The organism is Streptomyces fumanus, assembly GCF_014655295.1.
In the GTDB taxonomy this organism is placed as follows: Bacteria; Actinomycetota; Actinomycetes; order Streptomycetales; family Streptomycetaceae; genus Streptomyces; species Streptomyces fumanus.
Window position 1 is genome coordinate 228889 of the sequence record NZ_BNBI01000002.1, and the last position, 112141, is coordinate 341029.

A 112141-nucleotide genomic window follows, 5' to 3' on the forward strand; every position below is an offset into this window, starting at 1 on the left:
ACAGGGTCGTCTGCATCTGCAGGTCCCGCGTGTCGGTCCCGTGCATCAGCGTCAGGGCCTGGACCACGTGCAGGTCGGTGAGCTCCACGGGGGCGTCGAAGTGCCGGCGTCCGGCGGCGGCGGCCCCCTCGGCGAAGGCCATGACGGGCATGACCACGACCTTGCCCACCCGGTGATCGGCCAGCCACGGCAGCCGGCCGGTGTCGACCTCCTGGCACCACGCGGGCTGGGCGATCGGCAGGGGCTGGCCCAGCAGCGGGTGCGCGAGGGCCCGGTCCCCGACCAGGACTTCCCAGTCCTGCGGCGATCCGCGCCAGCACCGCTCGCGCTGCCACGGGTAGGCGGGCAGCGTGGTGACGCGTCCGGGTTCGGGGAAGTGGCCGGGGGTGGTCCGCACGCCCAGCGCGACCGCGGCCGCGGCCGCGGCGCGCACGGCGTCCGGACCGTCCTCGTGACGGCGGCAGACCGCGACGACGCCGGGCCGGGGAACGGACGTGCCGCGGTCCCGCCGGAGATAGGACGTGAGCACACTGTGCGGTCCGATCTCCAGGAAGACGGCGGGTCCCTGCTCCAGCAGGGCCCTGACCGCCTGGTCGAACAGGACCGGCTTCCGTACGTTGCGCCACCAGTACGAGGCGGTCAGCCGGTGGCCGGGGAGCGGCGCGCCGGTGACGGTGGAGACGAAGGGGATGCGGTGCTCCCGGGTGGGCAGTGCGGCGAGGGCGTCCAGGAGTCCGTCCTTGATCGGGTCCATGGCGCGGCTGTGGAAGGCGTAGTCCAGGTCGAGTTCCCTGAAGAAGACCCCGCGCGCCGTCAGCTCCCCGCCGAGCTGGGCCAGCGCCCGCCGGTCCCCGGCGACCGTGCAGTCCCGCGGGCTGTTCACCCCGGCGATCTCCAGTCGGGGACCGTAGGCGACCAGTTCCTTGGCCAGGTCGTCGGCACCGAGGCCGACCGCCGCCATCCTGCCGGTGCCGGCCGTGGCCGCCTGGGCACGGCTGCGCTCGACCACCACCCGGCAGGCGGCCGGCAGGTCCAGGGCCCCCGCGGCATGGGCGGCGGCGACCTCGCCGATGCTGTGGCCGACGGCGGCCTCGGCGTGGATGCCGAGGCCGGCCAGGACTCTGACGAGGCCGGTCTGGACCGCGAACAGCAGGGGCTGGGCGACCTCGGTGCGGTCCAGGCGGGACTGCCGCGCGGAGCGCCGCAGTTCCTCGCTCACCGACCAGCCGAGCTGGGGGGAGAGCAGCTCGTCGGCCTCGTCGACCGCCTCGCGGAAAGCGGGTTCGGCGTCCAGCAGCGCCACTCCCATGCCCGGCCACTGCGCGCCGTTGCCGGAGAAGACGAAGACGGGCCGGCACCGCGCCGGGCCGTCGCCGCCGGACACCGCGGGCAGCGCCGCGTCCGGGTCGAGGGCCGCCCGGTGCAGGGCCCGCGCGGCCTCCGCGGGCGTGGCGGCGAGCACGGCCGTCGCGTACTCGTGCCGGTCGCGGCGTTCGGTGGACGTGTAGGCGATGTCGTAGAAGTCCTCGGGTGCCGCGGACTCCACGTGCTGGGCCATGCGCTCGGCGGCCTCCGCGACCGCCTCCGGGGTGCGGGCGGAGACGACGACCGGCACGGCGCCCGCCGCGGGCCGGACCGCGGGGCGGGCGGGCGCGTCGGGTGCGGGCGCCAGCACCAGGTGGGCGTTGGCCCCGCCGAAACCGAAGGAGTTCACCCCGGCGAGGGGCCGCTGGAGTCCGGCCAGGTCCTCGGGTTCGACCACCGGCCGCAGCCCGAGGGCCGCGAAGTCGATGTCCGTGCTCAGCGGCTCGGCGTTGACCGTCGCCGGGATCCTCCGGTGCCGCAGCACCAGCAGGGCCTTGAACAGGCCGGGCATGCCCGCCGCTGCTTCCAGGTGCCCGAGATTGCCCTTCACCGAGCCGACCGGCAGGGCCCCGCCGCGGCGCCGGGTGCCCAGTGCGCGGCCGACGGCCGAACACTCGATCGGGTCGCCGACCGGGGTGCCGGTGCCGTGCGCCTCCAGGTAACCGAGGTGGTCGGCGTCGATGCCCGCCTCGCCGTACACCTGGGTGATCAGGGAGTACTGCGCCGACTCGCTGGGCAGGACCAGGCCCGGGGTGCGCCCGTCGCTGTTGACGCCGCTCGCCAGGATGAGGCCGTGGATCCGGTCGGCGTCGGCCACGGCGTCGGTCAGCCGCTTCAGCAGGACCACGCCGGCGCCCTCGGACCGGACGAAACCGTCGGCGGCCGCGGAGAAGGGCCGGCAGCGCCCCGTCGGGGACAGCATCCCGGCCGCGGAGAAGCCGATGAACGACGTCGGGGACAGCAGTACCTGGACCCCACCGGCGAGTGCGGCCCGCGCACGCCCGTGGCGCAGGATCTCGCACGCCTGGTGCACCGCCGTCAGGGCCGACGAACAGGCGGTGTCCACGGCCGTGGACATGCCGTGCCAGTCGAAGGCGTAGGACAGGCGGTTGGCCAGATTGCAGCTCGCCAGGCCGGGCAGCGAGTGCGGATCGGCCCGGCCCCCGACGACGGTCTGCAGTTGTTCGTAGTCGCGCGAGCTGCCCCCGATCACCACGGCGGTGTCGGAGCCCGCCATGGCCCGCGGTGACGCTCCCGCGTCGTCCACGGCCTCGGCCGCCACCTCCAGCAGCAGCCGCTGCTGGGGGTCCATCACCGCGGCCTCCCGCGGGGAGATCCCGAAGTACGCCGTGTCGAAACCCGAGACGTCGTCGAGGAACCCGCCGGCCGCGGTGTACGCCCGGGACGGCCGGCGTCGTGAGGCGTCGGTGAACCGGTCGACGGGGAACCGGTCGCCCGGCACGCTCGTCACCAGGTCGAGCCGCAGTTCCAGGGCGCTCCACAGGTCGTGCAGGGACGCGATGCCGCCCGGCAGCCGGCAGGAGGCCCCGACGACGGCGATGGGCTCGGTGGTCCGGGCAGAAGCACGCATGCGGCATCCTCAGCGAGTACGGGGCAGGACGGAATCAACGTGTACGCCTGAATAACGGATAAAGCGGGCTCCGGTTTCGATACATCCCGTACCAGGGCGTTTCGTCACTTCGTGCGGGCGTGGTCCCCGTCCGTGCGGTGCTCTCGCCCGGCGGTGTCGTACCCCATCGCCGCCCGCAGGTAGGACATGTCGAGCGGCGCCGGGTCCGCCAGGTCCGGGGCCAGCGCGAGCAGCCCCGGCCGCTCGTAGGTGCGCCGCTGCGTGCCGTACCGGGCGAGGAAGTCCGGCAACTGCCCGGCGGCGAGCGTCTCGGCCGCGGTCGGATCGGCGATGTGCGGCACCTGTTCGAGACGCAGCCCGGGGTGCCCGCCCTCGATGGCGTCCAGCAGCAGGCGTACCGGGGTGTCGACCGGGTGGACCACGTGGAAGGTGTGCGCTCCCGGGCCGTCCGGAGCCCGTTCCGCGAGGCGCAGCATCGCCTGGACCGCGTACTCGACCTGCACCGCGTTGACCGTGCCGTCGGCCGGCAGGGGGAGCCGCACCCGCCCTGTCATACCGGTGAGGGGACCGGCCCCCGGCCCCGCCTTGCGCCCCATCTCGCCGAAGGGGTGCTGCGGCAGGCCCTCCGCCGGCCGGCCGCGGGTGACCAGCACACTGGGGCGCAGCACGGTCACCGGCCTGCCCCATCGGTCGGCCCAGCCCCGGACGAGCAGCTCGGCCTCGTACTTGGTCTGCTCGTAGGGCGTCTCGAAGCCGCGGGAGCCGTCCAGCTCGGTCTCCGGCACGCACCCGCCGCGGCGGCGTCCGGCGACGAAGGCGGTGCTGATGTGCGTGACGCGGCAGCCCGGACCGGCCCGCAGGGCGAGTTCCAGCACGCGTGCCGTCCCGCCCACGTTGGTCTCCCGCAGGGTGTCCAGCGACGCGGTGAGCGAGATGTCGGCTCCGCTGTGCCAGACGGCGGCCGTCCGCCGGGCGAGCAGGTCGTAGTCCGCCGGGGACAGGCCCAGCCGCGGCCGGGCCAGGTCCCCCGTGAGGCAGCGCAGACGGGCCAGTGCCGGTTCCGGCAGCGGGCCGCCCGCGATGTCCGTGAGGGCCCTGACGACGCGGGCGCGCAGGGCGGCGACCGGGCCGCGGCCGAGCGCCACGACATCGTCGGGGCCCCGCAGCAGCAGTTCGTACAGCAGGCGCGACCCGAGGAAACCGGTAGCTCCGGTCAGCAGAATCGTCATGCCGGTCACCATGGCAGGCCCCGCTCCCCGTTCCGTGCCGCGTGGCGGAACGCGCAGGTTGCCGACGGCGTGGCGGGGACGCCCCTCAGCCCGGGGTGACCAGCCGGGCCTCGTAGGCGAAGACCGCGGCCTGGGTGCGGTCGCGCAGGCCGAGTTTGACCAGGACCCGGCTGACATGGGTCTTGATCGTCGACTCGGCGACCACCAGTTTCGCGGCGATCTCCGCGTTGGACAGGCCCTGCGCGATCAGCACCAGCACCTCCGTCTCCCGCTCGGTCAGTTCGCCGTACGCGGCCTGCCCGGCCGGCATCGGGCGGGGGACCTCGGACAGCTTGGAGAACTCGGTGATCAGCCGCCTGGTGACGGACGGGGCGAGCAGCGCCTCGCCCGACGCCACCACCCGTACGCCGTCGGCCAGTTGACGGGCGGAGGCGTCCTTGAGCAGGAAGCCGGAGGCGCCCGCGCGCAGCGCCTGGTACACGTACTCGTCGAGGTCGAAGGTGGTCAGCACCAGCACCTTGGCGGCGGCGTCGGCGGCGACGATCTCGCGGGTCGCCTCGATGCCGTTCAGCTCGGGCATCCGGATGTCCATCAGCACGACGTCCGGGGCGAGTTCGCGGACCCGCTCGACCGCCTCGCGGCCGTTGACCGCCTCGCCGACCACCTCGATGTCGGGCATCGCGCCCAGCAGCACGGAGAAGCCCTCGCGCACCATCATCTGGTCGTCGGCGATCAGCACCCGGATGGTCACGCCTCCTCCTCGCGGACGGCGGCGACCGGCAGGAACACCGCCACCTCGTAGCCTCCCTCGTCGGTCGGGCCGGCGGTCATCTCGCCGTTCAGCATGGTCACCCGCTCCCGCATTCCGGTGATGCCGTGCCCGGCGCCGGGCGAGGGTTTGACCAGGGAGGCGGCCGGCATCGGGTCGTTGACGACCCGCAGGCCCAGGCCGCCGAGGACGTACGCCACCTCGACCCGGGCCGCGGCGCCGGGCGCGTGCCGCAGGGTGTTGCTCAGCGCCTCCTGCACGATCCGGTACGCCGACAGCTCCACGCCGGGCGGCAGCTCCCGTACCGCGCCGGTCACCGTCTTCGTCACGGTCAGGCCCGCGTCGCGGACGTTGGCGAGCAGCCCGTCCAGGTCGGCGAGGGTGGGCTGCGGGGCGTCGGGGGCCTCGTAGTCCTCGGCGCGGACCACGCCGAGGACGCGGCGGAGTTCGGTGAGGGCGGCCACCGCGTTCTCCCGGATGGTGGCGAAGGCCCGCTCCAGTTCCGGCGGCGGGTTCTCCACCCGGTACGGGGCGGCCTCGGCCTGGATGGCGACGACCGACATGTGGTGGGCCACCACATCGTGCAGCTCGCGGGCGATGGTGGTCCGCTCCTCCAGCAGGGTGCGGCGGGAGCGCTCGTGCGCGGTGACCGTCCGCTCGGCGGTGACCTCCTGCCGGGCCTCGCGGCGGGTGTGCCGGACGGCGACGGCGAGCAGGGCGAGGGCGGTGACGACCAGCAGCGGGCCGCTGTTGGAGTTGTAGTAGTTGGCGCCGAGGACGGTGTCGGCGCCGAGGCTGTAGACGGCGGTGAGCAGCCACATCCAGGCCGCCGTGCGGGGCCGGGTGCGCAGCGCCACCACCGTCACCACGATCAGGTGGCAGGCGAAGCTGCCGGGCGACCAGGGCCACTCGTCCCACTGCGCGGCGAACATGACGGTGATCGGTGCCGCCGCGAGCGATATCCAGAACGCGCCGACCGGCCGGACCAGGGTGAGCAGCACGGGGCCGACGGCGAGCAGGGCGTACAGCAGCTCCAGGCTCCCGCTGCCGCCGGTCGTGCCGCCGAAGGAGACGGCCATGGCGAGCAGTCCGGCCGCCACCACGGAGGCGTGCGGCAGCCACCGCGCCCGCTCGCGCAGCCTGGCCGGCAGCCGCCGGACGAGGGCGCCGCCGAGGTCGGCGGGGGGCAGCGGGCGGTAGGCGAAGGCGTCGTGCATCAGGTCCTGCCGCAGTCCGCGCAGCGCGTGCGCGGCGAACTGGACCTCCGGGGTGCCCGGCTGCGGGGGCGGGGTGTGGGTCGTCTCGGTCACGTACAGCACCGTAGGCGGGTACGGGGGCCGGCGTCGTCCGCAGTGAGAAGGGTCCTGCCGGGTCCGTCGCAAGTACTAGCCGCCCGCCCGGGGGCGGTACGCCGAGTCCGGTCGCCGCCCGGGGGCGGTACGCCGAGTCCGGTCGCCGCCCGCGGGTCTAGCGGCCCGACGGTCGGACCAGTCCCGACTCGTAGGCGAAGACCGCCGCCTGGGTGCGGTCGCGCAGGCCGAGTTTGACCAGGACGCGGCTCACATGGGTCTTCACCGTCTGCTCGGCGACGACGAGGTGGCGGGCGATCTCCGCGTTGGACAGGCCGCCCGCGATCAGCGCCAGGACCTCCGTCTCCCGTTCGGTCAGCGTCCCGACCCGTTCCTTCAGCGGGGCGCGGGGCCGGTCGTCGAGGCGGGCGAACTCGGTGATCAGCCGCCGGGTGATGGCCGGGGCGAGCAGCGCGTCCCCGGCGGCGACCACCCGGACCGCCTCGGCGAGCTGGGCGGCGGAGGCGTCCTTGAGCAGGAAGCCGGAGGCGCCCGCGCGCAGCGCCTCGTAGACGTACTCGTCGAGGTCGAAGGTGGTCAGCACCAGCACCCGGATGCCGGGGGTGGTGCCGGTGATGCGGCGGGTGGCCTCGATGCCGCCGAGTTCGGGCATCCGGATGTCCATCAGGACGACGTCCGGGGCGAGTTCGGCGACCTTGGCGACGGCGTCCAGGCCGTCGACGGCCTGGCCGATCACCTCGATGCCGGGCTCCGCGTTGAGCAGCACGGTGAAGCCCTGGCGGACCATCTGCTGGTCGTCGGCGATCAGTACGCGGATGGGTCCGCCGGTCATCGGGTGCCGTCCTCGGGTGCGGGGTGGGTGGAGTGGTCGCCGGGGCCGGCCGGCAGGAACGCGGTCACCGCGTAGCCGCCGTCGGGGGCCGGCCCGGCCGTCAGGGTGCCGCCGAGCATCGCCGCCCGCTCCCGCATCCCCAGCAGCCCGTGCCCGGCGCCCTGGGAGGGCGGCGGGGCGTGCAGCGGGGGCGTGTTGCGGATCTCGACGCGCAGGCCGTCGGGGAGGTGGGTGAGGCGGACCCGGGCCGTGGCGCCGGGGGCGTGCCGCAGGACGTTGCTGAGCGCCTCCTGCGTGATGCGGTACGCCGACAGCTCCACGCCGGGCGGCAGCGGCCGGCGCTCGCCGCGTTCCTCGGTGCCGACGGTGAGCCCGGCGGCCCGGGTGTTCTCCACCAGCGCGGCCAGCCGGTCCAGGGTGGGCTGCGGGGTGTGCGGGGCCGGGCCGGTGCCCTCGTCGGGGGTGCCGGGGTGCTCGGAGCGCAGGACGCCGAGGACGCGGCGGAGTTCGGTGAGGGCCTCCAGGGCGTTCTGCCGGATGCCCGCGAGGTTCTCCTTCAGCTCCTCGGGCGGGTCCGCCACCAGGTGGGGGGCGACCTGCGCCTGGATGGAGATCACCGACATGTGGTGGGCCACCACGTCGTGCAGCTCCCGGGCGATCCGGCTGCGCTCCTCCAGGAGGGTGCGGCGGGCCCGTTCCTCGGCGGTGAGGGTGGTCTGCCGGGCCAGTTGGGCGCGGGCCTCGCGGCGGCCGCGCAGGGCGGTGCCGACGACCACCACCACCGCCGACAGCAGGACGGCGGGCAGCCCGGTCGCCTGGTTGTTCCAGGCGCCCCACAGCCCCTGGAGGACATAGGTGACCAGCGCGGTGATGCCCAGGGCCTCGACCGCCGCCCGGGTGGGCACCCGCAGGGCGAGCAGCAGCAGGACGCAGACGTGGGCGACCAGGCCGGCCACGGTCCAGGGCCAGGGGAAGCCGTCGGCGTCCCCGGCCAGCAGCCGGCCCCGTACCGTGACCGCCCCCGCCACCGTGCCGGCGGTCGACAGCCACCAGGCCGGGACCGGCCGCCACAGGGCCAGGACCATCGCCCCGCTCTGCGCCAGCACGATGGCGAAGGCGAGGCCGAAGCCCAGCTTGCCGTCGAACTGTTCCAGTCCGACCGTCAGCATCCCGAACGCGGTCAGGCACACCAGCCCGTGCGGCAGCCAGCGCAGCCACACCGACGGCGGCAGCGGATCGGCCCGCAGCGTGCACAGGTCCTCGCGCAGCACCGCCGCCCAGTGCCGGCCCCGGCTCCCCCCGCCCATCACGCCTCCACCTTAGGCCGGGGGGTGCCGGTGCGGCCCGGCCGGTGCACGTGTACCACCCGGGAGCGGCGGGCCGGCCGCTCCCAGGGCCGGAACGCCGCCCAGCATCCGGCCAGGACCAGCGCGAACACCGGCAGCCAGGCGATCCGGGCGGCGATCCAGTCCAGGCCGTCGGGGCGGGTGTGCAGACCGGGCAGGCGGCCGGCGGGCAGGGTGGCGGCCGTGGCCGTCATCAGGGCCGTCTGGTGCCACAGGAAGACCGTCATCGCGGACAGGTTGACCAGCGCCACCGCCGCCCAGGCCACCGGCCGGCGCAGCGCGGCGCGCAGCCCCCGGCGCAGCAGCAGGGCGGCGCCGCACTGGGCGAGGCCGAAGGTGACGGCGGCCAGCGTCGGCGGGTTCAGGTTGGAGACCGGGGCGCCGGGGACGCCCACCATGGCCGCCGGGTAGCCCGCCCACGCCACCAGCGCCGCCGTGGCCGCCGTACCGCCCAGGAGCAGCAGCCACCCCGCGCGGCGGCGCTCCAGTTCGCCGCGGGTCCAGGCGGCGCCGAGGGTGTATGGGACCAGCCAGCCCGCGGCCAGGTTGAGCCAGCCGAGCCGGTCGGGGGCGCCGAGGCCGAAGCGGAGCAGGTCGACGTGGAGGACGACGGCCAGCGGCCACAGCGGGTGCAGCTTGGCCACCAGCGGGGTGGCGGCGGTGAGCGCGGCGAAGACCAGCAGGAACCACAGCGGGGACAGCGCCAGCTTCACCAGCGTCCGCACGGTGGTCAGGTCCGCGCCGGTCAGCAGGAGCAGCGCCGTCACCACCGCCCACAGCGCGAGCAGGGCCGCGACCGGCCGGAACAGCCGGGCCAGCCGGGCCGCCAGCCACCGCCCGTACGAGGTGCCCCGGGCGGTGGCCGCGGCGTGGCTGCGGGTGGCGGTGTGGCCGCCGACCAGGAAGAACACGGCGAGGGTCTGGAACGCCCAGGAGACCGGCGCCAGCCCGGAGGAGTACTGGAGCGGGCTGGCCGCGCGCAGTGCGGTGCCGTCGGCGACGAGGGCGGTCACCAGCCAGTGCCCGAGGACCACCCCGCAGATCGCCAGGGCGCGCAGGGCGTCGACGGCCCGGTCGCGGCCGGCCGGGGTGGCGGCGTCGATCCGGGCGGCGGCGCGGCGGACGGCCCCCGGGCGGGGGGTGCGGTCAGTCATGGGTCACCTCCGTGGTCTCGCCCAGGACGATCCGGGCCAGGTTGGACAAGGACGGGGAGCCGGGGGCGAAGTAGTCGCTGTGACCGCCGTCGCCGGCCGCGAAGACCCGGGCGCCGAAGGCTCGGGAGACGGGGTCGGTGCCGAAGCCGACGGTGGTGCCGAACAGACCGGCGCTGAGGTGCGGCACGTGCGCCACCCAGTCGCCGCCGCCCCGGGCCGCCCACACCCGGGCGCGGGTGCGCAGGCCGGCGGCGGTGCGGAAGCCGGTGCCGGGGCTGCCCAGCAGGGCGATGTCGCCGACGTCGAGGCAGGCGGCGGCCCGGGCGCAGACGACCGAGCCGTAGGAGTGGCAGAGCAGCGAGAGGTGCGCGCCGGGGCCGGTGACGCGGCGCAGCGCGCCGACCAGCTCCCGCAGGCGCGGGGCGGCTTCCCCGGCGCGGCCGGTGGTGGTGACCGCCGGGTCGACCGTGCCGGGCGTCTCGTAGCCGAGCCAGGCCACCACCGCCGTACGGGGATCATCGAGCCGCCGGTGCAGGGCGAGGGCGGCGGCGCGGAACCGGCCGTAGGTGTCCAGGCCGGTGTCGGAGCCGGGGACCAGGACGGCGACCCGGTCGGCGCGGGCGAGGTCGCCGAAGACCTCGGTGACCCGACCGGTGCCCCGGCCGTCGAAGGCGAGCAGGTGCCGGGCGGGGTCGGCCAGCGCGCGGTCGGCCGCCGCCCGGTGCCGGTCGCCGTGGGCGCCGGCGACCCGGGCGGCCTCGGCGGCGCCCGCCCGGTGGACGGCGTACGTCCGGTCCAGCGTGGCCCGGGTCACCGGGGCGGTGGATCTCGGGGCCGGGGCGGGTACCCCGGGCCGGGCGGCGGCGGAGAGAGGCAGCACGACCGCCCCGGTCAGCAGGGCGGCCAGCGTGCCGCGCCACCATCGTCCCGTCATGTCCGCTCCCCCTCCTGTGGGCCCGCAACGGGCCGTCTGAGAAGGGAAGTTACGGAGCGGGGGGTGTGGTCGGCGTCCCGCCGGAGAGCCGACCGCGGCGGTAGCTCTCAGGTATGACGGGTATGACGGGGCGGGTGGCTCCCGCCGGTCACCAGGCCAGTTGGGCGATCTCCTCGGCGACCACCGCGCAGGCGTCCGCCGCCGGGTCGATCACCGCGTAGTGGCCGACGTCCTCCAGCAGGGTCACGCCCACCACCTCCCCGGCCCGCGCCGCCGCGTCGGCGTAGGACTCGGCGACGGCCGCCGGGACCACCGGGTCGGCGCGGCCCTGGACGAGGGTGGTGGCGATGCCGGTGGGCAGCAGCAGCGCCGGGTCGGCGGACGGCTGCCGCTCGGTGAACTCCTTCTCGGCGCCGAGGAGTTGGCGTACCGCGTCGGCGCACACGTCGAGCCGGGCGGCCAGCGCCAGGTCGGCGATCGGGGCCAGGGCGACCACCCCGCGCAGCGGTACGGGCCGGTCGGTGCGCCAGGGGGCGCCGTCGGGCAGCAGGTGCCGGGCCGCCGCCCACAGGGCGAGGTGGCCGCCCGCCGAGTGGCCGGTGACCACCGTGCGGTCCGGGTCGGCGCCCGGCAGATGGGCGCGGACCAACGCGGGCAGCGCGTCCAGCGCGGCGGCCACGTCGTCGAAGGTGTCCGGCCAGCGCCCCGCCGTCCCGCCGGACCCGCCCCGCCGGTACTCCACGCTGGCCACCGCGAACCCCCGGTCGGCGAGGAACGCGGCGAACGGACTGAGGTGCCTGCGGTCGTACGCGTTCCGCCAGGCCCCGCCGTGCAGGACGGCCACCACCGGGGCGGGGCCGCCCGGACCGGCCGCCCGGCGCGGCGCGTAGAAGTCGATCACCTGGTCGGGGTGGTCCCCGTACGCGGCGGTGCTGTCGGGGTCGACCACCGGATGCGAGAAGGCGGACTTCTCCTCCGCGTCGTTGCCCGCAGTGGTGTCCGGCATGCTCCAACCTCTCAGCGGCGTAACGGAATTGACGGACCCGGGGAAAGGAACCGGCCGTTGGCGGGACGGTATCAGGCCGGTGACGTGCGTGAACACGCGGATGTGACGCAGGGTGAGGGCCGGGGGGTCAGCTCAGGGTGCCGCCGAGCACCCGTGCCGCCCGCTCCGCGTCCGCGAAGGAGGTGTAGAGCGGGGTGAACCCGAACCGCAGCACGTCCGGGGCCCGGAAGTCCCCGACCACACCCTGTGCCACCAGCCGTTCCATCACCTCCCCGGCGTCCGGGCAGCGCAGCGCCACCTGGCTGCCCCGCTCGGCGTGCGCGACCGGTGTCAGGGACTCGACCCGGCCGGCCGGGACGTACGCCTCGACGCAGCGCAGGAAGAAGTCGGTCAGCGCCAGCGACTTGGCCCGCACCGCCGCCACCGGCACCCCGTCCCACACGTCCAGGGCCGCCTCCAGGGCGAGCAGCGACAGGATGTCCGGCGTGCCGACCCGCCCGCGCACCGCCCCGGCGGCCGGGGTGTACGCGGACGCCATCCCGAACGGCTCGGCGTGCGAGTTCCACCCCGGCAGCGGCGAGTCGAACCGGTCCTGCACCTCCCGCCGCACGTACAGGAACGCGGGCGAGCCGGGCCCCCCGTTGAGGTACTTGTAGGTGCAGCCGACCGCCAGGTCGACGCCGTGCTCGTCCAGCCCGACCGGCAGCGCGCCCGCGCTGTGGCACAGGTCCCACACGGTGTACGCCCCGGCCGCGCGGGCGGCGGCGGTGAGCGCGGGCAGGTCGTGCAGCCGGCCGGTGCGGTAGTCGACGTGGTTGAGCAGCACGGCGGCGGTGCGCTCGCCGACCGCGGACGGCACCTCGGCGGGCGGCACGGGACGCAGCGTCCGGCCGGTGAGCCGGGCCGCCGACCCGGCGAGGTACCCGTCGGTGGGGAAGGTGGTGGCGTCGACCAGGATCTCGTCCCGCCCCTCGCCCGCCATCCGCACGGCGGCGACCAGCGCCTTGAAGACGTTCACGCTGGTGGAGTCGCCGACCACGATCTGCCCGGGGCCGGCGCCGACCAGCGGGGCGATCCGGTCGCCGATCCGCTCCGGCGCGGTCCACCAGCCGCTCTCCTGCCAGGAGCGGATGCGCAGCTCGCCCCACTGCCGGCGGACCACGTCCTCGATCCGTCCGGGCACGTGCGCGGGCAGCGCGCCCAGCGAGTTGCCGTCCAGGTAGACCACGTCGTCCAGGACGAACCGGGACCGCACGGCGGCCAGCGGGTCGGCCGCGTCCAGCTCCGCCGCGGCACTCATCAGCTCAGACATACGACCGCGCCGTCCACAGCTCGGGGAAGACGTTCTTGCGGGCCCGCTTCTCCAGCCAGGCCACCCCGGCGGAGCCGCCGGTGCCGGTCTTGGCGCCCATCGCGCGGCGGGTGGCGACCAGGTGGTCGTTGCGCCAGCGCCACACCAGCTCGGCGACATCGGTGAGCGCCTCGCCGAGCCGGGCCAGCTCGCCGTTCTGGTCGCCGGAGTACACGGCCGTCCAGGCCGCCTCCACCTCGGGCACCGGCTCGTACGGCCGGGACACGTCCCGCCGCAGCACGGCGTCCGGGACGGCGTACCCGCGCCGGGCCAGCAGCCGGATCACCTCGTCGTACAGGCTGGGCTCGTGCAGCGCCTTCTCCAGCTCGGCGTGGGCGCGCGGCGTGCCGCGGTGCGGGACCAGCATCGACGCGGACTTCTCACCGAGCAGGAACTCCAGCCGCCGGTACATCGCCGACTGGAACCCGGAGCCCTCGCCGAGGGCGCCCCGGTAGGAGTTGAACTGGGCGGGGGTGAGCCCGGCCAGCGGCGTCCAGGAGGCGTTCAGCGCCTCCAGCTCGCGCACCGACCGCTTCAGCGCGTCGGTCGCGGCCCGCACCCGGTCCTCGCGCAGCGCGCGGGCCGCGGTCTCCCACTCGTGGACGATGACGGTGAACCACAGCTCCATCACCTGGGTGGTCACCAGGAAGACCATCTCCCCGGGATCGTCGGAGAGGGGGTGCTGGAGATGGGTGAGCACGTCCGCCTTGACGTAGTCCTCGTACGGCGTGCTGCCCGCGAAGTCGAGATGCGGGGCGTCGTGGGACATCGCTGTCTCCTGATGGCACTTCGGGTAGCGGTCCGCCCCTGCCGTTACCGGCACGGGGGCCCCGGTCCCCACCGGCATCCTGCGCAATCGTCCCAGGGAACCGCAAGGCCCGCCTGCGGACAGACGGGCCCGGGAGCGTCAGCCGAGCACGTCGGCGGCGGTCGGCGAGGAGTCGCGCAGGAACTGGGCGCAGCGCTCGTACTCCTCCTTCTCCCCGATCGCCTGCGCGGCGCGGGCCAGGGCGTGCAGGGCGCGCAGGAAGCCGCGGTTCGGCTCGTGCTCCCACGGCACCGGCCCGTGCCCCTTCCAGCCGCTGCGGCGCAGGGCGTCCAGCCCCCGGTGGTAGCCGGTCCGGGCGTACGCGTACGACTCCACGACGCTGCCCCGCTCGAACGCGTCGTCCGCGAGCCGCGCCCAGGCCAGGGAGGACGTGGGGTGCTGGGCGGCGACCTCGGCGGGCGAGCTGCCGGCCGCGAGCAGCTCGCGCGGCCGGGGGTCGTCGGGGAGGTGGGTCGGGGGCGGTCCCCCGAGCAGGTTCTCGTGAATGGCCATGCGTCCCAGTCTGCGGCATGGCCGGGGCCCGGCACCGCGAGGGTGCCGGGCCCGGTCGTACGCCCTTCGGCGGTTACTTGATCTTCTGGCCGGCCGAGCGGAGGTGGCCGCACGCCTCGACCACGCGGGCGGCCATGCCGGCCTCGGCCAGCTTGCCCCAGGTGCGCGGGTCGTAGGTCTTCTTGTTGCCGACCTCGCCGTCGACCTTGAGGACGCCGTCGTAGTTGGCGAACATGTGGCCGGCGACCGGCCGGGTGAACGCGTACTGGGTGTCGGTGTCCAGGTTCATCTTGATCACGCCGTTCTCCAGCGCGGTCGCGATCTCCTGCTCGGTGGAGCCGGAGCCGCCGTGGAAGACGAAGTCGAACGGCTTGGCGCCGGCCGGCTTGCCGTACTTCGCGGCGACGCCCTCGTTCAGCTCCTTCAGCAGCTCCGGGCGGAGCACGACGTTGCCCGGCTTGTAGACACCGTGCACATTGCCGAAGGACGCGGCGAGCAGGTAGCGGCCCTTCTCGCCCAGGCCGAGGGCCTCGGCGGTGCGCAGCGCGTCGTCCACCGTGGTGTAGAGGGAGTCGTTGATCTCGTGCGAGACACCGTCCTCCTCGCCGCCGGTCGGGGTGATCTCGACCTCGAGGACGATCTTGGCGGCGCGGGCCCGCTCCAGCAGCTCGGTGGCGATGGCCAGGTTGTCGGCGAGGGTCTCCGCCGAGCCGTCCCACATGTGCGACTGGAACAGCGGGTTGCGGCCGGCCTTGACGCGCTCCTCGGAGACGGCCAGCAGCGGACGCACGTACCCGTCGAGCTTGTCCTTCGGGCAGTGGTCGGTGTGCAGCGCGATGTTCACGTCGTACTTCTCGGCGACGATGTGCGCGAACTCGGCCAGGGCGACCGCGCCGGTCACCATGTCCTTGTTGTGCTGGCCGCCCAGGAACTCGGCACCGCCGGTGGAGATCTGAACGATGCCGTCGCTCTCCGCCTCCGCGAAACCGCGCAGGGCCGCGTGCAGGGTCTGGGAGGAGGTCACGTTGATGGCCGGATAGGCGAACTTCCCCGCCTTCGCCCGGTCCAGCATCTCGTTGTAGACCTCGGGAGTTGCGATGGGCATCTGTCCGCTCCTTGTATCTGCGGGTGGGAGTGCTGCGTACCTGTCGGCCCTGACCTAGAACCTCGGCTGCGACGTCATCGTCGGGGCCATCTTTCCAGACGGACCGGGCTGGGCCGAGTGGCCCTCAGTCCAGACCCAGCTCGTCCTTGGCGAAGGCGTACCGGTAGGGCACCCCCGCGCCCTCCTGGATCTTCTCGGCGGCGCCGGTCGCCCGGTCGACGATGGTGGCCACGGCCACCACCTCGGCACCGGCCTCGCGCACGGCCTCGACGGCGGTGAGCGGCGAGCCGCCCGTGGTGGAGGTGTCCTCCACCACCAGCACCCGGCGGCCGGCGATGTCCGGGCCCTCCACGCGGCGCTGCAGCCCGTGCGCCTTGGCCGCCTTGCGGACCACGAAGGCGTCCAGTTGCCTGCCCCGGGCGGCGGCGGCGTGCAGCATGGCCGCCGCGACCGGGTCGGCGCCCATGGTCAGCCCGCCCACCGCGTCGAAGTCGAGGTCCTCGGTCAGGTCCAGGAGGACCTGACCGACCAGCGGCGCGGCCTCGCCGTCCAGGGTGATGCGGCGCAGGTCGACGTAGTAGTCGGCCTCCAGACCCGAGGAGAGGGTCACCTTGCCGTGCACCACGGCCTTGTCCTTGATCTGCTGCAGCAGCGCGCCGCGTACGTCACTCATGCCGGTCAGCTTAAAGGCGGCGCCAGCGCCAGGTGGTCGTCGCCTCCAGCGGCTCCAGCGGCGTGACCAGGCGCGGCGCGGTGTTCAGCCCGTTCGGCGGGCCGGTCTGCGGCTCGACGCACACCGCCGCCTCCTGCTCGTCGTAGACCACGACCCACCGCTCGGGGCTGGTCACCGTCAGCTCCAGGCGCTCCGGCCAGGTGAGGGTGACGTCGACGCCGTCGGGCATCCCGAAGCAGTCGTCCCACGGACCGGGCCGGGGGTCGACGCGCTCGCCGGTGGGCAGGTGGTCGGCGCCGCGCTCCTCCTGCCAGGCGGCGTCGAACGCGATGGTGACACCGGCGCCGTCGCCGAGGGTCCGGTTGAACCAGGGGTGCCAGCCGAGCTGCGCCGGGAACGACGACTCGTACGTCTCCACCGACATGGTCAGCGTCAGGGCGTCCTCGGTGAGCGCGATCTGCTGGGTGACCAGGCCGGGGTAGGGCCACGGGTCGGTGAGGTCGCAGGTGAGGACGGCCTCGGCGGGGGTGACGCGGGCGGTGCGCCAGGCGGCGTCGCGGACGAAGCCGTGGATGGCGTGCGGCGGGGAGTTCAGCGGCATCTGGTGGACGGTGGCGCCGTCCCGGAACCGGCCCTCGCGGATGCGTCCGCACCAGGGCGCCATCGGGAAGCAGCCGTAACGGTCGCCCTGGCGGAGCAGCTCTACGCCGCCGACGCGCAGCCCGCCGACCCGGCCGCCGTTGCCCGGCAGCACGGTCGCCTCCGCGTCGCCCGCGGTCAGCGTGATGGGTTCGTTGCTCACGCCCCGACCCTACTGGCCGCCTCAGTGCCGGCGGCGCAGTGCCCGCCCCACCACGATCGCCGACGCCACGACCAGCGCGGCGGCCGGCGCGGCCCAGCGCAGCGGGGTCGGCGCGGCGGCGGTCTCCGGCGCGGGCACGGGGGCGTACCGGCCGCGCGGCGGGGCGTGGTCGACCTCCTCCGCGCTGCGCCCGATCATCGTCCGCCGCGCGTGCGCGGCCTCGGCGGGCGGGTCGTCGCCGACGGGGGCGGGTTCGGGCGCGGGCGGAGGCGGGGGCGGGGGGACCTCGGTGTCGTCGCGGACGGTGGCGGCCTCGGGGGCCGCCTCGGGGGCCGTCTCGTCGGCGGGGTGCCGTGCCGCCGTGCCGAGGTTCTCCGCGAAACGGGTGAGCAGCCGGGTCGCGGCGGCGGCGACCGCGTCGGCGGGGAGTTCGGTGAGGCGGCCGGTCACCGCGGCCGTCCCGGTGAACACCACCGTGCTGCCGCCCTCGGCGTCCGCCAGCGCCAGGGTGAGCGCCAGCGTCACCGTGCCGGTGCCGCGGGCCTCGGTGCCGTCGCCCTCGACGGCGTACCGGCCGTCGCCGCGCCGGGAGACCCGCACCGCGCCCCGGTAGGTGACGGAGTGGCTGCCGACGCGGACTTTCAGCCGTCCGGCGACGGGCTCGGCACCCGCGTCCTGCTGGAGCCCGGGCACCGCGCCGGCCACCCGGGCGGGGTCGGCCAGCACCTCCCTGAGCCGCTCGGCCGGAACCGGAACGAACACCTCATGCTCCATGTCGACGCAGCCTACCCAGCGGGCGCCGCGCGCACCCCCCGGTCGGCGCTAGGGTCTGTCGTTTGGATCAGGTCGCAGGGAATCGGCTGCGCGTTGTCGCGCCGGTGAGCGGGGCCTGGTGCGTGCAGATGCAAGGCGGAGGAGGGAGTCGACGCGGAGCGTCGAGGACCGACGACAACGCCGCAGGTGCGCGTGCCAGGCCCCGCGTCTGCGGCCTGATCCAAACGACAGGCCCTAAGTCACCCGGCGCCCCGGTCCCCCGGCGTCACCAGTCCCGTCTCGTACGCCAGCACCACCGCCTGGGCGCGGCTGGCCAGCCGGAGCTTGGACATCGCCCGGTTGAGGTGGGTCTTGACGGTGGCCTCGCTGATGAACAGCCGGTCGGCGGTCTCGGCGTTGGTCAGCCCCCGGGCGACCAGCCGCAGCACCTCGGTCTCCCGCCCGGTCAGGGTGTCCAGGCCGGGCGGCGGCCCGGAGTCCGCGGGCGCCGGGTGCGACACCCGGGTGAACGCCTCCACCAGACGCCGGGTGACCGCGGGCGCGAACAGCGCGTCACCGCCGTGCACGGCCGCGACCGCCGCCAGCAGCCGCTCCGGCCCGGCGTCCTTGAGCAGGAACCCGGAGGCGCCGGCCCGCAGCGCCCCGTACACGTACTCGTCGAGGTCGAAGGTGGTCAGGATCAGCACCCGGGGCGCGGGGTCGACCGCCTCGGCGAGGATGCGCTCGGTGGCCTCGATGCCGCTCATGCCGGGCATCCGGATGTCCATCAGGACGACGTCCGGCCGGGTCGCCGCGGCCAGCGCCACCGCCTCGGCCCCGTCGGCGGCCTCCCCGACCACCTCGGTGCCGGGGGCGGCCCGCAACAGGGCGACCAGCCCGGTCCGGACGAGGAACTGGTCGTCGACGACCAGGACACGGACGGGACGGTCGCTGGGCCGGTCTGCGGTGCTCATTCCCGGACGGCGTCTCCCCGGCGTGCGGTCCGTACCGGCGTAGGCAGGGTCAGTCGCACGCCGAATCCCCCCTCGCTGCGCGGGCCGACGGCTATCGTCCCGCCGTAGAGCTTGGCCCGCTCCCGCATACCGATCAAGCCATGTCCGCCGCCCGGCCGCATTGTGTCCAAAACCGCTCCCCGCGCGGGGCCGTCGTCGGTCACGGACACCGTCACCTCGCCCGCCCGGTAGCCGAGTTCTACCTCGGCGTGCGCGCCGGGCGCGTGCTTGAGGACGTTGGTGAGGGCCTCCTGGACGACCCGGTAGACGCAGAGCTGGACGCCGGGCGGCAGCGGGCGCGGCTCCCCGGTGACGCGCAGGTCGACGGGGACGCCGCCGGCCCGGACCCGGGCCGCCATCTCCTCCAGTTGGTCCAGGCCGGGCGCGGGGGCGCCGGCCGCCTCCTGGACGCCGTCGGCGCGCAGCAGGCCGAGCATCCGGCGCAGTTCGGCGAGGGCCTCGCCGCTGGCGTCCGCGATGGTGCGGAGGGCCTCGCGGGCGGTGCGGGCGTCGGAGCCGAAGACGAAACGGGCCAGTCCCGCCTGGACGTTGATGACGGCGATGTGGTGGGCGACCACGTCGTGCAGCTCCCGGGCGATGCGCACCCGCTCCTCGGCGACCTCGCGCCGGGCCCGTTCGGCCTGTTCGGCGCGGAGCTCCCGGGTCAGTTCGGTGGTCCGGCGGGCCACGTACCCGAACCGCCACAGCACCAGCGGGAAGCCGACGGCCTGCCCGACGACGGACGCCATCGCGTCGGCGTCGCTGACCACCCCGGCGTAGATCCAGACCCCGGCGAGCAGCGCGGCCGAGGCGGCGGCGGCCGGGGTCGGCCGCAGCGAGGCGACGGTGTAGAGGGCGAGCATCGGGCCGAACGACCCGACGACCGGCCAGTACCCGAGGCTGACGTACACCACCCAGCTCGCGTGCACGACGAGGCAGACGGTGAGCGGGGCGCGGGTGCGCAGCGCGAGCGGCAGGTCGATCAGCGCGACCAGGGCCCAGGCGACCGGGTCGGGCGCGGGCCACCCCTGGGCGACGGCCTCGGTGCCGAGCAGCGCGGCCACGGTGGTCAGCGCGGCGGCGATCAGGCCGTCGGCCGCCGACGGGTGCAGACGCATCCCCGCAGCGTAGATCCGCCGGCGCCCGGCGGCGTCCTCCTCCCGCCGTACCGCCGAAGTTGCAGCCCCACCCGAACATCAACCGACGGCGGCATTCCGCTACGCCCGCCGCCCCCCTTAGATTCACGCTGCGAACGATCCACCGGAAACGGCGGTCCGTCCCAGCCGGGGGGACAGGACGGACCGCCACCCCAACGCCGTCAGGGGCCCGGGCGACCGCACATCCCCTCACGCGCCCACCCCAACGCCGTCAGGGGCCCGAGCGACCGCACATCCCCTCACGCACCCACGCCAACGCCGTCAGGGGCGCGGGGAACTGCGCGCCCAGCCACGACCCACCCGCACCCGCCCCACAACCCCCACCCCACCCCCCACCCCCTCAATACCGCGGATGCACCAACGTGGACGGCGGCACATCACCCCCCGGCGGAGCCACCCGCACCCCACCCCCCACCCAAGGCCGCACCCCCCGCCCCGCCAGCACGAACCCCCGCTCCCCCACCGCATACGGCACCGCCCGCAACCCCGCCGCCCGCACCGTCACCGCCACCGTCGCCAGCTCCCGCCCCGCCGCCCCCGCGTGCACCCCCAGCCGCCCCCCGGCCGTCAGCACCCTCCGCACCAGCCCGTAGAACTCCTGCGAGTACAGCTTCGTACCGGCCGTGTCCCGCGGGTCCGGCAGATCCGCGATCACCACGTCGTACGTCCCGGCCGCCACCCCCCGCAGCTCGCGGAACGCCTCCCGGGTGGTCACCCGCACCCGCGGGTCCTCGTACACGTGCCCGTTCAGCGCGGACAGCCCGGGGTCGTGCCGGGCCATCGTGACCAGTCGCGCGTCGAGGGCGATGAGGTCGACCCGCCGTACGCCCCCGTACCGCAGCACCTCGGCGGCCGCCAGCCCGTCGCCGCCGCCGAGGATCAGCACCCGCGCGTGCGCCCCGGTCATCGCGGGGCGGACCAGCGCCTCGTGGTAGCGGCGGCCCTCCCCGCCCCCGGCCCGCAGCCTGCCGTTCAGATACAGCGCGGCCGGCCGCCCGCCCGTGCCGCCGACCAGGACGACCTCCTGGACGCCGGTCCGCTCGGCGACCCGGACGTCCGCGCCGTACACGGCGTGCCGGGCGGCCCGTTCGAAGTCGTCGACGAGGACCCCGGCGGTGCCGAGGACGGCGATCACGGTGACGTTGGCGGCGAGCAGCAGGTGCCGGGCCCGGCGGGACAGGTCGCGCCGGAACAGGCCGAGGACCAGCGCGGCCCCGACCACCGCGTTGACGGTGCCGGTGAGCAGGGAGCCGGTCAACTGGCCCAGGAACGGCAGCAGCAGGAACGGAAAGGCCAGCCCGCCGACCAGCGCCCCGACGTAGTCCGCGGCGAACAGGTCGGCGACCGCGCCGCCCGCGTCCTGCCGGCGGATCCGCTGGATCAGCTCCATCAGCAGCGGCACCTCGGCGCCGATCAGCAGCCCGATGCCGAGCGAGAAGGCGACCAGCAGCACCCGGGGCGCGTGGGCCCACGGTCCGCCCCAGTCGCCGGTCCAGGCGAACACCGCGTACAGCACCATCGCGCTGCCGCCGCCGACCAGCGCGAGGGCCGCCTCGACCGCGCCGAAGGCGCCGGCCGCGAACCCGCGCAGCCGTTTGGCGGCGAGCGAGCCGACGCCCATCGCGAAGACCATCACGGAGAGCACGACGGACGCCTGGGTCACCGAGTCGCCGATCAGGTACGAGGCGAAGGCGACCAGTTCCAGTTCGTACACGAGCCCGCAGGCGGCGCAGACGAAGACGCCCGCGAGGACCAGCAGCCGTCCGGTGCCCGGCCGGACGGGCAGGCGGACGGGGCCGCTCCGGGGACCGCCCGGACCGCTTCCGGGCGGCGGGGCGCCGGACGGGGCGGACGCGTGCGGTTCGATCACGAAGTGACCGTATGTCACGCCGGGACTGCCTTCCGTCACCCACACGTGTGGAACTGCCGTGCCAGTCGGGTACCGGGGGTTTAAGCGGTCCGCGCGCCCGAGGGACTGAGCCGGAGCGCGCCGGGCCGCACCCCCACCCGGGTCCGGGTGGCGACGAGCTGGCCGTCCTGCGGGTAGGCGTGCCAGGTCCGCCAGTGCACCTGTCCGCCCTGGCGCTGGGCCAGCAGCGCGGTGAAGGCGTGCGGGCTGCCCGGGAAGACGCCGGCCAGGCCGTGCGGGTGGTCGGAGACCAGGGCCAGCAGTTCCTGGGCCCGGCCGGCGAAGGCGCCGGGCGCGAGCGGTTCGACCCGGGCGGCGAACTCGTACTCCCAGTCGCCCACCCGCCGGGCGACACCCAGCGGCAGCGGGGTGCGGCTGCCCGCGATGCACGCCACCGTCTCCGAGCAGTCACCGCCCCGCTCCTCCAGGATGACCTGGTGGGAGGCGCCGAGGAGTCTCAACTGCACCTTGGCACCGGCCAGTTCCAGGTCGAGGGCGGCCAGCGCGGGCAGCGGTTCCCGGCCCAGGGCCCAGGCCAGGTCGGCGGCGCGGGTGTCGGTATAGGCGGTGTTCAGGGTCGTGAGCATGGATCGGCTCCGCAAGCACAACAAGGAAGGGGAGGGGGTGGGGCCTCGTGTTCGGACGCGCCGGACGCGCGGCCCGGTCAGCCCAGTCGGCCGGTCAGGAGGGGTCCACGAGTGGTCCGGGGGGCTGCGTCGGTGAGGGAGAGGGAATCATGAACCGCGGCACCACCACAGCGGTTTTACCCAACTGCGTACTATTTCCATCCCTCAGAGGGCCCCCCAGCTCACCTGTTCAACCGGCGTGCGCCCACCCCCGTGGGGCGCACGCCGGAGCTCGGACCTCCCCGCCGGGCGCGGTGGCCGGTCCCCCGACCCGGCCACCGCCCCCGTTCCCCCTGCTCCCCCCTGTTCCCCCGTGCCCCGGACCCCCCGTCCCCCCGGCTACCTGCGGAGCCCAGGCCCCCCGCCCCCGTCCCCCCGTGCCCCGAACCCCCGTTCCCCCGGCCCCCGTCAGCTCCCTCCCCCGCACCCTCCGCCGCCCCCGCAGGACGAGCCGCCCCCGCAGGAGGAGCTGCTCCCGCACGAGGAGCTACCCCCACACGAGTGACCACCCGAATCCCCGTGCGAAGCGGAACCGCCGCTGTCCGAACCACCGCCGTCGGCCCACCAACTGCCGCTCCCGCCGTCGTACGACCCCGCCCTGCGCCGCCGCCGGGGCGGCCCGGCGGGCGTGCGCCCCCGCATGCCGGAGATGACCGACCCGAAGATCGCGACAACGACCACTGCCAGGATGATGCCGAGAACCATGGCGTCACCCTCCTTCCGTTGCGTCCCCCGAAGCTCCCCCCGTCGGGCGCCTCGCTCGGTGCGTGACCGGGAGATGCCCTCCGCCGTCGCGCGCCAAAGCGGAGTTGAGGAACTTCTGAGGGTGTTTCCGCAGAAACGGCCCCTGACCTGCACCGGAGTGCGAGTCAGGGGCCGTTGGCGGATCACTGGGCCGTCTATGGGCCGTGTTCCCCGTCCGGGCCGTGCCCGAACACGGAGTCGATGGCCCGCCGGGCACGCTCGCGGCTGCCGGGCAGGGGTTGGGATGAGCCCAGCGGCGGCCAGGGCGGGCTTCCACTCCTTGCCGTTGAAGTTGCTGCGCCACACCATGCCGCCCTGCTCCGCCGCGAAGATCAGGCGAGCGGACACCTTCAGCCCTTCCGGCGTCCCCCACGGCAGCGTGATCTCCACCGGCTTGCAGGCGTCCATGTGCGCCCGGAGCGCTTCCGCCACGGAACCGGGCAACGGAACGTCCCGCTTCTTGCCGCCCTTGGGCGGGGCGAACACGGGGTGCCCTTCCACGTGCTTGATCTGCCGGACGACGTGCAGTGTGCGCCCGTCGAAGTCGATCGCGTCTTCGGCCAGCCCGAACACCTCCCCCTGGCGCAGGCCGCACCCGGCACCGACGTCGACCATGGGCCGGTACCGCTCCAGGAGCGCCGCACGAACGGCGAACACCTGCGCGACGGTCCAAGGGGTCACCGGGTGTGCCTCGGCCCTGGGCCGCCGTACGGTGCGCGCGCTGCACGGGTTGCGGGAGAGCAGCGAGTCGTCCACAGCGGCGGACAGGACCGATTGGACATCGGCGAAGATGTTCCGGGCATAGGCGGAACTCACGCCCGGCTTGGCTTCCAGCACGGCGAGCAGCTCCCGGATGTGCTCGGGGCGGAAGGTGCCTACCGGCCGTGAACCGAGCACCGGATAGGCGTGCAACCGCAGCCGCCGGAGGCCGGCGCGGATGAGGTGGTAGGTGTCGCCCGCGTAGGTCCAGGCGCAGGACGGGCAGCGGGAGGCACGCCGGTTGCCGCAGGCGCCGCGGAGGCGTCCGCCGGGTTCGGTGTCGGTCGAGTAGCGGTGCAGGACGCGCCGGGTCTGTGCGTCGCGGATGACGACGGAGCCTTGCAGGTGGATGGGATCAGCGCAGCCGCCGGCGCGCTTGATCTGCTCCTGGATGCGGTCGAGGCCGGGAGACCCGGCCAGCCTCAGCACGTCGGTGAGGGTGGCCGGGTCCAGGCCCGCCATGGTGGCGGAGTCGTTCACGCGCTGGTCACCGCCCGCCGGTGGGTGCTGGTGCGGCCGGTTCCCTGGCAGGCCGGGCAGGTCACGCGCATCGTGACGCGGGTGCCGTCGCGGTGCCGGGTACCGGTGGTGACGGTGACGACCGGAAAGCCGTCACATGTGCGGCAGAGGCGCGGGGCCGGGGTGGGCTGACCCAGACCGTCAGCCGCGTGAAGGCTGCCCCGGCGGTCGCAGCCGCGCACGGTCTGCCCGAAGGGGCGGAGGTGTACGCGCGTGCGTGACTCGTCAAGGAGGGCGACCAGCCGACCCACACCCTGACGAGCTACTACCGCCCCGAACACGTCGAGGGAACCCGACTGGTCGACCCGACTCCGGGCCCGGCCGGCCGGGGCGGCGGCTTTCGCGTCCTGTACGACGCCGGGTACGAGATCGACCACATGAAGGAGACACCCTTCGCCCGGACCCCGACCTCGGACGAGGTGAGGCTCCTCCAGCTCCCGCCAGGCGAACCGGTCTTCGAGCTGCACCGGACCACCTACACGGCGTCTGGCACAGTGGTCGAATACGCCATGGGTGTACACGCGGCTTCGCGCCTCGCCTGGGAGTACGACTTCAAGGTCCCCGACTCAGCGAAGGGCGAGAAGGGGCAGCAATGATCTCGACGCAGGCATGGGCCGACACGCGGCGCCTGTGGGACTACCACCAGATGGGTCACGCCCTCCGGCCCTGCTCGGTCGCCATCGGCCTGGGCAGCCACGACCTGGGCGTGGCCGGCACGGCGGCAGACCTCTACCGGCGCGGCATGGCTCCCCTGCTCGTGTTCACGGGCGCCACCAGCCCGACAACGCGCGAGCGGATGCCGAAGGGCGAGGCGATCCACTACCGCGAACGCGCTCTCGCCCTCGGCGTCCCCAGCTCGGCGATCCTGGTGGAGCCGCAGGCCCGCAACACCGGCGAGAACATCCGCTTCTCCCGGGCCGTACTCGAAGAGGCCGGCGTCGAGGTCTCCTCCGTGCTGCTGATCAGCAAGCCGTACGAGGAGCGGCGCGCGTACGCCACGGCGTGCAAGCAGTGGCCGGGGGTCGAGTTCGTCAGCGCCTCGACGCCGATGACGCTGGAGGACTACGTGGACTCCATCCAGGATGCCCGCCTGGTCATCGACATGCTTGTGGGGGCGTTGCAGCGGTTGCTGATCTACCCGGAGAAGGGGTTCATGATCAGCCAGCACGTGCCGGACGAGGTGCTGGAAGCGTACGAACGCCTGCGCCAGGCGGGATTCACCAGCCGACTGCTTCCGGCGGACCAGACGGCGCCCTGAGCGCGGCTGAGACGCCCGCACCGGGATGGAGGGGGCACCATCGCCGACTGCGGGCCCGTAGGGGTGCGCGAGGGGCTTCCATCCCGTCCACCGTCGACCCAGGCAGAGCCGAGCAGACGCGGCCCAGCCACAGACCAGCACAGTTGTTGGTTGACGTGCCGCCGCGTGCGTGAGGCAATCATGCGCACGTTCCGGATCTTGGAGGGGATATATCCGATGCAGTGGTACGAAGCAGCGCAACTGTCGTCGCCTGGGGAGTACTTCCGCACAGCGGCTTTCTGCCTTGTGGTGGCCGTGACGCTCATCGCGATGGGTCGCCATCAGCGCCGGACAGGACGCAGCGTCTTCACCCCGGACACGCCTGTACGAGTGGGTAACGCCTTGTTTCCCGAAGCGCCGCCCCGCAAGAGCAGGAGGGTGACCGGCCGGATCTTTCTCTACTTTGGCTGGTTCCTGGTCCTGGGCGTAGTCATCAACCTGATCAACGGCATTCGGGCAACGCGCAGCTAACCAGCACCACGCCCCAAGGGCGAGCCAGGTACCAGCGAGGACGGTCAGCCCCGGTCACGGCTTATGAGCGTACGGCACCAGGCCGTACCTCTCGCGGCAAGGCCCGCAAGCCGCATGCACGTACCCCGGCCCGGACCCCTGCTCGATCACGTCGATGGCGCGGATGCCGGTGCTGTAGCCGCGGTGCCAGGAGCAGTAGCCGTAGAAGCCGGACATCCCCCGCTGGAAGCAGGTCTACGCGGTCATCGAGCAGCGCATTGCCGATGGCACGTACCCGCCGGGGAGCCAGTTGCCGGGCGTCCTCGCGATCCAGGGTGAGTTCGGCATCGCGCAGATGACGGCCCGGCGCGTCCTCACCGAACTGCGGGAAGCGGGCCTGGCGCAGATGCAGCCGGGCATCGGGACGTTCGTGACCGAGCTGCCCAAGCCGTAGCAGCACAGGCCCTGACCACCCGTTTCCCTGAGCGGTCCGGGCCGTCCCTGGGCCGTGCGGGGCGGATCGGCGACGACCGACGATGACAGACGACGACCGGCTTCCCGCAGCTCAGAGGGGGTGCGTCGACCGTCGCCCCAGGTGGCCAGGGGCGAAGGTGAGTTGAGGAACTCCAGAGCTTCGGCGCAGGATGGCCGGCATGACCTCCAGCGCACGCCCTCCGCTCAACCGCCGGCTCGCCGGGTTCGGGACGACGATCTTCGCCGAGATGTCCGCCCTGGCGGTGCGGACCGGCGCCATCAACCTGGGCCAGGGCTTCCCGGACACCGACGGCCCCGAGGCGGTCCGGGAGGCGGCGGTACGGGCGCTGCGCGACGGGCGCGGCAACCAGTACCCGCCGGGGCCGGGCGTCCCGGAGCTGCGCGCGGCCATCGCCGCCCACCAGGAGCGGCACTACGGCCTGGAGTACGACCCGGACACCGAGGTGCTGGTGACCGCGGGCGCCACGGAGGCGATCGCCGCGTCCCTGCTGGCGCTGGTGGAGCCCGGCGACGAGGTGGTGGCGCTGGAGCCGTACTACGACTCGTACGCGGCCTGTGTCGCGATGGCGGGCGGCACCCGGGTGCCGGTGACCCTGCGCCCGCATGAGGGAGCCTTCCGCCTCGACCTGGACGAGCTGCGCGACGCGGTCACCGACCGCACCCGGCTGCTGCTGATCAACACCCCGCACAACCCCACCGGCACCGTCCTGACCCGCGCCGAGCTGGCGGCCGTCGCCGAGCTGGCGGTCGAGCGGGACCTGCTGGTCGTCACCGACGAGGTGTACGAGCACCTGGTCTTCGACGGCGCCGAGCACGTGCCGCTGGCGAGCTTCCCGGGGATGCGGGAGCGCACGGTCACGATCAGCTCGGCCGGCAAGACGTACAGCTTCACCGGCTGGAAGGTCGGCTGGATCACCGCCGCCCCCGCGCTGGTCGCGGCGGTCCGCTCGGCGAAGCAGTACCTGACGTACGTGTCGGCGGGCCCGTTCCAGTACGCGGTGGCCGAGGCGCTGGCGCTGCCGGAGTCGTACCTGACCGGTCTGCGGGAGGATCTGCGGGCCAAGCGGGACCTGCTGGCGGCGGGGCTGGCGGAAGTCGGGTTCGGCGTGTTCCGGCCCGCCGGGACCTACTTCGTCACCACCGACATCCGCCCCCTCGGCCTCGACGACGGCTTCGCCTTCTGCCGGGCGCTGCCGGAGCGGGCCGGGGTGGTCGCCGTGCCCAACGCGGTCTTCTACGACCACCGGGAGGCGGGCGCCCCCTTCGTCCGGTTCGCGTTCTGCAAGCGGACGCCGGTCCTGGAGGAGGCGGTGCGCCGGCTCAAGGCGGCCTGAGACGGCGAACGGCACCGTCCACCGGCTGTGGACGGTGCCGCTCAGGGCCGGGGCCGGACTACTCCTCGTCCGGCTTCTCCGCGTCGTCGGCCTCCTGCTCCAGGCCGAGCTGCTCGGCCAGCCACCGGTCGAACTCGATGGCGGCGCGCACCCAGCTCACCGTGGAGGAGACGAAGTGCTCCAGGCTGACGCCCATGCCGATCAGCATCTGCGCCTCGCCGATCAGCCGGACGGTGCCGTCGTCGTGCGTGTGGGTGTAGAGCTTGGGCCACAGGGTGCGCCGGTTCCAGTCGTCGATGGTCTCCAGCAACCGGGGCTTGTCGTCGATCTGGTGGGGGCGGTCGTAGAACGTCCGCACCGAGAAGACCTGCTGGTCCTCCTCGCCGCGGAACATGAAGTACGTACGGAACTGCTCCCACGGCGCCGCGAGGTCTCCCTCCTCGTCGACGACGTACTTCAGCTCCATCTGGTCGAGGAGCTGCTTCACGAGGTCCTGATCCGGGACGACGGGGCCCGCCGGTCCTTGGGCCTGCGGCTCGGGCTTGCCCCCGAAGTTCGGAATCGAGGACGGGTCGATGCTCACCGTGATTTTCCCTTCGTACGGATTCCGCCATCCTCCCCCATGCGGGGAGGGGGGTGGCAAGCCTCCGCCGGGCCTGTCAGCCTTCGGCGGACAGGATCCGGCCGGTCAGAGTGTCTTCCCGGCCGCCGGTCCGACGATCAGGCCGTCCTCGAAGCGGTCCACCCGGACCGTGTCGCCGTCCTTGACCTCCCCGGCGAGGATCTCCCGGGCCAACCGGTCGCCGATCGCGGTCTGCACCAGGCGGCGCAGCGGCCGGGCCCCGTACGCCGGGTCCAGGCCCTCCACGGCGAGCCACTCCAGGGCCCCGTCGGTGACCTCCAGGGTGAGCCGCCGCTCGGCCAGGCGCCGGGCCAGGGCGTCGATCTGGAGCCGGGCGATGCGGCTCAGCTCGTCCTTGGTGAGGGCGGAGAAGACCACCAGGTCGTCCAGGCGGTTGAGGAACTCCGGCTTGAAGGAGGCCCGGACCACCTCCAGGACCTGCTCCTTCTTCTCCGCCTCGGTGGAGATCGGGTCGACCAGGAACTGGCTGCCCAGGTTGGAGGTGAGCACCAGGATGGTGTTGCGGAAGTCGACCGTGCGGCCCTGTCCGTCGGTGAGCCGGCCGTCGTCGAGCACCTGGAGCAGGATGTCGAAGACCTCGGGGTGCGCCTTCTCCACCTCGTCCAGCAGCACCACGCTGTACGGGCGCCGCCGCACCGCCTCGGTGAGCTGGCCGCCCTCCTCGTAGCCGACGTAGCCGGGCGGGGCGCCGACCAGGCGGGCCACGCTGTGCTTCTCGCTGTACTCGCTCATGTCGATGCGGACCATCGCCCGCTCGTCGTCGAAGAGGAAGTCGGCGAGCGCCTTGGCCAGCTCGGTCTTGCCGACGCCGGTCGGGCCGAGGAAGAGGAACGATCCGGTGGGCCGGTCGGGGTCGGAAATGCCGGCCCGCGAGCGCCGGACCGCGTCGGAGACCGCGCGCACCGCCTCGGTCTGGCCGATCAGCCGCTTGCCCAGCTCGTCCTCCATCCGCAGCAGCTTCTGCGTCTCGCCCTCCATCAGGCGCCCGGCGGGGATGCCGGTCCAGGAGGCGACGACGTCCGCGATGTCGTCGGGGCCGACCTCCTCCTTGACCATGGTGTCCCGGGCGACCTCCTCCTCGGCCTCGGAGGCGGCCTCCAGGTCGCGTTCCAGGGCCGGGATCTCGCCGTAGAGCAGCTTGGAGGCGGTGTCGAAGTCGCCGTCGCGCTGGGCCCGTTCGGCCTGCCCGCGCAGGTCGTCGAGCTTCTCCTTCAGCTCACCGACCCGGTTGAGGGACTGCTTCTCCTTCTCCCAGCGGGCGTTGAGGCCGCGCAACTCCTCCTCCTTGTCGGCGAGGTCGCGGCGCAGCCGCTCCAGGCGCTCCCGGGAGGCCGGGTCGGTCTCCTTGTCCAGCGCCAGCTCCTCCATCTTCAGCCGGTCGACGGCGCGCTGGAGTTCGTCGATCTCCACGGGGGAGGAGTCGATCTCCATGCGCAGCCGGGAGGCGGCCTCGTCGACCAGGTCGATGGCCTTGTCGGGCAGGAAGCGGGAGGTGATGTACCGGTCGGACAGGGTGGCCGCGGCGACCAGCGCGCTGTCGGCGATCTGGACCTTGTGGTGGGCCTCGTAGCGGCCCTTGAGCCCGCGCAGGATCGCGATGGAGTCCTCCACGCTGGGCTCGGCGACCAGCACCTGCTGGAAGCGGCGCTCCAGGGCGGGGTCCTTCTCGATCCGCTCGCGGTACTCGTCCAGCGTGGTCGCGCCGACCATGCGCAGCTCGCCGCGGGCCAGCATGGGCTTGAGCATGTTGCCGGCGTCCATCGCGGAGTCGCCGCCGGCGCCCGCGCCGACGACGGTGTGCAGCTCGTCGATGAAGGTGATGATCTGCCCGTCGGAGTCCTTGATCTCCGCCAGGACGGTCTTCAGCCGCTCCTCGAACTCGCCCCGGTACTTGGCCCCGGCGACCATCGCGCCGAGGTCGAGGGCGACCAGCCGCTTGTCCTTCAGCGACTCGGGCACGTCGCCCTTGACGATCCGCTGGGCGAGCCCCTCGACGACGGCGGTCTTGCCGACGCCGGGCTCACCGATCAGCACGGGGTTGTTCTTGGTCCGGCGGGAGAGCACCTGCACCACCCGCCGGATCTCGGTGTCCCGCCCGATGACCGGGTCGAGCCGGCCCTCGCGGGCGGCGGCGGTGAAGTCGGTGCCGAACTTCTCCAGCGCCTTGTACTGTCCCTCGGGGTCCGCGGTGGTCACGCGGCGCCCTCCCCTCGCCTTCTGGAAGGCCGTCTGCAGCTTCTTGGCGTCGGCCCCCTGGTCCTTGAGCACCTGGCCGGCCGCGCCGCCCTTGGCGGCGATGCCGATCAGGAGGTGCTCGGTGGAGAGGTACTCGTCGCCGAGGTCCCTGGCCCGGGTCTGGGCGTCGGCGACGACCGCGAGCATCTCACGGTTGGGCTGGGGCGGCGCGACGGTCGAGCCGGTGACGCTGGGCAGCGCGGCGAGCACCCGCTCGGCCCCGGCGCGCACGGCCGCCTGGTCGGCGTCGACCGCCGTCAGCAGGTCGGTGATGTTCTCGTTGTCCTGTCCCTGGAGCAGAGCCAGGAGCAGGTGTGCGGGGGTCAGGTCGGCGTGCCCCTCGGTCACGGCCCGGTTGCTGGCCGCGTTGATCGCGTCCCGGCTCCGGTTGGTCAGCTCGGCGTCCACGTTCGGGTTCTCCTCCTAGCGACGGCGGTCGGCCCTGTGCTCACTGCGATGTCTGACTGCTGTGTCTCACTGCTGACTCAATCAACGTACACAAACTTGAGTCTATTCCACTCAAGGCCGGGGCGGGAGTGCCTGCCGCCGGTACGGGTTCCCCGTCGCGCGGTAGGTTCCCGGGCATGACGCGACCGGACGAGTCCTACCTCGCCTTCTGGCGGGAGCGGCATCTGTGCACCCTGACCACGCTCCGCCCGGACGGCTCCCCGCACGTGGTGCCGGTGGGGGTCACCTACGATCCGGCGGCTGGGATCGCCCGGGTGATCACCGACCGGGCCAGCGCGAAGGCGCGGTACGTGGCGGCGGCCGGCGCCGGGGGCGCGCGGGTGGCGGTCTGCCAGGTGGACGGCGCGCGGTGGGCGACGCTGGAGGGCCGGGCGGTCCTGCGGGAGGAGCCGGAGGCGGTCGCGGAGGCGGAGCGGCGGTACACCGAGCGGTACCGGCCGCCGCGGCCGAATCCGACCCGTGTGGTGATCGAGATCGCGGTGGAGCGGACGCTGGGCCGCGGCTGAGAACGCCCGCGGGAGGCCGGCGCGCACCGGCGGTTTCCGGCCACTGATCGGCCGGACGATGTCGGGAGATGTCCCGGAAAACTGCAGCGGCGTCACCGTGTTCAGGTCACGGTGACGCCGCTGCGGGGGGAAGCGCCTGAGCGATCTGTTACGACGGGGGAATCGCGTCAGGCACTGCGGGGGGTGGCTGAGATGGTCCGCACGTCGGACTCGTCCGGCTGGGCGAGCCGGTGGTCCCGCTGGTCCAGGTTCACAAAGATCATTCCGTATCGGATGGCACACCGTACGGGCCGCGGCGCCCCCCGGGGCCGCCGCAGACACCGGTACGCCCGGACGTCTCCGTCCTCGTCCCGGGTGACGACGACCGGCTCACCGAAGACGGTCACCATCAACGAGTCACCACTGTGGGGGATGGCGGTGACCAGGTCGATGAAGTGCCAGCCGGAGCGGTAGGCGGTGGCCATCTCACGGCGGAAGGAGCGGTCGTCGGGTGGAGTGGTCATCAGTCAGCCCCAAGTGCTGTCGTCTTCACCAGAAGACCCAGGCTCAGCACTGCTGTCGTACACCGCGACCGTGGACGTGGTCATTCCCCAGGTGCTGTCCGCCGTCTTGAAGTCGCTTCCCCCACCCGCGAGGCCACTGACTGCGCCCATGGCCAGAACGGCGGAGAAGGCGGCAACAAGCACCGAGCGAAGCATTCTTGTGCGCATAGTCGGCTTCGTCCTCACTTGAAGGTCCCCTCGTTCCCCCGTCGAACAAGACGATGGCTCATTCGGGCACGTCATGGCCACACAATCGGTGCATCATGTTCCTGCATGTTCAGGACCCTGGGGGGTGGAGATTTGCCAACGAATCTGACTAAAACGTCACATCCCCATGCGATGTCCGAACTGTGCGAGGAGGGCAGCCGCCTCTACGCGACCGCTCTGCGGGCCGGGCGGATCGCCCGCGAGGACGCCGAGCCCGCCCCCTGCCTGATGGAGTTCGACCTGCTCCACCCCGACCCGGACGACCCGAGCTGGCTGCGCCCGGTGCCCCCGTCGGTCGCGCTGGCCCAGCGGCTCAACCCCATCGAGCGCGAGATAGCCGAGCGCCGGCGGCTGTCCATCGCGATGGCCGAAGCGTTCGAGCCGTTCATGGCGCTCAGCGCCCAGGTCACCTCCCGGACCCACTCCATATCCGTCCTGGAGGGCCTGGACCGCATCAACTCCGCCCTGGACCTGGCCACCGCCGAGTGCCGCTCGGAGATGCTCACCGTCCAGCCCAGCAGCCGCCGTCTGGAACACACCCTCCTGCAGGGCCTGGAACGCGACCGCCCGCTGATCGACCGCGGGGTCCGGATCAGGACGCTCTACCAGCACACCGCCCGCTACAGCCCGGAGACCCTGGGGTACGTCTCCCAGTTCTCCGAGGGCAAGGTCGAGTACCGCACCATCGACGAACTGGTCGAGCGCCTGATCATCTGCGACGAGACGGTCGCCTTCATCCCCACCCGCGACGACCGCCAGGTCGCCCTGGAGCTGCGCCACCCCGGCGTCGTCCGGTACCTGATCAAGGTCTTCGAGTTCATGTGGGCCCGCGCCGTCCCGCTGAGCACCGGCGCCCCCTACGAGACCGCCCCCGACGGCATCACCGAGATCCAGCACTCCATCGCCAAGCTCCTGGTCGAGGGCCACGTCGACGAGGCCATCGCCCGGCGCCTCGGCATGAACGTCCGCACCTGCCGCGCCCACATAGCCAAGCTCGCCCAGGCCCTGGGCAGCGGCAGCCGCGCCCAGTTGGGCTACCTCATCGCCCAGTCGGGAATCCTCGACAAGGGAGCCGCCCCATGACCACGCCCCCGCCCCACCGGGAGCACGGCGTCGAGGACCTCTGCGCCGCCGGGAGCCTGCTGTACGCCCGCGCCCTGGCCGAGGGCCGCCTGGGCGCCGAGGAGACCGCCCAGGCGCCCTGTCTGCTCGATCTGGGGCTGCTCGGCCCCGCCCTGGACGCCCCGCACCTCTGGGAGCCCGTACCGCCCGCCCTGGCCCTGCACAAGCTGCTGCGCGCCTCCGGGCAGCGCATCGCCGAGGAGCGCCGGCGCGAGGAGAAGCTGGCCGAGACCTTCGCCCCGCTGCTGCGCGGCGCCCGGGGCCACCCGGCCGCCGGCGGCACCCCGGCGCTCGGCGTGCTCAGCGGCAAGGAGCGCATCGACCGGGCCATCGCCGAGGTGCTGGCCGAGGCCCGCGAGGAACTGCTCACCATCCAGCCGTACGGCAGCCACATCGGCCCGCCGCCGCATGTGCACGAACCCGCGATCCGCCGCGACCAGGAGTTCCTCGACCGCGGTGGCCGGATCCGCACCCTGTACCAGCACACCCTGCGGTACGCCCCCACCGTCCTGGCCCGCTACGAACGGCTCACCGGCGACGTACAGGCACGCACCCTGGACGAGATCACCGAGCGGCTGGTGCTGATCGACCGCACCGCCGCCTTCGTCCCCGCCAACGCCGAGCGCACGATGGCCCTGGAGGTCCGCCACCCGGCGCTGATCTCCTACCTCGCCACCACCTTCGAACGGTTCTGGCGGCTGGCCACCCCCATGCACCCCCGGGCGGTACGGCAGCCCACGCTGGGCGGCGTCACCGCCCGCCAGCGGGCCATCGCCGCCCTCCTGGTCGAGGGCCACACCGACGCCGTGATCGCCGACCGCCTCGGCATGAACGTACGCACCGCCCGCGAGCACATCGCCAAGCTCGCCGCCACCCTCGGCAGCGAGAGCCGCGCCCAGCTCGGCTACCTCATCGCGCGGTCGGGAATTCTCGACCGGGAAGCCTGACCGGCGGCCCGTCCAGGCCCGCCTGCGCGATCCGCACGCCCAACTGGGTCCGGCTGGCCGCGCCCAGCGTCTCCGACAGCTTCGCGATGTGCGCCCGGCAGGTCCGCACGCTGATCCCCAGCCGCTCGGCGATCACCGCGTCCTGGTGGCCCTCCGCCAGCAGCGCCGCGATGGACCGCTCCCGGTGCGAGATGCCCTCGATGCCGGTGTCGGGCAGCGGCGCGGCCAGCGGGATCGCGAGCCGCCACAGCCGCTCGAAGACGGTCACCAGGTACCCGACCAGCGCCGGGTGCCGCAGCTCCAGCGCCATGGTGCGCTCGGCGTTGGCGGGCACGAACGCCACCGTGCGGTCGAACAGGATCAGCCGGTCGATCACCTCGTCCAGGGTGCGCGCCTCGACCGCGTCGCCCATCAGCTCCAGGTAGTTGAGCAGCCCCTGCCCGTGCCGGGCGACATGGGTGTACAGGTCCCGCATCCGCACCCCGCGCCCGCGCAGCGCCAGCGCCCGGTGCAGGCCCTCGGACAGCTCGTGCTCGCGCCGGATGCCGCCCGGCTGCACGGTGAGCACCTCGGTGGTGCACGCCTCGGTCGCCTCGTCCATCGCGGCCTGGATGCGGGCCAGTCCGTCCAGCACCCGGATCGCGGTGCCCTCCCCGGACGCCGGGGCCTGCCGCCGCGGCCCGCCCAGCCCCGCGTACCGCTCGACGGCCGCCACCGCCGCGCCCACCCGCAGCCGGCTGGCGCTGACCTCCTCGTAGACCCCGCGCAGCAGATGGGTCATGACCTCCTGCGGCGGGGTCGGCACCAGCCAGTCCATGTCGTCCGGATCGGGGTGCAGCAGGGCGAGTTCGAGCAGGCACGGCACCGGCTCGGCGTCCCGGCGCGGCACCCGGCCGCGCCGCACCGCCCGCGAGTACACCCGGTCCCCGGCCGCACACAGCCGGTCGGCACCGTGCGGATGCTCCTCCGTCCCGTGCCCGGCCATCGCCCGTCCCACCCCCGCGTAACGCGTCTCGTGCAGCGCAACTATGCGCGGCCGGGACCGGGTCCGCAACACGGCTCGGGACGCCGGGTCAGCCGCTGAGGCCGATCTTCGCGCAGTCCGCCTGGTACTTGGCGGTGCAGATGTCGGACACCTTGTGGATGCCGTCGGCGATGACGGTCTCCTTGATGTTGTCCTTGGTCAGCGCGGTCACCGAGACCAACTGGGCGGGAATGTCCTTGTCGGTGGGGCTGTCGACCTTGTCGCCGGTGAGCGCGTCGAACTGGATGTCCCGGCCCTGCACCCGGGCCACGGCCATCTCGGCGGCGCTCTCCGCCTCCTGCGGGTAGGACTTGTAGACGCTCATGAACTGCTCGCCCGCGACGATCCGCTGCACCGCCGCGAGGTCCGCGTCCTGCCCGGTGACGGGGGGCAGGTCGGTGACACCGGCCGCCTTCAGGGCGTCGATGACGCCGCCCGCCATGCCGTCGTTGGCGGAGTAGACCGCGTCGATGTTGTCCGCGCCCAGCTTGCCGATCGCCTCGGCCATGTTGGCCTTGGCGTTCTCCGGCTTCCAGTCCTTGGTGTCGTACTGGGCGCCGATCTTCACGTTGCCGGACAGCTCGGCCAGCGCGCCGGCCTTGAACTGCTTGGCGTTGGGGTCGGTCGGCGAACCGTTCATCATCACGATCTGGGCGGCGGCGGAGTCGCTGCCGAGGGCGTCCAGCAGGGTGCGGCCCTGGACCTCGCCGACCAGTTCGTTGTCGAAGGAGATGTACGCGTCGATCGGGCCCTCGGCCAGCCGGTCGTAGGCGATGACCGGGATGCCCGCGTCCTTGGCCTTCCGGACGCCGCCCGCGATGGCGTGCGAGTCCACCGCGTCCAGCACGATCACGTCGACCTTGTCGTCGATCATCCGCTGGAGCTGTTCCTCCTGCTTGCCCGCGCTCGCCTCGGCGTTGGCGTAGGTGACCTTGCCCTCGTTCTTGGTGAGCGAGGCGATCTTCTTGGTGAAGATCGGGGCGTCGAACTGCTCGTAGCGCGTGTTGTCCTTCTCCGGCAGCAGCAGACCCACCGTCAGGTCGTTGCCCTTGGTCGGGCTCGCGCCGTCACTGCTGCTCGACGCCCCCAGCGCACCACAGGCCGCCAGTGAGAGGGTCATCGTGGACGCGGCCACGGATATGGCGATACGACGCATACAGCAGCTCACTTCTGGTGTCTTCCGGACGCGGGGGCCGCATTGCGACCCAGGTGACTGAAAAGCCAACGCGTCAGCGCACTACGGCGTCAAGCGGAACCACTTAACGAGATGGCAACAGCACGCTCCGCGATCGGCGTGAAGACGGAGCGGAACCGCCTCCAGGACCCCTTCACATCCCGCGCACCGGGCGGTCATGCGCGCGGGGCCCGGCGGTCCGTCTCCGGACCACCGGGCCCCGCCCGGTCGCTGACCTTCCGTCAGTCCGACGTCTGCTGCCGCTTGGGCCGCCACACCACCAGCGCGCTGGTCTGCTGGACCTCCTGGTAGGGCACCAGGTCACGCCGGTACGAGGCGTGCACCGCCGCCTCCCGCTGGCGCATCGCGGCCGCCGCGCCGTCGAGCGCGGCCTCCAGCTCCGCCACCCGGGACTGCAGGGCGGCGACCTGGTTCTCCAGTTCGATGATGCGTTTGATCCCGGCCAGGTTGATGCCCTCGTCCTGGGACAACTGCTGCACCTGGCGGAGCAGTTCGATGTCCCGGGCCGAGTAGCGCCGGCCCCGGCCGGCCGTGCGGTCCGGGGAGACCAGGCCGAGCCGGTCGTACTGGCGCAGGGTCTGCGGGTGCAGGCCGGAGAGCTGGGCCGCCACCGAGATGACGTAGACCGGGGTGTCCTCGGTCAGTTCATACGGGTTGCGTCGACGGCCGTCCATCTCATCAAGCTCCCTTCGCGGCCTGGAACAGCTCCGCCCGCGGGTCCTCCCCCGCGGTCGCCTCGCGATACGCCTCCAGCGCGTCACGAGCCTTCCCCGACAGGTCCTTCGGAACACTCACCTCCACGGTGACCAGCAGGTCGCCGCGGGTGCCGTCCTTGCGGACCGCGCCCTTGCCGCGGGCCCGCATGGTCCGCCCGTTGGGCGTGCCGGCCGGCAGCTTCAGCGTGACGGGCGGCCCGCCCAGCGTCGGGACCCGCACCTCGCCGCCGAGCGCCGCCTCGGCGTACGTCACCGGCACGGTGATGGTGAGGTTGTCGCCCTTGCGGCCGAAGACGGGGTGCTCCTTGACGTGCACCACCACGTACAGGTCGCCCGCCGGGCCGCCCCGCTCGCCCGGCGCGCCCTTGCCGCGCAGCCGGATGCGCTGGCCGTCCTGCACCCCGGCGGGGATGCGGACCTGCATCGTCCGCGAGGACTTGGCGCGTCCGGAGCCCTTGCAGACCTCGCAGGGCTCCTCGGCGATCAGGCCCCGGCCCTTGCAGTCCGGGCACGGGTCGGTCAGCGAGAAACCGCCGCCCGAGCCGCGCGCCACCTGCCCGGTGCCGACGCAGGTCGGGCAGACCCGCGGCGTGCCGTTCTTGTCGCCGGTGCCCGAGCACGCCTTGCAGGGCGACTGCGAGGACATCCGCAGCGGCACCGTCGAGCCCTCGATGGCCTCGGTGAAGCTCAGCGTGACCTCGGACTCGACGTCCTGGCCGCGCCTGGGCTGGGTCCGCGACCCGGCGCCGCCGCGGTTGAACAGGCCCCCGAAGACGTCACCGAGCCCGCCGCCGAAGCCGCCGGCCCCCTGGCCGCCGCCCGGCGCGCCGCCGCCGAACAGGTCGCCCAGGTCGAAGTTGAAGGTGCCGCCGCCCGCGCCCGGCCCGGGGCGGAACCCCCCGTTGCCGAACAGCGCGCGGGCGTCGTCGTACTCCTTGCGCTTCTTGGGGTCGCCGAGGACGTCGTTCGCCTCGGAGATCTCCTTGAACCGCTCCTCCGCCTTGGCGTTGCCCTTGTTGGCGTCCGGGTGGAACTCGCGGGCGAGCTTCCGGTACGCCTTCTTGATCTCGGCCTCGGTGGCGTCCTTGGGGACGCCGAGGACCTTGTAGTAGTCCTTCTCGATGAAGTCCTTGGTGCTCATCCCCGACGTCCCTCCTTCCTACCGTTCACCAGGTCAGCCCTCGTCCGGGCCACCGCTCTCCTTGTCGTCGGCCGCCGCTTCGCCGCCGCTCTCCTCGGCCGGCTTGACGGTCTGCGCCCCCGGTTGGGGCTCGGCCACGGCCACCCGCGCGGGGCGGATGGTGCGTTCGCCGAACCGGTACCCGGGCTGCAGGATCGCCACGCAGGTCGTCTCGGTGACGTCCGGCGCGTAACTGTGCATCAGGGCCTCGTGGATCGTCGGGTCGAAGGGCTCGCCCTCCTTGCCGAACTGCTGCAGGCCCATCTTGGCCGCGACGGTCTCCAGCGACTCCGCGACGGACTTGAACCCGCCGACCAGCTCGCCGTGTTCCCGGGCGCGGCCGATGTCGTCGAGCACCGGGAGCAGCTCGGTCAGCAGGTTCGCGACCGCGATCTCCTTGACCGCGGCCCGGTCCCGCTCGACCCGGCGGCGGTAGTTCTGGTACTCGGCCTGGAGCCGCTGGAGGTCCGCCGTGCGCTCGGTGAGCGCGGAGCGTGCCTGGTCCAACTGGGCCACCAGACCCGCGTCCTGGCTCGCGTCCCCGGCCGGGGCCGCCTCCGCCTCCGGGGAGGGGGAAGCGGCCTGCGGCTCGGCGTCGTCGGTGTTGGCGCCGGAGGGGACGTCGGGCTTCTCCTCAAAACCCGGGGTCTCCTCCGTCACGCGGCACCGTCCTTGCGCTCGTCGTCGACGATCTCGGCGTCCACCACGTCGTCGTCGGCCTTGTCACCGGCGCCGGCCGCGGCACCCGGGGCCTCGCCGCCGGCCGCCTGCGCGCCCTGGGCGTCGGCGTACAGGGCCTGGCCCAGCTTCTGCGAGACGGCGGCGACCTTCTCGGTGGCGGTGCGGATCTCGGTGGTGTCCTCGCCCTTGAGCTTCTCCTTCAGCTCGGCGACGGCCGTCTCGACCTCGGTCTTGACGTCACCGGGGACCTTGTCCTCGTTGTCCTTGAGGAACTTCTCCGTCTGGTAGACGAGCTGCTCGCCCTGGTTGCGGGTCTCGGCGGCCTCGCGGCGGCGGTGGTCCTCCTCCGCGTACTGCTCGGCCTCCTGGCGCATCCGGTCGACCTCGTCCTTCGGCAGCGAGGAACCGCCGGTGACGGTCATCTTCTGCTCCTTGCCCGTGCCCAGGTCCTTCGCGGTCACGTGCATGATGCCGTTGGCGTCGATGTCGAAGGAGACCTCGATCTGCGGGACGCCGCGGGGCGCCGGCGGCAGACCGGTCAGCTCGAACATGCCGAGCTTCTTGTTGTACGCCGCGATCTCGCGCTCGCCCTGGTAGACCTGGATCTGCACGGAGGGCTGGTTGTCCTCGGCGGTGGTGAAGATCTCGGACCGCTTGGTCGGGATCGTGGTGTTCCGCTCGATCAGCTTGGTCATGATGCCGCCCTTGGTCTCGATGCCGAGGGACAGCGGGGTGACGTCGAGCAGCAGGACGTCCTTGACCTCGCCCTTGAGGACACCGGCCTGGAGGGAGGCGCCGATGGCGACGACCTCGTCCGGGTTCACACCCTTGTTGGCCTCCTTGCCGCCGGTCAGTTCCTTGACCAGTTCGGCGACGGCGGGCATACGGGTGGAGCCACCGACGAGAACGACGTGGTCGATCTCGCTGAGCTGGATGCCGGCGTCCTTGATGACGTTGTGGAACGGCGTCTTGCAGCGCTCCAGGAGGTCGGCGGTGAGCTGCTGGAACTGGGCGCGGGTGAGCTTCTCGTCCAGGTGCAGCGGGCCCTCGGCGGAGGCCGTGATGTAGGGCAGGTTGATCGAGGTCTCGGTGGACGAGGACAGCTCGATCTTCGCCTTCTCGGCGGCCTCGCGCAGGCGCTGGAGCGCCATCTTGTCCTTGCTGAGGTCCACGCCGTGACCGGACTGGAACTGCTTGACCAGGTAGTCGACGACGCGCTGGTCCCAGTCGTCACCACCGAGGTGGTTGTCACCGTTGGTGGCCTTCACCTCGACGACGCCGTCGCCGATCTCCAGCAGCGAGACGTCGAAGGTGCCGCCACCGAGGTCGAAGACGAGGATCGTCTGGTCGTCCTTGTCGAGGCCGTACGCCAGCGCGGCGGCGGTCGGCTCGTTGACGATGCGCAGGACGTTCAGACCCGCGATCTCGCCGGCCTCCTTGGTGGCCTGGCGCTCGGCGTCGTTGAAGTACGCCGGAACGGTGATCACCGCGTCGGTGACCTTCTCGCCCAGGTACGCCTCGGCGTCCCGCTTCAGCTTCTGCAGCACGAAGGCGCTGATCTGCTGGGGGTTGAAGTCCTTGCCGTCCAGGTTGATCTTCCAGTCGGTGCCCATGTGGCGCTTGACCGACCGGATGGTCCTGTCGACGTTCGTGACCGCCTGGCGCTTGGCGACCTCGCCGACCAGCACCTCACCGTTCTTCGCGAAGGCGACGACGGACGGCGTGGTCCTGGCGCCCTCGGCGTTGGTGATGACGGTGGGCTCGCCGCCCTCCAGAACGCTGACGACGGAGTTAGTCGTGCCCAGGTCGATGCCGACCGCACGTGCCATGGTTGATTCCTCCAACTGACTTGAGTGGAACAGGCTCAAGTGTGCACGACGGCATGCCCTGGGTCAACAGACCTGAGTCAGCCGGACTCAACTCTTATCCGTTCCTTACGCGCAACGGCTCTCTGACCTGCGAAGATGCCCGCCGCCGGGTCTGCCGCACCGGAAAATCCAACGCCTGCCGTACCGCTCCACGGCCCGCTCGGCCCCCGTCCCGGCTGCCCCGCCGGGGCTCGTACACCCGTACGCGCGTCAGCCCGAGCACCCCGGCCGCGACCGCGCCGGCCACCCAGAGCGCGGCGGCCGGTCCCAGTCGGCCGGTGTGGACGAGTACCCCGACCAGCACCCCGGCGAACGCCGCCGCCGTGGTCAGCAGGGCCGCGCCGCGTGCGGTCAGCCCGAGGCGGCGCAGCCGGTGGACGAGGTGGTCGGGCCCGCCGCGCAGCGGGGGCCGCCCGGCGATCCGGCGCGACAGCACGACCAGGACCGCGTCGGCCGCGACCACCGCGGTGAGCGCCAGCAGCGTCCCCGCGCCGGCCCCCGGCCCGCGCCCCGCGCAGGCGAACAGCGCCGCCGAGGCCAGCAGGAAGCCGGTGAACAGCGCCCCGCACGCCCCGAGCCCGATCCGCGCGGGCGGCCAGTTGTGCAGCAGGAACCCGGCGAGCGCGGCGGCCAGCGCACTCAGCAGCACCGCCAGCCCGTCCATCACCTCCGCCGCCGCGCACGCCCCGGCCCCGAAGGCGGTCACCACCCCCACCGACCCGGCCACCCCGTCGGCGTGGTCCAGCCCCCGGAAGGCCCCGGCGACCGCCGTGATCCACAGCACCGCCAGCGCCCCGGCCGCGGCGCCCGTCTCCTGGTACGGCACCACGCAGGCCGCCGCCACCGCCGTACCGGCCAGGACCCACCGCCGGCGCAGGTGCCACACGTCGGCGGCCAGCCCCAGCGCGGCGACCGAGACCCCGGCGACGAGCAGTCCGCCGACGGCCGGGCCGAGCCGGACCACTCCGGTCCACTCCCCGGCGCCGGCCACCAGCGCGGTGGCCAGGACGACGGCGAGCCCGCCGAGCAGCGGGACGGGGGGCCGCCGCCGGCGCCGCTCGACGGCCCCCAGGCGCAGTGCGGGGACCCTCAGCAGCGAGGCGAGCAGGGCGGCGAGGAGGTAGGCGGCGGTGGCGGCGCAGATCCCGTAGAGCACGGCTCCAAGCTAAGCCGAATATCACGATGTGCGATGAATGTCCGGTACGGCCGGGCGTGGCGCCGGGCCCCGCCGGACCCCGCCGGGCCCTCGTGGTCAGGGTTGCCTCAGCGACGCAGATCACCGCACGTGCGACTACAGTGCGACGGAGGATAGGGGTAGTCTCAGACGGACTGCATAAGCTACCGCTCAGTAATAACACCCTCGAAACCTCGCAGGCCCGAGGAGCCCCCTCATGCAACTCGCCGCGATCATCGTGTCGCTGGTCCTGATCGTGGTCGGCGTGGCACTGTTCGCACGCGCTGTCCTGCAGATCGTCAACCACATGCGCCTGGGCCAGCCCGTACCGGCCGGCACCCGGACCGACCGGCCCGCGCAGCGCACCCTCACCGTGGCCCGGGAGTTCCTCGGCCACACCCGGATGAACCGCTGGGGCGTCATCGGCGTCGCGCACTGGTTCGTGGCGGTGGGCTTCTTCTCCCTGCTGCTGACGATCGTCAACGCGATCGGACAGCTCTTCCAGGCCGACTGGATCCTCCCCGTCATCGGCGACTGGGCGCCGTACAACGTGTTCGTCGAGTTCATCGGCACCATGACGGTCCTCGGCATCCTGGTCCTGATCGTCATCCGGCAGCTCTCCCACCCGCGCAAGCCGGGCCGCAAGTCCCGCTTCGCCGGCTCCAACTTCGGCCAGGCGTACTTCGTCGAGACCGTCATCCTCGTCGTCGGCGTCTGCATCTTCATGCTGCACGCCCTCGAGGGCGCCCTGCACCACGTCGACGGCTACGAGGCGTCGTTCTTCATCTCGTACCCGGTCGTCTCCTGGCTGGCCGGCTTCGACCACTCCACCCTCCAGAACCTGGTCTACTTCTTCGCCGGCCTGAAGATCGCGACCTCCTTCATCTGGATGATCACCGTCGCGCTGAAGACCGACATGGGCGTGGCCTGGCACCGCTTCCTGGCCTTCCCGAACATCTGGTTCAAGCGCAACGCCACCGGCGAGACCTCCCTGGGCGCCCTGCCGCCGATGACCTCGGGCGGCAAGCCGATCGACTTCGCCGACCCCGGCGAGGACGACGTCTTCGGCGTCTCCCAGGTCGAGCACTTCTCCTGGAAGGGCCTGCTCGACTTCTCCACCTGCACCGAGTGCGGCCGCTGCCAGTCGCAGTGCCCCGCCTGGAACACCGGCAAGCCGCTCTCCCCCAAGCTCCTGATCATGTCCCTGCGCGACCACGCGCACGCCAAGGCCCCCTACCTGCTGGCCGGCGGCGGCAAGACGATGGAGGGCGAGGAGAAGGCGTCCGAGGAGGCCCTGAAGGACGTCCCCGCCGCGGCGCTGGCCGAGGCCGAGCGCCCGCTGATCGGCACCGCCGAGGAGAACGGCGTCATCGACCCGGACGTGCTGTGGTCCTGCACCACCTGCGGCGCCTGCGTCGAGCAGTGCCCGGTGGACATCGAGCACGTCGACCACATCGTCGACATGCGCCGCTACCAGGTGATGATCGAGTCGGCGTTCCCGTCCGAGGCGGGCACCATGCTCAAGAACCTGGAGAAGAAGGGCAACCCCTGGGGCCTGGCCAAGAAGCAGCGCCTGGAGTGGACCAAGGAGCTGGACTTCGAGGTCCCGGTCGTCGGCAAGGACATCGAGGACCTCAGCGAGGTCGAGTACCTGTACTGGGTCGGCTGCGCCGGCGCCCTGGAGGACCGGGCGAAGAAGACCACCAAGGCGTTCGCCGAGCTGCTGCACATCGCGGGCGTGAAGTTCGCCATCATGGGCGGCGACGAGAAGTGCACCGGTGACTCGGCGCGGCGGCTGGGCAACGAGCCGCTCTTCCAGGAACTCGGCATGGAGAACGTCATGTCCCTCAACGCCGCGTTCGGCGAGGAGATGGACGAGGACGGCAAGGTCACCCCCGAGTCCGCGAAGCCGAAGTCGGCCAAGAAGATCGTCGCCACCTGCCCGCACTGCCTGAACACCCTCGGCAACGAGTACCCGCAGCTCGGCGGCGACTACGAGGTCATCCACCACACCCAGTTGCTCCAGCACCTCGTCGACGAGGGCCGGCTCACCCCGGTCACCCCGGTCGAGGGCATCATCACGTACCACGACCCGTGCTACCTGGGCCGCCACAACAAGATCTACACGCCCCCGCGCGAGATCATCGCCAGCGTCCCCGGCATCCGCAACGAGGAGATGCACCGCCACAAGGAGCGCGGCTTCTGCTGCGGCGCGGGCGGCGCCCGGATGTGGATGGAGGAGCGGATCGGCAAGCGCATCAACAACGAGCGCGTCGACGAGGCCCTCTCCGTCAACCCGGACATCGTCTCCACCGCCTGCCCGTTCTGCCTGGTCATGCTCACGGACTCGGTCAACGGCAAGAAGAACGACGGCAAGGCCAAGGAGTCCATCCAGGTCGTCGACGTCGCCCAGTTGCTCCTCGACTCCGTCAAGACCCCGGCCGACCCGACGGGCGAGCCGGAGACGGAGAACGCGCCGGAGCCGGAGCCGGTGAAGTAAGCCCTGCCGCGCGCCGCGGCGCCCCCGGGTTCCCGTACGGGTCCGGGGGCGCCGACGTATCCGCTCCCTCCCCCCCCATTTCTCCTCCCGGCGCGTACAACCCTCCGCCCCCGGCGTCGGTCTTGTGATCACCGGCCCGCACGGCCGTCCGCCCACCCGCCCCTACGGAGTCCCATGCGCCTGCGCACCGCCGCCCTCGCCGCCACCGTCGCGGCGACGGCCCTCACCCCGCTCGTCCTCACCGCGCCCGCCTCCGCGGCCGTCGCCAAGCACTACGACGACTTCAACGGCGACGGCTACCGCGACCTCGCCTACGGCGGCAACAACGACGTCGACCGCACCGGCGGCACCGTCACCGTCGTCTACGGCACCGCCAAGGGCCCGGACACCGCCCACCCGAAGTTCCTCCACCAGGACAGCCCCGGCATCCCCGGCGCGGGCGAGGACGACGACCAGTGGGGTGCCGCGCTGGCCACCGCCGACCTCAACAAGGACGGGTACGCCGACCTGGTCGTCGGCAACCCGAGCGAGCACGTCGGCAAGCAGGAGTACCGCGGCTCGGTCACCATCGTCTGGGGCTCCCGCTCCGGCCTGTCCGGCGGCACCGACCTCCCCCCGGCGTCCGGCGCGAAGGGCTCCAACAGCTCCTTCGGCCGCGACCTGGCCACCGGCGACTTCACCGGCGACGGCTCCCCCGACCTCGCGGTCATCGGCGGCGAGGAGGCGTGGCTGTACCGGGGCGCGTTCACCAAGTCCGGCTCCAAGGGCACCGTCAGCAAGATCGACAAGTCGGCGGGCTGGTACTCGCACGGCCTGGCCGCCGGCAAGGTCACCGGCGACGGCAAAACGGACCTCGTCGTCCTCGGCACCGAGTTCTCCGGCTCCCAGTCGCGCCACCGCGCCTGGTTCCTCAAGGGCACCTCCAGCGGCCTCGCCTCGGGCGCCTCCAAGACCTTCGGCACCGAGGTCACCGACGCCGCCATCGGCGACTTCGACAAGAACGGCTACGGGGACATCGCCTTCGGCCTGCCCGACCAGTCGGGCGGCAAGGGCGCGGTCACCGTCTGGCGCGGCACCTCCGCCGGCCCGAGCGGTGCGGCCACCTTCACGCAGGCCACCTCCGGCGTCTCCGGCAGCCCCGAGGCCGGCGACAACTTCGGTTACGCCCTCTCCGCGGCCGACGCCGACGGCAACGGCTACGCGGACCTCGCGGTCGGTGTGCCGCACGAGGACGCCGGCGCCTATGAGGACCAGGGCGGCGTCCACCTCTTCCGCGGCGGCTCCGGCGGCCTGTCCGGCGCCCGCTCCTCCTGGGTCCCGGCGACCGTGGCCGGCCCCGCCGACTCCTTCACCTCCTTCGGCTACAGCGTCCGGCTGCGCGACCTGACCCGGGACGGCCGGGCCGACCTCGGCGTGGGCGGCGTCCCGACGGCCGTCCTGCTGCGCGGCACCGCCACCGTGCCGTCGACCGCCTCGCCGGTCGTCCTGCCGGAGTTCGGCGGCACGTTCACCCCCTGACCGGACCCCCGGCCCGCGCCCCTTACGGGTAGGCGGAGCAGAGCCCCGGCAACCCCCTAGGGGATGTCACAGCTCGGCCGCAAAGCCGCCCCCGGGACGCGGGCCCGGGCACGTCACTCTCCGGGACCAGGTACGTTCGAAGGCGTGGCTGGATTCAGGATCGGACGCGGCCGGGACAACGGCGCTCGTCAGACGCGACCGCAACACCCCCCGCACGGACAGCAGACGCCGCCGGGACCGTCGTACGGCTACCCGCCGGCGCCACAGCCGTACCCGCAGCCGTACGGAGGCGGCGGCACCGTCCCCGGCGGCCCCTGGCCGGGCCCGCACGGCGGCGCCCCGGCCGGCGACCACGGCGAGCCGGAGTACTTCGGCGACGGCGGCCACCCCCAGGGCGGCGCCCCGTACGACCCGTACGCGGCCAACAACCCGGGCCACACCCAGGCGTTCGCGGTCGGCGAGGACCCCTACACCCAGGGCGGCACCTACCGCGCCGGGTCCGCCGCACCGCCGCCCGGCCCGGTCGGCCCCCGGCTGCACTGGAAGGACCTGCTGCGCGGCATCGTCCTGGCGCCCAACCAGACCTTCCTGCAGATGCGGGACTACACGATGTGGGGCCCCGCCCTCGTCGTGAGCTTCCTCTACGGCCTGCTCGCGGTCTTCGGCTTCGACGGCGCCCGCGAGGACGCCATCAACGCCACGCTGTCGAACGCCGTGCCCATCGTCCTGGTCACCGCCGTGGCGATGGTGCTGTCCGCCTTCATCCTCGGCGTGGTCACCCACACCCTGGCCCGCCAGCTCGGCGGCGACGGCGCCTGGCAGCCGACGGTCGGCCTCTCCATGCTGATCATGTCCCTCACGGACGCGCCCCGCCTGGTCGTCGCGATGTTCGCGGGCGGCGACGCCTCCTTCGTGCAGATCCTGGGCTGGGCCACCTGGGTCGCGGCCGGCGCGCTGCTCACCCTGATGGTCTCCCGCTCCCACGACCTCCCCTGGCCCAAGGCGCTCGGCGCCTCGGCGATCCAGCTCATCGCGCTGCTGTCCATCGTGAAGCTGGGCACCTTCTGAGCGCATACCGCGCCCACCCGCCAAAGAAGGGGCTCCCCGGCACACCGGGGAGCCCCTTCTTCTCCTCACCGCCTACCGCGGCGCTCAGGCGTCGAGCACCTGCCCACTCCTGCGCACCACCGGCTTGTCGACACTCCACGGGAAGTTGATCCAGTCGTCGGTCCGCTTCCACACGTACTCGCACTTCACCAGCGACTGCGACTTCTCGTAGATCACCGCGCTGCGCACCTCGGCGACCGTGTCCAGGCAGAAGTCCCGCACCAGCTTGAGCGTCTTGCCGGTGTCGGCGACGTCGTCGGCGATGAGCACCTTCTTGTCGGAGAAGTCGATGGCGTTGGGGACCGGGGCCAGCATGACCGGCATCTCCAGGGTGGTCCCCACGCCGGTGTAGAACTCGACGTTCACCAGGTGGATGTTCTTGCAGTCCAGCGCGTAGGCGAGCCCGCCGGCGACGAACACCCCGCCGCGGGCGATGGAGAGTACGACATCGGGCTCGTACCCGTCGTCGGCCACGGCCTGCGCGAGCTGGCGGACGGCGACGCCGAACTGCTCGTAGCTGAGATTCTCCCGAACGTCACCCATGCTCACACCTGTGTCCGATGGAAATTGATGAAGGAACGGGAGGCGGTCGGCCCCCGCTGCCCCTGGTAGCGCGATCCGTACCGCTCACTGCCGTACGGGTGCTCGGCCGGCGAGGTGAGCCGGAACATGCACAACTGCCCGATCTTCATCCCGGGCCACAGCTTGATCGGCAACGTCGCGAGGTTGCTCAGCTCCAGGGTCACGTGCCCGGAGAACCCGGGATCGATGAACCCGGCGGTGGAGTGCGTCACCAGCCCCAGCCGCCCCAGCGAGCTCTTGCCCTCCAGCCGCGAGGCCAGGTCGTCGGGCAGCGAGATCACCTCGTACGTGCTGGCCAGCACGAACTCCCCGGGGTGCAGGATGAACGGCTCGTCGCCCTCCGGCTCCACCAGCCGCGTGAGGTCCACCTGCTCGACGGAGGGGTCGATGTGCGGGTACCGGTGGTTCTCGAACACCCGGAAGTACCGGTCGAGGCGGACGTCGACGCTCGACGGCTGCACCATGGAGTCGTCGTAGGGATCGATGCGGACCCGCCCGGCGTCGATCTCGGCCCGGATGTCCTTGTCAGAGAGAAGCACGTCCCGAGGATACGCAAGGCGCGCGAAGCAGCCACAATCGGCCACCGCGCGCGCCCGGTACGTCCCCGACCTGGGGTATCAGTGCTTCTCCAAACTCACCGGCACGGCACTGCGCAACCGCGCGCACCGCGGGCAGCGCACGAGCCGCCCGGGGCCGAGTCGCTCGGCCTTCTGCATCGGGAACGACGAGGTGCTGAACACGTGCCCATCGGCACAGCGGACGACGGTGCGCTCCATCAAGTCCTTCAAGTCCCTTCCCCAAGAACCGCGTCTGGCTTGCTGCCCTGACGACAAAAGCCACAGTACGGGATCAAAGGGACGACTCTCCAGGCGGCACCCCGTCCTCACCCGGCCCCTCCACGGTACGCCCCAACTCCTTTCCCCCGCAGCCCCGTCACACACCACAGGCCCCGCGGCGCGAACACCGGGGGCCTGCGATGGGGTACAGTAGGCGAGCATCCGGACAGCGGCCCTGCACCGCCCGTCCGTGTGTCACGCGGGTGTAGTTTAATGGTAGAACATCAGCTTCCCAAGCTGAGAGCGCGAGTTCGATTCTCGTCACCCGCTCCAGAGAGAACCCCAGGCCAGCGGCCTGGGGTTTGTTCGTTGTCCGCAGCGGGTCGGGTGTCGCGGTGTCGCTCTTCAGCGGCCTCGGGTAGGCCCGGCCCGGCCCGCCATCAACCGGGGCCAGTGGGCCGGTTAGTGTCGGCCGATGCACACGGCTGATTCCGCTGATCGTCCGTCGCGGTCCAGTTCCGGAGCGTCCTAACTGCTCCCACCGCGGCGAAGCACAGTCCGGCCGCCGCACCGAATGCGCCCCCCGCATAAAGGAGCAAGTCAGCGATGCCAGTGCCGGTCGCGTACTTCAAAGCGGCAACGCACACGGCGACCAGCGTGGAGAAGAGCACGATGACCAGGAGCCAGAGTGCCCAGACGACGGAGCGGGACAGGCGCGTGGAGTCGTTGGCGGTCATGATCGGGGCTCCTTCTCGCTGTCCTGAGAGGAGGGCGAGGCGCTCGTCAGTTGATCGAGAAGCAGCCCTCGTGCGCGGGTGATGGCTGCCGCCAGGTCCCGGTGGGCATCGGACCGTTCCCCGAGGAGCGTCAGCAGTTCGGCGATCTCTCGCTGCACGTCGAGGGGAGGAAGCAGGACTTCCTGGCGTCCCAGTGCGTCCTGGGTGATGAACGGAGCCGCGGTGGCGGCCGCTCGATCCTTGACCCAGTTCACGGCATCCGGACGACTCAACGCGGCGAGAAGGTAGCGGGGCAGGACCCCGGCGCCCTGGCGGCAGCGGAGCCTGATCACGTTGGAGCTCATGAGCCACCCCATCTGGTCCCCCCGCACCATGGCCGGCGGCCCCATGGCGCCCGAGCGGACACAGACGATGTCATCCGGCGCGAGTCGGTAGCGCGTCAGCCGTTCCGCGAGCTCCAGCGAGGCGCGGTCGTCGGCACTGTCGGTCACCCGCCCGTTCCGCAGGTGCTTGGGAAGAACGACCGGCACCACGCCGTGCGGAGTCCGGTCCCGAGGCGCCAGCAGCGCGTGCGACGGACCCGCCTGGATTTCGCACAGCTCCACGAGCGTGGCCCTGTGCCGAGGTGCCTGACGCACCCGGTCGGTCTCCAGCTCGTTGCGCAGGACGGCGGTGCGCTCGTCCAGTTCGGCGCATCTCTCCCTCAGTCGTGACACTTCGGCCCACGCTTCCGCCTCCCCCATTCCGGCCGTGCCGAAGTCCGGGGCCGACGGCCGGCCGATGTGGTCGATTGGATTGAGCGAGTAGTCCTTGCGGCGCAGCGCCTCCCTGTCGACGCGCGCGCTGGGTACGGACGCCGGAGGAGGGCCGTCCGGTCGAACGGGTCCTTCCTTCGGGCTGAGAGCCAGGTACGAGTCGAGAACGGCTCGGACGTCGTCGTGAGCGAGCACCCTGCGCCCGCCGCGCCGCATGACGCCCAGGTCACGCGCATCCAGGAACAGGACGTGGTCATCGGCGTCGGCCGGGTGCCGCAGCAGCCATATGCACACGGGTACCGGTGTGCCGGAGAAGAGCTTGTCGGGCAGCGCCACAACGCATTCCACGACACCCTGTTCCACCAGTGCCCGACGGATCGCCCGCTCCGCCGTGTTCCCGGAGTTGCCCGCCTTGTTCGGCATGACCACCGCCGCTCGGCCGCCCCTAGCCAGGACGGACAAGGCGTACTGGGGATAGGCGAGGTTGTCGTTGCCCACCGGAGGAGCCCCATAGGGCCAGTGCCCGGTGCGCGTGGTCTCCTGCGAGGTGTCCTTCATGTTGAAGGGCGGGTTGGTGAGGACCAGATCGACCTGCTCCTGGGGCCACTTCTCCTCCCAGGGCCGTCCTCGGGTCTTCAGTTGGAGGGTGAACGGGACTCCGCGCAATGCCAGGCCCATGCTGGCCAGCGACAACGTCGCCCGCTTCGGCGTCTGTCCCAGCAGCCTGGGCAAGGGAGCGTCGGCGGCTCCGGGCCTGTCCCTCCCCCACCTGGCGGTGTCGACAGCCGCGCCGAGGAGTTCCCCGCCGCGGAAGTACGGGTCGTACACGCTGCTCGGGGAGCTTTTCCTGGCCGCCCGTCCCAGCGCCGCCATCAGACGCGCTACCGGGAGCGGTGTGAAGAACTCCCGGCTGCGTAGCTGAGCGCGCTCCTCGTACTCCTCGATGAACAACTGGAAGGCATGAGGGCCGAGCGCACCGACCAGTCGGACGACGTGCGCGAGGTCCTGGAACCGCCGGGGCTCCAGCCGAGCGAGTGCGTCCTGCATCTCGGGCAGCGATCCCATGGCGAGCAGCACCGAGTCCGTCTCCGCCCCGACAAGCTTGAGCAGGGCCGTGCTGGACCGTGGCTCGGCACCGGTCATGACGTACGCCTGCACCTTCTGCCAGCATCCCGGCCTCGTCTCCTTCAGGAAGAGCAACGCGGACAGCAGACTCAGGTAGGCGACCGCTCGGTCCGCGCCTCCCACTCGCTCGGCCAGGGGACCCATGAGTTCGCGGACGATCTCGGCATCCCGTGGATCAGGACTCTCCCGGGGACCGGGTACGGACCCGGCGGGCTGTCGGGCCGCCCTCTCCTGGGCGACTGAGGTGACCGGCCCGTGCCGCCGCATCCGGTCTCCATAGGTGGTGTGCTCGCCCTCCCGCCGTGTCCGGCGGTGCGACGGCACCCGCCTTTCGTCGAGCCAGCGGAGGATCTCGGACTCGATGAAGTAGTCCTGGTTGGCAGTACGCCGGGGGGTCGGGAAGTCCGCCGCCCGCCGCTCCCATGTCGTGACCGCGGCGCGTGTCACGCCTGCCATCGCCGCGATCTCCGTACGCGTCAGAAGGCGATCGCCGTCCGGCACGCCCGTGCTGTTCCCCATGGCGCGTCGAGTCCCTTCGAAGTAGCCCTGAATAGCCGTTCGTTGGGCAGGAGCCTAGGCAGCTCGTCGCGCTGATGTCTCATGAGTACTCGAAGTGCTCATGAGACTGCTCGGGCCGCCACGCTTAACGCGCAAGGAGCGAAGCCAAGAGAAAAGGCAAGAATTGTCCACATTTCTCCGATCCCTTGCGTTCGTGACCAACATGGCCTGCCGCTTCAGGATGCACGCTGGTTAACACTCCGAGTGGATCGATCGAGTGTATATAATTGATGCGTTGCGATATATCTCAGGAGGTGTCATTGATGACCCGCACCGTGATCGACCTTGATGACCAACTGGTCGCGGACGTGGCCAAGGCCCTCGGCACCAGCACCAAGAAGGAGACGGTGAACACCGCCCTGCGCGAGGTGCTGGAGAACCGGCGGCGCGCCTTGGCGCTCACCCGCCTGCGGGCGGCGGCCGAAGGGGGCGCCTTCGATCTCGACCTCTTCGAGGACAAGGGGAATTACCGCCGGTGAACGCCGCGCAGTTTCTGATCGACACCAGCGCACTCGCCCGCCTGCTGCGCGGCGACGCCGAGCAGTACGGATGGGACCGGGCGGCATCTGCCGGACTCATCGCCACGTGCCCCATCACCGAGCTGGAGTTCTTCTACAGCGCGCGCTCCGCCGCCGACCGCGCACAGGGTTTCGAGGACATGCGCCTGCTCTTCGGGTGGGTACCGGTCGACGACCGCGCCTATGACCGCGCCTGGCAGGTTCAAGAGCTGCTCACCCAGCGCGGACAGCACCGCAGCGCCGGACCTGTCGACCTCGTGGTGGCCGCCACGGCGGAGTTGCAGGGGCTGACCCTACTCCACCGTGACCGGGACTTCGAGTGCATCGCCGGCGTCACCGGCCAGGCCCTCCAGTGGTACGGCCCAGCCCCCGGAAAGTGAGCCAGGACCGAACGCCGACCGCTCCGGGAAAGCACGGCAGTCGGCCCCTGACAGGGTGTGCTTCGCGGAAGACCTGTGCACTCCCGAGGGCACCCTATGCCGGACGTCCGACCCGGCCCCGTCCGGCGCCGAGCCCGTCGCGGGGGCTCTTCGTCGTCCGCACCCGGGCGCGGAGCCGCCGCAGGAGGTGGCCAGGTGCGCTTCTGCCGTAGAGGGCGGGACGCCGCGAGGCAGGAGGAGAGCCAGGTTGCCTCCTCGCGGTTGATGATCAGGCCGGCGGCAGTGATCATCCCATTCACCGGGCCGTGAGCCGGATCGAGTGGTCATCAACGCGGAACATCTCCCAGTCCGCGTCACTGTGCCAGAGCCGGGCCCTCTTCTCGCCCGGACGCTGGGCGAAGTCCACTTCCTCCCGTGCTCGGGGAAGACGGTGGGCTGAGCAGGGAGAACAGACAGAAGGGGTGTCAGCAAGCGCACCGGACGAGGATCCGTTGTCCGTGCGGTGCGGCACCTATACCCTTCCCGAAGATCGCCAGATGTGGCTGGGGGCGTATATGCGGGTTCTGTTCTTCTTCATCGGTTCTGCATTCTGTCTGATCGGGTTGTTCTCCTTTGTGGGTGCCTTCGCCACCTGGAACACAGCACGCTGGGACCCGACGTATGCGTCAAGCCCCAAAAAGGTCATGTCATGGCTGGCCAGCGGAGTGGTGTGCCTGGGGTTGATGACACTCTTCTACTTGCTGTGATGCCCGCGTGCCGTAGCCGGGTTGTCAGGGTGCCGTGATCGTCCTGATAAGGATGAGGTCAGACGTCAAAGCCCTAGCCGACCGCAGCGCACCGTCCTGGATGGGGCCGGCAAGGGGGCAGTCGAGCCGAGGCATCGCAGGTCTACCGTACGGTCCTGGCGTAGCCACCTGCGCTCATGCCGAACTCCCGCCGGAAGTGCCGGTTGAGCTGGCTCTGGTCGCAGTAACCGAGCTCGGCGGCGGTCTCTGCCACGGATCGTCCCGCTGCCAGCATGGACTTGGCGCCGGCCAAGCGCAGCAGGGTGCGGTACTGGTGCGGTGGAACTCCGTATGCCTGCCGGAAACTCCTGATCAAATGGCGTTTGCTGCAACCGGCGACGGCAGCGAGGGCATCGAGCGTGATGTTGGCGTTCAGGTGGCTGTGGAGCATCTCCCGTACGTGACGGAGCGCTCGGGGACGAAGTGTCGGACTCGCTGCGCCGGGAGCGTCCGCGTGCCTGGCGAGCAGGACGTTGAGCAAGCTGGTCAGCGACGACTCGAGATCCAACTCGTCCTCGCCGTCCGCCAGGCCCCTGTGCAAGGCGGCGATGCCGTTGAAGAGGCTGCGGTCCGCATAGGTCACCCCATGAAAGCGCGGCCGGCCTGCGCCGGCTGACATGAGACCGGCGTCGATGAACATCAGTTGCACGATGGCCTGGCCGTCGGCGGCGGCTTTGTCCTGAGCGAGGCAGCTCACGACCTCATGGGGCTCGATCACCGTCACCGCGCCGGGGACAGGGGGACCCTGGGTCCGCCCGAGGTACTGAAAAGGGGGTGCGGAGCCGCCATGCGTGATCTTGACGGTGTACCCGCTGTTCACCACGGTCGGGAAGTCACCATCGGCGACGCGCACAGCCAGGCTCTCGACTCCGAACCGTGCTCTTCTGCGACGCCCATCGGCCGCGGACTCAGCCATGTCATTTTCGCCCTAGTTCGGCTCGTTCGATCGATCCTACAGTTCCCGGTGAGACAAGCGCAGACGTCGGGCCAGGGAGGCGCGACAGTCGAAGGTCGAGTCAGTCGCTCTCCCCCCGCCGTCGGACCGCGGGACGAACACCTGACGAGATCTGTGCACCACTGCGGCGGTCACCGTCCACACCGGCCCAGGTGCCGGGCGGCCGTTCCTGGCCCATCAGGCTCGCGGCCACGACCGCCGGTTCCATGCCTGCCGCCAGTCACGACAGGCGCTATGTCGACACCGATCTCGAAAGGGCTCCGATGAGCAAGCCGTACAGCGACGCCGCCGACATCCCGGTCAACGCGTCGCAGCCCGTCCTCACCTACCACCCGGTCACCCTCGACGTCCCCGGCCGGCCCGTGCCGCTGCAGGTCAAGGTGTCGGTCCCCGCGGACGGCACCGACCTGCCGCTCATCCTCCTGTCCCACGGGCACGGGCAGGCCAACTTCCTGTCCTCCTACAACGGCTATGGTCCGCTGGCGAACTTCTTCGCCGCCCACGGGTTCGCGGTCATCCAGCCGACCCACCTGGACTCGACGGCCCTCGGTCTGCGCGACACCGGCCTCAGGGACGCCCCCCTGTTCTGGCGTGACCGCGCCACCGACATGCACACCGTCCTCGACCGCCTCGACGACATCGAGGCCGCCGTCCCCGGTCTCGCCGAACGACGGATCGACAGGGACCGTGTCGGCGCCGTAGGACACTCCCTGGGCGGCAACACCGTCTCCCTCCTCCTCGGCGCCCGGATGCTGGACCCGGACGACGACCGGCCGAAGGACCTCTCCGACTCCCGGGTCAAGGCGGGAGTGCTCATCGGAGCTCCGGGCATCGGCAACGACGAGCACTTCGCCGAGTGGGCCAAGACGAACTACCCGGTGCTGTATTACACCGACTTCGAGCAGATGACGGGCACCGCCCTGATCATCGTGGGCGATCAGGACCTCAACCCCCACTTCTCCGACCGGCTCAGCTACCGCGCTGACGCCTACTCGGCCAGCCCCGGCGGCAACAAGACCATGGTGACCATGTACGGCGCTGGTCACCTCTTCGGTGGCATATCCGGATACGACGCGGCGGAGACGGACGACGAGAATCCCGAGCGCGTGGCGACTCTGCGGGCTCTCGTGTGGGCCTACTTGCGCAGCCGGCTCTACTCGGGCGACTCGTCATGGAAGGACGCGGTGAACGCCCTGGAGAACGGGGAAAACCCGATGGCCGAGGTCGAAACGAGGTAGTTCCGCGGTGTGGGCGGCGGCGCGACGGCCGCCGCCCACACCGCGATCATCCGGTTCCGGGTCTGTGTGGATCATGGCGAAGCCCCGTCGGAGCAGGTGACCGAATGGTCTCCTGCCCCGACGGGGCTCGGTCGGGCGGTGGGGGGTCACCGGTGTCTGGCGGTGGCCGGTGCCGGGTGCGGTGCTGTGCGGGTCAGCCGAAGTTCACGTCGCTGCACCACATGTACGCCTGGTCCAGGTGCGACGCCTGCCAGATCACGAACAGGATGTGGTGTCCGGTGTAGCCGGAGGTCTGGACGGGGAACGTGATGTTCTGCGCCGGGGCGTAGCGGCCGGTCTGTGTGATGAAGTCGAGGTTGCCCCAGCCCAGGGTCTGGGTCTTGGGGTCGAAGCCCTGCTTGCTCACGTAGACCTTGAAGTAGTCGGCACCGTGGGACGCCTGGTCGTAGAGCTGGACCGAGAAGTTGTTGCTGACGTTGGTCGTCTTCCACTGTCCGGGCTTGTCCAGGCTGGAGTTCCTCGAGAGGTTGTTGCTGCAGAGCGTCCCGTCGGGGGTCCGTGCCTGGAACTGGCCGCCGAGGCCGTCACGGAGCGCGCTCATCCAGTTCCACATGGTGTCCGGGTTGGCCTGGAAAGCCTGCCAGCACATGGGGTCCTGGGTCTGCATGGCCGGGTTCGTGTGGTTGCTGCCCCATGTCTTCCAGCACTGATACGCGCGGGTGGCGGGGCTGATGATGGTGCCGTGCGCCTGGGCGGGGGCCGACCAGGTCAGTGCGCCGGCGACCAGGGCGAACAACATGACGAGTGCCTGGAGAGGCCGGCGGAACGGCGACCGCGAACGCCCGGCTAACGAGCTCTGTTTGCGCATGTGGGGGGAACTCCTTCCAGTGCAAGCTGTATTGGGAGCGCTCCCAACGGTAGGCGCGCTGAGTGAAATGTCAATGAAACAAACCGAGTTGATCACAGCCATGAGTCATGAACACGCCAAGCGACGGGAGTCGGGAGGCAGGGACGTTTCCGGAACGGAACGCGAGGTTACGGGCGTGAGGTGAGGCCGGGCGGGGGTGTTCGCGGGGCATCGCCACGGGGATGCGTGTGGCCGAAAAGAGCCCCGGACGGCGCCTCCGCAGGCGCACCGGTCCGTTCTGACATCCCCTCGCCTCGCGGTCTTGCGGAAATCGGCCAGCCGTGAAGACTGCCTTGACGACCGGAGCCGCCCGGTCCCGCAGCACCACGCCGAACAGGCCGCTCCACCACCGCCCACCGCCGCCCACCGCCGCTCCACCACCGCTCACCGTCACTCCACCACCGCTCACCGTCACTCCACCCGTCACCCCACCGAGATGAGGTCTCATGAACCGGAACCGAGCCGCCGTCAGCGCGGTCGCCGTGACCCTGTTAACCGCCGGCCTCGCCGTCGGGCCGGCGACCGGTGCCACCGCCGCCGAGGCGAAGGCCCGCGTCGGCGCCGACTGGGCGGCCCAGTCGATCGTCTTCACCGCCGCCGCGGGACAGGCCAACGACCTGAACATCTTCCCCATGTACACCAGCGACGGGATCCGGCGGATCGGCTTCACCGACGTGGTCCCGCTCGCTCCGGGCGACCATTGCGCGTACTCCAGAGCCGAGGACACCACCTCCGTCGTCTGCGAACTGCCCGCCGACAGCGCCCGTCCCGACCGGATCGACATCTTCCTCGGCGACGGCGACGACACGATCGCCGCCTTCGACCCCGGGATCGGCACCGTCAGCGGCGGCCCCGGCGACGACGAACTGCACGCCCACACCGCGCGCACGGTGCTGGGCGGCGCGGGGGACGACATGGTCATGGGGCCCGCCGCCCTGCACGGCGGCGACGGCATGGACCACCTGATGGGCGACGACGGCAACCAGCGGATGTGGGGCGGCCGGGGCGACGACATGTTCGAGGGGTACGGCGGTGACGACACCGTGTACGCGGGTTCCGGCGACGACCACGCCATGGGCGGGGACGGCCGCGACCTCCTCCTCGGCGGCTCCGGCGACGACACCCTGGACGGGGAGGGCGGTGACGACGTCATCTGGGGCGGCTCCGGCAAGGATCTCCTCGAGGGCGGGCCCGGCCGCGATGTCGTCCTCCCGTGAGCGCATCCCAGACCACCCTCGTTTCCGCAGGTCAGAGCCGGTCCGAGCATCCCAGCGTCCCGGGATCCCCGGAGAAGTGGCGGGTGGGACGGGGCAGGGCACAGGCTTGGGTCATCGCAGCACGGGGCACGCCGGACACGGTCGGCCACCGCGCTCGACCCATCCACCTACGTGCCGTGCCCCGGCGTGCCCCGGGCAGCGCGGTCGTCCGCAGAGAAAGCAGTCCGTCATGCGTAGCGCCACCCGTCTCCTGTCCCGCACGGCCGCCACCTCCATGGTCGTCGCGACCGCCGCCCTCGCGCTCACCGGTGCGGGGACCGCGTCCGCCGCGCCGCAGCAGACGTCCTCCGTCGCCACCTGCACCGCCTCGAACGTGAAGCTGACCGTCACCAAGGTGTCGCGTCCGGTCAACCACCTGCTGCTGAAGGCGACCAACACCGGGTCCAAGTCCTGCTACGCCTACAAGGCGCCCTTCCTGCGCGCCGGTGCCGACGCCCAGGCCCCGCTGCAGTGGGTGAAGGCGTCCAAGCCGAAGTCCGTGGTGAAGCTCAAGCCGGGCAAGTCCGCCTACGCCGGCATCATCACGTCCTCCCCCGACGGCGAGGGCGGCCACAAGGAGAAGAAGCTGGGCGTCACGCTGACCAACAAGAAGGGCAACGCGACCGGCAAGGAGAAGACCGTGAAGCTGCCCGGCAGCGTCTTCTTCAACAGCGCCGCCGCCGTCACGTACTGGCAGAAGAGCGCGTCCGACGCCCTCACCTGGTAGTCGCCCCTCCCTTCCCGGCCGGTCGCGCGGGAGCGCGGCCGGCCGGGGGCCGGTCAGCGGACGTCGACGTAGTCGCCCGCGGCGGTGGCGGGGGCGGTGGTGGTGGAACCGGCGTAGGCGTAGCGCCAGTAGCCGTCCGTCGTCGCCTTGACCGTGGTCTTCAGGGTCCCGGTGTCGCTGGTGGTGACCGTCTTGACCGTGGTGTAGGCGTCCGTCCCCTTCTTGCGGAACTGGAGCTTCACCTTCTGGCCGCTGAAGCCGTGGTAGCCGCCGCGCGTCTCCCAGTCCACCCGGGACAGCTTGCCGGTGACGGTGAGGGTCTTGCCCTTGGCGACCGGCTCGGGGCCCGCGCCGGCCGACAGGGTCGCGTCCCGCACCACGGGGACGGACTTGGCGGCGTGCAGGTCGGCGAGGCCCGTACCGTCCGCGGACTCCGCCCAGACCGCCGCCTTCCAGGTGCCGGCCAGGGAGTTGCGGCCGAGCGCCGAGCGCGGCTCGATGTAGGCGAACTGGGTCTCGCAGGTGGCGGTGGTCGCGCCGGTCGGGGTGCAGGTCGCCGGCCAGGTGTCGTAGAGCACGGCGTCGGGCTTGTCGTACGAGCCCTTGTAGAAGTACATGCCCCCGCCGGCGATGCCGGACGGGTCGGTGGCGGTGAACCTGGCCGTGAACTCCTGGAGCGGCGCGTCGGTCAGTTCGACCCGCTTGCCGCCGTTGACCACGATGTCGGAGACACGGGTCGACCCCACCCTCTCGTCGCCCTGCCCGGCCGGGCCCGCGAAGGCCCGGGTGAGGGTGCGGCGGAGGCTGCCGCCCTGGTCGTCGGCGGCGGTGACGCGCAGCGAGACATAGGCGGCGGTGGCGGGCAGGTCGAGGGTCGCCGAGCCGTCGGGGGCGACGGTCAGGTCGGTCCAGGTGGCGCCGTCGTCGGTGGAGTAGGCGAGCCCGGTGACCCTGGTGTTCGCCTCGGCCGGGTCGGTGACGCGGGTGACCGCGCTCGACCGGATCCGGACCGGGCCGGCCGCGGCGCGGCCGTAGGCGTCCAGGTCCGGGACGGTCAGCCGGGCGTCGATCAGCGGGAGTTCGCCGTTCTGGTCGGAGGACGAGCGGAACGTCCACTCGTTGCGCACGTCCGTGGAGAGCCGCGCGTACGCGACCCGGCGGTGGACGGTCTGGTCCAGGGTGTACGTCCGCTGCTGCGCCGGCAGGGCGGACGAGCTGAGCGTGTCGTAGGCGTCGAGGCCCTCGGCCCGGGCGTAGGTGACGCCGTCGGCGGAGGCGAGCCGGTACGCGTACGTCGCCCGCCGGTCGAGGGCCGCGTGGCCGTCGGCGTCGCCGAAGGCGTGCGCCTCGCTCAGCCGGATCTTGCCCGACCCGCGCTCCGAACCGCCCCACTCCCGGCGGACCGGCTGGAAGGGCGCCGCGCCCAGGGTCTCGCCCGCGTTGGTCCCGGCGGCCGTCGTGCGGTCGGGGAGGTTCAGGGCCAGGTCGGCGGGGCCGTGGAACAGCATCCGGGTGTAGGTGATGCCCGGGGTGGTGTACTCGGTGACCGACCCGGCGACCGGTACCGCGCCGCCGATCAGGGCACCCGTCCACTCGCCGAGGGACGGGGCGCTCTGCAGCAGGGCCGTCGTCCGGGTGCCCGGGGCGGCCACCTTCGTGACCGTCTTCCCCAGGGATGAGGCGCGGACCTTCACGACGGGCGTGGCGGGCACGGTGCCGGTGAAGCTGTGGGTGAGGTCGTAGCGGTAGGGGCTCGGCACGCTCGCCGAGGCGCCCTTCTTGCCGAGCACCTCGTGCAGCCGCAGCGAGACGCCGCTCACCGAGAACGGGGTGACGTACACCTTCTCGGAGCCCGCGCCGGCGAAGCCCGCCAGGCCGCCGCCCGGGACGCTGATCCACGCGGCGGACGAGTCGCGGGTGGCGGTGGTGTCGTCGGTGCGGATCGCGGTCTCCTTGGCCGCGCGCTCGTCGAAGGTGACCGTCTTGGCCGCCGACGTGACCGAGAAGGTGCGGGTGAGCAGATAGCTCGGCCGCCGCCAGTCGCTGTGCAGGGCGACCGAGAAGTAGTCGCCCGGCGGCAGTTTCACCGTCGCCGAGGCACCGGGGGTGTCGCTGCCGACCTCGTACGACATCCAGGTCTTGCGGTTCCAGACGTAGAACTGCTTGGTCACCACGTCGGCGTTGGTGATGCTCAGCTTGACCTTGTAGGTCGCCGCCGTGGCTGTGCCGGTCCTGCCGGTCGTACCGGTCGTGCTGCGCGCGGCTCGGGTACGGGTGGTCAGCGGGAGTTCGGTCGTCGTGCGGTCGGCCGCCCTCTTCGCCGTGGGGCGCACCGACACCGTGCCGTGCGTCGCGGCGAAGGAGTAACGCGGTCCGGTGGTGGCGCCGCCCGTGTCCCCGGTGACCTGGATGTCATGGCCGTCGACGAGCCGGACGCGACTCCCGTCCCCCAGCTCCGCGCCGGCCCCGGCGTCGGGCGCCGGGGCCGGTGAGACCGTCCCCACCGTCTCCGGACCGCCGTCCGGCACCGCCGTCGCCACGGGCGTGAGCAGCGAGGCGGTCAGCGCCGCGCCGCACACCCCCGCCGCGGCATGTCTTCGAACCCACCCCGCACGAACAACGGACATCGATGGCCCCCTGCCCTCTCCCCTGAGAACCGCCCCGCACCTGGTCGCGGGCGATGATCGGCTCACTCTAATGGCAGGCGGTGACAGCACCGGCCCGGCACCGGGTGCCCCGTCCGCGCCGCCCATCCGGCCGCCGGGCGGCGCCCTGCCCGGGCGTTCCGTCCGGCGTCCCAGGGGAGGCGTGTCCGTGCAGGTCAGAGCCGGTTTTCCCGTCCCAGCGTCCCGCGTTCTCCGGGAAAGTGGCGGACGGGCCGCCGCAGGGCTCAGGCTTGAGTCGTCGCGGCACGGCCGGCCCCACGGTGAACGTGGTCGGGCCGCCGCGCCCACTTCCTCTTCCACCCGCCGTGCTCCGGCGCGTCCCGCCGCGCCCGGAGCAGCAGGGTCTTCCGGAACTCGCAGAAACCCAGAGAACTTCAGAGAAAGCAGTCCGTCATGCGTAACGCCATTCGTGCCACCGGTCAGACCACCTCCGCCGCCCGGGAGACGTACACCCCCTTCGGTCAGCGCGGCGGCGCCTCGGGGCCGGGGCGGCCCAGGGCGAGGAGGGCGGTGTCGTCCTCCAGGCCGTCGCCGAAGCCGACGAGGAGGCCGGTCAGGGCGTCGATCAGGTCGTGCGGGCCGGCCGGGGCGAGGCCGGTGACGAACGAGCGCAGGGCGTCGTAGCCGTACAGGTCGTCCTTGGACCCGGTACGTGCCTCGGTGAGGCCGTCCGTGTAGAGCAGCAGGGTGTCGCCGGGGCCGAGGGTGGTGCGGACCGTCGTGAAGGACGCCGTGGGGAAGGCCCCCACCAGCATGCCGGCGGGGGTCGGCAGGTACTGGGCCGCCCCGTCCGCCCGGAGCACCAGCGCGGGCGGGTGGCCGCCCGAGGCCAGGGTCACCCCGACGGTCCGGCCCCCGGGTTCGAGTACGCCGAAGACGGCGGTGCAGTACCGCGGGTCGCCGTCGGCGTACCGGTCCAGCAGCGCGGTGTTGAGGGTGGACAGTACGGCTTCGGGGCCCAGGCCCTGGAGGGCCGCCGTGCGCAGGGTGTAGCGCACCAGCGAGGTCACGGCCGCGGCCTGCGGGCCCTTGCCGCAGACATCGCCGAGGAAGAAGGCGAAGCGTCCCTCGCCGAGGGGGAACAGGTCGTAGAAGTCGCCGCCCAGTTGGATCGGGGAGGCGGTGTGGTAGTGGACGGCGGTCTCCATCCCGGGCACGGCCGGCAGACTGGCCGGGAGCAGGCTCTGCTGGAGGACGGCCAGTGCCTCGCGCAGGCGCTCGCGGTCGGCCTCCGCCTGCCGGCGGGCCTTCTCCGCCGTCTGGCGGGCGCGCAGCAGCTCCCGCTCGTAGGAGCGGCGGTCGGTGGCGTCGAAGACGGTCGTGCGGACCAGCAGCGGCCGGTCGTCCGCGCCGCGTTTCACGGTCGAGGTGAGCAGCACGGGCAGTCTCTCGCCGTCCGTGACCTTCATGTCCATCGCTATGCCGCCGACGTGCCCCTTCATGCGCAGCAGCGGGGCGAAGTGGGTCTCGTGGTAGAGCTTGCCGCCCACGGTCAGCAGGTCGCTGAAGCGTCTGCGGCGTACGACCTCGTCCCGGGAGAGGCCGAGCCAGTCCAGCAGCGTCTGGTTGATCTTGACGATGGTGCCGTCCATCAAGGTGGACAGATAGCCGCACGGGGCGGACTCGTAGAGCTCCTCCGTGCTGTCCTCCAGCAGGGCGAGGACATCGGAGTCGATGGGCAGGTGCGAGCCGGGATCGGGAGGGTCCGGCTCGGGGCGGGACATCACTCCAGGGTTTCCAGGAACATGGTGATCGCCTCCAGGGTGGGTTCGGGGGCGCTCAACTGCGGGCAGTGGCCGATCGCGGGCAGCGTGACCAGGCGGCTGCCGGGGATGGCGGCGTGCACATAGGCGCCGACCTCGCGGGGGGCGATGGCGTCCTGCTCGCACTCGAGGATCAGGGTGGGCACGGCGACCGTCTTCAGGTCCTGCCGTGCGTCGGTGAGGAACGTGGTGCGGGCGAAGACCCGCGCCACCTCCGGGTCGGTCGCGCAGAAGCTGTCGGTGAGTTCCGCACCCAGCTCCGGGCGGTCCGGGTTGCCCATGATGACCGGGGCCATGGCCGCGGACCAGCCGAGGTAGTTCGACTCCAGCATGTCCAGCAGCTCGTCGATGTCGGCCGCGCTGAAGCCGCCCCGGTAGTCGGCGTCGTCGATGTAGGAGGGCGAGGGGCACACCATGACCAGCGATCCGATCCGCTCCGGTGCCGCGGCGGCGGCCCGGACGCCGATCATGGCGCTGACCGAGTGCCCGACGAGGACGGCGTCCCGCAGGTCCAGGGCCTCGCACACGTCGGTCACGTCATGGGCGTATCCGTCCAGGCTCGCGTAGCGCTCCGCCCGCCAGGCGGTCAGGTCGGAGCGGCCGGAGCCGACGTAGTCGAAGAGCACGACGCGGTGGTGCTCGGCCAGGCCGGAGGCCACGAGCCGCCACAGGTTCTGGTCACAGCCGAAGCCGTGCGCGAGCACCAGGGGCCGGCCGTGCTCCGGCCCCATCACACGGACGTTGTTCCTGCGGAGGATGTCCATCCACCCATCGTGCCACGCCGCGCTACCGCCCAGTAGGCGTGCGGTGTCCCGTCCGTCTCATGAGCCTCCTCAGCCACGCGGTCACACGGGCCTCGCCTTGTCACCCGTTCGGCCCAATGCCCGGAACCCCGCGAACCCGGTAACCGCAGGACCTTCCGGCGCTCGCGGTGACGTTCCGGGTGCTCCGGTGTTGCGGGCGTCCGTGTCGTCGCCGGTGATGGAAGACGGAGCCCCCGCCGTGGGGGACATGGAGGAGAGCCATGCGTCGCATGACGATCGGAGCTGTTCTGACCGCCGCCCTTCTCGCGGGACCCGCCGCGGTCGCCGCGGAGGCGCAGACATCGGAGTCGGTGCGGACAGCGACCGTGCAGAGCGTCGGGATCGCGCCGGTCCAGGCGCCGGACGACGACCACGACGACGACGATGACGGTGGCGGATGGGGCCTGTGGGGTTTGGCCGGCCTGCTGGGTCTGCTCGGTCTCATCCCCCGTAAGCGCAAGACCCCGGACCGGGGCACCACCGCCGGCCGGGGTCCGGGTGCGACGGGGTACCCCACCGACCGGCCGTGAGCCGCCGTCCTTGACGTCTTTGACGTCCTTGAGCCGGGGAGCGGTCCGTACCGACCGCTCCCCGAAGGCGTTCCCGGCGGTACGTGCCTGGCGCGAGTCCTCGAAGGCGTTCCCGGCGGTACGTGCCTAGCGCGAGCGGCGGCGGGCAGTGCGCCTCGTCCAGGCGGCCACCGCCGCCCCGGCGGCGAGGGCGCCCAGGGCCAGGGCCGCGCGCCGGCCGGCGGGGCTGTCCACGGCGATCAGGTCGCGCAGCCGGTCGAAGCCGCTCAGTGGCACGCCGGCCAGGGCGTTCCCGGGCGGGCGGCGGGAGACGGCCGGGTGCGGATGGGTGGGGGCGGCCAGCCGTACGGCCTCCCACGCCGCGCCGACGCGGCGCAGCTTCCGGTCGTCCAGTGCGGCGCGCAGCCGGGGCAGCAGCAGGTCCTCCTCGTCCCGGATGTCCTCGCGCACCAGGCGGAACGCCTCCTCGATCCACTCCTCGCGCCGGGGGTCGTCCTTGTCCTTCTCGACGCGGGCGAGCAGGTCGTTGATGGCCTGGTGCTCCTCCTCCACCCGGCGGGTCAGTTCCTCGCCGTCCGGGGCGAGGCGGCGCAGCGTCGGCCACAGGACCGTCTCCTCGGCGAAGGCGTGGCTGAAGACGAGCTGGACGAAGTCCCGCCAGAGCCGGTCGCGCGCCGGGGCGCCGGGGCCGGCCGCCAGATAGGCGTTCATGAGCCGGTCCAGTTCGGCTGGTCGCGCCGCTGCCGGCACAGGACGCTGCCCGGCCCGCCCAGTTCGGCGGTGCTCTGCCGGGAGATCGACGGAAGGCTTATGTGCTGGGGTCGGCCGCCGGACATGGCGGTCTCCTTTCGAAGCGGGTGGGGAGGTGCTCGGTTGCGGGTCAGCGGGTGGTCCAGCCGAGGCAGGCGGTCGCCCAGGCCGCCCCGGCCAGCAGGGCGCAGGCCCAGGCCGCGTGGCCTTTGAGGAGGCGGCGGCGCAGGTCGGCGTAGCGCTGTTCGTACTCCTGGCGCAGCCCGTCGGCCCGTTCGAGCACGGCGAGGAGCATCCGGCGGGAGAGGTCGATGTGCTGCCGTACGTACTGCCGGGTGAGGTCGTCCGCCTGGGCGCCGGTGAGCCAGGGCAGGCGGGCGCACAGTGCCTCGGCGTCGCGGAGCGCCTCGTCGTGCCGGGAGCGTGCCAGCAGGTAGCCCTCGGCCTCGGCGGCGACCGACGGGTGCCGGTCGCCGCCCCGGCCGCTGGTCAAGACCGGTCCCCCTTGTGCCCGCTGGGGTCGAGGACGTCGCGCTGGCCGGTGTTCTCCGCCTGGTCCTGCTGGGCCAGGGCCGGGTGGTGCAGGTCGAAGGCGGGCGACTCGGAGCGGATCCGGGGCAGGGTGACGAAGTTGTGCCGGGGCGGCGGGCAGGAGGTGGCCCACTCCAGCGAACGGCCGTAGCCCCAGGGGTCGTCGACCTCGACCTTCTCGCCGCGCTGGGCGGTCTTCCACACGTTGTAGAGGAACGGCAGGGTGGACAGGCCGAGCAGGAAGGCGCCGATGGAGGAGACGGTGTTGAGGGCGGTGAAGCCGTCGGCGGCCAGATAGTCGGCGTAGCGGCGGGGCATGCCCTCGGCGCCGAGCCAGTGCTGGACCAGGAACGTGGTGTGGAAGCCGACGAACAGCGTCCAGAAGTGCACCTTCTCCAGGCGGGTGTCGAGCATGGTGCCGGTCATCTTCGGCCACCAGAAGCTGAATCCGCCGAACATCGCGAACACGATCGTGCCGAACAGCACGTAGTGGAAGTGGGCGACGACGAAGTAGCTGTCGGTGACGTGGAAGTCCAGCGGCGGGGAGGCGAGCAGGACGCCGGTGAGGCCGCCGAAGAGGAAGGTGACGAGGAACCCGGCCGCCCACAGCATGGGGGGTTCGAAGGACAGCGAGCCCCGCCACATGGTGCCGATCCAGTTGAAGAACTTCACGCCCGTCGGCACCGCGATCAGGAAGCTCATGAAGGAGAAGAACGGCAGCAGCACCGCCCCGGTGGCGAACATGTGGTGCGCCCAGACGGTCACCGACAGGCCGGTGATGGCGATGGTGGCGCCGACCAGGCCCATGTAGCCGAAGATCGGCTTGCGGGCGAAGACCGGGATGATCTCGCTGACCACGCCGAAGAACGGCAGGGCGAGGATGTAGACCTCCGGATGGCCGAAGAACCAGAACAGGTGCTGCCAGAGGATGGCGCCGCCGTTCTCCGGGGCGAAGACGTGCGAGCCGAACCGCCGGTCGGCCTCCAGCACCAGCAGGGCGGCGGCCAGCACGGGGAAGGCCAGCAGCACCAGTACCGAGGTGAGCAGCACGTTCCAGGTGAAGATCGGCATCCGGAACATCGTCATGCCGGGCGCGCGCATGCAGATGATCGTGGTGATGAAGTTGACCGCGCCGAGGATGGTGCCGAACCCGGACAGCCCCAGCCCCATGACCCACAGGTCGGCGCCGACGTACTGCGAGCGGAACGCCCCGCTGAGCGGCGTGTACGCGGTCCAGCCGTAGTCGGCGGCGCCCTGCGTGGTGAAGAAGCTGCTGAGGACGATCAGCCCGCCGAAGAGGAACAGCCAGTACGAGAACATGTTCAGCCGGGGGAAGGCGACGTCCGGCGAGCCGATCTGCAGCGGCATGATCGCGTTGGCGAACCCGGCGAAGGTCGGGGTGGCGAACAGCAGCAGCATGATCGTGCCGTGCATGGTGAACGCCTGGTTGTACTGCTCGGGGGAGATGATCTGCATGCCGGGGCGGGCCAGTTCCGCCCGGATCACCATCGCCAGCGCGCCCGCGATCAGGAAGAACGCGAACGAGGTGATCAGGTAGAGGTGACCGATCTTCTTGTGGTCGGTCGTGGTGAGCCAGGAGACGATCACCCGGCCCCAGTTGCGTCGGCCCTCCGCCGCCGGTACCAGGGAGGTTGGCTCGCTCGTTTGTGTCGCCATTGATGTCCTCGATCGCAAGCGGGAAGGGGTGTCGTGGCTCGGGCGGCCGCGAGGGGGTCCGTCTCGGGCGCCGGGCAGTGCGTATCCAGACGCGTGGAAGTTAGTCCACGTTTGCCCGTCCGGTTCATGTCGCGGAGGCGGTTGGGGGCCGAACGGCTGAAACCATGAATCCGTTCGGGGCAGGGCGGGGCGGCCGGTCACCGCTGCCGCCCCGGGTGCCCGGCGCCGGCCCGCGCGGAGGGCTGTTTGTCCCCCGCCGACCCGGGGGACCCTGCGCCCATGAGCGAGAAGCCAGGTCGTCGTCGCCGTATCGGCCAGAATCGGATGCTGTCGCTGCTGGACGCCCTGGAGCGGGACCCCAGGGCGGACGCCGCGATCGACGCGCTGACCCGCAAGGTGCGGTCGCTGCCGCTGGGCCCGGCGCGGGACGCGCTGCACGGCCGGTGGCTCGGCCATCCCGTGCACCCCCTGCTGGTGCAGGTGCCGGTGGGCAGTTGGCTGTCGGCCGCGGTACTCGACCTGCTGCCCGGCCGGTCCCGCGGGGCCGGCGTCCTGGTGGGCGTCGGGCTGGCGGCGGCCGGTCCGGCCGCGCTGGCGGGCGCGGTCGACTGGGCCGAGCTGCGCCGGGAGCAGACCCGGGTGGGCCTGGTGCACGCCGTCGCCAACACGGCGGCGGTGGGCCTGTACGGCGCCTCCCTGTTGTGCCGGGTCACCGGGCGGAAGGGCGCCGGACGGGCGTACGGCTTCCTCGGGCTGACCGCGGTCGGCGTCGGCGGGATGCTGGGCGGCCACCTCGCCTACCGGCAGGCGTCCGGCGCCAACCACGCCGAGGAGGTGCCGCACGTCGTCAGCGAGGGCTGGCACCGGGTCGGCGCCGTGGCCGACTTCCCCGCCGGCGAGCCGGTACGGCGCTCCGTGGACGACGTACCGGTGCTGGTGGTGCGCGAGACCGGCGGGGCCTTCCACGCGCTGGCCGACCGGTGCAGCCATCTGGCCGGGCCGCTGTCCGAGGGCACGGTCGCCGACGGGTGCGTGACCTGCCCCTGGCACGGCAGCGTCTTCCGGCTCTCGGACGGCTGGAACGTCCGGGGCCCCGCCACCGCGCCCCAGCCCGCCTTCGACACCCGGGTGGTCGACGGGCACGTGGAGATCAGCCTGCGCCGGGAGGACGAGGCCGACGGGCCGGGCGAGTAACGGCCCGGTACCCCGTGACGGAATACCCTGGGGGGGTATAGCGTTCCCGAGGGCAGGACCGCCGGGTTCCGCACGGGACGTCGAACGGGGAGGCACGTCATGGACCACTCCACCCACCACGCACACGCCGCGGCCGGACACGCGCACGGCGCCACCTGGGCCACCGCGGTCCGGGCCACGCTGCACTGCCTCACCGGGTGCGCCATCGGCGAGATCCTCGGCATGGTCATCGGCACCGCGCTGGGGTGGGGCAACGCGCCGACCATGGTCCTCGCGATCGCCCTGGCCTTCGTCTTCGGCTACTCCCTCACCCTCTCCGCGGTGATCCGCGCCGGAGTCTCCCCGAAGGCCGCCCTCAAGGTCGCGCTGGCCGCCGACACCGTCTCCATCGCGGTGATGGAACTGGTCGACAACGGCATCGTCGCCCTGGTGCCGGGCGCGCTGGACGCGCACCTGGCGGACGGGCTGTTCTGGTACGCGCTGCTCGGCGGCTTCGCCGTGGCCTTCCTGATCACCACGCCGGTCAACAAGTGGATGATCGGCCGCGGCAAGGGCCACGCGGTCGTGCACGCCTACCACTGACCCGAAAATATCTGTGCTCGGGAAATGAGAATTAGGTATGGCGCCCGCCGACTATTCCTTCTCCCGCCGGGCGGATTCGAGGAGAGAATCGTCAGTGCCGATCGGAACGTGCTACTGTCGTTCCAGTTGCAGGTGTGGTTGCCAGAGGGTTAATTTCCGACGGGGTAATCACCACGGCGACACGGAATTCACACGGAGTGAATTCTGATACCGCCCTCCGAAGGAGAAACAAAATGGCTACTGGCACCGTGAAGTGGTTCAACGCGGAAAAGGGCTTCGGCTTCATCGAGCAGGACGGCGGCGGCGCCGATGTCTTCGCCCACTACTCCAACATCGCCACCCAGGGCTTCCGCGAGCTGCTGGAGGGCCAGAAGGTGTCGTTCGACATCGCGCAGGGCCAGAAGGGCCCGACCGCCGAGAACATCGTCCCCGCCTGATCATCCGGCGCTGACGCATACCTCGCAGCCGGGGCCCGCACCTAGGGGTGCGGGCCCCGGCTCGCTGTATTCCAGGGTGCTCCACTCGCCCGTACCGGTTCTCGATCCCCGCAGGAGGCACGTATGACGTCGACCCCATTGGTCCGGACGGTCCAGCCGGTTCAGTCGATCCGGCGGAACGAGGCGCGGCGCGGGAGCGCGGCCGGGCCCCGGGTGCGGGACGACATGACGGTCGAGGTGGCGCTGTCCCTGATGGCCGGTGCCCGGGTCGACCGCCTCGTGCTCTGCGACGGGGACGACCAGAGCGTGGGCCTGATCACCCTGGCCCGGCTCGCCGTGCTGCGGGAGAGCCCCCTCTACACGGACCGGATCAGACTGCGGGACGTCCCCTCCCTCGCCCGCTGATCCGGTGGTGTGAGTCCCGGGCGGGTCACCGCCCCCAGAAGACCCGATGAGGGCCCTGCCGACGCGCGTCGGCAGGGCCCTCGTCGTCGTTCCGCGCGCTCCGGTGCCGCCTGACACCGTCTCGGACACGGCAGAAAATCTACTCTGGCCAGAGTAGACATTGGTCATCCCTCCGCCTAAGGTTTGTGGTGTTGACACGGTCCAGCGAGACCGCCAGACACGAACTGGCGGGGAGAAGTACGCGAAGTTCGCAGGTCCGTGCGGCTCCGGAGCCCGCAGCCGGAGCCGCACGGCGCAGTCAGGCAACGGGTACGAGCAAGGACGGAGGAGCAGACGCCATCAGGATCGCCCGGTCCGGGAAGCCTCCGGTCCGGGTACCGCAAGACCCCGGATTGGACGGTGGTCCCCGGTCACACAGCCGCGATCCCCGTACCCCCGGCCCCAGCGGGCCGGGTAGCGGAAACAGAAGGTCGGCCGAGCACGAGGGCCGGCAGATGGTGTTCAATTTCCTTCGGGGCCCTGGTGCTGCACGGCACCGGGGCCCCTCGACGCGTTGCACTACGAGGTGACATGGCAGCAGATACTCCGCTCAGCGATCGTCTGGACGACGACGACTACCCCGCCTACACCATGGGCCGGGCCGCCGAGATGCTCGGCACCACGCCCGGCTTCCTGCGGGCCATCGGCGAGGCCCGTCTGATCACTCCGCTGCGCTCGGAGGGCGGCCACCGCCGGTACTCCCGCTACCAACTGCGGATCGCGGCGCGCGCCCGCGAGCTGGTCGACCGGGGCACCCCCATCGAGGCCGCCTGCCGCATCGTCATCCTCGAGGACCAACTGGAAGAGGCCCAGCGCATCAACGCCGAGTACCGCCGGGCGGCCGAGAAGGCCGCCGAGGGCGCCCGCACCGGGTCGGGCTGACGCGCGGGCCCGTTCCACCGGGCCGGGATCAGGCCGCCGACCTGGCCGGCGCCGCCGGCCGAGCGGCGGTGACGCGGTGGCGGCGGGTCGGGGTGAGGGTGGGGTGGGCGACGCCCCAGGCGGCGCCCTTGCAGATCAGCTCCTTGTAGACGGCGGCGATCCGGCCGGTCAGAGCGGCGTCCTTGGCGCGGTCGTCGGCGGTGACGTACTGGATCAGACCGTCCCGGCGGCCGAGGGAGACGCACTGGTTGAAGTAGCGGATCGGCACCCGCGGGACCTTGCCGCCGGTCAGCCGGGCCGCGAGGGCGTCGGCGGCCTGCCACGCGGTGGGCACGCCCGAGGCGCAGGACATCCGCAGCGGCTTGTCGCCGGGGCCCATCACCAGGGCGGCGTCCCCGACGGCGTACACCTCGGGGTGCGAGACCGAGCGCATGGTCTCGTCGACCACGATCTGCCCGGTGTCGCCCAGCTTCAGCGACGTGCTCCGCGCGAGCGGGTGCACCGCGAACCCGGCCGTCCACACGGTGGCCGCGGCCGGCAGGACCGTGCCGTCGGCGGTGGTGACGCGGTCCGCCTCGACGGCGGTCACCCGGGTGTGCTCGTGCACGGTGATGCCGAGCCGGTCGCAGACCTTGCGCAGGTGGCGGCGCCCCTTGGGCGAGAGCCAGTCGCCGAGGCCGGCGCGGGCGGCCAGGGCCACGTCGAGGTCCGGGCGGGCCTCGGCGATCTCGGTCGCCGCCTCCACACCGGTGAGGCCGGCGCCCACCACCAGGACGTGCTGCCCGGCGGACAGGCCGGCCAGGCGCTCGCGCAGCCTCTGCGCCCCGGCGCGGCCGGTGATGTCGTGGGCGTGCTCGGCGGTGCCGGGGACGCCCTGGGTGTTCCAGCCGCTGCCCAGGGCGTGGACCAGGGAGTCGTACTCCAGTTCGCCGCCGTCGTCGAGGGTGACCGTCCTGCGGTCGGTGTCCACCGCCGTGACCCTGGCGATCCGGACGGTGACGCCGGTGCCGCGGAAGATGTCGGCGAGCGGGCGGGCCTTGAGGTCCTGGCCGGCCGCGAGCTGGTGCATCCGGACGCGTTCGACGAAGTCGGGCTCGGCGTTGACGAGGGTGATGTCGACGTCCTCGGGGCGCAGCCGCTTGGCGAGTCGGCCGGCGGCGATGGCTCCGGTGTATCCGGCTCCGAGAACGATGATGCGGTGCCGCATGTCCCTGCTCCTGTCTGCTCCTGGTGAGGATTCGCCCCTTGAACCGGGCGGGACCGGGATTCCTGACAGGTATCGGGTGTGACTGCGGTCACATTCCCCGGGTCACAGGACGAGCAGCGGGTCGCCGTGGCCGGTGGCCGCCCAGTGGCGGGTGGCGCGCACCAGCTTGTCGGGGTTGGCCTGGCTGCGGAACGCGGCGATGCCGTCCGCCGTGACCTCCAGGCACATCACTCCGATGACCCGGTCGTCCACGACCACGACGAGGGCCGGCTCGCCGTTGGCGACGGCGGCGTGCACCCGCGCCGCGCCGCCGACCAGGGCCCGCTTGGCCGGACCGGGCTTGAACAGGCCCCGCATGAACTTCGCCACCGCCAGGGCGCCCTCGAACGGCCGGGTGCGGGCCGGGACCTTCCCGCCGCCGTCGCCGATCGCCACCGCGTCCTGGGTGAGCAGCGCCACCAGCGGTTCGGTACGGCCGCTGGCCGCGGCGGCGAGGAACTCCTCCACGATCCGCCGCGCGGCGGCCCGGTCGATCTCGGTCCGGGCCCGGCCGGCCGCGACGTGCTTCTTGGCGCGGTGCAGGATCTGCTGGCTGGCCGCCTCGGTGAGGTCCAGGATCTCCGCGATCTCCCGGTGCGAGTAGTCGAACGCCTCCCGCAGGACGTACACCGCCCGCTCGTTCGGGCTGAGCCGCTCCAGCAGGGTGAGCACGGCGTACGACAGCGACTCGCGCTGCTCGGCGGTGTCGGCGGGGCCGAGCAGCGGGTCCCCGGCGAGCAGCGGCTCGGGCAGCCACTGGCCGACGTAGGTCTCGCGGCGGGCGCGGGCCGAGGTGAGCTGGTTGAGGCAGAGGTTGGTGAGGACCTTGGTCAGCCATGCCTCGGGGACCTCGATCCGGGCCGGGTCGGCGGCCTGCCAGCGCAGGAACGTCTCCTGCACGGCGTCCTCCGCCTCGCTCGCCGAACCGAGCAGACGGTAGGCGATCGCCCCCAGCCGGGGCCGGGCCGCCTCGAACCGGTCGACGTCCTGCACGGTCAGCGCCATGGGCCGGATCCTAACCCCTGCCGGCCCGCCCGTCCGGGTCCCGCCGGGGACGGATATCTGTGCTCGCGACGGGAGAATTTGCCGTCGCGGCCGAACAGTATTCCCACGTGAGAGGCGCGTGGGGGAGTTTTTTACCACGCTCCGCACGAGGTGCCACCGTGATACTGTCGTTAGCAGTTGCAGTTGTGGTTGCCAGAAGGTTTTTTCCTACGGGGTGATCATGAGCGGCGACCGGGACCCGCGCAGTGTGGGTTTCGAACACCGTACCGAAGGAGAAAAAAATGGCATCCGGCACCGTGAAGTGGTTCAACTCCGAAAAGGGCTTCGGCTTCATCGCGCAGGACGGCGGCGGCGCCGACGTCTTCGCCCACTACTCGAACATCGCCACTCAGGGCTTCCGTGAGCTGACCGAGGGCCAGAAGGTGACGTTCGACATCGCGCAGGGCCAGAAGGGCCCGACCGCCGAGAACATCGTCCCCGCCTGACATCACCGGCGCTGACGCATACCTCGCTGCCGGGGCCCGCACCTTGGGGTGCGGGCCCCGGCTCGCCGTATTTCCGGCGCCCCCCGTCCTCCTCATTCGCTGCGCGATTTCCCTTGATCGTGCCGTATCAAGGAAGTCTGACATCTTGCCGATGAGCCAGAGCCGTACCCGTGCCCCCCGCCGCGACAACCGCGGCAAAGGACGCCGTCCCGCCGCCGTCGCACCGCAGGGCGAATTCGCGCTGCCGGTGACGACCGTGCCCGCGCTGCCCCCCGTGGAGTCGTTCGCGGACCTCGATCTGCCCGCGGCGCTGCTGGAGACGCTCCGCCAGGAGGGCGTCACCGCGCCGTTCCCCATCCAGGCGGCCACCCTGCCCAACTCGCTGGCCGGCCGGGACGTGCTCGGCCGGGGCCGCACCGGCTCCGGCAAGACCCTCGCCTTCGGCCTCGCCCTGCTGGCCCGCACCGCCGGACGCCGGGCCCTGCCGCGCCAGCCGCTGGCCCTGGTCCTGGTGCCCACCCGGGAACTGGCCCAGCAGGTCACCGACGCGCTCGCCCCCTACGCCCGGGCGCTGAAGCTGCGCACCGCCACCGTCGTCGGCGGCATGTCCATCGGGCGGCAGGCCGGTGCGCTGCGCGGCGGCGCCGAGGTCGTGGTGGCCACGCCCGGCCGGCTCAAGGACCTCATCGACCGCGGCGACTGCGTCCTGGACGACGTCGCCGTCACCGTCCTGGACGAGGCCGACCAGATGACCGACATGGGCTTCATGCCCCAGGTCACCGCGCTGCTGGACCGGGTCCGCCCGGACGGGCAGCGGATGCTGTTCTCGGCCACCCTGGACCGCAACATCGACCGGCTGGTCCGGCGCTACCTGAGCGACCCGGTGGTGCACTCCGTCGACCCCTCCGCGGGAGCGGTCACCACGATGGAGCACCACGTGCTGCACGTCCTGGACACCGACAAGCAGCGCACCGCCACCGAGATCGCCGCCCGCGACGGACGCGTGATCATGTTCCTGGACACCAAGCACCGCGTGGACCGGCTGACCAAGCACCTGCTGAACAACGGGGTGCGCGCCGCCGCCCTGCACGGCGGCAAGTCCCAGCCGCAGCGCACCCGGACCCTGGCCCAGTTCAAGGACGGGCATGTGACGGTCCTGGTCGCCACCAACGTGGCCGCGCGCGGCATCCACGTCGACAGCCTCGACCTGGTGGTCAACGTCGACCCGCCGAGCGACCCCAAGGACTACCTGCACCGCGGCGGCCGTACCGCCCGGGCCGGGGAGTCCGGCAGTGTGGTCACCCTGGTCACCCCCGACCAGCGGCGCGACATGAACCGGCTGCTGGCCACCGCCGGCATCACCCCGCGGACCACCGCCGTGCGCTCCGGCGAGGCCGAGCTGAGCCGGATCACCGGGGCGCGCACGCCCTCCGGTGTCCCCGTCGTCATCACCGTGCCCGCCGCCGAGCGTCCCCGCCCGGCCGGTGCCACCGGCTCGCGCTCCTCCCGTGGCCGCCGCGGCCGTCCCGGCGGCCGGAGCCGGTCCGCCGCCGCCGGTGACGCCGGACGCCGGGGCGGCACCGGCCGTCCGTCCGCCTCCGGCCGGGCCGCCTAGCCGCCCGACCGCCCGACAGACCCCGTCCGACCCGGCCCGTCCCCTTCCCCCCTGAGAGGCATCATGCGCTGTGTCATCGCCCGTTACCCGTTCGACCTGACGAAGAACGGGGTGCTGGACTCGATGAAGGGTGTGACGCCCGAGCCGATCACCGGTGAGTCGGTGACCATCGGCCGCCGCCGCTACCCGGCCAAGCAGGTCGGGGAGGTCGTCACCCGGCAGGACCGGCGGGACTTCACCAGCGGCGAAGTCGTACGGGCCATGACCCGGCTCGGCTTCACCTGCCACAGCACGCCCGAGCCCGAGCCGCCGGCCTCCCCGCAGGACCTGCTCGGCGGCCCCGGCACCGCGACCGGGACCGGGACCGGGACCGCCGGGCAGGACGGCGTCACTTGGTGAACGTCATGTACTTCCAGGCGCCGTGCGTCGTGGAGTTCACGGTGTCCCCCGAGGAGCCGTTGACGTAGGAGGAGCGCATCCGGGCGCGGATCCCCGACTCGCCCGGAGCCTCCAGGCTCACCGCCGACTTGCCGTTCGAGCCCAGCGCGAAGTACTCGCTGCCCGAGTCGTACCAGGTGCCGTCGTAGTACACCTGGAGCTGGAAGCGCTGGTGGCGGCCCTGGTAGTAGTTCATCGTCGTGGTGAACACCGGATCGGTGTTCTTGTGGAACCAGTAGTACGTCGTGGAGCCGATCTTCCCCGTCTTGTAGTGCTTGGAGACGCTGGTGGAGACCTTGGCGTGGGCGTACGCGACCGACTTCACCGTCTTGGCGGCGTAGCGGGCGTCGCCGGCGAAGACCGCGGTGACCGTGGTGTCCCGGGTCATGTCGACGGTCGCCGACAGGTTGCCCTTGGAGTTGACCTTGGCGGTCTTCAGCAGCTTCTTGCCCTTGTCGGTGCCGAACGGGTCCGCGTAGAGCGACACCGTGCGGTTCTTGTAGGTGCTGCCGAGGTGGGCGGTGAAGGTGACGTCCTTGCCGTACGCGTACAGCTTGCCGTTGTTGTTCAGGGTCAGCGACGGGGACTTCCGGGAGACCGTCACCGCGTCCGAGCCGGAGGCCGGGGCGTGGGTGGCGTCACCCGCGTAGGACACCTTGTACGTGACCTTGCCGCCGGCCGGCGGGGTGTCGGTGAACGAGAAGGTGCCGTCCGCCTTGGTCTTCACCGAGGGCAGCGCCTTGCCCTTGGGGGACTCCACGTCGGTGCGGGTCACCGTCAGGGCCGTGCCCGCGGCGGGGCGCGTCTTGGAGCTGAGCTTGCCGGTGACGGTGAGCTTCTTGGCCCGGTCGGCCTTGGCCGGCGCCGACACCGTCAGCTTGGGCAGCTCCCGGGTGGGGTCGGTCAGGGCGCGCAGCGAGTAGGTGCCGTAGTCGTCCTGGGAGACGGCGAAGACCCGGCTGGTGTCCGGCGCCCAGGCCAGGGCGCCGTCCACCAGGGTGTCGGGGCCGCTGCCGGCGCTGCCGGCGGGGAAGTCGTACTCCCTTGTCGGCTTCGGGTCGCCGGCGCGGTGGATGTGGACGTCCGGCTCGTACCAGGAGTAGCTGCCGCCCGCGATGGTGCCGTCGGGCGCGATCCGCACCGCGTTGGGGTAGGCGTCGATCGGATAGCTGCGGACCTCGGTGAGGTCGGTGGTGGAGTAGGCGGGCAGGCCGTAGCCGCTGCCGGTGCCGTCCCAGGAGGCGAGGACCTGGGTGCCGTCGGGCGTCAGGTCCAGTTGCTTGACGCTGGAGTCCAGGCTGCCCGCGACGCGCAGCGCGGCACCGTCGGCGGAGACGTCGAAGACGGCGAGCCGGCCGCCGCCGCCCGCCGCGAGCACGCCGGGCGCGGCCGGGTCGGCGGCCAGCATCGGCGCGGCGCCCAGGGCGGTGCCGTCCTGGTCGAGGCGGACCACCGGCTCGGCGCCGGAGACGTCCAGGGAGCCGAGGCCGCCGGCGTACCCGAACCAGATCCGGCCGTCCACGGCCTCCAGGTCGGCGGGGGCGTCCGCGCCGTCCAGCGGGTAGCTCGCGGTCTGGGTGTACGTCGCGGTCTCCACCGAGACGATCCGGTCGGCGCCCTTGACGGCCGCGTACACCTGCCCGGAGTCGGGTGCCAGCGCGAGGCCGGTCACGCCGGGCAGGCCGGTCAGGGTCGCCTTGACGGCGCCCGTGTAGTCGGTGACGACGAGCTTGCCGCCGCTCGGGTCGGAGACGTACACGCGCCGGTGGACGCCGTCCACGACCAGGTCGCCGACCGAGGCCACCGGGAGAGTCTTCGCGGAGTCGGCCATCGCCGTCCCCGCCGTGGTCGCGGTCAGGGCCGCGGAACCGAGGAGGACCGCGACGGTGGTCGCGATCGAGATGCTGCGCCTGCGCACAGTGCTGGAACCCCCACAGGAGAGCCCGGCGTCGGCCGGGCGTAAGTGAATGGGCCGCTTGTCCCCCCAGGCGCCGCCGCGCGGCGCGTGGACGCGGTCCGTCGAGCAGGGTATGGCATGCCAGCGACAATCGCGCAGTGGGTTATGCGTACCGCCGGCCGGTCTAGTCTGCTGGCGTGACCATCGAGTTGACCGTGCTGTCCCGGGTCGCCTGCCGTGGGCGGGAGATCACCGCGCCCCGGCTGCGCGGGCTGCTGGCGCTGCTCGCCGGGGAGCCGCGGGCCGGGTGCAGCACCGGGCGGCTGGTCGAGGGGCTGTGGCCGGACGAGGCGCCGGAGCGGCCGGGCAAGGCGGTGCAGGTGCTGGTGTCGCGGCTGCGGGCGCAGATCGGCGCCGAGCTGATCGTCAGCACGCCGACCGGGTACCGGCTGGCCCTCGACCCGGCGCGGATCGACGCGGGCGCGCTGCTGCTGCACGAGGCGGCGAGCCGCGAACGGGCCGGGGCCGGCGACCACGAGGGCGCGCTGCGGGAGGCCGAGGCGGGCCTGGCGCTGTGGGATGGCGAGGTGGCCGCCGGTCCGGCGGACGACCCGCGCGACCCGGTGGCGGCGCTGCGCGCGGAGCGCCTGGGGGCGCACCGGTCGCTGGTCCGCTCCCGGGCGCTGGCGCTGGCCAGGCTGGGCCGCCGGGAACCGGCCGCGGCGGAGCTGACCGCACTGGCCCGGCAGTCGCCGTGGGACGAGGAAGTACTGGCGGAGCTGCTGCGCTGCGAGGCGGCCGGGGCGGGCCGGGCCGCGGCGCTGACCCGGTACGAGGCGTACCGGGTGAGGCTGCGCGAGGAGCTGGGCACCGACCCGGGCGCCGAACTGCGCGGCGTGTACCAGGAGTTGCTGGGCGCGGACGTGGCACCGGTCCGGCACGGGGTGCCGCACGAGCCGAACCCGCTGCTGGGCCGGGACGCCGATGTCGCCGCGGTGGCCGCGCTGCTGCGCACCGCCCGGGTGGTCACCGTGGTGGGGCCCGGCGGGCTGGGCAAGACCCGGCTGGCGCACGCGGTCGGCCGGGCGGCCGAGCAGCCGGTCACCCACTTCGTGCCGCTCGCCGGTGTCACCGCCGACGCGGACGTGGCCGGTGAGGTCGCCTCCGCGGTGGGCGCCGGGGAGGGCCGGCCGTTCGCGGGCGGCGCCCCGGACGTGGTGGGCGGCATCGTCACCGCGCTGGGCGCCGGACCGGTGCTGCTGGTGCTGGACAACTGCGAGCAGGTGATCGACGGGGTCGCCGACCTGGTGCGGGCGCTGGTGTCGCGGTCGCGGACGCTGCGGGTGCTGGCCACCAGCCGGGCCCCGCTGGGACTGACCTCGGAGTCCGTGTACGCGCTGCCCGAGCTGTCCCTGCGGACCTCGGCGGAGCTGTTCGCGCAGCGGGCGCGGGCCGCCCGGCCGGGCGTGGAGCTGGACCCCGCGGCGGTCACCGAGATCTGCCGGCACCTGGACGGGCTGCCGCTCGCGGTGGAACTGGCGGCGGCCCGGGTGCGGGTGCTGTCGGTGGCCGACATCTCCCGCCGGCTGCGGGACCGGTTCGCGCTGCTGCGCGGCGGCGCCCGGGACGCGCCGGAACGGCACCGGACGCTGCGGGCCGTGGTCGAGTGGAGCTGGAACCTGCTGGAGCCCGACGGGCAGGCCGCGCTGCGTGCGCTGTCGGTGTTTCCCGGCGGCTTCACCGAGGACGCGGCCCAGTACGTCCTGGGCGCCGGGGACGACGTACTGGACCTGCTGGAGCACCTCGCCGGGCAGTCGCTGCTCCAGGTCGGGGACAGCCCCGCCGGGGTGCGGTTCCGGATGCTGGAGACGCTGCGCGAGTTCGGTGCCGCCCGGCGTGCGGAGGCCGCCGAGGAGGAGGCGGTGACCGGCCGTTTCCTGGCGTGGGCGCGGGACTTCGGGCGGGCCCGGCACGACATCCTGTTCGGCGGCGACCCGACGCCCGCCTGGCACCGGGTCCGTGCCGAGCAGGACAACCTGGTCCTCGCCCTGCGTCTGGCGCTGGCCCGCCAGGACGCGCCCGCCATCGCCGCGGTCACCGCCGTCCTGGCCTCGCTGTGGGCCACCGACAGCCACTACGACCGGCTCGCCGCCCTCGCCGCCGAGACCGGCGGGCCGCTCTCCCGGTTCCGTCCCGGCCCCGAGGACGTCGAACCGGCGCGCAGCGCGGCGGCGGTCTGCGCGGCCAGCCTCTTCATGGGCTACGGCCCGCACGCCGTACGGCAGCTCGTCACCCTGCGCCGGCTGCCGCCCGCGCCGCCGGACACGGTGCTGCGGGCGCTGGCCGTGGTGCTGGGCGCCGTACCGGAGATACGCCCGCCGCACTACGCGAGGCTGACGGAGCTGGCCGGGGCCCGGGAGCCGCTGCTGGCGTGCGTCGCCTCCGGGGTGGCCAGTTATGTGTGGGAGTCCGCGCAGGAGCCGGAGCGGGCGCTGAAGTACGCCCGCCGGATGCTCGACGCCCTCGGGGACCACGACAATCCGCTGCTGCGGCTGCTGTGCCACGGGCGGATCAGCGACCTGTGCCTGAAGACCGAGCGGGGCGCGGAGGCGTACCGGCATCTGCGGACGGCGCTGGACACGCTCGGCGGGTACGGGGAGTGGTCGGACGCGATCGGGGTCCGCTGGGGGCTGGTGCTGGCCTGTCTGCAGCGCGGGGAGGCCGACGAGGCGGAGCACTGGCTGAAGCTGGCGGCGCTGGACCAGCCGCCGGAGCCCGCCGCCGTCTACACCCCGGACCTCGCGGCCCGCGCGGAGATCGCGCTGGCCCGGGGGCTGACCGAGGTGGGGCTCGGGCTGTGGCGGCAGGCGCTGGACAAGCTCCGGGAGGACAGCGCGCGGCTCACCGGCGATCCGTTCATGGACCCCTGGTCGCTGGAGCTGCGCTCGGCGGCGCTCGCGGCGCACGCGCTGCACGGGCGGTTGGCGCCGGTGGCGGGGCTGGCCGCGGAGTTGCGGGCGGAGGTGCTGGCCAAGCTGTCGGACCCGGCGGGCTCCCCGGCAGGCCCGGGGCCGGTGGAGCCGCCGGGGTACGGGACGGCGCTGCTGGCGCTGGGTCTGGCCGGGGTGGCGGCGGGCGACAAGGGGGCGGTGAAGCTGGTGGCGCTGGCGGAGCGGACGCCGGTGGTGCGGCAGTTCCCCTCGCTGTCCTCGGCGCGCTCCCGGCACCTGGCCGAGCACGCCGACCGGGCGGCCTACGCCGACGCGGGGTCGGAGTACGCCGCCCTGGGGCGGGCCGAGCTGCGGGCGCTGGCGGTGCGGGAGCTGCTCAGCGCCGGGGCTCGCGCTTGAACCGGGCGGTGGACCAGAGGTAGCCGAGGACCACCAGGCCGAGCGACCAGGCGAGGGCCAGGACCGCATTGGTGGTGCCGATGCCGGTGCCCAGGAGCAGTCCGCGCAGGGTCTCGATGACCGGGGTGAACGGCTGGTACTCGGCGAACCAGCGGAACCAGGACGGCATCGCGTCCACCGGCACGAACGCGCTGCCCAGCAGCGGCAGCAGCATCAGCGGCATGCCGGTGTTGCTCGCGCCCTCGGCGTTGGGGCTGACCAGGCCGATGCCGACCGCGATCCAGGTGACGGCGAGGCTGAACAGGGTCACCAGGCCGGCCGCCGCCAGCCACTCCAGGGGCGTGGCGTCCGCCCGGAACCCGATGGCGAAGCCGATGCCCAGGACCAGGACCAGCGCGGCCAGGGTCTGGATGACGCTGCCGAGGACATGGCCGATCAGCACCGAGGAACGGGAGATGGCCATGGTGCGGAACCGGGCGATGATGCCCTCGGTCATGTCGGTGGCCACCGACACGGCGATGCCCAGCGCGGTGCCGCCCACGGTCAGCATCAGGATGCCCGGCATCAGGTACGCCACGTAGTCGGCGCGGTCGGCCGTGCCGCCGTTGAGTCCGGCGCTCATCACGTCGCCGAAGACGTACACGAACAGCAGCAGCAGCATGATCGGGGTGAGCAGGATGTTGAGGGTGAGGGAGGGGTAGCGGCGGGCGTGCAGGAGGTTGCGCCGCAGCATGGTGGTGTGGTCGCGCAGGGCGTGGGCGGAGCTGCTCATCGGAGGGTCTCCTCGGCTGCGGTGCGGGGGGTCGCGGGGTTGCCGGTGAGGGCGAAGAACACGTCGTCCAGGTCGGGGGTGTGCACGGACAGCTCGTCGGCCACCACGTCGGCGGCGTCCAGCCAGTCGAGGACGGCGCGCAGCTCGCGCTGGCTGCCGTCGCTGGGGATGTGCAGGGTGAACGTCTCGTCGTCGCGGGTGGTCTCGCGCAGGGCGGCCGCGGCCCGCTCGTAGGCCACCGGGTCGGTGAACCGCAGGCGTACGTGCCCGCCGGGGACGAGCCGCTTCAGCTCCCCGGCGCTGCCCTGGGCGACGAGCCGGCCGCCGTCCAGGACGGCGATGCGGTCGGCGAGCTGGTCGGCCTCCTCCAGGTACTGGGTGGTGAGGAAGACGGTGACGCCGTCGGCGACCAGGTCGCGGACGATCTGCCACATGGTGTGCCGGGAGCGCGGGTCCAGGCCGGTGGTCGGCTCGTCGAGGAAGATGATCCGCGGGCCGCCGACCAGGGTCATGGCGATGTCCAGGCGGCGCTTCATGCCGCCGGAGTAGGTGGCGGCGGGCTTGCGCGCGGCCTCGGTGAGGCCGAAGCGCTCCAGCAGGCCGGCGGCGACCCGGCGGCCCTCCTTCTTGGGGAGGTGGTTGAGGTCGGCCATCAGGAGCATGTTCTCCTCGCCGGTGATCAGCCCGTCCACGGCGGAGAACTGGCCGGTGACGCCGATCGCGGCGCGCACCGCCTGGGGGTCGGCGGCCAGGTCGTGGCCCGCGACGCGGAGCTGGCCGGCGTCGGGGCGGATCAGGGTGGACAGGATGCTGACCACCGTGGTCTTGCCCGCGCCGTTCGGGCCGAGCAGGGCGAAGACCGTGCCGGCGGGGACCTGGAGGTCGATGCCGTCGAGGACGGTGCGGTCGCCGTACGCCTTGCGCAGTCCGGTGGCCGCGATGGCGATGTCCCGCCGGTCGGTGCCGCTCTGTGCGGGCCCGGGTCGGCCGGTGGCGGGCCGGTCGGGGCCCTGGTCTGTCGTCGTCATGCCGCAGAGCGTGCGCCCCGGGCGGTTCAACGCGGCTTCAGCCCGGTTTCAGGGCACCGGCGGGGGCCTCAGCGGGCTGAAACCGGGCCGCCTTCGGCCCAGGCGCGCAGCAGCTCCTCGCCCTCGGCGCGGGACGGGGCACCGGCGTCCCGGCGGGCGCGGCGCCAGGTGAGCGGCGGGTCGACCGTGACGGCACCGGCGGCGAGCCGGGCCAGGAGGGCGCGGGACAGGTCGTACTCGGCGGTGGTGTGGACGCCGCTGCGCGCGGCGGTCAGCGCGTTCGCCTCGACTGTGCCCTCGGCGGTCCCGATGACCACGGTGAACGGCGGGGGCTGGTCCACGTGGGTGGTCAGCAGGACGTCCACCCAGTCGCCCGCGATGGCCAGCAGCCGCCGCGCGGGGGAGCGCACCGCGACATCGCGGACGTCGAGGGAGCGTACGGCGTCCCAGGTCCAGAAGGCGCCCTGGTCGGTGCCGAGGCACTCCACGCCGTCCTTGCCCAGCCGGACGCCGGGGGCCGCGCCGGTGGGTTCGCCGCCCACGTACACGTGGTCCTCGGTGATCCAGAACAGGCCGACCATGGTCATCGTGGTGCTCCCAGGGGCTCGGGGCTCGGGTGTCTTCCCCGGGAGACGACGGAGGGCCCGGCGCGGTTGCCGCGCCGGGCCCCCGGGCCGGTCTCGTCAGGCCGTCGCCGCCGGGTCCCCGTGCCGGTCGTCAGGCCGTCGCCGCCGGGCCGACCAGTTCCGTCAGGACGTCCTCCATCGTCACGAAGCCCAGGACGGTGCCCGTCTCGCCGGTGACGGCGGCCAGATGGCTGCCGGTCGCGCGCAGCGCGGTGAGGGTGTCGTCCAGCGGGGTGTCGATGCGGACCCGGGTGACCGGGTGCAGGGCCGATCTGGGGAACGGGCGGTCGCGGTCGGCCACTCCCAGGGTGTCCTTGATGTGCAGGTAGCCCAGCAGGGTGCCGCCCGGCCCGGAGACCGGGAAGCGGGAGTACCCGGCCTCGGCGGCCAGCTTCTCCAGTTGGGCCGGGGTCACGGTGTGCCCGACCGTGCGCATCCGCGGCACCGGCACCAGGATCTCGCCGACCGGGCGGGTGCCCAGCTCCAGCGCGTCGCGCAGGCGTTCGCCGTCGGCGGGGGTCAGCAGACCGGCCTCGCTGGCGTCGTCCACCATGCGGGCGAGCTGGTCGTCGGTGAAGACGGCCTCGACCTCGTCCTTCGGCTCGACCCGCAGCAGCTTCAGCAGGGCGTTGGCGAAGGCGTTGATCCCGAACACCACCGGCCGCAGCGCCCGGGTGAGGGCGACCAGCGGCGGCGCGAGCACCAGCGCGGTGGCGGCCGGGGCGGCCAGCGCGATGTTCTTCGGGATCATCTCGCCGATCAGCATGTGCAGATACGTGGCGAGGGTCAGGGCGATGGCGAACGCCACCGGGTGGACCAGCGCGTGCGGCATGCGCACCGCCTCGAAGGCGGGCTCCAGCAGGTGCGCGATGGCCGGTTCGGCGACCGCGCCGAGCACCAGCGAGGAGACGGTGATGCCCAACTGGGCGGTGGCCATCAGCGCGGAGAGGTGCTCGAGGCCCCACAGCGTCATCCGGGCGCGCTTGTCGCCCGCCTCGGCGCGCGGCTCGATCTGGCTGCGCCGCACCGAGATCAGGGCGAACTCGCCGCCCACGAAGAACGCGTTGGTCAGCAGCGTCAGGGCGCCGATCAGCAACTGGACGACGGTCATCGGGCCGCCTCCGTCTGCTTCTCACGCCGCGGCTCGTCCGGCTGCTGGTCCGACCGCTCGTCCGGCCGGCCGTCCGGCGCGGGTACGGCCGCGGGGGCCGCCGGGGCCGTCAGGCGCAGCCGGTCGGCGCGGTGGTGCTCGATGTCGAGGACCTCCACCCGCCAGTCGCCCAGCGGCACGGAGTCGCCCTTGGCGGGGATCCGGGCGAGCCGGGTGGCGACCAGGCCGGCCAGGGTCTCGTACGGGCCGTCCGGCGCGGTCAGTCCGATGTCCGCGAGCCGGTCCAGGCGGACCGAGCCGTCGGCCTCCCAGGCGCCGGGTCCGGCGGGCTGGAGGTCGGGGGTCTCGACGGGGTCGTGCTCGTCGCGGACCTCGCCGACCACCTCCTCGACGATGTCCTCGACGGTGGCGAGGCCCGCCGTGCCGCCGTACTCGTCGATGACGACGGCCATGGTGCGGGCGGCGCGCAGTTGCTCCAGCAGCCGGTCGGCGGGCAGGCTGTCCGGCACCAGCAGGGGCGCGGTGGCCAGCTCGGTGACCGGGGTGTGCGGGCGCCGCTCGGGCGGCAGGGCGAGCACGTCGCGGATGTGGACGGTGCCGATGACCTCGTCCAGGCTGTCCCGGTAGACCGGGAAGCGGGACAGGCCGGTGGCGTGGCTGAGGTTGGCGGCGTCGGCGGCGGTGGCGTGGGCCTCCAGGGCCTTGACGTCCACGCGGGGCGTCATCACGTTCTGCGCGGTCAGCTCGCTCAGGTGCAGGGTGCGGACGAACAGCTCGGCGGAGTCGGCCTCCAGGGCGCCCTCGGCGGCGGAGTGCCGGGCCAGCGCGACGAGTTCCTCCGGGCTGCGCGCGGAGGCCAGTTCCTCGGCGGGCTCCAGGCCGAAGCGGCGGACCACGCGGTTGGCGGTGTTGTTCAGGTGGGTGATGAACGGGCCGAAGGCGGCGGTGAAGCCGCGCTGCGGTCCGGCGACCACCTTGGCGACGGCCAGCGGCCGGGAGATCGCCCAGTTCTTGGGGACCAGCTCGCCGACGACCATCAGCACGACGGTGGACAGGGCCACGCCGAGCACGGTCGCCACGGTGGGGGCGGCACCGCCCAGGCCCGCCGCCGTGAGCGGACCGCGCAGCAGCGCGGCCAGCGACGGCTCGGCGAGCATGCCGATCACCAGGGAGGTGACGGTGATGCCCAACTGGGCGCCGGACAACTGCAGGGTGAGCTTGCGTACGGCCTTCAGGGCGCCGTCGGCGCCGCGCTCGCCGGAGTCGGCGGCGCGCTCCAGGTCACCGCGCTCGACGGTGGTCAGCGAGAACTCGGCCGCGACGAAGAGGGCGCAGGCGAGGGTGAGGAGGAGGGCCAGCAGGAGCAGCAGGACCTCGGTCACCGTGCCACCCCCGCTCGCACGAGGGCCGCGGTGCGGTCACCGCGGGGTACGGCACGGCCGGTACTGGGGGGCTCCATTACGGAACGGGGCTCCTTCTACGGGTTCTACGGGATCGTGTCCCATGGTAAAGGACGGGCAAAGCCATCGTAGGCTTCTACTCGTCTGTAGAGAACGGTCCGGTCCACCCGAGTGTTCCCTGATAACTTTCTACATATCTGTAGAAGATCGGGACCGATCCCGTTCGACGACCGTACGGAGTGCGCATGGCCCTGTGGGACCGCTTCAAGGAGTCCGCGTCGCAGATGCAGACCCAGCTCGTGGCGAAGAAGAACGACCTCAAGAGCGGCGCCTTCCGCGACGCCAGCATGGCGATGTGCGCGCTGGTGGCCGCCGCCGACGGCACCGTCGACCCGGCCGAGCGGCAGCGGGTGGCCCAGCTCATCGCCGCCAACGACGTGCTGCGCAACTTCCCCGCCGAGGACCTGCGCCGCCGCTTCGAGGAGAACCTCGACAAGTTGACGGCGGACTTCGCCTTCGGCAAGGTCAGCGTTCTGCAGGAGATCGCCAAGGCGAAGAAGAAGCCCGCGGAGGCGCGGGCGGTCGTGCAGATCGGCATCGTCATCGGCGGTGCCGACGGCGACTTCGACAAGGACGAGCAGGCCGTGGTGCGCGAGGCGTGCTACACGCTCGACCTGCCGCCGCACGAGTTCGATCTCTGACCGACCCGACCGACCAGGGGGCCCCGTGTTCGGACTGAGCGAACTGGCGATCATCCTCATCATCGTCGCCGTCGTGGTGGGGGTGAAGAAGCTGCCCGAGCTGACCCGCTCGGCGGGCAAGGCCGCGCGCATCCTCAAGGCCGAGAAGCGGGCCCTGCGCGACCAGGACGCCGACGGGGCGGCCGGCCGGCGGCCGCCCCAGGTGATCCAGGGCGAGGTGATCCGCCCGGACGCCCCCGGCGCCCCCGAGGGACCGGGCGGCCCCGACGGCGACCGGCGACCGTAAAGCGAGAAGAGGTTTTTGTCGCTTTTCTCCCCTTTCGGGGCGATACTCAATGACATGAGTACGGAAGCCTTCACCCTGCTGGCCGCATCCCAGCACACGCTGAGCGTGACCGCGGCCTTCCTCGGCGGGCTGGTCATCGCCGGCGCGCTGATCTGGGCCGTACGCGTCGGTATGCGGATCATGGACCAGGAATCGCCCCGGCCCCGCGCCGACGAACACCCCAAGCCGCCGGCCGACTGGCCGGTGCGCGAAGAACGCGAGATACGGGAGCCCGACGAAGTACCCCTGGCCGCGAACGGCGGCGCGCGGCTGATGCCATACCAGCTCCATCCGGCGAGCACCCGGCGCTGCCCGGACCAGAACCGGCGGCGCTGGCTGCCGGGGTCCAGCGGCTCCTTCGGCGGCGGCGGACTGCCGCGCGGCCTGTGAGACACCGGCCCGCGCCATCCGGTGGCGCGGGCCGTGCCTCTCCGTGCCGCTAGGGGGCCAGCCAGGCCGTGGTGTCCGGGCCCAGGCGTCCGTCCTCCAGCGGCGCGCTGGTCAGCAGCACCTCGCCCGCGGGGAGGTCGACGGCGGTCTCCGACAGGTTGGTGACACACCGCCAGGTGGCCGAGCGGTCGAACCGCAGCACCCCGGGCGGCGCGTCCTCCGCCCAGGTGAGCGTCTCGCCGTCGAGCAGCTCGCGGCGGAGCTTCAGGGCCGTGCGGTACAGCTCCAGCGTCGAGCCCGCCACCCCGTCCTGGGCCTCGACGGAGTACGCCGCGAAGGACGGCGGCTGCGGCAGCCAGGACCCGCCGGGCCCGAAGCCGTACGACGGTCCGTCCACCGTCCAGGGCAGCGGCACCCGGCAGCCGTCGCGGCCCTTGCGGACGTGCCCGGTCTGCTCCCAGATCGGGTCCTGGAGCACCTCGGTGGGCAGGTCGGCCACCTCGGGCAGGCCCAGCTCCTCGCCCTGGTAGATGTACGCCGATCCGGGCAGCGCCAGCATCAGCAGCGTCGCGGCCCGGGCCCGGCGCAGCCCGGCCGCCTCGTCGACGGCCGGGGCGGCACCGCCGGACAGCAGCCAGGCGTCGGTGTCGGTGTCCGGCGGCAGCACCAGCCGGGAGGCGTGCCGTACGACGTCGTGGTTGGAGAGCACCCAGGTCGCCGAGGCCCCGGCCGCCGCCGCGTCGGCCAGCGAGCCCGCGATGACCTCGCGCAGCTCCCCGGCGTCCCACCGGGCCTGGAGGTACTCGAAGTTGAACGCCTGCCCCAGCTCGTCCGGCCGCGCGTACAGCGCCCGCCGGGCACCCGGCACCCATGCCTCGGCGACCGCCATCCGGGGCGGGGTGTAGGCGTCCAGGATCTTGCGCCAGTCGCGGTAGATCTCGTGGACCTCGTCGCGGTCGTAGAAGGGGTGGGTGCCGGGCTCGAACCGGGCGAGCGCCGCCTCGCTGCTCAGTTCGGGGGCGCCGAGGTCGCGCAGCGGCTCGCCGAGGTCCTTGGCCAGGGCGTGCGCCACGTCGACGCGGAACCCGTCCACGCCCCGGTCGGACCAGAACTTCAGGGTGCCCCGGAAGTCGGCCCGGACCTCCTCGTTCTCCCAGTTCAGATCGGGCTGCTCGGGGGTGAACAGATGCAGGTACCACTGCCCGTCGGGGACCCGCCGCCAGGCGCTGCCGCCGAAGACGGACTGCCAGTCGGTGGGCGGCAGTTCGCCCCGGGGGCCCCGGCCGTCCCGGAAGACGTACCGGTCCCGGGCGGCCGAGCCGGGCCCGGCGGCCAGCGCCTCCCGGAACCAGACGTGCCGGTGCGAGGTGTGGTTGGGCACCAGGTCGACGATGACCTTCAGGCCCAGGCGGTGCGCCTCGGCGGCCATCGCGTCGAAGTCGTCCAGGGTGCCGAGCCGGGGGTCCACGTCCCGGTAGTCGTCGACGTCGTAACCGCCGTCGGCGAGTTCGGAGGGGTAGAACGGGCTGAGCCACAGGGCGTCCACCCCGAGCCCGGCCAGGTGGGCGAGGCGCTGGGTGATCCCCTTGAGGTCACCGAGCCCGTCGCCGTCGGCGTCGGCGAAGCTGCGCGGATAGACCTGGTAGATGACGGCCTGCCGCCACCAGTCGGGGTCCTGGGAGGACAGGTCGGGGGTGCCGGCGGCGGTGCGTACGGTCACGCGGGCTCCTCTGCGATACGTGCGGGCGACACGTGTGTCACGTGCGGGCGACACGAGTAGGTCTGTCCACAACGCCGGGAAAGTGAACCCGCCGCCGGACGGAACACGGACCGCCGTTCTGTGGAGACCGCGTGAAGGCCGGAGAACTCCTCGGCCGTTTCCGCAGGTTGACAGGGACATACGGGATGACGACCATGGGGGTCCACTGTGGCCCGAGTGACCGAAGGGCCCAGTGGTTCTTCGACCACTCGTCCCCCGGGTCGGCCCGCGCACGCCCGACGTGGCTTCACGCCGTCGGCTGCCGTGCCGCCGCCCGGGTGTCTCACACGCCAAGATGGGACCCGCATGTCGACTGCACGACGTGTCATGACGCGCCGCCTGCTGGGGACGGGCGCCGCGAGCCTCGTTCTCTGCGCCGCCTCCGTCGCCTCCGCCACCGGTGCCTTCGCGCACGGCTCGCCGGGCGGCGAGGGCTGGGGCGGCGGCGGCGCCTACCGGCCGGGCACCGGCGCGGGCACCGTCACCGAGACCGACCGCTGCCAGTTCTCGCTGGACGGCACCACCTTCACCGACTCGGTCAAGGTGGACGACCAGAACCTCAAGCCGTCCGAGGACGGCAAGGTGCACATCAAGGTCCGCGCCGCCGCCGACGCCACCTCCTGCACCGCCTCGCTCGCCTCCTACCTCGCCCACGGCGCCACCTTCGCCACCTCCGGCGAGCAGGTCTTCGTCGACTTCGACACCGTGACCGTCAAGCCCGGGGAGACCGAGAGCCTCGACATAGCCGTGCCGGACCAGGGCTGCTTCGCGCAGATCGACCTCTACCGCGGTGCCGTGCGCTACGACGGCCTGCCCGACTCCGGTGACGGCGTCGAGCACGGTCCGCTGCCCAAGGGCCCGGACGGGGCGGTCATCAAGGACCAGTTGATCGCGGCCTGGAACGGCGGCACGAAGGACTGCACGGCCACCACGCCGCCGGGCGACTCCAAGCCGCCGGCCGAGTCGAAGCCGCCGGCCGCGTCCACGCCGCCGGCCACCCCCGCCACGCCGACCAGCCCGGCGCCGGGCGAGGACACGTCCCCGTCGGCGACGCCGTCGCAGAGCAAGCCGGCCACCGAGGCGCCGTCGCCGTCCGCCTCGGCCTCCACCTCCGCGCCGGCCGCCGCCGGTCCCTCCGCCGACGGTGACAGCGGCAACCTGGCCGAGACCGGCGCCGACAGCAGCACCGGCCCGATCGCCATCGGCGCGGCGGTGCTGCTGCTCGGCGGCGCCGGCATCGTGGTCGCCACCCGCCGCCGCCGGGCGACCCGCGCCTGACGCCCCCGCTGACCGGGGCCCGGGACCGTCCGGGCCCCGGTCGGCGGGCCGCGGGGCCCGGTGACGGCCCGGCCGGGCCCTTGCGGGGCGGGGACCCGGCGCCTGGTGACGGGCCGGCCGGGCCCTTGCGGGGCGGGGACCCGGCGCCTGGTGACGGGCCGGCCGGGTCCTTGCGGGGCGGGGGCCCGGCGCCTGGTGACGGCCCCGGCCGGGACCGCGCCCAGCCGGGACCGCGCCAGGTGGGGAGCGCGCCTCCGCTACCTCTCCTCCGTGTCGAAGCGGTGCCGGTGGGTGAGGACCTCCTGGGCCGCCTCGCGGACCGTGCGGCCGCCGGCGAAGGCGTGGGCGCGCAGCCGGGCCAGCGCCTCGTCGGTGCCGACGCCCAACTGGGCCATGATCATGCCGACCGCCCGGTAGACCTCGTCGTGCCCGGTGGCCAGGCCGTTCAGCCAGGACTGGCCGTCCACCCGGTCGGCCTCGTCCTCCCGGGGCAGGGCCATGAGGGCGACGGTCAGCACCCCGGCGACCAGCCGGGCGGTGTGCAGCTCGGCGGGGGTCAGGGTGCCCGGGGTGTCGCGGTAGAGGTCGAGGGTGCCGACGCACATCGCGTCCGTGCCCAGCGGCAGCGCGTACACCGCGCGGACCCCGGCGGCGGTGATCTGCTGGGCGTAGACCGGCCAGCGGACCGCGTCCGCGCCCCGGGTCAGGTCGTGGACCAGCACCGGCAGACCCGTCGCGGCGGCGTGCACCGAGGGCCCCTCGCCGAGGGTGGCCTGGATCTCCGCCAGTTGCCCGGCCCGCTCACCGCTGGCGCACAGCCGCACCGGCACGCCGTCGCCGCGCAGCGAGGCGCTCGCGCCGCTCACCGGCAGCAGCCGTACCGCCACCTCGCACAGCCTCGCGGGCACCTGGTCGGGCGGGACGCCCCGGACCCCGTCGGCGATCAGATCGACGGCCCGGGCCTGACCGGCGTCGTCGTCGGGGCCCGGTCGGCCGGGGGATGCCGGGGGGTCGTCGCTGGGCCGCACGCCCACCGCCTCCTTCACTACGCGGTCGGCCACGTCGACGGTGCTCCGGCACGCGTCACCGGTCCGGAAACGAGCCTCGGCTACCCCTGGTCGGCCGGCCGAAACCCCGGGCGGCCGGTCCGGTGTCCGCGGGTCACAGCGGCGGCTGGGCGGGGGCCGGGCCCAGCGTCGTGGTGCCGGGGGCGGTGCGGTGGCCCAGGCCCGTGCGGTACGCGTCCAGGGCCGCCTCCACCCGGCCGGTGCGGCGCAGCAGGTCGCCCAGGAGACGGCACAGGTCCGCCAGGTCACCGGCCGCGCCGGCCCGCTCCAGCAGGCTGAGCGCGCGGACGTAGTGCTCCTCGGCGGCCTCGGTGTCCCGGGCGTCCTCGGCGATGATGCCGAGCAGCCGGTGCGCGGCGGCGGCGTGCACCGCGCCGCGCTCGGAGGACAGCTCGTCCAGGACCCCGCGCAGCAGCCCGGCGGCCTCCTCGGACTTGCCGCGGCGGTGCAGCACATCGGCCAGTTCCACGGCGGCCTGGCAACTGTAGAGGGCGGCGCGGCTCTCCGAGAGCATCGCCAGGGCCTGGCGGAACTCCGCCTCGGCGCGCTCCAGCAGGCCGTTCTGCGCGGAGACGTAACCGCGCATCCAGTGGCAGTTGGCCAGCTCGGTCCGCAACTGGAGGGTGCGGTACAGCTCGGCCGCCCGGGCCAGCGAGGCGTCCGCCTCGGCGAGCCGGCCCTCGGCCAGCAGGGTGCGGGCGACGGAGCGGTGCATCCGGGCGACCAGCGCCGGGTCGCCGGCCCGGGGCGCCAGCGCCAGCGCCAGTTCGGCGGCCTGCGCGGCCCGCGCGTGCGCGCCCATGTCCATGTAGGGGCCGATCACGCTGGCGTAGAGCAGCAGCAGCGCGTCCGGGTCGTGCAGCCCGCCCCGGTTCAGCTCGTCCAGGGTGGACTCCAGGAGGTAGACGGCGTACCGCAGCTCCCCGGCGAGGTAGTGGGCGACCGCCCGGCCGCGCAGGGCCGGGACCCGGGCGGTGAGCGGGGCGCCCGCGTCGGCCAGGCGTGCCTCGGCCCGTTCGAAGTGCTCGCGGCCGGTCTCCAGTTCGCCGCTCTCCAGGGCGCACTCGCCGAGCCCGAGCAGCGCCTCGGCCGCCAGCTCGGTCAGACCGTGCTCCTCGGCCTCGGCGAGCAGCGCGCGGTAGCTCCCGGCGGCCCGCTCGGCACCGCCGGTGGCGAGGGCGCGCCGCGCCTCGGTGAGCCTCAGACGCAGGTCGGTGGCGAGGCGGGCGGGGCGTCCGGTGACCAGTTCGTCGAAGCCGACGCCGAGCCGGTCCGCAATGTACCGCAGCGCCTCGTCGGAGGGGCGGACCCGGCCGGCCTCCAGGGTGGAGACGTAGGCGGGGGTGTAGGCGGGCTCGGCGAGCTGGCGCTGGGTCAGGCCGCGGGCGGTCCGCAGGCGTTGCACCCGACGTCCGATGATCACCGGATCGTCACGTTCTCCCACGCTCAACTCCCCCTGCGGCCCTTGCCGTTCGCCCCCGACGGCTCTAGGTTAAACCGAGGATTAAGCAGGTTTAACCCGCTGCTTGACCACCCCGGGCCCGACCACCCCGGCGCACCCGCCACCGGCCGGCGGCCCACCCCCCGTTCACCCCCCTGTCCGCCCCGTCCACCCCCCGTCCCCGCCGTACCGCTGTGGACCGCTGTTGCGAGGTCGCCGTGCTCGAACGCCCACGCGCCGCCGAGCGTTACGCCCGAGGCATCGCCGCCGCCGTGGTCGCCACGGCCTGTCTGCTGCTGGCCGCCAACACCGGCCCCGCGCAGTCCGCCGAGCCGCCCGCCCCCGCCCCGCCCAGTGTCCCCGCCACCGGCGAGTGACCCCCGGCGGGCTCAGTCCGGCAGCGCCCGGCGCAGGGCCGCGTCCAGCGTCCGGGCCAGCGTCGCGTCGTCCGGCGGATCGGCCCCGAACAGCGGGCCCAGGTGCGCGGTGAACGTCTGGGTGAACGCCCCGTACAGCGGGGTGCGCGGCCGGTGCACCGCCCCGCGCAGGGCGGGCAGCAGCACGGTACGGGCGTAGGCGGGCCGGTCGGCGGCGTCCCGGGGCATCCGGTCCGGCCGCTCCCCGGTCGGCGACGGCGACGGCTTGTCCCCGGTGACCGGGCAGCGCAGCCCCGGGTCCTGGTACGCCGAGACCCGGGTCGCCGCGAAACCGGCGTCCAGCAGACAGCGTTCGCTGGCCCGGCCGGTGAGGAACCCGATCAGCTCGGCCGCCTTCCCGGCCCGCCGGGAGTCCCGGGTCACCGCCAGGTTCTGCCCGCCGAGCACGGCCCGCCCCGGCAGCGCGGTCACCCCCAACTGCTCCGCGCCGTACGTCTCGTGCAGGGTGCGGTACGCGTACGGCCAGTGCCGCAGGAAGGTGGTCCGGCCGTCGGCGAAGTCCCCGAGGGAGGCCGCCTCGTCGGACCGGACCGCCTCGGGGAGCGTGTAGGGGGCGGCGGCCCGGCGGCGCAGCTCCGCGATGCCCCGGGTCAGCGCGTCCGCGGTCGCCGTGTAGCGGCCCGTGTCGTCGGTGAGCGCGACGCCGTCCGCGGCGGACGCGAACGCCTCCACCGCGTTGACCGTCCGGCCCTCGTAGGCGGCGAGCTGGGTGGTCCAGCCCCGCTCCCGGCCCGGCAGATCGGCCTCGGCGACGGTGTTGAACAGCTCCTCCAGGTCCGCCCAGTCCGTCACGTCCCGCAGGTCGGTGGATTCCAGGCCGGCCCGCTCCAGGTCGTCGCGCCGGTAGTAGAGCAGGCCCACGTCGCTGTTGAAGGGCACCGCGTACGTCCGCCCGTCCCAGCGGGCGGTGCGCGCCACCGAGTCGATCACGTCCGCGTCGACGAGCGTCCCGGGCAGCGGGCGGACCAGCCCGGCGGCGGCGAACTCCGGTACCCAGGTGACGTCCAGGTTGACCACGTCGTAGGCGGCGCTGCCGGACTGCAGGGCGCCCAGGAGCTGGCCGCGCTGTTCGTCGGCGCTGCCGGGCAGCTCCACCAGCCGGGCGCGGTAGTCGCTGCCCGCCCGCTCCTGCCGCTCGTTCCAGGCGTCGATCAGCCGCTGCCGTACGCCGTTGCGCCCGGTGACGTCCCGGCCGCTGGCGACCACGATGTCCCCGGGCCCGAGCACGTCGGCGGAGGGCGCGGGCGCGGCGCCGTCCCCGCCGCCGGTGCAGGCGGCGAGGCAGAGCAGCACCAGCAGGGCCAGCAGGGCGGTGGGTCGCCGGGTCATCAGTCCTCCCCCGTTCCGGTGCGCGCGACCTCGTCGTGCAGGGCCGTGCCCAGGTCGTCGCCGGTGTCCAGGCAGCGCCCGCCGGTCGCCTCCGAGATCCGGGCGTCCGGCTCGCCCGCGTCGCAGCTCCCGCCGGTCAGGGACACCATCGTCACCGGCACGCCGGCCGCGCGGGCCGCGCCGATGACATCGGTGAGCCGGCCGGCGGTGAGGTGGCCGGCGTCCTCGTCGTCGGTGAGGTACACGATCAGGTCGGGCCGCTCGTCGTCGGCGCCGCGCAGCTTCATCGCGTCGAGGGCGGCGAGCAGCGCGCCGTGCGGATCGGCCTCGGCGTCCCGGACCGCGGCGGTCCGGTCGACGGTCCGCTCGGCGTCCCGGCGGGCGTGCCGGCCGAACGGCAGCAGCGTGTCGTACGGGTCGTCGCCGGTGCCGGACACCGCCCACACGGCGTACTCGTCCCGGCCGCCCAGGCCCCCGAACGACTGCTTCAGCAGCCCGGGGCCGCCGCCGGGGCCCGCCCACAGCCCGCCCATCGAGCCGGAGCTGTCCAGCAGGAACAGCACCCGGCCCGGCCCGCCCACGTTCCGGTAGCCGTCCAGCGCCGCCTCCGTCGCGTCCCGCCCGGCGGTCTCGGTCAGCCGCGACGGCGCGTGCAGCACCCCGGCGGCCCGGTCCTCGTCGAGCAGCGCCCGGTCGCCGGTCGGCTCCCGGAAGCCGTCCCGGGCGAACACCGCCTGCCCCGGCTTCCCCGCCAGCCACCGGCGGAACGCCTCGGCGGCCCCGTCCCGCGCCTCGGCGTCCCGGTCGCCGCCCTGCCAGCGCACCCGGGTGAAGACCGGCTCCAGGCCCGGTACGTCGCCGGGGTACTGGGCGATCCGCGGGGTGCGCCGCCTGCTGTCGCAGGTCACGCCGCTCTTCATCAGGAACTCGGGGACGAGGGCGGCGGTGCGCTCGTCCACCGCGTCGTCGTCGGGCAGCGCGCACAGCAGGTCGGCCGCGGTGGGCGAGGGCGGCCCGACCTGGGCGACCCGGCGTTCGGCCCCGGCCGCGTCGCGGGCGCCGGGACCGGTCTGGGTGCCGTACAGTCCGACCGTGGCGAGCAGGCCGGTGTCGGTGAACTCCGGGTCGGGCCGCCGCACCTCGGCCTCCGGGAGCCGCCCGCGCAGCGCGTCGATCATCCGGTTCAGCGGTACGCCGACCCGCTCGTCCAGCGACTCGACGGCCACCGCCTGCGGCACCGCCAGCACCACCGGCGAGTACGCCAGCGGCGTGCCGTCGGCGTCCACCCGGGCCGCGGCGTCGGTGTCCTGCGCCGCCGTCACCCGGGCCACGTCGGCGGGGCTGCCCGGGATCCAGATGTCCGGCTGGGGGCCCACGTCCCGCTGCGGGTTGACCCCGGCGCCCGGCTCCAGCCAGGCCCGGCTGCGGCGGCCGAGCGCGGTGACCGCGTCGGCGCTCCCGGCGCTGTAGACGGTCAGGCCGCTGCGCCGGCAGCCGTCGCCGGTGGTGTTCGCCTCCGAGGTGAGGTACGCGTCGGCGGCGGCCCGGACGGTCGGCTCCAGATCGGGGTCGGTCAGCACCCGCAGCTCCAGCGGCGGCGCGCACCGCGCCGGTTCCCCGGTGAGGGTGACGATGCGGTAGGAGCCGAAGCCGAGCAGGGCGAGGGCGAGCAGCGCCAGGGTCAGCAGGGCCGGGCGGCGCCGGAGCCGGGGCCGGCCCGGCGGGCCCTGGCGGCCCCGGCCGGCCGGGACCCGGGCCCGGCGGGTCCGCCGCACCGCCGCCGCGAGCGCCCCGGCGGCGGTACGCAGCAGCAGGGCGGCGCGCCGGCCCGGCGGCCTCGGCGGGTCCGGGGGTCCCGGTGGGGGCGGGAGCTCCGGCGGGGGCGGGTGCGGCGCGTCGTCCGCCGGGGCAGGGGCCCGCAGCAGCACGTCCTCCCCGGGTTCCGCCCGGCTCACCGGCTCCCACGGCTCGCCCCGCAGCGTGCGGTGGCCGCCCGCCGCCATCGCCTCGCGCAGCCCGTCCGCGAGGTCCCGGAACCACAGTTCCCCCTCGCCGTCCTTGCCGTCGCCCGCCAGCAGCCGGGCGAGTTCGGCGGTGAACGGGGTCGGCGTGTCCGGGTCGCCCGCGTCGGTGCGGTGGTTGGCCTGCACGCTCATCAGCAGCAGCACCCGGCGCTTGTCGCGGAAGGTCTCCCAGATCCAGGCCGCGTTGCCCGCGAAGCAGCAGTCCAGGACGACCACGATCCGCCGGGCCTCGCTGGTGGCGAGGACCGTCAGCACGGTGGTGAACATCTCCGCGCCGGGGAACACCGCGTGCCCGCCCGCCACCACGCTGGCGTTGCGCATCTGCAGGAACAGCTCGTCGCCCGCGCTGGGGATCGCCCCGTGCCCGGCGAAGTACAGCAGCAGCACGCCCTCGGCCTCGGCGGCGGTCTGCCGCAGCACCCGGCTGAAGTCGTCCAGCGACGGCGACCGGGCGACGGTGATCTCGCGCTCGCCGAACACCCCGGTCCGGCGCAGCGCCTCCCGCAGCCGGTTGAGGCTGTGCTTGACCGCGGGCAGGTCCCCCGGCACGCCGTGCGGCGGCTGGACGAGGTCGTACTCGGAGACCCCGACCAGCAGCGCCCGGTTCACCAGCCCACGCGGGTCGAGACCGGCCACCGGCTCACCTGTCGTCGTGGGTCACCGGATCGACACGGCCCTCGGGCGGCTCGCCGTCCTCCACCTGGCGGCGGTTGGTCCGCCAGGCTTCCACGGCCGCCTTGACCTGGTCCAGCAGTTCGCGGAACGCCACCGACGCGGCGCCCCCGACCATCGCCACCACGATCTCCATGCCGAGGCCCATCGGGGCGCCGGGCTCGTCGTCGGCGCAACTGCGCTCGTGGATCTGGAGCCGGCCGGCCCGGACCAGCTCGTCCAGCGGTTTCTCCCGCTCCAGCCATTTGCGCAGGGCGCCGATGTCGCTCTCGGTGGCGGTGCCGTCCAGTCGTACCCGGATGTCCCTCGTGGCCACTTCGTCCCCCTCAGCCATGACTCCCCATCATGACAGCGCGGCCCGGCCGGGGGGAGGGTCCGTACCGGCCGGGCGTCAGCCCCGCGCCCGCAACCAGACGGCCCGACCGGGGCGAGGGTCCGTACCGGCCGCCCGTCAGCCCCGGGCCCGCAACCGGACGGCCCGGCCGGGGCAGGGGTCCGTACCGGCCGCCCGTCAGCCCTGGGTCTGCAACTGGTCGAGCTGGCGGCGTACGTGGTCCAGCGCGCCCTCCCGGCGGCCGGGGACGCGGCTGCGCAGCTCCGCGAGGGTGACGCCCAGCTCCCGGGCGGGGCCGGGGTCGTGGATCTGGCCCCACTGGTGGTGGGCGCGGTCCACGGCGGCCTCGACGGCGGGCGCGTCCGGTGCCTGTCCGGCGCCGAGCCGGGCGGCGGCCACCGTCAGCCAGGCCCGGCAGCTCCGGACCGGGTCCCCGGCGAACATCGCCAGGTCGGCCCGGACCTCCGTCCAGTGCAGGGCAGCCTCGGAGGCGGACCCGTGCGCCTGCCCGGCGGCCCGCTCGTGCCGCGCGGCGAGCGCGTCGGCCTCGGCATGCCGGCCGGCCTTCACGGCGGCGGCGATCAGGGTGTGGGGGTCGTCGGCGGGGAGCTCCGGGGCCGCCGGCCCGAGGCCGACGGGGGCGGGCTCCCGCATGTCCGGCACCCGGCCGCCTGCGGCGGACTCCGGCATGTCCGGCACCCGGTCGGCGGCGGCGGGCTCCCGCATGTCCGGCACCCGGTCGGCGGCGGCGGGCTCCCGCATGTCCGGCACCCGGTCGGCGGCGGCGGGCTCCCGCATGTCCGGCACCCGGTCGGTGTCGGTCGCGGCGGGCGGGTCCCCGGCGGCGGGCCCCGGCGTCGCAGGCGCCAGGTCGGCGGGGACGGCGGGCCCCGGCGTCACCGGCACCGCGTCACCGCCGCTCCCGGCATGCGGGCCCTCAGCGGCCGACCGGGGCGTCACCGGCGCCAGGTCGGCGGCGGCCGGCCCCGGCGTCGCAGGCGCCGGCTCGGCAGGAGCCGGCCCCGCCTGCACCGGCACCACCGCACCGCCGGTCACACCGGTCACACCGGCCACACCGGCCACGGCGTAGGAGTCCCCGGCACCCGCCCCCGGCGTCCCCAGCACCATCTCCGTGCCGGTCGCGCCCTCCGCCGCCGCGCGGGCCAGCGCCTGCTGGTGCAGGACGTCGAGCGGCGGCCGCTGCCCGCTGCGCAGCACCGTCGCCAGGCCCCGCATGTACGCCGGGGCGCCCACGGTCCGCCGGGCCGGGGGCGGCGCGATGCGACCGTAAACGGCGTGGTTCGGCCCGCAGTCCAGCGGGTGAACCCGGAGCCACTCCCAGGTCTCCTGGTCGGCGTGGAGATCGAGCAGCAGCGTCGTCGCGCCGGCCGGCCTGAGCCGCAGTTCCTCGCGGACCCACTGCCAGGGCAGGCCGGTGTAGCGGACGGTGGACGAGGTGGTGCGGGCCAGCGCCAGGTGCGGCAGGCGCTGGCGGCGGTCCAGGTGGAGCTGCCCGGTGACGTACACGGTGAGCGGTCCCGGGGCCGCGGCGACCGCGCGCAGCCGGGTGAGGACCGCCTGCGGGTCCAGCGGGTCGGCCAGCTCGACGACGTTGGCGGTGTCGGTGCCGGACAGCACGGCGGGCTCCACCGCCGCCAGGACGGGGAGCACCGAGGCGGCGTCCACCAGGCGTCCCTTGCCGGCGGGCGCCGCCGCGAGCAGCAGCACGGTTCCGGGCATGTCCCCTCCCCTGTCGATCACGTACGGCAGCACGGTAACCGCTGCGGCTGCAAAGAGGGGCCCGGAAGGGCGAGTCTGGCCCTACCGGACCTGTGGCCGCCGTACCGCGAAGACCGTCGTGTCGTCCCCCAGTCTGCCCCCGCAGTGCCGCAGGGTGCCCTCGCGGACCAGGGCGACCAGCCGCCGCGGGGCGATCGCCCCGGGGTCGGCGGCGATCGCGCGGGCGACCTCCTCGGCGTGCCGGTAGAAGCAGCCCTGGCGGTCCCGGGCCTCGGTGACGCCGTCGGTGACGACCAGCAGTGTCTCCTCGGGGGCCAGGCGCAGCCGGCGTACCGGGGGCGGCCCGGTGCCCAGCTCCGCCATGCCCAGCGGCAGCCCGCCGGTCACCGGCAACTGCCGTACCCCGTCGGGGCCGACGGCGAGCGGGGGTTCGTGGCCGAAGACGACCGTGTCCACCGCGTCGGGCACCTCGTCGGGGAAGCCCAGCAGCACCGCGGTGGCGAAGCGGTCCCCGTCGTCGCGGCCGAGGGCGCCGGTGTGCTTGCGGTGCCGGGCCAGCCGTACCTCCAGACGATCGGCGACCGTGGCCAGGTCGGCCTCGTGGTAGCCGGCCTCGCGGAACGCGCCGAGCAGCGCCGCCGCCGTCTCCACCGCGCCGAGCCCCTTGCCCTGCACGTCGCCGACGAGGACGCGGGTGCCGTGCGGGCCCGGCTGGATGTCGTAGAAGTCGCCGCCGACCCGGGCCTCGGTGTCGGCGGCGAGGTAGACACCGGCGTGGTCGAGGCCGCCCCAGCCCGGCGGCAGCGGGCGCAGCACGGCCCGCCGGGTGGTGTCGGCGACGTCCCGCATGTGCAGCATCCGCCGCTCGCCGCGCACCCGCAGCGCACAGGCCGCCGTGGCCAGCAGTCCGCCGACGGCGACGAGGATGAAGTCGGGCAGCCCGCTCTGGTACTCGTGCGGCCAGGCGCTGTCGACCATGACGTACGTCAGGACCGAGAGCAGCGTGAAACCGGCGGTGACCCACACCCCGCACAGCGCGGCGGCGATCCCGGGGACCAGCACGATCCAGGAGATCATGCGGAACTCCCCGACGGTGTTGGCGTCGGCCACCGCGACCGCGACGAGCAGCACCAGCGGCGCGACCCAGCCGACGCCGATGCCGCGGACCCGCACCAGTTGGTGCCGGTGCACGGGGTCGGGGCGCCCGGGGTCGCGGCCTCTCACCGCCCCAGCGAAGCACGGGCCCGCGCGGGCCGCATCCTGAGTTGCCCGTGGGGCGCGCGGGGTGTGCGCTGGTAGGCGGGGGCGAGGAGAAAAGGAGTGCTCTCATGGCTCATGCGGCACCCGTGTCGTCCGGCGCGACACCCGACGTCTTCGGGCCGAGGGCCCACCTGGTGGCGAAGTGGGCGCTGCCCGTCGTGCTCGGCCTGATCTTCGGGTTCTGGGCGGCGGCCAACCGGCGCTACGGCGGGCCCATCACCGGCTGGAACCTGCTGTTCGGCTGGCTGTGCGCGCTGGTGTTCGTGGTGGCGTACGCGGTGGTGCGGGAGGTGGCCCGGCGGTTGCCGTGCGAGCGGCACGCGATGCTGTGGGCCGCGTTCACCGGCGTCGCGACGGGCTTCCTGATCAGCCAGTCGCCCTACGTCAGCCTGCTGCGGGCGGTGATCCCGGCGCTGGCGGCGGCCCTGGGCGTGTTCGTCATGCTGTTCTACCGCTACTACACCCGGGCGGACATGGCCGACCGGCACGTCACCTGAGAGGCGGCGGCGCGTCCGGGCGGGCCCGGCCGGGCCCGCCCGCGCGGTCAGCCCACCACGCCGTCCCAGTTGGTCCAGTGCCCGTCCTTCCACTCCGGGCAGGGGTCCGCGCAGTGGTCCACCCACCGCCCGTGGGTGTCCACGAACGCGGCGCTGGCCCAGCCCTGGGCGCCGACCAGCCAGTACCAGTACGGGTTGCCGTTGACGCTCTGGCCGCGGACCGCGCACAGCACGCGATCCTCGGCGCCCGGGGCGAGCCGCTGTACGGCGGCGGCGTGGCTGGTGGGCGCCTCGCGCACGGCGAGCGGGGTGGGCGAGGCGACGGTCCCGGGGACCGTGCCGCCGCGGCTCTCGGCCCGGACGGACGGCTCACCCGCCGTAGCCGTCCCGGCCGTCGCGCCCAGGGCGCCGGCGGTGAGCAGGGCCGCGGCCAGGGCCCGTGGCACGGGGCTGCCGCGCAGAACCGGGTTGATGCGCATGATCGGCTCCCATCTCCCCCGCTCCAGGTAACACCCGTTCGGGTGAGCCCTCCACCGGAGGGAGCAATGCCGCAGGTCAGAAGCGGCGGGCGCTCACCGACTACCACACCCACCGATCTCTACGGATGTCTACGGATCTCTACGGACGAGGAAGGGTTACCGCGTGCTGGACCTCGCCGCGTTCTGGCTGCCGCTGGCCGCCGTCGGCTGCGCGGTCGCCGGGATCACCGTCGCCGCCTGCCGCCGCCGCGCGCTGCTGGCCGCCGGCCTCGGCACCGCCCTGGGCGGCGCGCTGCTCGGCCTGGCCGTCGCCGTCGGCCGCCGCCTGACCCTCGCCGAGCCGCCCGGCGTCGTAGACCGCCCCGCCGCCGGGGCGGTGTACGACGCGCTCACCGCGTCCCTGCGCACCGCCGCCTGGCTGCTGGTCGCCCTCGGTGCGGGCGTCGCCCTGGTGTCCTGGCTGACCGGCCGGACGCGCCGCGCGCCGACCGGTTCCGCCGCGAGGGAACTTTCCGACCGCGCCCCGCGTCTGTGACAAAGGGCTCGCGGAGGGAACGGCCCCTCACCTGCGAGCGGAAGGCCGGTACGTGAACACGGAGATCACGGCCGCCGAGCGGAGACCCCCGGGCGGCGCCCCCGGGGAGCACCGCACCGGCCGGCGGCTGGCCGCCTGCTGCGCGGTCCTGCTCTTCGCCGCGGTCAGCGTGGTCGTCGGCCACCGCGTCGCGGACGGCGACGGCCCCACCCCGGTGCCCCAGTTGCTGGCGTTCCTGCCCTGGCTGCTGGTCCCCGTCGGCTTCGCCCTGCTGCTGTCGCTGCTGGCCCGCTCGTGGCTCTGCCTGCTCTGGGGCGTGGTCCTGCTCGGCCTGCTGGCCTGGTACCTCCAGCCGTACGGCAAGACCGGCGACCCCATCGGGCAGCCCGTCGCCGAGCTGCGCATCCTCACCTCGAACGTCGAGTTCGGGCAGGCCACCGGCGCCCTGACCGCCGCCGTCCGGGCGGAGAAGCCGGACCTGGTCTTCGTCCAGGAGTGCGACGACGCCTGCGCCCGGACCCTGCGCCACGACCTGGCCGCCGATTATCCGCACCGCCGGGCCGTCGAGGGCGGCGGCTCCGAGGGGTCCGTCATCCTCAGCCGCCTGCCGCTGACGGCCGCCCGGGGCGTCCGGGCCACCATGGGCATGCCCGCGGCGGTCGCGGACGTCGACGGCACCGCCGTACGCCTCCAGCTCGCCCACCCGATGCCGCCGCAACCCGGCCAGGTGGGCCTGTGGCGCACCGAGCTGGGCCGTCTGCGGGACGCGGTCGCCGAGGACACCCGGACCCCGACCGTCGTGGCCGGGGACTTCAACGCCTCGCAGGACCACGCCGCGTTCCGCCGCATCCTCGACACGGGGCTGCGGGACGCGGCCCGGCTGGCCGGCGCCACCCGGACGCCGAGCTGGCCGGCGCGGACGGCCCCGGCCTTCGGCACGCAGATCGACCACGTGCTGGTCTCGGAGGACTTCTCCGCCCGCGACGCCCGCTTCCTCGACCTGCCCGACACCGACCACCGGGCGCTGCTGGTCGACCTGACCCTGTACCGGGCGGGCTGACCGGCCCGGTACAGGGTCGTGGGGACGAGAGGTCAGGCGACCGCGGGTCCTCAGGCTCCTCAGACGCCGATGTCGCGGCCGTCCGCGCGCCACACCGCCACCACCGCCGGACGGGTGATCTTCCCCGGTCCGTCGGGCCAGGTGCTGGCCGGGTTCTCCACCGAGGCCCCGTCGATCTCGCCCGGGTGCTGTACGGCGACCAGGACGCGCCGGTCCTGGACGACCGGACCGCAGGTCTCGGCGCCGTTCGGCACGGTGAGGAACTGCTTCAGCTCACCGCGCCGCTCGCCCGCCGTCGCCACCCCGAACAGGCCGTCGTGGGTGCCGAGGGCGTTGCCGTCGGTGGAGATCCACAGGTTGCCGTGGTCGTCGAAGGCGACGTTGTCCGGGCAGGAGATCGGGCTGACCGCCTCCTTGGGGAAGCCCGCGAAGTACGTCGCCGGGTCCTTGGGGTCGCCCGCGACCAGGAACAGCGACCAGGCGAACTTCGTGGCGTCGGCCTGGTTCCAGCGCTCGGTCAGCTCCAGGATGTGCCCGTGCTTGTTGGCGTTGCGGGGGTTGGCCTCGTCCGCCGGGGCGTTACTGCCGACCCCGCGGTTGCTGTTGTTGGTGAGGGCGACGTACACCTTGCCGGTGTGCGGGTTGGGCTCGATGTCCTCGGGCCGGTCCATCTTGGTGGCGCCGACCTTGTCACCGGCGAGCCGGGTGAAGACGCACACCTCCTCGGCGGTCATGCCCTCCACGTGCGAGACGGCCCCGTGCGCGTCGGCCGTCACCAGCGGAATCCACACGCCGCTGCCGTCGAACTCGCCGTCGGCGGGCAGCTTGCCGGTGCCGTCGATCTCGATCGCCGGGGAGTCGCCGGTCAGCTTGGCGACGTACAGCGTGCCCTCGTCCAGCAGCGACAGGTTGTGCTCGCGGGCGGCGCGGCCGCCGCCCTTCTTCATCCGCTTGCTGCCGACGAACTTGTAGAAGTAGTCGAAGCGCTCGTCGTCGCCGGTGTAGACGACGGGGCGCCCGTCCCGGGTCAGCCGCACGGTGGCCGCCTCGTGCTTGAACCGGCCGAGCAGGGTGTGCTTGCGGGGTGTGGAGTCCGGGTCGTACGGGTCCAGCTCGACGACGTACCCGAAGCGGTGCACCTCGTTCGGCTCCTGGGAGACGTCGAACCGCTTGTCGAACCGCTCCCACTTGCGCTCGGTGGCGCCGGTGCCGATGCCGTACCGCTTGTCGGTGGCGCGGCTGCTGTTGGCGAAGTACTGGTTGAAGTTCTCCTCGCCGTGCAGGGTGGTGCCCCAGGGGGTGGTGCCGCCGGAGCAGTTGTTGAGGGTGCCGAGCACCTTGCGCCCGGTGCGGTCGGCGGAGGTCTTCAGCAGGTCGGAGCCGGCGGCGGGCCCGGTCAGCCGGAACTCGGTGGTGGCGGTGACGCGCCGGTTGAGGTGGTGGCGGTTGACGACGGTCAGCTTGCCGGTGCGCCGGTCCTCCTCCACGGCCACCACGGACAGCCCGTGCGCGGCCCAGGCGATCTCGACCTGCTCGCGGGTGGGGTTCGCGGGGTCGTAGCCCCGGAACATCAGCACCTCGTCGGTGTACTCGTGGTTGGCCACCAGCAACTGCCGGTCGCGCTCGCCCGGCAGCGGCAGCAGCGCGAGGAAGTCGTTGTTGTACCCGAACTGCCCGGCCTGCGCCTTGGCGCTCTGCCGCTCGGGGTCGAAGGCGGGCGCCCCGCGCAGGATCGGTTCGCCCCACCGGACGACGACGTTCTGCCGGTACCCGTCCGGTACGACGACGGCGTCCTCCTTGTTGGGCGCCACCGGCGTGAAGCGCAGGCCCCGCGCGCCCTTCGGCTTGGCCGGACCGTGCCCCTTGCCGGCCCCCGGCGCGGCCTGTGCCTCGGGCGCGGCACCGACGGTGACGGCACCGGCGCCGGCCGCGGCGACGGTGACCACGGCGGCGGCCCGCATCATCGAACGGCGGCTGAGGGCGCCGGCGATGACATCACCGACGTACTCGTTGTCGCTGGTGTTGGGCACCTCGTGGAAGCAGGCGTCACCACACCGGAAACGACAGGTCATGGCGGACCGCCCGCCAGGATGCGAACCGGACGGCGTTCCGATCAACGGCAGCAGCTTGCGCACTTTGCTCTCCCCTTGGATGCCCATGGTGTCCACGTGACCGTAAGAGCGCACATGTGCGAGAGCCGGGCGCCCGCGTGAACAGGGGGTGAACCCATGACAACCGGAGTGACGCCGAGGGAGGCCGGATCCAGCCCTTGACGCGGGCGCGGAAGGGGGGAGCCGGGGCCGCTAACCTTACGTGTCCGTCCTGGCCAGGGATCGACGGGCTACAACTCACGTGAAGGGTTGCGCACATGGGCATTCTCTCTCTCCTGCGAAAAGCGTTCAGCCGCTCCCGCACACCGGGGACCCCCGCCCCCACCCCCGCCACGCCCCCGCCCACAACGCCCACAACGCCCACAACCCCACCCGACCCCACCCCCGACATCCCCGAACCCCGCTCGTCCAAGGTCCACGACCTGGTAACGGAAGCCTTCGACAAACTCACCCTCCCCACCCAAAAAACCCCCGAGCCCCAAACCAGGCCGACCCCTGCCCCGACTCCAGAGCCCGAGCCCGAGCCGAAGCCCGAGCCCGAGGCGAAGGCTGAGCCCGAGCCGGAACCCGAGCCCGAGCCGACTCCCAAGCCCGAGCCCGAGCCGCAGCCCGAGCCCGAGGCGAAGCCCGAGCCCCAGGCAGCCCCGGAACCGGACCCAGAGCCGGAACCGGACCCAGAGCCGCAGCCCGCCCCGAAGGCAGAAACCGCTCCCGCTCCCGCTCCCGCCAAGAACGAACCCGCACCCGCCGACGGCGACCCCGCCCCACAGGGGCCACCCGCACCCGACGACGAAAGCGTCACGGGTGGTGCGGGTGGGAACACCCCCACCCCCGCCGAAGGCGAACCCGCACCCGACGACGAGAGCGTCACGGGTGGTGCGGGTGGGAACACCCCCACCCCCGCCGAAGGCGAACCCGCACCCGCCGACGAACCCGCCACCGCCGACACCGCCGCACAACCAAAACCCGCAACAACCACGGCCCGCATCAAATCCCGCGCCCCCCACCTCCTCCCCGCCCACAAGGCCGCCACCACCACCCTCAAAAAACACCACCTCACCGGCACCCGCGCCCGCGTCTACCTCGTCCTGGACCGCTCCGCGAGCATGCGCCCGTACTACAAGGACGGCTCCGCCCAGGCCCTCGCCGAGCAGACCCTCGCCCTCGCCGCCCAGGTCGACCCCGACCCCACCGTCCCGGTCGTCTTCTTCTCCACGGAGCTGGACGGCGTCACCCACCTCACCCTCACCGACCACCAGGACAAGATCGACAAGGTGCACGCCGAGCTGGGCCGCATGGGCCGTACCAGCTACCACGCCGCCGTGGCCGAGGTCCTCGCCCTGCACGACAAGTCGGACGACCCCGCCGCCCCCGCGCTGGTCGTGTTCCAGACGGACGGCGCCCCGGACGCCAGGACCCCCGCCACCGAGGCCCTCACCGCCGCCGCGGAGAGTCACCCGGGCGTGTTCTTCTCCTTCGTCGCCTTCGGTGACCCGGAGAACAAGGCGTTCGACTACCTCCGCAAGCTGAAGACGGACAACACGTCGTACTTCCTGGCCGGCGAGACCCCGAAGGAACTCACCGACAAGGAGATGTACGAGGGGATCGTCGCGGCCTGGCGCCCCGAAACGCGGGTGAGTCGATCTCCCGAGGCCAAGTAGGATTTCGACCATGGCGGCCACTGGATCAGAGAAGCAGGGTGGCAAGGCGTTCTACGTCACCACCCCCATCTACTACGTAAACGACGCTCCTCACCTGGGCCACGCCTATACGACCGTCGCAGGGGACGTGCTCACCCGCTGGCACCGTCAGCGCGGCGAGAAGGTGTGGTACCTCACCGGCACGGACGAGCACGGTCAGAAGATCATGCGCACCGCGGAGGCGAACGGCGTCAGCCCGCAGCAGTGGGCGGACAAGCTCGTCGACGAGGCATGGAAGCCCCTCTGGGACCACCTCGACATCGCGAACGACGATTTCATCCGGACCACGCAGAAGCGGCACACCGACCGCGTCCAGGAATTCGTGCAGGACCTGTACGACAAGGGCGAGATCTACAAGGGCGGCTACGAGGGCCCGTACTGCGTGGGCTGCGAGGAGTACAAGCTCCCCGGCGAGCTGCTCGACGGCGAGGGCGAGTACGCGGGCCAGAAGCTGTGCCCGATCCACAAGAAGCCGGTGGAGATCCTCAGCGAGGAGAACTACTTCTTCAAGCTGAGCGCGTACGGCGAGAAGCTCCTCGCCCACTACGAGGCCAACCCGGGCTTCATCCAGCCCGAGTCCGCGCGCAACGAGGTCGTGAACTTCGTCCGCCAGGGCCTCCAGGACCTCTCCATCTCCCGCTCGACCTTCGACTGGGGCATCCCGATCCCCTGGGACGAGAAGCACGTCATCTACGTGTGGGTCGACGCGCTGCTGAACTACGCCACGGCGGTCGGCTACAACGAGAACCAGGCGAAGTTCGAGGAGACCTTCCCCGCCGACGTGCACCTGGTCGGCAAGGACATCCTCCGCTTCCACGCGGTGATCTGGCCCGCGATGCTGATGGCGCAGGGCCTCCCGCTGCCCGGCAAGGTCGCCGCCAACGGCTGGCTGATGGTCGGCGGCGAGAAGATGTCGAAGTCCAACCTGACCGGCATCAAGCCGCAGGACCTCACCTCGCACTTCGGCGTGGACGCCTACCGCTGGTACTTCCTGCGGGCGATCGCCTTCGGCCAGGACGGCTCGTTCTCCTGGGAGGACTTCTCCGCCCGCTACACCAGCGAGCTGGCCAACGACTACGGCAACCTGGCCTCCCGCGTCGCCGCGATGGTCGGCAAGTACTTCGGCGGCGAGCTGCCGGAAGCCACGGCCGACGGCGAGGCGGAGCGGGCGATCCACGACGGCCTGGCGAAGGCGGTCGCGGAGGCGGACCGCCGCATCGGCGAGGAGCTGGACTTCCAGGGCGGCATCCTGGCCGTCCTCGACTTCGTCAAGCAGGTCAACGGCTACATCACCGAGCAGGAGCCCTGGAAGGTCGCCAAGGACGACTCGCCCGAGGGCAAGGCCCGGCTGGCGACCATCCTCTACACGGCCGCCGAGTCGCTGCGTGCCGTCGCCGTCCTGCTGAACCCGGTGATGCCGGAGACCTCGCAGAAGCTGTGGGACTCCCTCGGCGCCGAGGCGTCGCTGGGCGCCCTCGCCGAGCAGCGGGTCCAGGACGCGGCCGACTGGGGCCGCCTCCCGGCCGGCTCGACGGTCACCAAGGGCGCGGTCCTCTTCCCGCGTCTTGAGGAGAAGCCGACCGCGTAACGCGCTTGCCACAAGCGAGGGGCCGGGGAGGTCACGATCTTCTCCCCGGCCCCTCGCTCTGCGACGATCCCCCCAGACGCCCACATGCTCCCGGGGGGATCACCCATGGCACTGTTCGGCAACGCGCACAGCATCGACCCGCTCCAGGCCCAGCAGGAGTACGCCCGGCTGCTCGGCCGGGACGAGCGGGTCTACGCGGCCTACCTGCTGATCCGCGACACCATCCTGCTCACCGACCGCCGCCTGATCCTGATCGACAAGCAGGGCCTGACCGGCAAGAAGACGGAGTACCACTCCGTGCCGTACCGCAGCATCAGCCACTTCTCGGTGGAGACGGCCGGCCACTTCGACCTCGACGCCGAACTGAAGATCTGGCTCTCCGGCAACCCCACCCCGATCGAGAAGACCTTCACCAAGGGCGTCGACATCTACGAGGTCCAGGCCATCCTCACCCAGTTCGTCACCGGCTGAACCCACCAACGAACCCCACCCACGCCTCCGGCGCGACCGCGAGGCGGGGACCGGCGTCCCGGTACTTGGAGTCCCGGACGTGAACAGTGCCGGGAGCGTGGGCGACTTCAACGCAGGAGTTACCGTCATTGCCGCCGCTGTAACTGCTCTTGAACCACGCCAACTCGGAGGTGTCCCCAGCAGTGGCCTTGCGGATCATGTTTCTCCCAGCAGTTGCTCGATGAGGGTCAGCGACTCCCGGGGCGAGAGCGCCTGAGCCCGGATGGTGCCATACCGCAGTTCGAGGATGCGCAGGTGCTTGGGGTCGTGGACCGGCCGACCGTTGAACGCACCGTCTGAGCGACCCACCGCCGTACCGTCCGCGAACTTCAGCAGCTCGATACGCCCGTCCAGCCCGGAGTGAGTGTCACAGTTCATCGGCATCACTTGCAGTACGACGTTGTGCAACCGGCCCACTTGAAGCAGGCGTTCGAGCTGCTGACGCCACACCATTCTGCCCCCGATGGGGCGCCGCACCACGCCCTCTTCCAGGACGAAACTGAGCGCGGGTGCCGGGTCGCGTGCGAATACCGACTGCCGTGCCACACGAGCCGTGACCATGCGTTCCACGTCATCCGGCGAGTACGGCGGCTGCGCCGCCCCGATGACGGATCGAGCATGCTCTTGCGTCTGCAACAACCCGGCGATGATGTTGCACTCGTACAGCGCGATCTCGACAGCCGTGGCCTCCATCTTGGCCAATGCCCGCACCTTCTTCGGGTACCGGACCTTGGCCACATCCTCCTTCATCGCCGCGATCAGCCCATCCGCCCCCAGCACTTCGTCCGCCCTGTCCAGGAACTCAGGTCGGGGGATCCGCTTGCCGCCCTCGATCTTGTAGACGAGGGCCTCGCCGTACCCCACGGCCTTGCCGAACTCGCCGGCGCGCATCCCCACCGCTTCCCGCCGCAGCTTCAACTGCCGCCCCACCGTGGCGATCACCGCGACGCCCCACTCGTCGTCCGGATCCACCTCCCACCCCGGCTCGTCAGCCTCGGTCCTCAGGTGCCGAACCTCACCGTCCACCGACATGCGCGCCCCTCCGTCGTACCGCTCCGTACGCACCGCCCCCGACAAGCCGGACACCGCTGGACAACCAGCGGACAGTCACCGTACGCAACGGGGCGATCCCTTCACACCGTACGCACGCCCAGCCACGCTGAGTGACGTGAATGAGCAATTCCCCCCACCCGGCAGCCCGATCCACGAGTACAGCGTGCTGCTGTCACCGACACCGCGGGGCGCCCGCCTCGCCCGGCTGCTGGCCACGGAGCAACTGCGCACCTGGGGTCTCCCGTCGGACCCGGCGGCGCTGATCGTGGCGGAGCTGGCGAACAACGCGGCGACGCACGGCCGCGTGCCGGGTCGGTGCTACCGGCTGCTGCTCCACGTCATCGGCGGCACGCTCCGCGTCGAGGTCACGGACACTCGCGGTGACCGGCTCCCGCGCCTCCGCCCCCCGCAGCCGACGCAGAAAGGCGGCCGGGGCATGACCTTGGTGGACGCCCTGGCCGACCGCTGGGGAGTGATCCCGGGCCCGCCACCCTGCAAAACGGTGTGGGCGGAACTCACCGTCCCGCCCCGACAACCCGGCCACCCAGGACCCGGTCCGACCTGCGCCCCGGCTCCCGGCCGCTGCCGCGACTGCCGTACCGAGCCCGGCGAGACCGCATGAAGACATGGACGCCCGCCCCGGCGGCGCCGGATACCCTGGCAGGGGTACTCCTGGAGGACACCATGAGCACACTGCCTGAGCACGGACGCGAGCTGATCCCCCGCCCCGAGCAGACGCCCGAGGCCCTGCGCACGGCGCTCGCCGCCGTGGCTCCGGGCCGCCTCGCGGAGATGCAGGCCACGAAGGACGAGGCGTTCGCCAAGGCGGTCGAGTGGCAGTCCCTGAGCCCCGTGCAGAGCTGGGTTCTCCGCTGGGCCCGGGACATCGAGATCGCCCGCCGCCCCGACCTGTCCGCCCGCTTCGAGCACGCGCGGGGCAGGCTGGAGGACGACGACCCCGCCACTGCCGAAGAGGCACTCCGGGAGCTGACCGCCGTGCTGGACGAAGCGATGAAGGCAGTGCGCGGTTGAGCTGGAAGTGGGAGTACGCCTTCGGCGCGGAGGAAGCAGCCCGCAGGGCTCCCGCCGACTTCCTCGCCCAGGTGGAACGGAAGGCGGACGAGCTGGTCAGAGCCGCTGAGGCACTCCACCTCCACGGCCGGGCCCACCAAGGCATCGATCCGGAGGGTGCCGACGTCATCGTGCCGGGCGGCATGTTCAGATACCAGATCGTCGTACGCAGCGAGCGGGTCTACGTCGTACAGCTCACCTACCTGGGTTTTTGAGCAGCCGACCGCCCCGAGCTCTCCCCAGCCGCGCGAAAGCGCCCGGGCCCCCAAGGACCCGGGCGCTTCACTAAGCCGCTCTCCCTACTTCGGCTGCGGCTTGCGCACCGAAAGGTGCAGCTCCCTCAGCCGGGACTCGTCCAGTTCCGTCGGCGCGCCCATCATCAGGTCCTGGGCGTTGCCGTTGAGCGGGAAGGCGATGGTCTCGCGGATGTTGGGCTCGTCGGCCAGCAGCATGACGATGCGGTCGACGCCGGGGGCGATGCCGCCGTGCGGCGGGGCGCCGAAGCGGAACGCGCGCAGCATGCCGGCGAACTCCCGCTCGACGGTCTCCGCGTCGTAGCCGGCGATCTCGAACGCCTTGAGCATGATGTCGGGCTCGTGGTTCCGGATCGCGCCGGAGGACAGCTCGACGCCGTTGCAGACGATGTCGTACTGCCAGGCGAGGATGTCCAGCGGGTCCTGGCTCTCCAGGGCCTCCAGGCCGCCCTGCGGCATCGAGAACGGGTTGTGCGAGAAGTCGATCTTGCCGGTCTCCTCGTCCTTCTCGTACATCG

General features: G+C 72.9%; 105 protein-coding genes, 1 tRNA gene and 2 pseudogenes (2 of these 108 running past the window's edge). 42 read left to right on the top strand and 66 right to left on the bottom strand.

The features are described 5' to 3' along the window. The 22 genes from IE316_RS05240 to IE316_RS35330 all read right to left on the bottom strand — a co-directional run. A protein-coding gene (locus tag IE316_RS05240; protein WP_190202933.1) for a type I polyketide synthase crosses the window boundary here: on the bottom strand, positions 1–2956 show its 5' end (the start). It extends 4463 nt beyond the left edge of the window; only the first 2956 of its 7419 coding nucleotides appear in the window; its start codon is at positions 2954–2956; its stop codon lies beyond the left edge, outside the window. Positions 2957–3060: 104 nt separating this feature from the next. Then, the gene (locus IE316_RS05245) at positions 3061–4185 is read right to left on the bottom strand and encodes an SDR family oxidoreductase (RefSeq protein ID WP_190202934.1); all 1125 of its coding nucleotides are present in this window, start codon (positions 4183–4185) and stop codon (positions 3061–3063) included. A gap of 85 nt (positions 4186–4270) precedes the next feature. Beyond that, on the bottom strand, positions 4271–4936 hold the full coding sequence (locus tag IE316_RS05250; protein WP_190202935.1) for a response regulator: 666 nt from the start codon (positions 4934–4936) through the stop codon (positions 4271–4273). Continuing rightward, a complete protein-coding gene (locus IE316_RS05255) occupies positions 4933–6264 on the bottom strand; it encodes a sensor histidine kinase (RefSeq protein WP_190202936.1) in 1332 nt (443 codons plus the stop codon). Before IE316_RS05255 ends, IE316_RS05250 begins: the two co-directional genes overlap by 4 nt. 157 nt (positions 6265–6421) lie before the next feature. After that, positions 6422–7096: a response regulator gene (locus tag IE316_RS05260; protein ID WP_190202937.1), complete on the bottom strand. Its 675-nt coding sequence runs from the start codon at positions 7094–7096 to the stop codon at positions 6422–6424. Then, the gene (locus IE316_RS05265) at positions 7093–8403 is read right to left on the bottom strand and encodes a sensor histidine kinase (RefSeq protein WP_190202938.1); all 1311 of its coding nucleotides are present in this window, start codon (positions 8401–8403) and stop codon (positions 7093–7095) included. The genes IE316_RS05260 and IE316_RS05265 overlap by 4 nt, the downstream gene beginning before the upstream one ends. Continuing rightward, positions 8403–9596: an acyltransferase family protein gene (locus IE316_RS05270; RefSeq protein ID WP_190202939.1), complete on the bottom strand. Its 1194-nt coding sequence runs from the start codon at positions 9594–9596 to the stop codon at positions 8403–8405. The genes IE316_RS05265 and IE316_RS05270 overlap by 1 nt, the downstream gene beginning before the upstream one ends. Further along, on the bottom strand, positions 9589–10530 hold the full coding sequence (locus IE316_RS05275; RefSeq protein WP_190202940.1) for an alpha/beta hydrolase: 942 nt from the start codon (positions 10528–10530) through the stop codon (positions 9589–9591). Before IE316_RS05275 ends, IE316_RS05270 begins: the two co-directional genes overlap by 8 nt. A 148-nt stretch (positions 10531–10678) precedes the next feature. After that, positions 10679–11536: an alpha/beta hydrolase family protein gene (locus tag IE316_RS05280; RefSeq protein WP_190202941.1), complete on the bottom strand. Its 858-nt coding sequence runs from the start codon at positions 11534–11536 to the stop codon at positions 10679–10681. Positions 11537–11663: 127 nt separating this feature from the next. Continuing rightward, positions 11664–12848, bottom strand: coding sequence for a kynureninase (kynU, locus tag IE316_RS05285; RefSeq protein ID WP_190202942.1), 1185 nt, complete (start codon positions 12846–12848; stop codon positions 11664–11666). Then, entirely contained in the window at positions 12841–13656 is an 816-nt protein-coding gene (locus IE316_RS05290) for a tryptophan 2,3-dioxygenase (RefSeq protein ID WP_190202943.1), read from the bottom strand. The genes kynU and IE316_RS05290 overlap by 8 nt, the downstream gene beginning before the upstream one ends. Positions 13657–13794: 138 nt before the next feature. Continuing rightward, on the bottom strand, positions 13795–14208 hold the full coding sequence (locus tag IE316_RS05295; RefSeq protein ID WP_190202944.1) for a DUF3151 domain-containing protein: 414 nt from the start codon (positions 14206–14208) through the stop codon (positions 13795–13797). Positions 14209–14281: 73 nt separating this feature from the next. Next, positions 14282–15313, bottom strand: a complete 1032-nt coding sequence (fbaA, locus tag IE316_RS05300) for a class II fructose-bisphosphate aldolase (RefSeq protein WP_190202945.1) — start codon at positions 15311–15313, stop codon at positions 14282–14284. Between the two features lie 124 nt (positions 15314–15437). Beyond that, the gene (pyrE, locus tag IE316_RS05305) at positions 15438–15986 is read right to left on the bottom strand and encodes an orotate phosphoribosyltransferase (RefSeq protein WP_190202946.1); all 549 of its coding nucleotides are present in this window, start codon (positions 15984–15986) and stop codon (positions 15438–15440) included. 10 nt (positions 15987–15996) lie between these two features. Beyond that, positions 15997–16788, bottom strand: coding sequence for an aldose epimerase family protein (locus IE316_RS05310; RefSeq protein ID WP_190202947.1), 792 nt, complete (start codon positions 16786–16788; stop codon positions 15997–15999). A 21-nt stretch (positions 16789–16809) separates the two neighbouring features. Beyond that, the gene (locus IE316_RS05315) at positions 16810–17562 is read right to left on the bottom strand and encodes an SRPBCC domain-containing protein (RefSeq protein WP_190202948.1); all 753 of its coding nucleotides are present in this window, start codon (positions 17560–17562) and stop codon (positions 16810–16812) included. A gap of 239 nt (positions 17563–17801) precedes the next feature. Beyond that, on the bottom strand, positions 17802–18515 hold the full coding sequence (locus IE316_RS05320; protein WP_190202949.1) for a response regulator: 714 nt from the start codon (positions 18513–18515) through the stop codon (positions 17802–17804). After that, positions 18512–19672, bottom strand: a complete 1161-nt coding sequence (locus tag IE316_RS05325; RefSeq protein WP_190202950.1) for a sensor histidine kinase — start codon at positions 19670–19672, stop codon at positions 18512–18514. The genes IE316_RS05320 and IE316_RS05325 overlap by 4 nt, the downstream gene beginning before the upstream one ends. A gap of 379 nt (positions 19673–20051) precedes the next feature. Beyond that, entirely contained in the window at positions 20052–21581 is a 1530-nt protein-coding gene (locus IE316_RS05330; RefSeq protein WP_190202951.1) for a polyamine aminopropyltransferase, read from the bottom strand. An 80-nt stretch (positions 21582–21661) separates the two neighbouring features. Next, positions 21662–22207 carry a DUF2617 family protein gene (locus IE316_RS05335; RefSeq protein WP_190202952.1) on the bottom strand — a complete coding sequence of 182 codons (546 nt, stop codon included), beginning with the start codon at positions 22205–22207 and terminating at the stop codon, positions 21662–21664. Positions 22208–22654: 447 nt separating this feature from the next. Beyond that, positions 22655–24229 (bottom strand): replication initiator, encoded by a 1575-nt coding sequence (locus tag IE316_RS36065; protein ID WP_190202953.1) that lies wholly within the window; start codon positions 24227–24229, stop codon positions 22655–22657. After that, the gene (locus IE316_RS35330) at positions 24226–24405 is read right to left on the bottom strand and encodes a hypothetical protein (protein WP_229910228.1); all 180 of its coding nucleotides are present in this window, start codon (positions 24403–24405) and stop codon (positions 24226–24228) included. Before IE316_RS35330 ends, IE316_RS36065 begins: the two co-directional genes overlap by 4 nt. Here IE316_RS35330 and IE316_RS05345 point away from each other — a divergent pair. The 5 genes and pseudogenes from IE316_RS05345 to IE316_RS05365 all read left to right on the top strand — a co-directional run. Next, positions 24388–24864, top strand: a pseudogene (locus IE316_RS05345) (UTRA domain-containing protein); the annotation flags it as partial. The gene IE316_RS35330 and the pseudogene IE316_RS05345 overlap by 18 nt on opposite strands. Continuing rightward, entirely contained in the window at positions 24861–25526 is a 666-nt protein-coding gene (locus IE316_RS05350; protein WP_190202954.1) for a YdcF family protein, read from the top strand. The pseudogene IE316_RS05345 and the gene IE316_RS05350, both read left to right, overlap by 4 nt. Before the next feature lie 216 nt (positions 25527–25742). Further along, positions 25743–26036: a hypothetical protein gene (locus IE316_RS05355; RefSeq protein WP_190202955.1), complete on the top strand. Its 294-nt coding sequence runs from the start codon at positions 25743–25745 to the stop codon at positions 26034–26036. Between the two features lie 214 nt (positions 26037–26250). Further along, complete coding sequence (locus IE316_RS05360) at positions 26251–26469, top strand: GntR family transcriptional regulator (RefSeq protein WP_190203284.1); 219 nt, start codon at positions 26251–26253, stop codon at positions 26467–26469. A 190-nt stretch (positions 26470–26659) separates the two neighbouring features. Continuing rightward, a complete protein-coding gene (locus IE316_RS05365; protein ID WP_190202956.1) occupies positions 26660–27844 on the top strand; it encodes a pyridoxal phosphate-dependent aminotransferase in 1185 nt (394 codons plus the stop codon). 58 nt (positions 27845–27902) lie between these two features. On the opposite strand, the gene IE316_RS05370 is transcribed toward IE316_RS05365, so the two are convergent. Further along, positions 27903–28427 (bottom strand): YbjN domain-containing protein, encoded by a 525-nt coding sequence (locus IE316_RS05370; protein WP_190202957.1) that lies wholly within the window; start codon positions 28425–28427, stop codon positions 27903–27905. Between the two features lie 105 nt (positions 28428–28532). Then, positions 28533–31130, bottom strand: a complete 2598-nt coding sequence (clpB, locus tag IE316_RS05375) for an ATP-dependent chaperone ClpB (protein ID WP_190202958.1) — start codon at positions 31128–31130, stop codon at positions 28533–28535. 176 nt (positions 31131–31306) lie between these two features. Between clpB and IE316_RS05380 the strand changes: the two genes are divergently transcribed. Next, entirely contained in the window at positions 31307–31696 is a 390-nt protein-coding gene (locus tag IE316_RS05380; RefSeq protein WP_190202959.1) for a TIGR03618 family F420-dependent PPOX class oxidoreductase, read from the top strand. Between the two features lie 167 nt (positions 31697–31863). On the opposite strand, the gene IE316_RS05385 is transcribed toward IE316_RS05380, so the two are convergent. After that, positions 31864–32199 carry a Rieske (2Fe-2S) protein gene (locus IE316_RS05385; protein ID WP_190202960.1) on the bottom strand — a complete coding sequence of 112 codons (336 nt, stop codon included), beginning with the start codon at positions 32197–32199 and terminating at the stop codon, positions 31864–31866. Between the two features lie 378 nt (positions 32200–32577). Here IE316_RS05385 and IE316_RS05390 point away from each other — a divergent pair, with 378 nt between their 5' ends. Both IE316_RS05390 and IE316_RS05395 read left to right on the top strand, forming a co-directional pair. Then, positions 32578–33528, top strand: coding sequence for a helix-turn-helix domain-containing protein (locus tag IE316_RS05390; protein WP_190202961.1), 951 nt, complete (start codon positions 32578–32580; stop codon positions 33526–33528). Then, positions 33525–34514: a helix-turn-helix transcriptional regulator gene (locus IE316_RS05395; RefSeq protein ID WP_190202962.1), complete on the top strand. Its 990-nt coding sequence runs from the start codon at positions 33525–33527 to the stop codon at positions 34512–34514. The genes IE316_RS05390 and IE316_RS05395 overlap by 4 nt, the downstream gene beginning before the upstream one ends. On the opposite strand, the gene IE316_RS05400 is transcribed toward IE316_RS05395, so the two are convergent. The 7 genes from IE316_RS05400 to IE316_RS05430 all read right to left on the bottom strand — a co-directional run bounded on the left by IE316_RS05400 (position 34477) and on the right by IE316_RS05430 (position 42334). Further along, positions 34477–35499, bottom strand: a complete 1023-nt coding sequence (locus IE316_RS05400; protein WP_190202963.1) for a helix-turn-helix transcriptional regulator — start codon at positions 35497–35499, stop codon at positions 34477–34479. The genes IE316_RS05395 and IE316_RS05400 overlap by 38 nt on opposite strands. Positions 35500–35587: 88 nt before the next feature. Continuing rightward, complete coding sequence (locus IE316_RS05405) at positions 35588–36694, bottom strand: sugar ABC transporter substrate-binding protein (RefSeq protein WP_190202964.1); 1107 nt, start codon at positions 36692–36694, stop codon at positions 35588–35590. Between the two features lie 260 nt (positions 36695–36954). Further along, complete coding sequence (locus IE316_RS05410) at positions 36955–37407, bottom strand: heat shock protein transcriptional repressor HspR (protein ID WP_190202965.1); 453 nt, start codon at positions 37405–37407, stop codon at positions 36955–36957. Between the two features lie 4 nt (positions 37408–37411). Further along, positions 37412–38590 (bottom strand): molecular chaperone DnaJ, encoded by a 1179-nt coding sequence (gene dnaJ, locus IE316_RS05415; protein ID WP_190202966.1) that lies wholly within the window; start codon positions 38588–38590, stop codon positions 37412–37414. 33 nt (positions 38591–38623) lie between these two features. Beyond that, a complete protein-coding gene (gene grpE / locus IE316_RS05420) occupies positions 38624–39289 on the bottom strand; it encodes a nucleotide exchange factor GrpE (protein WP_190202967.1) in 666 nt (221 codons plus the stop codon). Further along, positions 39286–41139 (bottom strand): molecular chaperone DnaK, encoded by a 1854-nt coding sequence (gene dnaK, locus IE316_RS05425; protein WP_190202968.1) that lies wholly within the window; start codon positions 41137–41139, stop codon positions 39286–39288. Before dnaK ends, grpE begins: the two co-directional genes overlap by 4 nt. Positions 41140–41233: 94 nt before the next feature. Continuing rightward, on the bottom strand, positions 41234–42334 hold the full coding sequence (locus IE316_RS05430; protein ID WP_190202969.1) for an MraY family glycosyltransferase: 1101 nt from the start codon (positions 42332–42334) through the stop codon (positions 41234–41236). A gap of 235 nt (positions 42335–42569) precedes the next feature. Here IE316_RS05430 and IE316_RS05435 point away from each other — a divergent pair, with 235 nt between their 5' ends. The 3 genes from IE316_RS05435 to IE316_RS05445 all read left to right on the top strand — a co-directional run bounded on the left by IE316_RS05435 (position 42570) and on the right by IE316_RS05445 (position 47438). After that, positions 42570–44852: a heterodisulfide reductase-related iron-sulfur binding cluster gene (locus tag IE316_RS05435; protein WP_190202970.1), complete on the top strand. Its 2283-nt coding sequence runs from the start codon at positions 42570–42572 to the stop codon at positions 44850–44852. Between the two features lie 174 nt (positions 44853–45026). Beyond that, positions 45027–46370 carry an FG-GAP and VCBS repeat-containing protein gene (locus tag IE316_RS05440; RefSeq protein ID WP_190202971.1) on the top strand — a complete coding sequence of 448 codons (1344 nt, stop codon included), beginning with the start codon at positions 45027–45029 and terminating at the stop codon, positions 46368–46370. Between the two features lie 63 nt (positions 46371–46433). Further along, entirely contained in the window at positions 46434–47438 is a 1005-nt protein-coding gene (locus IE316_RS05445) for a Yip1 family protein (RefSeq protein ID WP_190202972.1), read from the top strand. A gap of 84 nt (positions 47439–47522) precedes the next feature. Here the strand turns inward: IE316_RS05445 and IE316_RS05450 are convergent, their stop codons facing one another. Both IE316_RS05450 and dcd read right to left on the bottom strand, forming a co-directional pair. After that, on the bottom strand, positions 47523–48020 hold the full coding sequence (locus IE316_RS05450; protein ID WP_190202973.1) for a phosphoribosyltransferase: 498 nt from the start codon (positions 48018–48020) through the stop codon (positions 47523–47525). Between the two features lie 2 nt (positions 48021–48022). Next, positions 48023–48598, bottom strand: coding sequence for a dCTP deaminase (gene dcd / locus IE316_RS05455; RefSeq protein ID WP_190202974.1), 576 nt, complete (start codon positions 48596–48598; stop codon positions 48023–48025). A 496-nt stretch (positions 48599–49094) separates the two neighbouring features. Here dcd and IE316_RS05460 point away from each other — a divergent pair. Continuing rightward, positions 49095–49168 (top strand) — tRNA-Gly (locus IE316_RS05460). A 107-nt stretch (positions 49169–49275) separates the two neighbouring features. On the opposite strand, the gene IE316_RS05465 is transcribed toward IE316_RS05460, so the two are convergent. Then, positions 49276–49572: a hypothetical protein gene (locus IE316_RS05465; RefSeq protein ID WP_190202975.1), complete on the bottom strand. Its 297-nt coding sequence runs from the start codon at positions 49570–49572 to the stop codon at positions 49276–49278. Then, on the bottom strand, positions 49569–51971 hold the full coding sequence (locus IE316_RS05470) for a type I restriction-modification system subunit M/S (RefSeq protein WP_190202976.1): 2403 nt from the start codon (positions 51969–51971) through the stop codon (positions 49569–49571). Before IE316_RS05470 ends, IE316_RS05465 begins: the two co-directional genes overlap by 4 nt. Before the next feature lie 302 nt (positions 51972–52273). On the opposite strand from IE316_RS05470, the gene IE316_RS05475 reads away from it, so the two are divergent. The 3 genes from IE316_RS05475 to IE316_RS05485 all read left to right on the top strand — a co-directional run bounded on the left by IE316_RS05475 (position 52274) and on the right by IE316_RS05485 (position 53654). Continuing rightward, on the top strand, positions 52274–52489 hold the full coding sequence (locus IE316_RS05475) for a type II toxin-antitoxin system VapB family antitoxin (protein ID WP_190202977.1): 216 nt from the start codon (positions 52274–52276) through the stop codon (positions 52487–52489). Then, positions 52486–52908 carry a PIN domain nuclease gene (locus IE316_RS05480; protein ID WP_190202978.1) on the top strand — a complete coding sequence of 141 codons (423 nt, stop codon included), beginning with the start codon at positions 52486–52488 and terminating at the stop codon, positions 52906–52908. Before IE316_RS05475 ends, IE316_RS05480 begins: the two co-directional genes overlap by 4 nt. Before the next feature lie 461 nt (positions 52909–53369). Next, positions 53370–53654 (top strand): hypothetical protein, encoded by a 285-nt coding sequence (locus IE316_RS05485; protein WP_190202979.1) that lies wholly within the window; start codon positions 53370–53372, stop codon positions 53652–53654. 142 nt (positions 53655–53796) lie between these two features. On the opposite strand, the gene IE316_RS05490 is transcribed toward IE316_RS05485, so the two are convergent. Continuing rightward, positions 53797–54609, bottom strand: a complete 813-nt coding sequence (locus tag IE316_RS05490; protein WP_229910206.1) for a helix-turn-helix domain-containing protein — start codon at positions 54607–54609, stop codon at positions 53797–53799. A 302-nt stretch (positions 54610–54911) separates the two neighbouring features. Here IE316_RS05490 and IE316_RS05495 point away from each other — a divergent pair, with 302 nt between their 5' ends. After that, positions 54912–55886 (top strand): alpha/beta hydrolase family protein, encoded by a 975-nt coding sequence (locus IE316_RS05495; protein ID WP_190202980.1) that lies wholly within the window; start codon positions 54912–54914, stop codon positions 55884–55886. Between the two features lie 193 nt (positions 55887–56079). Here IE316_RS05495 and IE316_RS05500 read toward each other — a convergent pair whose 3' ends face one another. Next, positions 56080–56754: a lytic polysaccharide monooxygenase auxiliary activity family 9 protein gene (locus tag IE316_RS05500; RefSeq protein ID WP_491591181.1), complete on the bottom strand. Its 675-nt coding sequence runs from the start codon at positions 56752–56754 to the stop codon at positions 56080–56082. Positions 56755–57239: 485 nt separating this feature from the next. Between IE316_RS05500 and IE316_RS05505 the strand changes: the two genes are divergently transcribed. Together IE316_RS05505 and IE316_RS05510 are read left to right on the top strand one after the other, a co-directional pair. After that, the gene (locus tag IE316_RS05505; RefSeq protein WP_190202982.1) at positions 57240–58010 is read left to right on the top strand and encodes a calcium-binding protein; all 771 of its coding nucleotides are present in this window, start codon (positions 57240–57242) and stop codon (positions 58008–58010) included. A gap of 229 nt (positions 58011–58239) precedes the next feature. Next, positions 58240–58776: a DUF4232 domain-containing protein gene (locus IE316_RS05510; protein ID WP_190202983.1), complete on the top strand. Its 537-nt coding sequence runs from the start codon at positions 58240–58242 to the stop codon at positions 58774–58776. A 53-nt stretch (positions 58777–58829) separates the two neighbouring features. Here the strand turns inward: IE316_RS05510 and IE316_RS35890 are convergent, their stop codons facing one another. The 3 genes from IE316_RS35890 to IE316_RS05525 all read right to left on the bottom strand — a co-directional run bounded on the left by IE316_RS35890 (position 58830) and on the right by IE316_RS05525 (position 63969). Next, positions 58830–61403, bottom strand: coding sequence for a molybdopterin-binding protein (locus IE316_RS35890; protein WP_190202984.1), 2574 nt, complete (start codon positions 61401–61403; stop codon positions 58830–58832). A 500-nt stretch (positions 61404–61903) separates the two neighbouring features. Then, positions 61904–63166, bottom strand: coding sequence for a PP2C family protein-serine/threonine phosphatase (locus IE316_RS05520; RefSeq protein WP_190202985.1), 1263 nt, complete (start codon positions 63164–63166; stop codon positions 61904–61906). Then, complete coding sequence (locus tag IE316_RS05525; protein WP_190202986.1) at positions 63166–63969, bottom strand: alpha/beta fold hydrolase; 804 nt, start codon at positions 63967–63969, stop codon at positions 63166–63168. The genes IE316_RS05520 and IE316_RS05525 overlap by 1 nt, the downstream gene beginning before the upstream one ends. Positions 63970–64238: 269 nt before the next feature. Here IE316_RS05525 and IE316_RS05530 point away from each other — a divergent pair, with 269 nt between their 5' ends. After that, positions 64239–64538 carry a WGxxGxxG family protein gene (locus IE316_RS05530; RefSeq protein ID WP_190202987.1) on the top strand — a complete coding sequence of 100 codons (300 nt, stop codon included), beginning with the start codon at positions 64239–64241 and terminating at the stop codon, positions 64536–64538. Positions 64539–64664: 126 nt separating this feature from the next. Here IE316_RS05530 and IE316_RS05535 read toward each other — a convergent pair whose 3' ends face one another. From IE316_RS05535 to ctaD, 4 genes are read right to left on the bottom strand one after another with little or no spacing between them, the layout of a single operon-like run. Beyond that, complete coding sequence (locus IE316_RS05535) at positions 64665–65249, bottom strand: hemerythrin domain-containing protein (protein WP_229910207.1); 585 nt, start codon at positions 65247–65249, stop codon at positions 64665–64667. After that, positions 65246–65374 (bottom strand): hypothetical protein, encoded by a 129-nt coding sequence (locus tag IE316_RS35895; protein ID WP_268257628.1) that lies wholly within the window; start codon positions 65372–65374, stop codon positions 65246–65248. The genes IE316_RS05535 and IE316_RS35895 overlap by 4 nt, the downstream gene beginning before the upstream one ends. 44 nt (positions 65375–65418) lie before the next feature. Further along, positions 65419–65781 (bottom strand): hypothetical protein, encoded by a 363-nt coding sequence (locus IE316_RS05540; RefSeq protein ID WP_190202988.1) that lies wholly within the window; start codon positions 65779–65781, stop codon positions 65419–65421. Beyond that, positions 65778–67496, bottom strand: a complete 1719-nt coding sequence (gene ctaD / locus IE316_RS05545) for an aa3-type cytochrome oxidase subunit I (protein ID WP_190202989.1) — start codon at positions 67494–67496, stop codon at positions 65778–65780. Before ctaD ends, IE316_RS05540 begins: the two co-directional genes overlap by 4 nt. Positions 67497–67775: 279 nt before the next feature. Here ctaD and IE316_RS05550 point away from each other — a divergent pair, with 279 nt between their 5' ends. The 5 genes from IE316_RS05550 to IE316_RS05570 all read left to right on the top strand — a co-directional run bounded on the left by IE316_RS05550 (position 67776) and on the right by IE316_RS05570 (position 71035). Then, a complete protein-coding gene (locus tag IE316_RS05550; RefSeq protein ID WP_190202990.1) occupies positions 67776–68690 on the top strand; it encodes a Rieske (2Fe-2S) protein in 915 nt (304 codons plus the stop codon). A 99-nt stretch (positions 68691–68789) separates the two neighbouring features. Further along, complete coding sequence (locus tag IE316_RS05555) at positions 68790–69272, top strand: DUF4396 domain-containing protein (protein ID WP_190202991.1); 483 nt, start codon at positions 68790–68792, stop codon at positions 69270–69272. 233 nt (positions 69273–69505) lie between these two features. Continuing rightward, complete coding sequence (locus tag IE316_RS05560; protein ID WP_028799214.1) at positions 69506–69709, top strand: cold-shock protein; 204 nt, start codon at positions 69506–69508, stop codon at positions 69707–69709. A gap of 225 nt (positions 69710–69934) precedes the next feature. Continuing rightward, complete coding sequence (locus IE316_RS36170; RefSeq protein WP_373311094.1) at positions 69935–70114, top strand: CBS domain-containing protein; 180 nt, start codon at positions 69935–69937, stop codon at positions 70112–70114. Between the two features lie 570 nt (positions 70115–70684). Next, a complete protein-coding gene (locus tag IE316_RS05570; RefSeq protein WP_190202993.1) occupies positions 70685–71035 on the top strand; it encodes a MerR family transcriptional regulator in 351 nt (116 codons plus the stop codon). Between the two features lie 28 nt (positions 71036–71063). On the opposite strand, the gene IE316_RS05575 is transcribed toward IE316_RS05570, so the two are convergent. Then, complete coding sequence (locus tag IE316_RS05575) at positions 71064–72242, bottom strand: NAD(P)/FAD-dependent oxidoreductase (RefSeq protein ID WP_190202994.1); 1179 nt, start codon at positions 72240–72242, stop codon at positions 71064–71066. A gap of 102 nt (positions 72243–72344) precedes the next feature. After that, positions 72345–73286 carry an RNA polymerase sigma-70 factor gene (locus IE316_RS05580; protein ID WP_190202995.1) on the bottom strand — a complete coding sequence of 314 codons (942 nt, stop codon included), beginning with the start codon at positions 73284–73286 and terminating at the stop codon, positions 72345–72347. Positions 73287–73567: 281 nt separating this feature from the next. Between IE316_RS05580 and IE316_RS05585 the strand changes: the two genes are divergently transcribed. The 3 genes from IE316_RS05585 (at position 73568) to IE316_RS05595 (ending at position 75785) form a co-directional block, all read left to right on the top strand. After that, positions 73568–73771, top strand: coding sequence for a cold-shock protein (locus IE316_RS05585; RefSeq protein WP_190202996.1), 204 nt, complete (start codon positions 73568–73570; stop codon positions 73769–73771). A 151-nt stretch (positions 73772–73922) separates the two neighbouring features. After that, the gene (locus IE316_RS05590; RefSeq protein WP_190202997.1) at positions 73923–75386 is read left to right on the top strand and encodes a DEAD/DEAH box helicase; all 1464 of its coding nucleotides are present in this window, start codon (positions 73923–73925) and stop codon (positions 75384–75386) included. 63 nt (positions 75387–75449) lie between these two features. Next, on the top strand, positions 75450–75785 hold the full coding sequence (locus tag IE316_RS05595) for an SCO5918 family protein (protein WP_229910208.1): 336 nt from the start codon (positions 75450–75452) through the stop codon (positions 75783–75785). Here IE316_RS05595 and IE316_RS05600 read toward each other — a convergent pair. Next, positions 75775–77742 (bottom strand): YncE family protein, encoded by a 1968-nt coding sequence (locus IE316_RS05600; RefSeq protein ID WP_190202998.1) that lies wholly within the window; start codon positions 77740–77742, stop codon positions 75775–75777. The two genes, IE316_RS05595 and IE316_RS05600, sit on opposite strands and share 11 nt — an antisense overlap. 176 nt (positions 77743–77918) lie before the next feature. Between IE316_RS05600 and IE316_RS05605 the strand changes: the two genes are divergently transcribed. Next, positions 77919–81071: an ATP-binding protein gene (locus tag IE316_RS05605; RefSeq protein ID WP_190202999.1), complete on the top strand. Its 3153-nt coding sequence runs from the start codon at positions 77919–77921 to the stop codon at positions 81069–81071. Here the strand turns inward: IE316_RS05605 and IE316_RS05610 are convergent. The 5 genes from IE316_RS05610 to IE316_RS05630 form a co-directional block, all read right to left on the bottom strand. Further along, positions 81049–81843 carry an ABC transporter permease gene (locus tag IE316_RS05610; protein WP_190203000.1) on the bottom strand — a complete coding sequence of 265 codons (795 nt, stop codon included), beginning with the start codon at positions 81841–81843 and terminating at the stop codon, positions 81049–81051. The two genes, IE316_RS05605 and IE316_RS05610, sit on opposite strands and share 23 nt — an antisense overlap. Further along, positions 81840–82871 (bottom strand): ATP-binding cassette domain-containing protein, encoded by a 1032-nt coding sequence (locus IE316_RS05615; RefSeq protein ID WP_190203001.1) that lies wholly within the window; start codon positions 82869–82871, stop codon positions 81840–81842. The genes IE316_RS05610 and IE316_RS05615 overlap by 4 nt, the downstream gene beginning before the upstream one ends. Positions 82872–82939: 68 nt before the next feature. Next, on the bottom strand, positions 82940–83458 hold the full coding sequence (locus IE316_RS05620) for a hypothetical protein (protein ID WP_190203002.1): 519 nt from the start codon (positions 83456–83458) through the stop codon (positions 82940–82942). A 130-nt stretch (positions 83459–83588) separates the two neighbouring features. Next, the gene (locus tag IE316_RS05625) at positions 83589–84608 is read right to left on the bottom strand and encodes a hemolysin family protein (protein WP_190203003.1); all 1020 of its coding nucleotides are present in this window, start codon (positions 84606–84608) and stop codon (positions 83589–83591) included. Beyond that, positions 84605–85990 (bottom strand): hemolysin family protein, encoded by a 1386-nt coding sequence (locus IE316_RS05630; RefSeq protein WP_190203004.1) that lies wholly within the window; start codon positions 85988–85990, stop codon positions 84605–84607. The genes IE316_RS05625 and IE316_RS05630 overlap by 4 nt, the downstream gene beginning before the upstream one ends. Before the next feature lie 263 nt (positions 85991–86253). Here IE316_RS05630 and IE316_RS05635 point away from each other — a divergent pair, with 263 nt between their 5' ends. The 3 genes from IE316_RS05635 to IE316_RS05645 are packed head-to-tail and all read left to right on the top strand — an operon-like array spanning position 86254 to position 87424. Continuing rightward, complete coding sequence (locus IE316_RS05635; RefSeq protein WP_190203005.1) at positions 86254–86709, top strand: tellurite resistance TerB family protein; 456 nt, start codon at positions 86254–86256, stop codon at positions 86707–86709. Between the two features lie 25 nt (positions 86710–86734). Then, the gene (locus IE316_RS05640) at positions 86735–86995 is read left to right on the top strand and encodes a twin-arginine translocase TatA/TatE family subunit (RefSeq protein ID WP_190203006.1); all 261 of its coding nucleotides are present in this window, start codon (positions 86735–86737) and stop codon (positions 86993–86995) included. Between the two features lie 54 nt (positions 86996–87049). Beyond that, positions 87050–87424 (top strand): DUF6479 family protein, encoded by a 375-nt coding sequence (locus IE316_RS05645; protein ID WP_190203007.1) that lies wholly within the window; start codon positions 87050–87052, stop codon positions 87422–87424. A gap of 49 nt (positions 87425–87473) precedes the next feature. Here IE316_RS05645 and IE316_RS05650 read toward each other — a convergent pair whose 3' ends face one another. Beyond that, the gene (locus IE316_RS05650) at positions 87474–89144 is read right to left on the bottom strand and encodes a glycoside hydrolase family 13 protein (protein WP_190203008.1); all 1671 of its coding nucleotides are present in this window, start codon (positions 89142–89144) and stop codon (positions 87474–87476) included. A gap of 345 nt (positions 89145–89489) precedes the next feature. Between IE316_RS05650 and IE316_RS05655 the strand changes: the two genes are divergently transcribed. Then, the gene (locus IE316_RS05655) at positions 89490–90461 is read left to right on the top strand and encodes an LAETG motif-containing sortase-dependent surface protein (RefSeq protein ID WP_190203009.1); all 972 of its coding nucleotides are present in this window, start codon (positions 89490–89492) and stop codon (positions 90459–90461) included. 257 nt (positions 90462–90718) lie between these two features. Here IE316_RS05655 and IE316_RS05660 read toward each other — a convergent pair whose 3' ends face one another. Then, positions 90719–91522 (bottom strand): GAF and ANTAR domain-containing protein, encoded by an 804-nt coding sequence (locus IE316_RS05660; RefSeq protein ID WP_229910209.1) that lies wholly within the window; start codon positions 91520–91522, stop codon positions 90719–90721. A 100-nt stretch (positions 91523–91622) separates the two neighbouring features. Next, positions 91623–92972: a helix-turn-helix domain-containing protein gene (locus IE316_RS05665; RefSeq protein ID WP_190203010.1), complete on the bottom strand. Its 1350-nt coding sequence runs from the start codon at positions 92970–92972 to the stop codon at positions 91623–91625. Positions 92973–93187: 215 nt separating this feature from the next. Here IE316_RS05665 and IE316_RS05670 point away from each other — a divergent pair, with 215 nt between their 5' ends. After that, entirely contained in the window at positions 93188–93346 is a 159-nt protein-coding gene (locus IE316_RS05670; RefSeq protein ID WP_190203011.1) for a hypothetical protein, read from the top strand. 12 nt (positions 93347–93358) lie between these two features. Here IE316_RS05670 and IE316_RS05675 read toward each other — a convergent pair whose 3' ends face one another. The 5 genes from IE316_RS05675 to IE316_RS05695 form a co-directional block, all read right to left on the bottom strand. Further along, the gene (locus IE316_RS05675; RefSeq protein WP_190203012.1) at positions 93359–94735 is read right to left on the bottom strand and encodes an extracellular solute-binding protein; all 1377 of its coding nucleotides are present in this window, start codon (positions 94733–94735) and stop codon (positions 93359–93361) included. Then, positions 94735–97395, bottom strand: coding sequence for a substrate-binding domain-containing protein (locus IE316_RS05680; protein ID WP_190203013.1), 2661 nt, complete (start codon positions 97393–97395; stop codon positions 94735–94737). The genes IE316_RS05675 and IE316_RS05680 overlap by 1 nt, the downstream gene beginning before the upstream one ends. 4 nt (positions 97396–97399) lie before the next feature. Then, a complete protein-coding gene (locus IE316_RS05685) occupies positions 97400–97765 on the bottom strand; it encodes a hypothetical protein (protein ID WP_190203014.1) in 366 nt (121 codons plus the stop codon). A gap of 177 nt (positions 97766–97942) precedes the next feature. Continuing rightward, positions 97943–99505, bottom strand: a complete 1563-nt coding sequence (locus tag IE316_RS05690; protein ID WP_190203015.1) for a hypothetical protein — start codon at positions 99503–99505, stop codon at positions 97943–97945. An 81-nt stretch (positions 99506–99586) separates the two neighbouring features. Then, positions 99587–100729, bottom strand: a complete 1143-nt coding sequence (locus IE316_RS05695) for a PP2C family protein-serine/threonine phosphatase (RefSeq protein ID WP_229910210.1) — start codon at positions 100727–100729, stop codon at positions 99587–99589. A 104-nt stretch (positions 100730–100833) separates the two neighbouring features. On the opposite strand from IE316_RS05695, the gene IE316_RS05700 reads away from it, so the two are divergent. Then, positions 100834–101262 carry a hypothetical protein gene (locus IE316_RS05700; protein ID WP_190203016.1) on the top strand — a complete coding sequence of 143 codons (429 nt, stop codon included), beginning with the start codon at positions 100834–100836 and terminating at the stop codon, positions 101260–101262. 47 nt (positions 101263–101309) lie between these two features. Here the strand turns inward: IE316_RS05700 and IE316_RS05705 are convergent, their stop codons facing one another. Continuing rightward, complete coding sequence (locus IE316_RS05705; protein ID WP_229910211.1) at positions 101310–101741, bottom strand: SH3 domain-containing protein; 432 nt, start codon at positions 101739–101741, stop codon at positions 101310–101312. A gap of 142 nt (positions 101742–101883) precedes the next feature. Here IE316_RS05705 and IE316_RS05710 point away from each other — a divergent pair. Further along, positions 101884–102276: pseudogene (locus IE316_RS05710) on the top strand (hypothetical protein); the annotation flags it as partial. A gap of 64 nt (positions 102277–102340) precedes the next feature. Then, the gene (locus IE316_RS05715) at positions 102341–103336 is read left to right on the top strand and encodes an endonuclease/exonuclease/phosphatase family protein (RefSeq protein ID WP_190203289.1); all 996 of its coding nucleotides are present in this window, start codon (positions 102341–102343) and stop codon (positions 103334–103336) included. A gap of 59 nt (positions 103337–103395) precedes the next feature. Here the strand turns inward: IE316_RS05715 and IE316_RS05720 are convergent, their stop codons facing one another. Continuing rightward, on the bottom strand, positions 103396–105471 hold the full coding sequence (locus IE316_RS05720; protein ID WP_190203290.1) for a PhoX family protein: 2076 nt from the start codon (positions 105469–105471) through the stop codon (positions 103396–103398). A gap of 233 nt (positions 105472–105704) precedes the next feature. On the opposite strand from IE316_RS05720, the gene IE316_RS05725 reads away from it, so the two are divergent. From IE316_RS05725 to IE316_RS05735, 3 genes are all read left to right on the top strand, one after another. Continuing rightward, the gene (locus tag IE316_RS05725; protein WP_190203017.1) at positions 105705–107108 is read left to right on the top strand and encodes a VWA domain-containing protein; all 1404 of its coding nucleotides are present in this window, start codon (positions 105705–105707) and stop codon (positions 107106–107108) included. 10 nt (positions 107109–107118) lie between these two features. Then, positions 107119–108735 (top strand): methionine--tRNA ligase, encoded by a 1617-nt coding sequence (gene metG / locus IE316_RS05730; protein ID WP_190203018.1) that lies wholly within the window; start codon positions 107119–107121, stop codon positions 108733–108735. A gap of 105 nt (positions 108736–108840) precedes the next feature. Next, a complete protein-coding gene (locus IE316_RS05735) occupies positions 108841–109206 on the top strand; it encodes a PH domain-containing protein (protein ID WP_190203019.1) in 366 nt (121 codons plus the stop codon). Here the strand turns inward: IE316_RS05735 and IE316_RS05740 are convergent. Beyond that, positions 109196–109405 carry a DUF397 domain-containing protein gene (locus tag IE316_RS05740; protein ID WP_190203020.1) on the bottom strand — a complete coding sequence of 70 codons (210 nt, stop codon included), beginning with the start codon at positions 109403–109405 and terminating at the stop codon, positions 109196–109198. The two genes, IE316_RS05735 and IE316_RS05740, sit on opposite strands and share 11 nt — an antisense overlap. Then, positions 109402–110277 (bottom strand): helix-turn-helix domain-containing protein, encoded by an 876-nt coding sequence (locus tag IE316_RS05745; RefSeq protein WP_190203021.1) that lies wholly within the window; start codon positions 110275–110277, stop codon positions 109402–109404. The genes IE316_RS05740 and IE316_RS05745 overlap by 4 nt, the downstream gene beginning before the upstream one ends. A 136-nt stretch (positions 110278–110413) precedes the next feature. Here IE316_RS05745 and IE316_RS05750 point away from each other — a divergent pair, with 136 nt between their 5' ends. The 3 genes from IE316_RS05750 to IE316_RS05760 all read left to right on the top strand — a co-directional run bounded on the left by IE316_RS05750 (position 110414) and on the right by IE316_RS05760 (position 111584). Further along, complete coding sequence (locus IE316_RS05750) at positions 110414–110920, top strand: ATP-binding protein (protein WP_190203022.1); 507 nt, start codon at positions 110414–110416, stop codon at positions 110918–110920. A gap of 62 nt (positions 110921–110982) precedes the next feature. After that, positions 110983–111330 carry a hypothetical protein gene (locus IE316_RS05755; protein WP_190203023.1) on the top strand — a complete coding sequence of 116 codons (348 nt, stop codon included), beginning with the start codon at positions 110983–110985 and terminating at the stop codon, positions 111328–111330. After that, positions 111327–111584 (top strand): hypothetical protein, encoded by a 258-nt coding sequence (locus IE316_RS05760; RefSeq protein ID WP_190203024.1) that lies wholly within the window; start codon positions 111327–111329, stop codon positions 111582–111584. The genes IE316_RS05755 and IE316_RS05760 overlap by 4 nt, the downstream gene beginning before the upstream one ends. 84 nt (positions 111585–111668) lie before the next feature. Here IE316_RS05760 and aspS read toward each other — a convergent pair whose 3' ends face one another. Then, positions 111669–112141: the 3' portion of an aspartate--tRNA ligase gene (gene aspS, locus IE316_RS05765; RefSeq protein WP_190203025.1), read on the bottom strand. Its footprint extends 1291 nt past the window's final position; 473 of the gene's 1764 nt are visible here — the last part of the coding sequence; the start codon falls outside the window, past its right edge; the stop codon is at positions 111669–111671.

What these genes read in the sequence shown, in the direction of transcription:
- IE316_RS05245 (WP_190202934.1), bottom strand. Translation starts at nt 4,185, where the DNA reads ATGACGATTCTGCTGACCGGAGCTACCGGTTTCCTCGGGTCGCGCCTG.
- IE316_RS05260 (WP_190202937.1), bottom strand. Translation starts at nt 7,096, where the DNA reads ATGACCGGCGGACCCATCCGCGTACTGATCGCCGACGACCAGCAGATG.
- IE316_RS05265 (WP_190202938.1), bottom strand. Translation starts at nt 8,403, where the DNA reads ATGGGCGGGGGGAGCCGGGGCCGGCACTGGGCGGCGGTGCTGCGCGAG.
- IE316_RS05270 (WP_190202939.1), bottom strand. Translation starts at nt 9,596, where the DNA reads ATGACTGACCGCACCCCCCGCCCGGGGGCCGTCCGCCGCGCCGCCGCC.
- IE316_RS05275 (WP_190202940.1), bottom strand. Translation starts at nt 10,530, where the DNA reads ATGACGGGACGATGGTGGCGCGGCACGCTGGCCGCCCTGCTGACCGGG.
- IE316_RS05280 (WP_190202941.1), bottom strand. Translation starts at nt 11,536, where the DNA reads ATGCCGGACACCACTGCGGGCAACGACGCGGAGGAGAAGTCCGCCTTC.
- kynU (WP_190202942.1), bottom strand. Translation starts at nt 12,848, where the DNA reads ATGTCTGAGCTGATGAGTGCCGCGGCGGAGCTGGACGCGGCCGACCCG.
- IE316_RS05290 (WP_190202943.1), bottom strand. Translation starts at nt 13,656, where the DNA reads ATGTCCCACGACGCCCCGCATCTCGACTTCGCGGGCAGCACGCCGTAC.
- IE316_RS05295 (WP_190202944.1), bottom strand. Translation starts at nt 14,208, where the DNA reads ATGGCCATTCACGAGAACCTGCTCGGGGGACCGCCCCCGACCCACCTC.
- fbaA (WP_190202945.1), bottom strand. Translation starts at nt 15,313, where the DNA reads ATGCCCATCGCAACTCCCGAGGTCTACAACGAGATGCTGGACCGGGCG.
- pyrE (WP_190202946.1), bottom strand. Translation starts at nt 15,986, where the DNA reads ATGAGTGACGTACGCGGCGCGCTGCTGCAGCAGATCAAGGACAAGGCC.
- IE316_RS05315 (WP_190202948.1), bottom strand. Translation starts at nt 17,562, where the DNA reads ATGGAGCATGAGGTGTTCGTTCCGGTTCCGGCCGAGCGGCTCAGGGAG.
- IE316_RS05320 (WP_190202949.1), bottom strand. Translation starts at nt 18,515, where the DNA reads ATGAGCACCGCAGACCGGCCCAGCGACCGTCCCGTCCGTGTCCTGGTC.
- IE316_RS05325 (WP_190202950.1), bottom strand. Translation starts at nt 19,672, where the DNA reads ATGCGTCTGCACCCGTCGGCGGCCGACGGCCTGATCGCCGCCGCGCTG.
- IE316_RS05335 (WP_190202952.1), bottom strand. Translation starts at nt 22,207, where the DNA reads ATGCTCACGACCCTGAACACCGCCTATACCGACACCCGCGCCGCCGAC.
- IE316_RS05350 (WP_190202954.1), top strand. Translation starts at nt 24,861, where the DNA reads ATGATCTCGACGCAGGCATGGGCCGACACGCGGCGCCTGTGGGACTAC.
- IE316_RS05355 (WP_190202955.1), top strand. Translation starts at nt 25,743, where the DNA reads ATGCAGTGGTACGAAGCAGCGCAACTGTCGTCGCCTGGGGAGTACTTC.
- IE316_RS05365 (WP_190202956.1), top strand. Translation starts at nt 26,660, where the DNA reads ATGGCCGGCATGACCTCCAGCGCACGCCCTCCGCTCAACCGCCGGCTC.
- IE316_RS05380 (WP_190202959.1), top strand. Translation starts at nt 31,307, where the DNA reads ATGACGCGACCGGACGAGTCCTACCTCGCCTTCTGGCGGGAGCGGCAT.
- IE316_RS05385 (WP_190202960.1), bottom strand. Translation starts at nt 32,199, where the DNA reads ATGACCACTCCACCCGACGACCGCTCCTTCCGCCGTGAGATGGCCACC.
- IE316_RS05390 (WP_190202961.1), top strand. Translation starts at nt 32,578, where the DNA reads ATGTCCGAACTGTGCGAGGAGGGCAGCCGCCTCTACGCGACCGCTCTG.
- IE316_RS05395 (WP_190202962.1), top strand. Translation starts at nt 33,525, where the DNA reads ATGACCACGCCCCCGCCCCACCGGGAGCACGGCGTCGAGGACCTCTGC.
- IE316_RS05400 (WP_190202963.1), bottom strand. Translation starts at nt 35,499, where the DNA reads ATGGCCGGGCACGGGACGGAGGAGCATCCGCACGGTGCCGACCGGCTG.
- IE316_RS05405 (WP_190202964.1), bottom strand. Translation starts at nt 36,694, where the DNA reads ATGCGTCGTATCGCCATATCCGTGGCCGCGTCCACGATGACCCTCTCA.
- IE316_RS05410 (WP_190202965.1), bottom strand. Translation starts at nt 37,407, where the DNA reads ATGGACGGCCGTCGACGCAACCCGTATGAACTGACCGAGGACACCCCG.
- dnaJ (WP_190202966.1), bottom strand. Translation starts at nt 38,590, where the DNA reads ATGAGCACCAAGGACTTCATCGAGAAGGACTACTACAAGGTCCTCGGC.
- dnaK (WP_190202968.1), bottom strand. Translation starts at nt 41,139, where the DNA reads ATGGCACGTGCGGTCGGCATCGACCTGGGCACGACTAACTCCGTCGTC.
- IE316_RS05435 (WP_190202970.1), top strand. Translation starts at nt 42,570, where the DNA reads ATGCAACTCGCCGCGATCATCGTGTCGCTGGTCCTGATCGTGGTCGGC.
- IE316_RS05440 (WP_190202971.1), top strand. Translation starts at nt 45,027, where the DNA reads ATGCGCCTGCGCACCGCCGCCCTCGCCGCCACCGTCGCGGCGACGGCC.
- IE316_RS05445 (WP_190202972.1), top strand. Translation starts at nt 46,434, where the DNA reads ATGTCACAGCTCGGCCGCAAAGCCGCCCCCGGGACGCGGGCCCGGGCA.
- IE316_RS05450 (WP_190202973.1), bottom strand. Translation starts at nt 48,020, where the DNA reads ATGGGTGACGTTCGGGAGAATCTCAGCTACGAGCAGTTCGGCGTCGCC.
- IE316_RS05465 (WP_190202975.1), bottom strand. Translation starts at nt 49,572, where the DNA reads ATGACCGCCAACGACTCCACGCGCCTGTCCCGCTCCGTCGTCTGGGCA.
- IE316_RS05470 (WP_190202976.1), bottom strand. Translation starts at nt 51,971, where the DNA reads ATGGGGAACAGCACGGGCGTGCCGGACGGCGATCGCCTTCTGACGCGT.
- IE316_RS05475 (WP_190202977.1), top strand. Translation starts at nt 52,274, where the DNA reads ATGACCCGCACCGTGATCGACCTTGATGACCAACTGGTCGCGGACGTG.
- IE316_RS05490 (WP_229910206.1), bottom strand. Translation starts at nt 54,609, where the DNA reads ATGGCTGAGTCCGCGGCCGATGGGCGTCGCAGAAGAGCACGGTTCGGA.
- IE316_RS05495 (WP_190202980.1), top strand. Translation starts at nt 54,912, where the DNA reads ATGAGCAAGCCGTACAGCGACGCCGCCGACATCCCGGTCAACGCGTCG.
- IE316_RS05500 (WP_491591181.1), bottom strand. Translation starts at nt 56,754, where the DNA reads ATGCGCAAACAGAGCTCGTTAGCCGGGCGTTCGCGGTCGCCGTTCCGC.
- IE316_RS05505 (WP_190202982.1), top strand. Translation starts at nt 57,240, where the DNA reads ATGAACCGGAACCGAGCCGCCGTCAGCGCGGTCGCCGTGACCCTGTTA.
- IE316_RS05510 (WP_190202983.1), top strand. Translation starts at nt 58,240, where the DNA reads ATGCGTAGCGCCACCCGTCTCCTGTCCCGCACGGCCGCCACCTCCATG.
- IE316_RS35890 (WP_190202984.1), bottom strand. Translation starts at nt 61,403, where the DNA reads ATGTCCGTTGTTCGTGCGGGGTGGGTTCGAAGACATGCCGCGGCGGGG.
- IE316_RS05520 (WP_190202985.1), bottom strand. Translation starts at nt 63,166, where the DNA reads ATGTCCCGCCCCGAGCCGGACCCTCCCGATCCCGGCTCGCACCTGCCC.
- IE316_RS05525 (WP_190202986.1), bottom strand. Translation starts at nt 63,969, where the DNA reads ATGGACATCCTCCGCAGGAACAACGTCCGTGTGATGGGGCCGGAGCAC.
- IE316_RS05530 (WP_190202987.1), top strand. Translation starts at nt 64,239, where the DNA reads ATGACGATCGGAGCTGTTCTGACCGCCGCCCTTCTCGCGGGACCCGCC.
- IE316_RS05535 (WP_229910207.1), bottom strand. Translation starts at nt 65,249, where the DNA reads ATGAACGCCTATCTGGCGGCCGGCCCCGGCGCCCCGGCGCGCGACCGG.
- IE316_RS35895 (WP_268257628.1), bottom strand. Translation starts at nt 65,374, where the DNA reads ATGTCCGGCGGCCGACCCCAGCACATAAGCCTTCCGTCGATCTCCCGG.
- ctaD (WP_190202989.1), bottom strand. Translation starts at nt 67,496, where the DNA reads ATGGCGACACAAACGAGCGAGCCAACCTCCCTGGTACCGGCGGCGGAG.
- IE316_RS05550 (WP_190202990.1), top strand. Translation starts at nt 67,776, where the DNA reads ATGAGCGAGAAGCCAGGTCGTCGTCGCCGTATCGGCCAGAATCGGATG.
- IE316_RS05555 (WP_190202991.1), top strand. Translation starts at nt 68,790, where the DNA reads ATGGACCACTCCACCCACCACGCACACGCCGCGGCCGGACACGCGCAC.
- IE316_RS05560 (WP_028799214.1), top strand. Translation starts at nt 69,506, where the DNA reads ATGGCTACTGGCACCGTGAAGTGGTTCAACGCGGAAAAGGGCTTCGGC.
- IE316_RS36170 (WP_373311094.1), top strand. Translation starts at nt 69,935, where the DNA reads ATGACGGTCGAGGTGGCGCTGTCCCTGATGGCCGGTGCCCGGGTCGAC.
- IE316_RS05570 (WP_190202993.1), top strand. Translation starts at nt 70,685, where the DNA reads ATGGCAGCAGATACTCCGCTCAGCGATCGTCTGGACGACGACGACTAC.
- IE316_RS05575 (WP_190202994.1), bottom strand. Translation starts at nt 72,242, where the DNA reads ATGCGGCACCGCATCATCGTTCTCGGAGCCGGATACACCGGAGCCATC.
- IE316_RS05580 (WP_190202995.1), bottom strand. Translation starts at nt 73,286, where the DNA reads ATGGCGCTGACCGTGCAGGACGTCGACCGGTTCGAGGCGGCCCGGCCC.
- IE316_RS05585 (WP_190202996.1), top strand. Translation starts at nt 73,568, where the DNA reads ATGGCATCCGGCACCGTGAAGTGGTTCAACTCCGAAAAGGGCTTCGGC.
- IE316_RS05590 (WP_190202997.1), top strand. Translation starts at nt 73,923, where the DNA reads ATGAGCCAGAGCCGTACCCGTGCCCCCCGCCGCGACAACCGCGGCAAA.
- IE316_RS05595 (WP_229910208.1), top strand. Translation starts at nt 75,450, where the DNA reads ATGCGCTGTGTCATCGCCCGTTACCCGTTCGACCTGACGAAGAACGGG.
- IE316_RS05610 (WP_190203000.1), bottom strand. Translation starts at nt 81,843, where the DNA reads ATGAGCAGCTCCGCCCACGCCCTGCGCGACCACACCACCATGCTGCGG.
- IE316_RS05615 (WP_190203001.1), bottom strand. Translation starts at nt 82,871, where the DNA reads ATGACGACGACAGACCAGGGCCCCGACCGGCCCGCCACCGGCCGACCC.
- IE316_RS05620 (WP_190203002.1), bottom strand. Translation starts at nt 83,458, where the DNA reads ATGACCATGGTCGGCCTGTTCTGGATCACCGAGGACCACGTGTACGTG.
- IE316_RS05625 (WP_190203003.1), bottom strand. Translation starts at nt 84,608, where the DNA reads ATGACCGTCGTCCAGTTGCTGATCGGCGCCCTGACGCTGCTGACCAAC.
- IE316_RS05635 (WP_190203005.1), top strand. Translation starts at nt 86,254, where the DNA reads ATGGCCCTGTGGGACCGCTTCAAGGAGTCCGCGTCGCAGATGCAGACC.
- IE316_RS05645 (WP_190203007.1), top strand. Translation starts at nt 87,050, where the DNA reads ATGAGTACGGAAGCCTTCACCCTGCTGGCCGCATCCCAGCACACGCTG.
- IE316_RS05655 (WP_190203009.1), top strand. Translation starts at nt 89,490, where the DNA reads ATGTCGACTGCACGACGTGTCATGACGCGCCGCCTGCTGGGGACGGGC.
- IE316_RS05675 (WP_190203012.1), bottom strand. Translation starts at nt 94,735, where the DNA reads ATGACCCGGCGACCCACCGCCCTGCTGGCCCTGCTGGTGCTGCTCTGC.
- IE316_RS05685 (WP_190203014.1), bottom strand. Translation starts at nt 97,765, where the DNA reads ATGGCTGAGGGGGACGAAGTGGCCACGAGGGACATCCGGGTACGACTG.
- IE316_RS05690 (WP_190203015.1), bottom strand. Translation starts at nt 99,505, where the DNA reads ATGCCCGGAACCGTGCTGCTGCTCGCGGCGGCGCCCGCCGGCAAGGGA.
- IE316_RS05700 (WP_190203016.1), top strand. Translation starts at nt 100,834, where the DNA reads ATGGCTCATGCGGCACCCGTGTCGTCCGGCGCGACACCCGACGTCTTC.
- IE316_RS05705 (WP_229910211.1), bottom strand. Translation starts at nt 101,741, where the DNA reads ATGCGCATCAACCCGGTTCTGCGCGGCAGCCCCGTGCCACGGGCCCTG.
- IE316_RS05725 (WP_190203017.1), top strand. Translation starts at nt 105,705, where the DNA reads ATGGGCATTCTCTCTCTCCTGCGAAAAGCGTTCAGCCGCTCCCGCACA.
- metG (WP_190203018.1), top strand. Translation starts at nt 107,119, where the DNA reads ATGGCGGCCACTGGATCAGAGAAGCAGGGTGGCAAGGCGTTCTACGTC.
- IE316_RS05735 (WP_190203019.1), top strand. Translation starts at nt 108,841, where the DNA reads ATGGCACTGTTCGGCAACGCGCACAGCATCGACCCGCTCCAGGCCCAG.
- IE316_RS05740 (WP_190203020.1), bottom strand. Translation starts at nt 109,405, where the DNA reads ATGATCCGCAAGGCCACTGCTGGGGACACCTCCGAGTTGGCGTGGTTC.
- IE316_RS05745 (WP_190203021.1), bottom strand. Translation starts at nt 110,277, where the DNA reads ATGTCGGTGGACGGTGAGGTTCGGCACCTGAGGACCGAGGCTGACGAG.
- IE316_RS05755 (WP_190203023.1), top strand. Translation starts at nt 110,983, where the DNA reads ATGAGCACACTGCCTGAGCACGGACGCGAGCTGATCCCCCGCCCCGAG.